94 protein-coding genes and 1 pseudogene are annotated in these 110,551 nt (G+C 70.5%); 50 read left to right on the top strand and 45 right to left on the bottom strand.

Going from position 1 to position 110,551, the window contains the following annotated elements:
* Nucleotides 1-92: 92 nt before the first annotated feature.
* Complete coding sequence (locus ACIA5D_RS19790) at nt 93-1,286, bottom strand: ROK family protein (protein ID WP_396031691.1); 1,194 nt, start codon at nt 1,284-1,286, stop codon at nt 93-95.
* A gap of 64 nt (nt 1,287-1,350) precedes the next feature.
* On the opposite strand from ACIA5D_RS19790, the gene ACIA5D_RS19795 reads away from it, so the two are divergent.
* Together ACIA5D_RS19795 and ACIA5D_RS19800 are read left to right on the top strand one after the other, a co-directional pair.
* Nucleotides 1,351-2,010: an HAD family hydrolase gene (locus ACIA5D_RS19795; RefSeq protein ID WP_396031478.1), complete on the top strand. Its 660-nt coding sequence runs from the start codon at nt 1,351-1,353 to the stop codon at nt 2,008-2,010.
* Between the two features lie 121 nt (nt 2,011-2,131).
* Nucleotides 2,132-2,497 (top strand): YybH family protein, encoded by a 366-nt coding sequence (locus ACIA5D_RS19800; RefSeq protein WP_396031480.1) that lies wholly within the window; start codon nt 2,132-2,134, stop codon nt 2,495-2,497.
* A 408-nt stretch (nt 2,498-2,905) separates the two neighbouring features.
* Here ACIA5D_RS19800 and ACIA5D_RS19805 read toward each other — a convergent pair whose 3' ends face one another.
* A complete protein-coding gene (locus ACIA5D_RS19805; RefSeq protein WP_396031481.1) occupies nt 2,906-3,313 on the bottom strand; it encodes a VOC family protein in 408 nt (135 codons plus the stop codon).
* A gap of 112 nt (nt 3,314-3,425) precedes the next feature.
* A complete protein-coding gene (gene ppdK / locus ACIA5D_RS19810) occupies nt 3,426-6,107 on the bottom strand; it encodes a pyruvate, phosphate dikinase (protein WP_396031483.1) in 2,682 nt (893 codons plus the stop codon).
* Nucleotides 6,108-6,297: 190 nt separating this feature from the next.
* Here ppdK and ACIA5D_RS19815 point away from each other — a divergent pair, with 190 nt between their 5' ends.
* Together ACIA5D_RS19815 and ACIA5D_RS19820 are read left to right on the top strand one after the other, a co-directional pair.
* Nucleotides 6,298-6,765: a hypothetical protein gene (locus ACIA5D_RS19815; protein ID WP_396031485.1), complete on the top strand. Its 468-nt coding sequence runs from the start codon at nt 6,298-6,300 to the stop codon at nt 6,763-6,765.
* On the top strand, nt 6,762-7,859 hold the full coding sequence (locus tag ACIA5D_RS19820; RefSeq protein ID WP_396031487.1) for an MAB_1171c family putative transporter: 1,098 nt from the start codon (nt 6,762-6,764) through the stop codon (nt 7,857-7,859). Before ACIA5D_RS19815 ends, ACIA5D_RS19820 begins: the two co-directional genes overlap by 4 nt.
* Here the strand turns inward: ACIA5D_RS19820 and ACIA5D_RS19825 are convergent.
* Nucleotides 7,810-8,214, bottom strand: a complete 405-nt coding sequence (locus tag ACIA5D_RS19825; RefSeq protein WP_396031488.1) for a helix-turn-helix domain-containing protein — start codon at nt 8,212-8,214, stop codon at nt 7,810-7,812. The genes ACIA5D_RS19820 and ACIA5D_RS19825 overlap by 50 nt on opposite strands.
* A gap of 186 nt (nt 8,215-8,400) precedes the next feature.
* On the opposite strand from ACIA5D_RS19825, the gene ACIA5D_RS19830 reads away from it, so the two are divergent.
* Nucleotides 8,401-9,606, top strand: coding sequence for a cytochrome P450 (locus tag ACIA5D_RS19830; protein ID WP_396031490.1), 1,206 nt, complete (start codon nt 8,401-8,403; stop codon nt 9,604-9,606).
* A 97-nt stretch (nt 9,607-9,703) separates the two neighbouring features.
* Here ACIA5D_RS19830 and ACIA5D_RS19835 read toward each other — a convergent pair whose 3' ends face one another.
* Together ACIA5D_RS19835 and ACIA5D_RS19840 are read right to left on the bottom strand one after the other, a co-directional pair.
* Entirely contained in the window at nt 9,704-10,402 is a 699-nt protein-coding gene (locus tag ACIA5D_RS19835) for a hypothetical protein (RefSeq protein WP_396031491.1), read from the bottom strand.
* A gap of 132 nt (nt 10,403-10,534) precedes the next feature.
* Complete coding sequence (locus ACIA5D_RS19840; protein WP_396031493.1) at nt 10,535-11,329, bottom strand: transglutaminase family protein; 795 nt, start codon at nt 11,327-11,329, stop codon at nt 10,535-10,537.
* A 94-nt stretch (nt 11,330-11,423) separates the two neighbouring features.
* Here ACIA5D_RS19840 and ACIA5D_RS19845 point away from each other — a divergent pair, with 94 nt between their 5' ends.
* The 4 genes from ACIA5D_RS19845 to ACIA5D_RS19860 are packed head-to-tail and all read left to right on the top strand — an operon-like array spanning nt 11,424 to nt 16,587.
* The gene (locus ACIA5D_RS19845; RefSeq protein ID WP_396031495.1) at nt 11,424-12,899 is read left to right on the top strand and encodes an FAD-linked oxidase C-terminal domain-containing protein; all 1,476 of its coding nucleotides are present in this window, start codon (nt 11,424-11,426) and stop codon (nt 12,897-12,899) included.
* Nucleotides 12,899-14,017: an FAD-binding oxidoreductase gene (locus ACIA5D_RS19850; protein ID WP_396031496.1), complete on the top strand. Its 1,119-nt coding sequence runs from the start codon at nt 12,899-12,901 to the stop codon at nt 14,015-14,017. The genes ACIA5D_RS19845 and ACIA5D_RS19850 overlap by 1 nt, the downstream gene beginning before the upstream one ends.
* Entirely contained in the window at nt 14,017-15,381 is a 1,365-nt protein-coding gene (locus ACIA5D_RS19855; protein WP_396031498.1) for a (Fe-S)-binding protein, read from the top strand. The genes ACIA5D_RS19850 and ACIA5D_RS19855 overlap by 1 nt, the downstream gene beginning before the upstream one ends.
* A gap of 33 nt (nt 15,382-15,414) precedes the next feature.
* A complete protein-coding gene (locus ACIA5D_RS19860) occupies nt 15,415-16,587 on the top strand; it encodes an MFS transporter (protein ID WP_396031500.1) in 1,173 nt (390 codons plus the stop codon).
* 129 nt (nt 16,588-16,716) lie between these two features.
* Here ACIA5D_RS19860 and ACIA5D_RS19865 read toward each other — a convergent pair whose 3' ends face one another.
* Nucleotides 16,717-18,951 carry a cellulose binding domain-containing protein gene (locus ACIA5D_RS19865; protein WP_396031502.1) on the bottom strand — a complete coding sequence of 745 codons (2,235 nt, stop codon included), beginning with the start codon at nt 18,949-18,951 and terminating at the stop codon, nt 16,717-16,719.
* A 110-nt stretch (nt 18,952-19,061) separates the two neighbouring features.
* On the opposite strand from ACIA5D_RS19865, the gene ACIA5D_RS19870 reads away from it, so the two are divergent.
* On the top strand, nt 19,062-20,198 hold the full coding sequence (locus ACIA5D_RS19870; RefSeq protein WP_396031504.1) for a cellulose binding domain-containing protein: 1,137 nt from the start codon (nt 19,062-19,064) through the stop codon (nt 20,196-20,198).
* A gap of 265 nt (nt 20,199-20,463) precedes the next feature.
* On the opposite strand, the gene ACIA5D_RS19875 is transcribed toward ACIA5D_RS19870, so the two are convergent.
* Together ACIA5D_RS19875 and ACIA5D_RS19880 are read right to left on the bottom strand one after the other, a co-directional pair.
* The gene (locus tag ACIA5D_RS19875) at nt 20,464-20,865 is read right to left on the bottom strand and encodes a hypothetical protein (protein ID WP_396031506.1); all 402 of its coding nucleotides are present in this window, start codon (nt 20,863-20,865) and stop codon (nt 20,464-20,466) included.
* 367 nt (nt 20,866-21,232) lie between these two features.
* Nucleotides 21,233-22,030 (bottom strand): IclR family transcriptional regulator, encoded by a 798-nt coding sequence (locus tag ACIA5D_RS19880; protein ID WP_396031508.1) that lies wholly within the window; start codon nt 22,028-22,030, stop codon nt 21,233-21,235.
* A 69-nt stretch (nt 22,031-22,099) separates the two neighbouring features.
* Between ACIA5D_RS19880 and ACIA5D_RS19885 the strand changes: the two genes are divergently transcribed.
* Nucleotides 22,100-22,423: a putative quinol monooxygenase gene (locus tag ACIA5D_RS19885; RefSeq protein ID WP_396031510.1), complete on the top strand. Its 324-nt coding sequence runs from the start codon at nt 22,100-22,102 to the stop codon at nt 22,421-22,423.
* On the opposite strand, the gene ACIA5D_RS19890 is transcribed toward ACIA5D_RS19885, so the two are convergent.
* From ACIA5D_RS19890 to ACIA5D_RS19900, 3 genes are read right to left on the bottom strand one after another with little or no spacing between them, the layout of a single operon-like run.
* Nucleotides 22,416-23,396, bottom strand: a complete 981-nt coding sequence (locus tag ACIA5D_RS19890) for an amidohydrolase family protein (RefSeq protein ID WP_396031512.1) — start codon at nt 23,394-23,396, stop codon at nt 22,416-22,418. The two genes, ACIA5D_RS19885 and ACIA5D_RS19890, sit on opposite strands and share 8 nt — an antisense overlap.
* Nucleotides 23,396-24,394, bottom strand: a complete 999-nt coding sequence (locus tag ACIA5D_RS19895; RefSeq protein ID WP_396031514.1) for an NAD(P)-dependent alcohol dehydrogenase — start codon at nt 24,392-24,394, stop codon at nt 23,396-23,398. Before ACIA5D_RS19895 ends, ACIA5D_RS19890 begins: the two co-directional genes overlap by 1 nt.
* Nucleotides 24,395-24,447: 53 nt before the next feature.
* A complete protein-coding gene (locus ACIA5D_RS19900) occupies nt 24,448-26,571 on the bottom strand; it encodes an MMPL family transporter (protein WP_396031516.1) in 2,124 nt (707 codons plus the stop codon).
* Between the two features lie 231 nt (nt 26,572-26,802).
* On the opposite strand from ACIA5D_RS19900, the gene ACIA5D_RS19905 reads away from it, so the two are divergent.
* The 4 genes from ACIA5D_RS19905 to ACIA5D_RS19920 are packed head-to-tail and all read left to right on the top strand — an operon-like array spanning nt 26,803 to nt 29,316.
* On the top strand, nt 26,803-27,066 hold the full coding sequence (locus tag ACIA5D_RS19905) for a hypothetical protein (protein WP_020517247.1): 264 nt from the start codon (nt 26,803-26,805) through the stop codon (nt 27,064-27,066).
* 4 nt (nt 27,067-27,070) lie between these two features.
* The gene (smpB, locus tag ACIA5D_RS19910) at nt 27,071-27,550 is read left to right on the top strand and encodes an SsrA-binding protein SmpB (RefSeq protein WP_396031518.1); all 480 of its coding nucleotides are present in this window, start codon (nt 27,071-27,073) and stop codon (nt 27,548-27,550) included.
* Between the two features lie 9 nt (nt 27,551-27,559).
* Complete coding sequence (locus ACIA5D_RS19915) at nt 27,560-28,585, top strand: LLM class flavin-dependent oxidoreductase (RefSeq protein WP_396031520.1); 1,026 nt, start codon at nt 27,560-27,562, stop codon at nt 28,583-28,585.
* Nucleotides 28,582-29,316: an alanyl-tRNA editing protein gene (locus ACIA5D_RS19920; RefSeq protein WP_396031522.1), complete on the top strand. Its 735-nt coding sequence runs from the start codon at nt 28,582-28,584 to the stop codon at nt 29,314-29,316. Before ACIA5D_RS19915 ends, ACIA5D_RS19920 begins: the two co-directional genes overlap by 4 nt.
* A gap of 8 nt (nt 29,317-29,324) precedes the next feature.
* Here the strand turns inward: ACIA5D_RS19920 and ACIA5D_RS19925 are convergent, their stop codons facing one another.
* The 5 genes from ACIA5D_RS19925 to ACIA5D_RS19945 all read right to left on the bottom strand — a co-directional run bounded on the left by ACIA5D_RS19925 (nt 29,325) and on the right by ACIA5D_RS19945 (nt 34,453).
* A complete protein-coding gene (locus tag ACIA5D_RS19925; protein ID WP_396031524.1) occupies nt 29,325-30,437 on the bottom strand; it encodes a sugar ABC transporter substrate-binding protein in 1,113 nt (370 codons plus the stop codon).
* Between the two features lie 168 nt (nt 30,438-30,605).
* A complete protein-coding gene (locus tag ACIA5D_RS19930; RefSeq protein WP_396031525.1) occupies nt 30,606-31,625 on the bottom strand; it encodes an ABC transporter permease subunit in 1,020 nt (339 codons plus the stop codon).
* Nucleotides 31,622-32,503 carry an ABC transporter ATP-binding protein gene (locus ACIA5D_RS19935; protein ID WP_396031527.1) on the bottom strand — a complete coding sequence of 294 codons (882 nt, stop codon included), beginning with the start codon at nt 32,501-32,503 and terminating at the stop codon, nt 31,622-31,624. The genes ACIA5D_RS19930 and ACIA5D_RS19935 overlap by 4 nt, the downstream gene beginning before the upstream one ends.
* Before the next feature lie 2 nt (nt 32,504-32,505).
* The gene (locus ACIA5D_RS19940; RefSeq protein WP_396031529.1) at nt 32,506-32,928 is read right to left on the bottom strand and encodes a GntR family transcriptional regulator; all 423 of its coding nucleotides are present in this window, start codon (nt 32,926-32,928) and stop codon (nt 32,506-32,508) included.
* An 85-nt stretch (nt 32,929-33,013) separates the two neighbouring features.
* The gene (locus ACIA5D_RS19945) at nt 33,014-34,453 is read right to left on the bottom strand and encodes an NAD-dependent succinate-semialdehyde dehydrogenase (RefSeq protein WP_396031531.1); all 1,440 of its coding nucleotides are present in this window, start codon (nt 34,451-34,453) and stop codon (nt 33,014-33,016) included.
* A gap of 102 nt (nt 34,454-34,555) precedes the next feature.
* On the opposite strand from ACIA5D_RS19945, the gene ACIA5D_RS19950 reads away from it, so the two are divergent.
* Together ACIA5D_RS19950 and ACIA5D_RS19955 are read left to right on the top strand one after the other, a co-directional pair.
* Nucleotides 34,556-37,453 carry an NACHT domain-containing protein gene (locus tag ACIA5D_RS19950; RefSeq protein WP_396031533.1) on the top strand — a complete coding sequence of 966 codons (2,898 nt, stop codon included), beginning with the start codon at nt 34,556-34,558 and terminating at the stop codon, nt 37,451-37,453.
* Nucleotides 37,454-37,506: 53 nt separating this feature from the next.
* Nucleotides 37,507-38,406, top strand: a complete 900-nt coding sequence (locus ACIA5D_RS19955) for an NAD(P)-dependent oxidoreductase (protein ID WP_396031535.1) — start codon at nt 37,507-37,509, stop codon at nt 38,404-38,406.
* Here ACIA5D_RS19955 and ACIA5D_RS19960 read toward each other — a convergent pair.
* Entirely contained in the window at nt 38,312-39,247 is a 936-nt protein-coding gene (locus ACIA5D_RS19960) for a GlxA family transcriptional regulator (protein WP_396031537.1), read from the bottom strand. The genes ACIA5D_RS19955 and ACIA5D_RS19960 overlap by 95 nt on opposite strands.
* 113 nt (nt 39,248-39,360) lie before the next feature.
* Here ACIA5D_RS19960 and ACIA5D_RS19965 point away from each other — a divergent pair, with 113 nt between their 5' ends.
* A complete protein-coding gene (locus tag ACIA5D_RS19965; protein ID WP_396031538.1) occupies nt 39,361-39,981 on the top strand; it encodes an L-threonylcarbamoyladenylate synthase in 621 nt (206 codons plus the stop codon).
* Nucleotides 39,982-40,038: 57 nt separating this feature from the next.
* On the opposite strand, the gene ACIA5D_RS19970 is transcribed toward ACIA5D_RS19965, so the two are convergent.
* The 4 genes from ACIA5D_RS19970 to ACIA5D_RS19985 all read right to left on the bottom strand — a co-directional run bounded on the left by ACIA5D_RS19970 (nt 40,039) and on the right by ACIA5D_RS19985 (nt 46,280).
* A complete protein-coding gene (locus ACIA5D_RS19970; RefSeq protein ID WP_396031540.1) occupies nt 40,039-41,283 on the bottom strand; it encodes an SGNH/GDSL hydrolase family protein in 1,245 nt (414 codons plus the stop codon).
* 1 nt (nt 41,284) lies between these two features.
* The gene (locus tag ACIA5D_RS19975; RefSeq protein ID WP_396031542.1) at nt 41,285-44,236 is read right to left on the bottom strand and encodes a glycosyl hydrolase 115 family protein; all 2,952 of its coding nucleotides are present in this window, start codon (nt 44,234-44,236) and stop codon (nt 41,285-41,287) included.
* A complete protein-coding gene (locus ACIA5D_RS19980; protein ID WP_396031544.1) occupies nt 44,233-45,522 on the bottom strand; it encodes an SGNH/GDSL hydrolase family protein in 1,290 nt (429 codons plus the stop codon). The genes ACIA5D_RS19975 and ACIA5D_RS19980 overlap by 4 nt, the downstream gene beginning before the upstream one ends.
* A gap of 107 nt (nt 45,523-45,629) precedes the next feature.
* Nucleotides 45,630-46,280 carry a polysaccharide deacetylase family protein gene (locus ACIA5D_RS19985; protein WP_396031546.1) on the bottom strand — a complete coding sequence of 217 codons (651 nt, stop codon included), beginning with the start codon at nt 46,278-46,280 and terminating at the stop codon, nt 45,630-45,632.
* Between the two features lie 250 nt (nt 46,281-46,530).
* Here ACIA5D_RS19985 and ACIA5D_RS19990 point away from each other — a divergent pair, with 250 nt between their 5' ends.
* Entirely contained in the window at nt 46,531-47,586 is a 1,056-nt protein-coding gene (locus ACIA5D_RS19990) for an endo-1,4-beta-xylanase (RefSeq protein ID WP_396031548.1), read from the top strand.
* 113 nt (nt 47,587-47,699) lie between these two features.
* On the opposite strand, the gene ACIA5D_RS19995 is transcribed toward ACIA5D_RS19990, so the two are convergent.
* Genes ACIA5D_RS19995 through ACIA5D_RS20005 form a run of 3 tightly spaced genes read right to left on the bottom strand, consistent with a single transcriptional unit; the run spans nt 47,700 to nt 54,475 of the window.
* Complete coding sequence (locus ACIA5D_RS19995; RefSeq protein WP_396031550.1) at nt 47,700-48,833, bottom strand: lytic polysaccharide monooxygenase; 1,134 nt, start codon at nt 48,831-48,833, stop codon at nt 47,700-47,702.
* Between the two features lie 11 nt (nt 48,834-48,844).
* Nucleotides 48,845-51,763: a glycoside hydrolase family 48 protein gene (locus ACIA5D_RS20000; protein ID WP_396031552.1), complete on the bottom strand. Its 2,919-nt coding sequence runs from the start codon at nt 51,761-51,763 to the stop codon at nt 48,845-48,847.
* A 42-nt stretch (nt 51,764-51,805) separates the two neighbouring features.
* Nucleotides 51,806-54,475: a cellulose binding domain-containing protein gene (locus ACIA5D_RS20005; RefSeq protein ID WP_396031554.1), complete on the bottom strand. Its 2,670-nt coding sequence runs from the start codon at nt 54,473-54,475 to the stop codon at nt 51,806-51,808.
* Nucleotides 54,476-54,823: 348 nt separating this feature from the next.
* Here ACIA5D_RS20005 and ACIA5D_RS20010 point away from each other — a divergent pair, with 348 nt between their 5' ends.
* The 6 genes from ACIA5D_RS20010 to ACIA5D_RS20035 all read left to right on the top strand — a co-directional run bounded on the left by ACIA5D_RS20010 (nt 54,824) and on the right by ACIA5D_RS20035 (nt 62,676).
* Complete coding sequence (locus ACIA5D_RS20010) at nt 54,824-56,188, top strand: UDP-glucose dehydrogenase family protein (RefSeq protein ID WP_396031556.1); 1,365 nt, start codon at nt 54,824-54,826, stop codon at nt 56,186-56,188.
* 728 nt (nt 56,189-56,916) lie between these two features.
* The gene (locus ACIA5D_RS20015) at nt 56,917-58,287 is read left to right on the top strand and encodes an ABC transporter substrate-binding protein (RefSeq protein ID WP_396031558.1); all 1,371 of its coding nucleotides are present in this window, start codon (nt 56,917-56,919) and stop codon (nt 58,285-58,287) included.
* Between the two features lie 95 nt (nt 58,288-58,382).
* Complete coding sequence (locus ACIA5D_RS20020) at nt 58,383-59,366, top strand: carbohydrate ABC transporter permease (RefSeq protein WP_396031560.1); 984 nt, start codon at nt 58,383-58,385, stop codon at nt 59,364-59,366.
* Nucleotides 59,363-60,277, top strand: coding sequence for a carbohydrate ABC transporter permease (locus ACIA5D_RS20025; RefSeq protein WP_396031562.1), 915 nt, complete (start codon nt 59,363-59,365; stop codon nt 60,275-60,277). Before ACIA5D_RS20020 ends, ACIA5D_RS20025 begins: the two co-directional genes overlap by 4 nt.
* Before the next feature lie 28 nt (nt 60,278-60,305).
* A complete protein-coding gene (locus tag ACIA5D_RS20030; RefSeq protein WP_396031692.1) occupies nt 60,306-60,827 on the top strand; it encodes an alkaline phosphatase in 522 nt (173 codons plus the stop codon).
* A 46-nt stretch (nt 60,828-60,873) separates the two neighbouring features.
* The gene (locus tag ACIA5D_RS20035; RefSeq protein WP_396031564.1) at nt 60,874-62,676 is read left to right on the top strand and encodes a glycoside hydrolase family 15 protein; all 1,803 of its coding nucleotides are present in this window, start codon (nt 60,874-60,876) and stop codon (nt 62,674-62,676) included.
* A gap of 11 nt (nt 62,677-62,687) precedes the next feature.
* Here the strand turns inward: ACIA5D_RS20035 and ACIA5D_RS20040 are convergent, their stop codons facing one another.
* A complete protein-coding gene (locus ACIA5D_RS20040; protein WP_396031566.1) occupies nt 62,688-63,104 on the bottom strand; it encodes a DUF1707 domain-containing protein in 417 nt (138 codons plus the stop codon).
* A 9-nt stretch (nt 63,105-63,113) separates the two neighbouring features.
* Between ACIA5D_RS20040 and ACIA5D_RS20045 the strand changes: the two genes are divergently transcribed.
* Nucleotides 63,114-63,482, top strand: a complete 369-nt coding sequence (locus ACIA5D_RS20045) for a hypothetical protein (protein ID WP_396031568.1) — start codon at nt 63,114-63,116, stop codon at nt 63,480-63,482.
* A 4-nt stretch (nt 63,483-63,486) separates the two neighbouring features.
* Here the strand turns inward: ACIA5D_RS20045 and ACIA5D_RS20050 are convergent, their stop codons facing one another.
* A complete protein-coding gene (locus ACIA5D_RS20050; protein ID WP_396031570.1) occupies nt 63,487-63,666 on the bottom strand; it encodes a hypothetical protein in 180 nt (59 codons plus the stop codon).
* A 153-nt stretch (nt 63,667-63,819) separates the two neighbouring features.
* Here ACIA5D_RS20050 and ACIA5D_RS20055 point away from each other — a divergent pair.
* The 5 genes and pseudogenes from ACIA5D_RS20055 to larC all read left to right on the top strand — a co-directional run.
* Nucleotides 63,820-64,266: pseudogene (locus tag ACIA5D_RS20055) on the top strand (cupin domain-containing protein); the annotation flags it as partial.
* A gap of 16 nt (nt 64,267-64,282) precedes the next feature.
* Nucleotides 64,283-64,801: a helix-turn-helix transcriptional regulator gene (locus tag ACIA5D_RS20060; protein ID WP_396031572.1), complete on the top strand. Its 519-nt coding sequence runs from the start codon at nt 64,283-64,285 to the stop codon at nt 64,799-64,801.
* The gene (gene larE / locus ACIA5D_RS20065) at nt 64,798-65,613 is read left to right on the top strand and encodes an ATP-dependent sacrificial sulfur transferase LarE (protein WP_396031575.1); all 816 of its coding nucleotides are present in this window, start codon (nt 64,798-64,800) and stop codon (nt 65,611-65,613) included. The genes ACIA5D_RS20060 and larE overlap by 4 nt, the downstream gene beginning before the upstream one ends.
* Entirely contained in the window at nt 65,610-66,302 is a 693-nt protein-coding gene (gene larB / locus ACIA5D_RS20070; protein ID WP_396031578.1) for a nickel pincer cofactor biosynthesis protein LarB, read from the top strand. The genes larE and larB overlap by 4 nt, the downstream gene beginning before the upstream one ends.
* Nucleotides 66,303-66,410: 108 nt before the next feature.
* Nucleotides 66,411-67,667 (top strand): nickel pincer cofactor biosynthesis protein LarC, encoded by a 1,257-nt coding sequence (larC, locus tag ACIA5D_RS20075; protein WP_396031581.1) that lies wholly within the window; start codon nt 66,411-66,413, stop codon nt 67,665-67,667.
* Here larC and uxaC read toward each other — a convergent pair.
* Nucleotides 67,657-69,048, bottom strand: coding sequence for a glucuronate isomerase (gene uxaC, locus ACIA5D_RS20080; protein WP_396031583.1), 1,392 nt, complete (start codon nt 69,046-69,048; stop codon nt 67,657-67,659). The genes larC and uxaC overlap by 11 nt on opposite strands.
* Nucleotides 69,049-69,207: 159 nt before the next feature.
* On the opposite strand from uxaC, the gene ACIA5D_RS20085 reads away from it, so the two are divergent.
* The 7 genes from ACIA5D_RS20085 to ACIA5D_RS20115 are packed head-to-tail and all read left to right on the top strand — an operon-like array spanning nt 69,208 to nt 76,017.
* Entirely contained in the window at nt 69,208-70,539 is a 1,332-nt protein-coding gene (locus ACIA5D_RS20085; protein WP_396031585.1) for an ABC transporter substrate-binding protein, read from the top strand.
* A 16-nt stretch (nt 70,540-70,555) separates the two neighbouring features.
* Nucleotides 70,556-71,488 (top strand): carbohydrate ABC transporter permease, encoded by a 933-nt coding sequence (locus tag ACIA5D_RS20090; protein ID WP_396031587.1) that lies wholly within the window; start codon nt 70,556-70,558, stop codon nt 71,486-71,488.
* On the top strand, nt 71,485-72,348 hold the full coding sequence (locus tag ACIA5D_RS20095; protein WP_396031589.1) for a carbohydrate ABC transporter permease: 864 nt from the start codon (nt 71,485-71,487) through the stop codon (nt 72,346-72,348). The genes ACIA5D_RS20090 and ACIA5D_RS20095 overlap by 4 nt, the downstream gene beginning before the upstream one ends.
* Nucleotides 72,345-73,265 carry a Gfo/Idh/MocA family protein gene (locus ACIA5D_RS20100; protein WP_396031591.1) on the top strand — a complete coding sequence of 307 codons (921 nt, stop codon included), beginning with the start codon at nt 72,345-72,347 and terminating at the stop codon, nt 73,263-73,265. Before ACIA5D_RS20095 ends, ACIA5D_RS20100 begins: the two co-directional genes overlap by 4 nt.
* 12 nt (nt 73,266-73,277) lie before the next feature.
* Complete coding sequence (locus ACIA5D_RS20105; RefSeq protein ID WP_396031593.1) at nt 73,278-74,105, top strand: sugar phosphate isomerase/epimerase family protein; 828 nt, start codon at nt 73,278-73,280, stop codon at nt 74,103-74,105.
* Entirely contained in the window at nt 74,102-75,160 is a 1,059-nt protein-coding gene (locus ACIA5D_RS20110) for a Gfo/Idh/MocA family protein (protein WP_396031595.1), read from the top strand. The genes ACIA5D_RS20105 and ACIA5D_RS20110 overlap by 4 nt, the downstream gene beginning before the upstream one ends.
* Nucleotides 75,157-76,017, top strand: coding sequence for a sugar phosphate isomerase/epimerase family protein (locus ACIA5D_RS20115; protein ID WP_396031597.1), 861 nt, complete (start codon nt 75,157-75,159; stop codon nt 76,015-76,017). The genes ACIA5D_RS20110 and ACIA5D_RS20115 overlap by 4 nt, the downstream gene beginning before the upstream one ends.
* Here the strand turns inward: ACIA5D_RS20115 and ACIA5D_RS20120 are convergent.
* On the bottom strand, nt 75,903-76,988 hold the full coding sequence (locus ACIA5D_RS20120) for a LacI family DNA-binding transcriptional regulator (protein WP_396031599.1): 1,086 nt from the start codon (nt 76,986-76,988) through the stop codon (nt 75,903-75,905). The genes ACIA5D_RS20115 and ACIA5D_RS20120 overlap by 115 nt on opposite strands.
* Before the next feature lie 83 nt (nt 76,989-77,071).
* On the bottom strand, nt 77,072-78,004 hold the full coding sequence (locus ACIA5D_RS20125; RefSeq protein WP_396031601.1) for a hypothetical protein: 933 nt from the start codon (nt 78,002-78,004) through the stop codon (nt 77,072-77,074).
* A gap of 177 nt (nt 78,005-78,181) precedes the next feature.
* Here ACIA5D_RS20125 and ACIA5D_RS20130 point away from each other — a divergent pair, with 177 nt between their 5' ends.
* Both ACIA5D_RS20130 and ACIA5D_RS20135 read left to right on the top strand, forming a co-directional pair.
* Nucleotides 78,182-79,405 carry an Ig-like domain-containing protein gene (locus ACIA5D_RS20130; RefSeq protein ID WP_396031603.1) on the top strand — a complete coding sequence of 408 codons (1,224 nt, stop codon included), beginning with the start codon at nt 78,182-78,184 and terminating at the stop codon, nt 79,403-79,405.
* A gap of 177 nt (nt 79,406-79,582) precedes the next feature.
* A complete protein-coding gene (locus tag ACIA5D_RS20135) occupies nt 79,583-80,239 on the top strand; it encodes a Type 1 glutamine amidotransferase-like domain-containing protein (protein ID WP_396031605.1) in 657 nt (218 codons plus the stop codon).
* Nucleotides 80,240-80,311: 72 nt separating this feature from the next.
* On the opposite strand, the gene ACIA5D_RS20140 is transcribed toward ACIA5D_RS20135, so the two are convergent.
* The gene (locus ACIA5D_RS20140) at nt 80,312-80,668 is read right to left on the bottom strand and encodes a hypothetical protein (RefSeq protein ID WP_396031607.1); all 357 of its coding nucleotides are present in this window, start codon (nt 80,666-80,668) and stop codon (nt 80,312-80,314) included.
* 46 nt (nt 80,669-80,714) lie between these two features.
* Between ACIA5D_RS20140 and ACIA5D_RS20145 the strand changes: the two genes are divergently transcribed.
* The 3 genes from ACIA5D_RS20145 to ACIA5D_RS20155 all read left to right on the top strand — a co-directional run bounded on the left by ACIA5D_RS20145 (nt 80,715) and on the right by ACIA5D_RS20155 (nt 86,551).
* Nucleotides 80,715-84,644, top strand: a complete 3,930-nt coding sequence (locus ACIA5D_RS20145; RefSeq protein WP_396031609.1) for an NB-ARC domain-containing protein — start codon at nt 80,715-80,717, stop codon at nt 84,642-84,644.
* A gap of 4 nt (nt 84,645-84,648) precedes the next feature.
* The gene (locus ACIA5D_RS20150; RefSeq protein WP_396031611.1) at nt 84,649-85,650 is read left to right on the top strand and encodes a tetratricopeptide repeat protein; all 1,002 of its coding nucleotides are present in this window, start codon (nt 84,649-84,651) and stop codon (nt 85,648-85,650) included.
* A 145-nt stretch (nt 85,651-85,795) separates the two neighbouring features.
* Nucleotides 85,796-86,551, top strand: a complete 756-nt coding sequence (locus tag ACIA5D_RS20155; RefSeq protein ID WP_396031613.1) for a hypothetical protein — start codon at nt 85,796-85,798, stop codon at nt 86,549-86,551.
* 32 nt (nt 86,552-86,583) lie between these two features.
* Here the strand turns inward: ACIA5D_RS20155 and ACIA5D_RS20160 are convergent, their stop codons facing one another.
* Together ACIA5D_RS20160 and ACIA5D_RS20165 are read right to left on the bottom strand one after the other, a co-directional pair.
* Nucleotides 86,584-87,084: a hypothetical protein gene (locus ACIA5D_RS20160; protein WP_396031615.1), complete on the bottom strand. Its 501-nt coding sequence runs from the start codon at nt 87,082-87,084 to the stop codon at nt 86,584-86,586.
* 132 nt (nt 87,085-87,216) lie between these two features.
* Nucleotides 87,217-88,311, bottom strand: coding sequence for an ABC transporter ATP-binding protein (locus ACIA5D_RS20165; protein ID WP_396031617.1), 1,095 nt, complete (start codon nt 88,309-88,311; stop codon nt 87,217-87,219).
* A gap of 270 nt (nt 88,312-88,581) precedes the next feature.
* Between ACIA5D_RS20165 and ACIA5D_RS20170 the strand changes: the two genes are divergently transcribed.
* On the top strand, nt 88,582-89,430 hold the full coding sequence (locus ACIA5D_RS20170) for a hypothetical protein (RefSeq protein WP_396031619.1): 849 nt from the start codon (nt 88,582-88,584) through the stop codon (nt 89,428-89,430).
* Between the two features lie 175 nt (nt 89,431-89,605).
* Here the strand turns inward: ACIA5D_RS20170 and ACIA5D_RS20175 are convergent, their stop codons facing one another.
* The 3 genes from ACIA5D_RS20175 to ACIA5D_RS20185 all read right to left on the bottom strand — a co-directional run bounded on the left by ACIA5D_RS20175 (nt 89,606) and on the right by ACIA5D_RS20185 (nt 91,744).
* Nucleotides 89,606-90,685, bottom strand: coding sequence for a cellulose binding domain-containing protein (locus tag ACIA5D_RS20175; protein ID WP_396031621.1), 1,080 nt, complete (start codon nt 90,683-90,685; stop codon nt 89,606-89,608).
* Nucleotides 90,686-91,136: 451 nt separating this feature from the next.
* Nucleotides 91,137-91,424 (bottom strand): multiprotein-bridging factor 1 family protein, encoded by a 288-nt coding sequence (locus ACIA5D_RS20180; protein ID WP_396031623.1) that lies wholly within the window; start codon nt 91,422-91,424, stop codon nt 91,137-91,139.
* Entirely contained in the window at nt 91,421-91,744 is a 324-nt protein-coding gene (locus tag ACIA5D_RS20185) for a type II toxin-antitoxin system RelE/ParE family toxin (RefSeq protein WP_396031625.1), read from the bottom strand. The genes ACIA5D_RS20180 and ACIA5D_RS20185 overlap by 4 nt, the downstream gene beginning before the upstream one ends.
* Before the next feature lie 496 nt (nt 91,745-92,240).
* Here ACIA5D_RS20185 and ACIA5D_RS20190 point away from each other — a divergent pair, with 496 nt between their 5' ends.
* Complete coding sequence (locus ACIA5D_RS20190; protein WP_396031627.1) at nt 92,241-92,972, top strand: alpha/beta hydrolase; 732 nt, start codon at nt 92,241-92,243, stop codon at nt 92,970-92,972.
* A gap of 50 nt (nt 92,973-93,022) precedes the next feature.
* Here the strand turns inward: ACIA5D_RS20190 and ACIA5D_RS20195 are convergent, their stop codons facing one another.
* From ACIA5D_RS20195 to ACIA5D_RS20230, 8 genes are all read right to left on the bottom strand, one after another.
* Nucleotides 93,023-94,069: a YbhN family protein gene (locus ACIA5D_RS20195; protein ID WP_396031629.1), complete on the bottom strand. Its 1,047-nt coding sequence runs from the start codon at nt 94,067-94,069 to the stop codon at nt 93,023-93,025.
* A gap of 48 nt (nt 94,070-94,117) precedes the next feature.
* The gene (locus ACIA5D_RS20200; protein WP_396031631.1) at nt 94,118-94,630 is read right to left on the bottom strand and encodes a hypothetical protein; all 513 of its coding nucleotides are present in this window, start codon (nt 94,628-94,630) and stop codon (nt 94,118-94,120) included.
* 91 nt (nt 94,631-94,721) lie between these two features.
* Nucleotides 94,722-95,921, bottom strand: coding sequence for a glycosyl hydrolase (locus tag ACIA5D_RS20205; protein WP_396031633.1), 1,200 nt, complete (start codon nt 95,919-95,921; stop codon nt 94,722-94,724).
* A 43-nt stretch (nt 95,922-95,964) separates the two neighbouring features.
* Complete coding sequence (locus tag ACIA5D_RS20210; protein ID WP_396031635.1) at nt 95,965-96,840, bottom strand: carbohydrate ABC transporter permease; 876 nt, start codon at nt 96,838-96,840, stop codon at nt 95,965-95,967.
* Nucleotides 96,837-97,721, bottom strand: a complete 885-nt coding sequence (locus ACIA5D_RS20215; protein ID WP_396031637.1) for a carbohydrate ABC transporter permease — start codon at nt 97,719-97,721, stop codon at nt 96,837-96,839. The genes ACIA5D_RS20210 and ACIA5D_RS20215 overlap by 4 nt, the downstream gene beginning before the upstream one ends.
* Nucleotides 97,721-99,142, bottom strand: coding sequence for an N-acetylglucosamine/diacetylchitobiose ABC transporter substrate-binding protein (gene ngcE, locus ACIA5D_RS20220; protein WP_396031639.1), 1,422 nt, complete (start codon nt 99,140-99,142; stop codon nt 97,721-97,723). Before ngcE ends, ACIA5D_RS20215 begins: the two co-directional genes overlap by 1 nt.
* Before the next feature lie 18 nt (nt 99,143-99,160).
* Nucleotides 99,161-99,913, bottom strand: a complete 753-nt coding sequence (locus ACIA5D_RS20225; protein ID WP_396031641.1) for a sugar isomerase domain-containing protein — start codon at nt 99,911-99,913, stop codon at nt 99,161-99,163.
* Nucleotides 99,910-100,827 (bottom strand): MurR/RpiR family transcriptional regulator, encoded by a 918-nt coding sequence (locus tag ACIA5D_RS20230; protein ID WP_396031642.1) that lies wholly within the window; start codon nt 100,825-100,827, stop codon nt 99,910-99,912. The genes ACIA5D_RS20225 and ACIA5D_RS20230 overlap by 4 nt, the downstream gene beginning before the upstream one ends.
* A gap of 94 nt (nt 100,828-100,921) precedes the next feature.
* Here ACIA5D_RS20230 and ACIA5D_RS20235 point away from each other — a divergent pair, with 94 nt between their 5' ends.
* Nucleotides 100,922-101,866, top strand: coding sequence for an N-acetylglucosamine kinase (locus tag ACIA5D_RS20235; RefSeq protein WP_396031643.1), 945 nt, complete (start codon nt 100,922-100,924; stop codon nt 101,864-101,866).
* Here the strand turns inward: ACIA5D_RS20235 and ACIA5D_RS20240 are convergent.
* Complete coding sequence (locus ACIA5D_RS20240; RefSeq protein WP_396031644.1) at nt 101,820-104,486, bottom strand: AAA family ATPase; 2,667 nt, start codon at nt 104,484-104,486, stop codon at nt 101,820-101,822. The genes ACIA5D_RS20235 and ACIA5D_RS20240 overlap by 47 nt on opposite strands.
* A 147-nt stretch (nt 104,487-104,633) precedes the next feature.
* Between ACIA5D_RS20240 and ACIA5D_RS20245 the strand changes: the two genes are divergently transcribed.
* The 4 genes from ACIA5D_RS20245 (at nt 104,634) to ACIA5D_RS20260 (ending at nt 110,451) form a co-directional block, all read left to right on the top strand.
* Complete coding sequence (locus tag ACIA5D_RS20245) at nt 104,634-104,987, top strand: NAD(P)-dependent oxidoreductase (RefSeq protein ID WP_396031645.1); 354 nt, start codon at nt 104,634-104,636, stop codon at nt 104,985-104,987.
* The gene (locus tag ACIA5D_RS20250; RefSeq protein ID WP_396031646.1) at nt 104,987-105,319 is read left to right on the top strand and encodes an NAD(P)H-binding protein; all 333 of its coding nucleotides are present in this window, start codon (nt 104,987-104,989) and stop codon (nt 105,317-105,319) included. The genes ACIA5D_RS20245 and ACIA5D_RS20250 overlap by 1 nt, the downstream gene beginning before the upstream one ends.
* A gap of 269 nt (nt 105,320-105,588) precedes the next feature.
* Nucleotides 105,589-108,567 carry a carbohydrate binding domain-containing protein gene (locus ACIA5D_RS20255; RefSeq protein WP_396031647.1) on the top strand — a complete coding sequence of 993 codons (2,979 nt, stop codon included), beginning with the start codon at nt 105,589-105,591 and terminating at the stop codon, nt 108,565-108,567.
* A 114-nt stretch (nt 108,568-108,681) separates the two neighbouring features.
* On the top strand, nt 108,682-110,451 hold the full coding sequence (locus ACIA5D_RS20260) for a carbohydrate-binding module family 20 domain-containing protein (protein WP_396031648.1): 1,770 nt from the start codon (nt 108,682-108,684) through the stop codon (nt 110,449-110,451).
* Nucleotides 110,452-110,551 lie beyond the last annotated feature (100 nt).

A 110,551-nucleotide genomic window follows, 5' to 3' on the forward strand; every position in this document is an offset into this window, starting at 1 on the left:
GAGGGCGGGCCGCACGGCGAGCGGGCGGGCCGCACGGCGAGCGGGCGGGCCGCACAGCGGGTCGCAGGGGCGGCGGCCAACGGCGGTGTGCGTCAGGGGGCGGTGAGGTCTGCCGTGAGTCTGGCTGTGGCGGCCTCGACGGGGTCGGCCATGAGGGCGCCGAAGCCGAGGTCGGCGGCGCCGATCAGGGTGGCGTCGTCGGCCAGGGCCGAGACGCGCAGCTGGGCGCGCTCGCGGGAGACGGGCATGGCGTGCTGGGCGATGCGGGCCGCCACCTGTGGCGAGGCGGCGGCGTAGACGTCGCGGAGGGTGCCGCCGAAGATGACCGCGCCCGGGTTGAAGAGGTTGATCAGGTTGGCGACGCCGATGCCGAGCCAGTCGCCGATCTCCGCCAGGGCGGCCGCGGCCACCCGGTCGCCGGCCCCGGCGTCGCGGATGACGGCGCGCACGGCGTCGCGGCCGAACTCGCCCGGCTCTCGGCCGGCGGCGTCGAGCAGGGCGTACTCGCCCGTCTCGGCCTCCAGGCAGCCCCGCGAGCCGCACAGGCAGCGACGGCCGTCGGTGGGGTTGACGAGCATGTGGCCGACCTCGCAGCCGTAGCCACTCTCGCCGCCCAGGAGCTTGCCGCCGACCAGGATGCCGCCGCCGACGCCCACGTCGCCGTGCAGGTAGACCAGGTCGGGTGAGCCGACGCCGGCGCCGCGCTGGAACTCGGCCAGGGCGCCCAGGTGGGCCTCGTTGCCGACGGCGACCGGCAGGCCGATGCCGAGCGCGCGGGACAACCCGGCCCCGAACGCCTGGTCCACCCAGCCCATCTCGGGGCCGTAGCGGACCATCCCGTCGCCGGGGCGGATCATGCCGCAGTAGGACGCCCCGACCCCGACGCACAGCGACCCGGGGTCGATCAGCTCCCGGCCGAGCGCCGCGAGCTTGCGCACCACCGTGTCGAGGTCGACACCGGCGCGCGGGCGGGCCGTCTCGCGACGCTGCAGGATCCGGCCGCCCAGCCCGACCCGGGCCGCGACGAGCCGGTCGACCGCGACGTCGAAGGCGAGCACCCACACCCGCTTGGACTCGGGCACCACCACCAGCGACGGGCGCCCGGCGCCGGTCGTACCCGCCGGATGTTCCTCACGCACCAGGCCGGCGGCGACAAGCTCGGCCGTCCACCCCAGAATCGTGCTGCGGTTGACGCCCATCCGCTCGGCGAGCGCGGCGCGCGACAGCGGCCCGCCCACATGGATGTGGTGGAGCAGGTCCCCCAGGCTGGATCGGTGACGGTACATCCCGCTCAACAACTTAACGGTCGCACCGCCGATCCGCTCCCGGTCGACCCGCGAGAATTGCCGCATGATCAAAGGGCTGCTGCTCGATTTCTACGGCACGGTCGTCGAGGACGACGACTCGACCATGCTGGCCATCGCCGAGCGGGTCGCCGCGGGCTCCCCGGCCCATCCCGCCCGGTCCGTGGTCATGACCGACTGGGAGCGGGAGTACGCGGCCGTCGCGAGCGGCACGCCGTTCCGGAACCTGCGCGACTGCGCCGTGCAAAGCCTGGCCGCGGTCATGGCCGCGCACGGCTGCGCGGGCGATCCGGCGGAGTTCGGCGCCGGGCAGTTCAGCGGGCGGGTGCTGCCGCTGCGCCGGGGCACGCGCGAGTTCCTGTCGCAGGTCACGGCGCCGATCTGTGTGGTCTCCGACGCCGACCACGCGGTGCTGACCGCGGCGATAGCCCACCACGGGCTGGCCTTCGACGCGGTCGTGTGCAGCGAGCGGGTCGGCGCCTACAAGCCGCACGCCGCCATGTTCCGCCACGGGCTGGCCGCGCTGGGGCTCGAGGCCGGCGACGTGATGCACGTGGGTGATTCGCTGCGGGCGGACGTGGCGGGCGCCAACGCGGCCGGGATCCGCTCGGTCTGGGTCAACCGCCGAGGGCTTCCGGCCGAGGACGGCGCCGCGGCCACGCGCGTGATCGGCGACTTGTCGGAGCTTGCCGGCCACCTCCGATGACAGTCGGGCACGCCCACGCGGCGCTCCCGGACCGAGCCGCGGCCAGCCGCTCGATGAGGCCGACCTGACCAGGCGCGTAAATGCCGTGCGGGCCCGGCGTCCCGCCAGCATGCTGGGGCACGTGGAATTCACCGAAGCCCTGGCCGGCCACCTGGCGGCGATCGAGGCCCGCGACCTCGAGGCCTACCTGGCCACCGTCCGCGACGACGTCTGTCTGATCATGCCGAACGGCCGCCTCCTGCAGGGCCACGACTCGATCGCCGACTTCCACCGCTCGTGGTTCGATGACCCCGACTGGAGCTGGCGCCTCACCCCCGACCGCACCGCGACCGCCGGCGACACCGCCGTAGCCGTCTTCACCGTCGACTACCACGACCGCGACCAGCACGGCGAGCCGTACACGATGCGGTACGTCCTGAGCCTCACCTTTACGCGTGAGGCCGGCAGTTGGCTGCTCTTGCACGACCAGAACACACTGCTCCCCTGACGACACGGCCCGTTGCGCCTGGTGGGTGGGCGGCCTCGCATGACTGGTTTCAAGAAGCCACTTTCATCCCGGACGAGATTGGCGAGAGTATTCCGCAGCTGATCTCGCCGGGTTTCGCATTTGGATTCCCGGTAGGCCTGCATCGGCGCGGCGCAGAGATTTCCGTCCGCCCGGAAGCCATCGACTCGGCGCGGGTGAGTGTGGAGCCTCGGTGCCGCGCCCGGATCCTCGAGGCAGGCCTGGGCGGTTGCGAAGCCCGGCACCCCGCCCGGAATTCTCGACGCGGGACCGGGCACATGGCGATGCCCGGCATCTCTCGCCCGCAACCCGACGCCGGCCGAGCCGGTTGCGGAGCCCGGTGCGCGGCGCCCCGGCCGGGAAGGCCGGGGCGTCCGGGGCGCGCCGGGGTCAGGACCCGACGACGTCGACCATCCACTGGATGCCGAACTTGTCCTTGCACTGGCCGAACGTGTCGCCCCACATCTGCTTTTCGAAGGGGACGTGCACCTCGCCGCCGCCGGACAGCTTGGCCCACACCTCTTCGAGGTCGTCGCCCGGGTCGCCGCTGAGGCTGCAGGTGACGTTGTTGCCGGGGTTGAGCGTCATGCCCGGCGCGGTGTCGGACGCCATCAGGCGGTAGCCCCGGGGGGTGTCGAGGTTGGCGTGCATGACGAGGTCTTTGACCGCGGGGTCGGGGTTGCCGAACTCGCCGAACGTGTTGATCTTCAGGTCGCCGCCGAAGACGGACCGGTAGAACTCCATGGCCTGGCGGGCGTTGCCGTCGAAGGTCAGGTAGGGGTTGAGCTGAGACGCCATCACAGGCTCCTTTGACTGATATGAGCTGTCAGGGCCGACGCTAGACCCACCCACCGACAAAATTGAGCCCTCCGGGGGAGACTTCCCCCGGAGGGCTCGGTGAACATTTGTCTCACCTGTGGTCGGATCCCACCGATTCGATCGCGGCCCGGCCGGCCTCGAGGCGCGCGACCGGCACCCGGAACGGCGAGCAGGACACGTAGTCGAGCCCCACCTCGTGGAAGAAGTGCACCGACTCGGGGTCGCCGCCGTGCTCGCCGCAGACGCCCAGCTTCAGGCCGGGGCGGGCCGCGCGGCCCTCCTCGGCGGCGATCCGCACCAGGCGCCCGACGCCGTCACGGTCGATCGACTCGAACGGACTGATGCCGAAGATGCCCAGCTCCAGGTAGCGCCAGAAGAACGCGCCCTCCACGTCGTCGCGGGAGAAGCCCCACGCCATCTGGGTGAGGTCGTTGGTGCCGAACGAGAAGAACTCGGCCGCCTCGGCGATCTGCCCGGCGGTGAGCGCCGCGCGGGGCACCTCGATCATCGTGCCGATCAGGACCTCGACACCGGAGTCGCCGACGACCTCGGCGATGATCTTCTCGGCCTCCGCGCGTACGGTCTCGAGCTCCTGAACGGCGCCGACCAGCGGAACCATGATCTCCGGGCGCGGGCGGCCACCCTCGGCGGCCAGCGCCACCGCCGCCTCCGCGATGGCACGCACCTGCATCGCGAACAGACCAGGGATCACCAGGCCGAGCCGGACGCCGCGCAGGCCGAGCATCGGGTTCTGCTCGTGCATGCGCCGCACCGCGGCCAGCATGCGCTCGTCGCGCGGAGAGTCCTCGCCGCGCTCCTTCGCCACCGCCACCTGCACCGCGAGATCCTCGAGCGACGGCAGGAACTCGTGCAGCGGCGGGTCGATCAGCCGCACCGTGACCGGCAGCCCGTTCATCTCGCGGAAGATGTCGAGGAAGTCGGCCCGCTGCAACGGCTGCAGGGCGGCCAGGGCGTCGTTGCGCTCGGTGGGGTTGTGCGCCAGGATCAGCCGCTCCACCAGCTCGCGCCGGTCGCCGAGGAACATGTGCTCGGTGCGGCACAGGCCGATGCCGTGCGCGCCGAATCGCCGCGCACGCGCGGCATCGGCGCCGGTGTCGGCGTTGGTGCGCACCTTCAGCCTGGCTTTCTCATCGGCATGTGTCATGAGCAGGTGTACGGCTGCCACGAGCGGTTCATTGGCCAGGGCGGGATCGAGGTCCCCTTCGAAGTACTGCACCACCTCGGACGGCCGCACCGGCACCTCGCCGAGGTAGACCCGCCCGGTCGTGCCGTCGACCGAGATGACGTCGCCCTCGTGGACGACCCGGCCGCCGACGGTGAACTGGTCGCGCCCGACCTCGAGCTCGTCGGCCCCGCAGACGCAGGTCTTGCCCATGCCGCGGGCGACCACCGCGGCGTGCGACGTCTTGCCGCCGCGCGAGGTGAGGATGGCCTGCGCCGCGATCATGCCGGGCAGGTCGTCGGGGTTGGTCTCCCGCCGTACCAGGATCACGTTCTTGCCCTCCCCCGCTCGCGCGACGGCGTCGGCGGACGTGAAGACCACCTCGCCGGCCGCGGCGCCCGGTGAGGCCCCGACGCCGCGGGTGAGCGGCGACGGGTCGCCGGCGAGGTCGAAGCGCGGGAACATCAGCTGGGCGAGCTGCGCGCCCGACACCCGGGTGACCGCCTCGTCGAGGTCGATCATGCCCTCGTCGACGAGCTGGGCCGCGATCGTGAATGCAGCCGCCGCGGTCCGCTTGCCGACCCGCGTCTGGAGCATCCACAGCTTGCCGCGCTCGATCGTGAACTCGATGTCGCACAGGTCGTGGTAGTGCCCCTCGAGCGTCGCCATGATCGAGAGCAGCTCGTCGTACGACTTCTTGTCGATCTTCTCGAGGTCGGCGAGCGGGAGCGTGTTGCGGATGCCGGCCACGACGTCCTCGCCCTGCGCGTTCTGCAGGTAGTCGCCGTAGATGCCGCTCTCGCCGGTCGCGGGGTCGCGGGTGAAGGCGACGCCGGTGCCCGAGTCGGGCCCGAGGTTGCCGAAGACCATGGCGACGACGTTGACGGCCGTGCCCAGGTCGGCCGGGATCCGCTCCTGCCGGCGGTAGAGAACGGCGCGGTCCGCGTTCCACGAGCGGAACACCGCCTCGATCGCGAGATCGAGCTGGTGGCGCGGGTCCTGCGGGAAGTCGTGTCCCACGTGCTTGGCGAAGACCTTCTTGTACGCCGAGACGAGCGCCCGCAGGTCGTCGGCGTCGAGCTGCACGTCGTCCTTGACGCCCTTGGCGACCTTGGCCTGGTGCAGGGCGTCCTCGAACTCCTCGCCGGGCACGTCGCACACCGTCTTGCCGAACATCTGGATGAGGCGGCGGTACGAGTCCCAGGCGAACCGGTCGTTGCCACCGGCCTGGCGGGACAGGCCGTCCACCGACTCGTCGTTGAGCCCCACGTTCAGGACGGTCTCCATCATGCCGGGCATCGAGAACTTGGCCCCGGAGCGTACGGATACCAGCAGTGGGTCGGCCGGGTCGCCGAGCTTGCGCCCCATCGCGTCCTCCAGCGCGGCGAGATGCTGGTCGATCTCCTCGTCGAGACCGTCGACATGGGTGCCCTGGGCGAGGTAGCGCTTGCACGCCTCACTGGTGATCGTGAAGCCGGCCGGTACGGGCAGGCCGAGGTTGGTCATCTCGGCAAGGTTCGCGCCCTTCCCGCCGAGCAGATCCTTCATGTCCTTGTTGCCCTCGGCGAAGTCGTAGACGTACTGATCCATGCCGACCACCTCCGGTTTACGATTCCGCGGCCGAACTGGTTTCTGCCCCGAGATTCGTAAGGCTAAGCAGACCTTGGCCGAATAGTTAACCAATGCGTGGGGTTTTCCACAGGCTCCCGCAGCTCCCTGTTCGGGAAGCGCTCTCTTCGCGCAGTTCCGTGCATACCAACCTGCGGGTAGCCTTTCGACGGTGAAAGGTCTGCGGTGGCGGAGCGAGCGGCGCCTGCGGGGCATCAGGGTCCCCCGGCCGTTCGACCTCGACGCGTTCTGCGCCGAGGTCGCCGCGAACCGCGGCCGCCCATTGATCCGCCGCCCGGTCCCCGGCCTGTCCGCCGACGCGCCCTGCGGTTTGTGGATCGCGACCGACCGGGCCGACCACGTCTTCTACGACCCCGGCACCTCGCCGCTGCACGCCGAGCACATCGTGCTGCACGAGCTCGCACACATCCTCTGCGGCCACTCCGGCGCCGACGGCGCGCTCGCCAAACTCTTCCCCGACCTCGACCCGGCCACGGTCAGCCGGGTCCTGGGCCGGGTCAGCTACACCAGCGAGCAGGAACGCGAGGCCGAGATGGTGGCCTCGCTGATCCGCGGGCGCGCGGCGCCGCAGCCGGGCACGATCGGCCGGGTGGCCGACGCCTTCGGCTTCGTCGAGTGAGCCTGGAGGTCGCGCTCCTGGCGTTCCTCTGGGGCGCCACGGTGGCGCGGCTGCCCACGCTCTGGCGCGACCGGCGGCAGCAGGCGATGTGGGCGACGCTGTTCGCCGGCACACTGACCGAGACGTCCACGTTCCCGCCGGTGGCGCGGGCCGTCGACTGGCCGATCCTGACCCACCTGCTGGGCGTCGTCGCCGCGTTCGTGCTGCTGCGCTTCCTGGCCCAGCTCACCGGCACCGGCGGCCTGCGCTGGCAACTCGTGCTCACCGCCGCCGTGCTGGTCGCGATGCTCACGCTCGACGTGGTGGCGGGCGGGATCGACCCGAGGCCGGCCCGGCTCAGCGGCGACCTCTCGCCGGCGACGGTCGCCTACTGGGTGGTGCTCGAGGGCTACCTGGGCGCGGTGCTCGTGAGCACCACGCTGCTGTTCTGGTCGGTGGCCCGGGACGCGCCGGCCGGGCTGCCCCGGCTCGGGCTGCGCACGATCGCGCTCGGCACCGCGATGATCGCCGTGTACGCGGCGGCGAAGACCGTCCTCATCGTGCTGCGCGGCGCCGGGGTGCCGATCGACTTCGAGCATGTCGCGCCCGGCGGCCGGCTCCTGCAGGGGGCCGGGACGCTGTTCGCGGTGGCCGGCGCCCTGGTGCCGGCCGGGCGGCGGGCGCGGTCGGTGTTCGGCGCCTATCGCGACCTGCTGGTGCTGCGGCCGCTGTGGACGGCCATGCGGGACGCCTTTCCCGAGGTCATCCTGTTCACCCCGCGGCGGGCCGTGATCGAGCTGGCCGGCGTCGACGATGTGCACCTGCGGCTCTACCGGCGGGTCATCGAGATCAGGGACGGGATGCTGGCGCTCCGGCCGTACCTGCCCGGGGTCGATATCGAAACCCCCGAAGCGGAAGCCGCGGCAATCGCCTCCGCTCTCCGGCGTCGCGCCGACGGCGTGGCGCCGGCCGGCGACGCGCGGGGGTTCGCCCCGGTCGGGCCGGAGATGTCGGACGAGGTGGGCTGGCTGAGCCGGGTGAGCCACGCCTACCGCCGGGGCGGCTTCACGGCTCCTGCTGCTCGGACTCCCAGACCTTCCGGATCAACTCGCTGATCGTCTCGCGGCCACGCGGCGAGACGTCGGCGGCCCGCAGCGCGATCTCGGTGACGCCGGCGTCGCGAATGGTCTGGAGCAACGCGAGCTGGGCGTCGACCTGGCGGGTCTGCTCGTCGTCGAGAAAATACGCGACGGGTACGCCGAAATAGGTCGCCAGCGCGGTCAGGTGCTGGACCGTCGGATTGTCGCGGCGGCCGGTGCGCAGCTGCCAGATGTAGGTGTGCGAGATCGGCACACCCTGCTGAGCGCGGATCGCCTCGGCGACCGCCATGTAGCTCGGCTCCGCCTGGCCCGCGGCGCGGACCTGGCGGAACAATCGATCGAGCTTCTCCGCGATGGAGAAGGCGCCCACCACGCCCCTCCTCCCCGTGTGCCCGGACCACCATGTGCGAGCCTGACGTCCATGAGCAGGGACGCGCGTGCCGCGTCCATGCACATCCCCCGATGTAGGGCGTCATAAACTGTGGTTGATGAGACCGCCACGAGCCTAAGCCACGACACCCCGGCACTCAACCCCCGCCCGGGTAAGGTCGGCCGAGTGGTGGACATTGTGGAAGGACCCGAGGTATCGACCCTGCTCGGCGAGCTGACCACGCTGGCCGGCCGTGACGATCCGTACCCTCGGTACGACCGCCTGCGGGAGATCTCGCCGGTGCTGCGGGCCGACGACGGCGCCCTGGTTGTCACCCGTCATGCGGATTGCGCGGCCGTCACCCGGGATGCCCGGCTCGGCCACATGCCGGCGGAGATGCTGGCATTTGTGGGACTGCCGGACTGGAAGGATCACCCGGCGCTCGACCAGCTGTTCACCAGCATGCTGGCGAGCAATCCGCCCGATCACACCCGGCTGCGGCGGCTGGTCAGCTCGGCGTTCACGGCCCGGCGGGTGCAGTCGTTGCGGCCCGCGATCGAGCGGATGGTCGATGAGCTCCTAGCTGAGGTTGACGGGCCGGGCGACTTCATCGAGGGCTTCGCGTTTCCGCTGCCGGTCAACGTGATCGGCGAGCTGCTGGGGGTGCCGGCGCCCGATCGGCCGCAGTTCCAGGGCCTCGTGCGCGACTGGTCGCAGCTGCTCGACACGATCACCCCGGCCGTCATCGAGAAGGCCGACCCGGCCGCCGCGACGATGCGGGCATATCTGGCTTCCCTGGCCGCGGAACGCCGGCGTGCGCCGCAGGACGACCTGATCAGCGCCCTCGTCACCGCGGACGAGGAAGATCGGCTCAGCGAGGACGAGCTGCTGACGATGGCGGCGCTGCTGTTCGCGGCCGGGTTCGAGACGACGACGAACCTGCTGGCCAACGGGCTCGTCGCGATGCTGGGCTCGCCCGCGCAGATGCCGCTGCTGCATGCCGATCCGGCCACCGCCGTCGAGGAGCTGCTGCGCTTCGACTCACCGGTGCAGCTCGTCGGGCGGGTGGCGTGGGAGCAGACGGCGATCGGCGGGGTGGACGTCTCGCCCGGCGACCGGATTGTCGCCTATCTCGGGGCGGGCAACCATGACCCCTCGCGGTTCGACTCGCCGTCGCAGCTCGATCTGTCCAGGGCGGACAACGCGCCGCTCTCGTTCGGCGGCGGCATCCACTACTGCCTGGGTGCGCCTCTCGCGCGGCTCGAGGCCCAGGTCGCGTTCCCGGCATTGCTGCGACGATTCCCACGCGTACGCCTCGGCGGCGCGCCCGCACGCCGCGACAGTCTCACGATCAGGGGCTACACGAGCCTGCCGGTGAGCTTCCTCGGCTAGCGCGGCGGCGGGAAAGTTAAGACGCCGCTGCGAATTCCACGGGGGAAGAACTCGCAACGGCGCACGCCGAACATTAGACGACCCCGGGCAGGTCTGTCTATCCCACCCGCTGCACGACCGTGCCGACCAGCTTCTTCCAGTCCTGGTCGAAGCTCGGCGCGGCGCTGGCGTTGTTGAGTTGATAGATCGCGTACGCGTCGACGAGCACGACGTTCGACGTCTGCGCGACCACGACGGCGGTGTCGGCCGTGCCCGGGTGGCCGGCCTCGTACTTCTTGTGCCGGATCACCACGAACCCGGCCCATCCGCCCTCGTTGAGGGGCTGCACCTCGACGGTCTCGGTGTACGCCGGCTCGTTGCGGTCGCTGGTCTTGACGCCCGGCACCGACAGGCTCTTCTGGCAGCCGTCGGCCACCCCGCGCAGCCCGGCCAGGGCCGCGTCGGCGCCGGTCTTGCCGCCGTAGACGAGCGCGATCTGCTCGAGGGTCTGCGCGCCCTTCTCGCCCTCGTCGACGAGCGGCGACGTGACGATGGTGCCGCCGGGCGGCACGGTCGGCGGCGCGGTGGTGCCGCCGCAGAGGCTGACCAGCTGGTTGGGGTCGGCGCTCTCCTCGGGGGCGCTCCACGTCGGCCCGACCTCGGCGGCCTGCAGCAGCGCGCCGCGCATCGTGGTCGCGGTGATGAGGCCCTTGTCGGGCTGCTTGCCGTCGTCGTCGGAGTCACCGCAGGCGGCCGTCACGGCGAGGGCGCAGAGTGCGGTGACGGCGATGCGGGCGGCTCGGGCGGTCGGGAACATCGGGCCATCTTTGCAGAAGTTCCTTCGAGCGCCGACTGCCGTACCGACGGTGACCGGGCGGCTCCGGCGAGCTGCGAAATTGGGGCTCGACTCTCCCCCAAGGGGAGGGCCCAGGATGCAGCTATGAGCTTCTCAAGCCAGCGTCGCCGGGCCGGTGTGGTCGTCGGCCGGCAGGTCGCCGTCGACGATCGCGCGCACGTTCAGGGCGACCAGGTCGGCCGCGCCCGACTGCACGGTGGCGAACGCGGTGGCCGCCGCGTCCGGGCCGGTGGCTATCCGTATCAGCGATGTTCGCGGGGCGAGCCGGGTCGCGTCGACAATCTGCCAGACCCCGCCGACGGCGACCTCGGCGACCGCGTGGAAGTCCATGGGCGACAGCCCGGGGGCGTAGACGGCGGCCAGCCGGGCCGGTATGCCCAGGGCCCGGCAGAGCGCGCACACCAGGTGGGCGTAATCGCGGCAGACCCCCTCGCCCGAGAGCAGGGTGTCGGTGGCGTCGGTGGTGACCGTGCTGGCGCCGGCGACGTATCGGGTCCGGTCGTGGACGAAGGCGGCCACGGCGGCCGGGTCGTCGATCTGGCCGAACTGGCGCTCGGCGAAGCCGAGCAGCCGGTCGGAGGGACAGTAACGGCTGGGCTGCAGCGCCGCGATCCGCTCCAGTGGCGTCACCGCCGCCGGCGACGCCTCGACGGCAGCCCGCGCGTCGTAGGCGATGCGCAGCCGGCCCGGCGCTGCGGTGAACAGGTGCACGCGGCCGCCGTCCGGGGTGTCGAGCGCGACGACCGGCACCGGCCGGTCGTCCAGCCAGGCGTCGAGCCGGTCGTCCACGGTCACGCCCGGGCGGCGGGCCACCGCCAGCTGGAGCACTATCTCGGCCGGCCGAGCGACGTCGAACTCGAGCGTGCAGCCCACTTGCAGATCTCTCACACGTCGATCTATACCCGCCGGCCGCGTCAAGCTGTCGCGCCGCGTGTGTGCGGCGGGTTACGTTGACCGGAGGCCGGTGGTGAGGAGGTCGCTGATGACCGGGATCGAAGGGCTCGCCGGGCGCCTGCGCGCCGCGCTCGGCGCCGAGCGGGTGATCACCGACCGGCAGGAGCTGCGCACCTACGAGTGCGACGGGCTCGCGCATTACAAGGTCGTTCCGGCGGTGGTCGCGCTGCCGAAGAACGCCGCGCAGGTGGCAGCCGTGGTACGGGCCTGCGTCGATGCCGCCGTGCCGTTCGTGGCGCGCGGGTCGGGCACCGGGCTGTCCGGCGGGGCGCTCCCGCACGCCGACGGGGTGCTGATCGTGACGGCCCAGATGCGGGAGATCCTCGACGTCTCCCCCGGCGACGAGCGGGCGGTCGTCGAGCCGGGGGTGATCAACCTGCAGGTGACCAGGTCCGCGACGCCGCACGGCTACTACTACGCGCCCGACCCGTCCAGCCAGCAGATCTGCTCGATCGGCGGCAACGTGGCCGAGAACTCGGGCGGCGCGCACTGCCTCAAGTACGGGTTCACCACCAACCACGTCACCGGTCTGCAGATCGTCGCCCCCGACGGCGAGATCACCCGGCTCGGCGGGCGCGCCCTCGACCCCCCGGGGTACGACCTGCTCGGCGCGTTCGTCGGGTCGGAGGGGACGCTCGGCGTCGCCACCGAGGTGACCGTGAAGCTGACCCGGCTGCCCGAGTCGGTGCGCACGCTGCTGGCCGCGTTTCACGGCACCGACCAGGCCGGGGCGGCCACCTCGGCGATCATCGGCGCGGGCGTGGTCCCGGCCGCGATCGAGATGATGGACGCGCTCGCCATCGAGGCCGCCGAGGCCGCGGTCGCCTGCGGCTACCCGCCGGGCGCGGGTGCGGTGCTGATCGTCGAGCTCGACGGCCCGGCCGCCGAGGTCTCGGCGCAGTTCGACGAGGTGACCCGGCTCTGCGAAGAGAACGGCGCCTTCGAGATCCGCATCGCGGCCGACGACGCCGAGCGGGCGCTGTTCTGGAAGGGCCGCAAGTCGGCGTTCGCGGCGGTGGGCCGGATCAGCCCCGACTACATCGTGCAGGACGGCGTGATCCCGCGGACCGCGCTGCCTGAGGTGCTGCGCCGCATCGACGACCTCGCCGTCTCGCACGGGGTGCGGGTCGCCAACGTCTTCCACGCGGGCGACGGCAACCTGCATCCGCTGGTGCTCTTCGACGATCGGGTCGAGGGCGAGGCCGAGCGGGCCGAGGCGGCGTCCGGCGCGATCATCGATCTCTGCATCGAGTACGGCGGGTCGATCACCGGCGAGCACGGTGTGGGCGCCGACAAGGCGAAGTACATGCCGCGTATGTTCACCGCCGACGACCTCGACACGATGCAGCTCGTCCGCTGTGCCTTCGACCCGGCGGGCCTCGCCAACCCGGGCAAGATCTTCCCGACGCCGCGGCTGTGCGGCGAGCGGCCCGGCCGTCACCAGGGCGCGCACCCGCTGCACGAAGCAGCCAATCCTGACTGGCACGGCGCGGAGGTCTTCTGATGCCGGTCCTGGACGACCTGGCCCGGCCGGCCGGCGAACACGACGTGGTCGGGGGTGTGCCGGCCCGTCTTGTCGCCGCCCCGGCCGACACCGGCGAGGCGGCGGAGCTGATCAAGGCCGCGCAGGACCTGACCGTCGTGGTGCGCGGCGCGGGTACGAAGATCGACTGGGGTGTGCCACCACGCACGCTCGATCTGATCATCGACACTCGGCGGCTCACCGGGGTCGTCGAGCACGCCGCCGGCGACCTGATCACCGTGGTCCGGGCCGGAACGCCGCTGGCGGAGATCGAACTCGGCGATCAGGTGCTCGCGCTCGACGGGCCCGCGGGGTCGACCGTCGGCGGAACGGTGGCGACCGGGACCAGCGGGCCGCGGCGGCTGCACTACGGCAGCGTCCGCGACCTGCTGATCGGCATCACCGTGGTGCGGCCGGACGGCAAGGTCGCCAAGTCGGGCGGCAAGGTCGTGAAGAACGTCGCCGGGTACGACCTGGGCAAGCTGTTCACCGGCTCGTACGGGACGCTCGGGCTGATCACGGAGTGCGCGTTCCGGCTGCACCCGCGTCCCCGGGTCGCGTCCTACGTGGTGGCGAAGGCGACCGCGACCGACGCGGCCCGGGTGCGGGAGGCCCGGGTGGCGCCGGCCGCGGTCGAGTACGACTCGACCACCGGGGAGCTGGCCGTCCTGATCGAGGGGACCGCTGAGGGCGTACGCGAACGGGCAGCGCTCATCGCCAAGCTGTTGGGAGGCGATGTTGCCGACGACCCACCCGGCTGGTGGGGTGTCGACCCGTGGCCGGCCGGCGGGATCGGGATGAAACTGTCGGTGCCGCTGTCGAAGGTGCCCGAGCTGGCCGGCGGGGGCGATCCGGTGCGGGGGTCAGCGGGAACAGGGGTGCTCTATGCGGGCGCGGCCGGGATCACCGAGGTCGAGCGGCTGCGCGCCCGGTGCGTGCGACTGGGCGGGCATGCGGTCGTGCTCACCGCGCCGCCGGAGGTGCGCGACATCCTCGACATGTGGGGGCCGGTGCAGGGGCTTGCGCTGATGCGCCGGGTCAAGGACCAGTTCGATCCGGGGCATCGGTTCGCGCCCGGCCGCTTCGTGGGAGGGATCTGATGGTCGACGCCACGTGGGGCACCGGCGAGGCGCCCCGGGACGTGCTGGGGCAAGTGACCAGCGAACCGGCCTTCGACGACGACCACCCGCCGCAGAAAGAGCTGATCGCCGACTGCGTGCACTGCGGGTTCTGCCTGCCCACCTGCCCCACCTACGTTCTGTGGGGCGCCGAGGCCGACTCGCCGCGCGGCCGCATCTATCTGATGAACCAGGGCGTCGGCGGCGAGCCGCTCAGCGACTCGATGGTCGAGCACTTCGACAACTGCCTAGGGTGCATGTCCTGCGTGACCGCCTGCCCGTCGGGCGTCCAATACGACCGGCTGATCGAGGACACCCGCGCTCAGATCGAGCGCCGCCACACGCGTACGCCGAAGGACCGCGCCCTGCGTTCGGCAATCTTCGCCCTCTTCCCGTATCCGCGGCGCCTGCGGCTGCTGCGGGGGCCGCTGCGGGCGTACCAGAGCTCGGGTCTTCAGAAGCTGGTGGCCCGCACGGGCCTGCTGCCGCGCCTCGCGCCGACTCTCGCCACCCTCGAATCGCTGGCGCCGCGGCTGCGAAGCGTGCCGCGGCCGCCGCGCCGCGTCCCGGCCCGCGGTCAACGCCGGGCCGTCGTCGGCATGCTCACCGGCTGCGTGCAGAGCGCGTTCTTCCCCGACGTCAACTCGGCGACCGTGCGGGTGCTGGCCGCCGAGGGCTGCGAGGTGCTGATCCCGCCGTCGCAGGGCTGCTGCGGCGCGCTCAGCGTCCACAACGGACGCAAGGAGGAGGCGAAACGGTTCGCCCGCCGGCTCATCGCCGTCTTCGAGAAGACCGGGATGGATTACTTCGTGGTGAACGCCGCCGGGTGCGGGTCGTCGCTCAAGGAGTACGACGAGCTGCTCGCCGACGACCCCGCGTACGCCTCACGGGCCGTGGCCTTCACCGCGAAGGTGCGCGACCTGGCCGAGCTGCTCGCCGAGCTCGGCCCGGTCGCCACCCGGCACCCGCTCGACATGACGGTCGCCTACCACGACGCCTGCCACCTCGCTCACGCGCAGGGCATCCGCGCCCAGCCACGCGGCCTGCTGCGCGACATCCCCGGCCTGACCCTCAGGGAGATCGCCGACCCCGAGATCTGCTGCGGCTCGGCCGGCGTCTGGAACGTCCTCAACCCGGAGCCGGCGGCCGCGCTCGGCGACCGGAAGGCCACCAACGTCCTGGCCACCGGCGCGTCCCTGCTGGTCACCGCCAACCCGGGGTGCCTCATGCAGGTGGCGGCCGCGGTCCAGCGGCAGGGCGGTGAGATTGCGCTTGCGCACACCGCCCAGGTGCTCGACGCTTCGATCCGCGGGCTGGGCGCGGGCGCGCTCCTCGGCCGCCGCTGACCGCCGGCGCTCGGCGAGACAGCAAGGGGAAGCATGCGCGCACGGATCGTCCTGGTCGCCCTCGCGCTGTCGACCTTCTTCTACGTCACCGTCGAGACCCTCCCCATCGGACTGCTCCCCCAGATCGCCGGCGGCGTGCACGTGCCCGCCTCCTCGGTGGCGCTTCTGGTCACCGCGTACGGGCTGGTCGTGGTGGTCGCCACCATCCCGCTGACCCGCCTCACCCACCGCTGGCCGCGCCGGCGCCTGCTCACCGCGCTGCTGCTCACCGCCGCCGGCGCGACCGCCCTCTCGGCGATCGCCCCGTCCTACCCTCTTCTGCTGGCCGGCCGGGTGGTGACGGCGCTGAGCCAGGCCGTCTTCTGGGCGGTCGTGACACCTGCGGCGGCCGGCCTCTTTCCTCCGCAGGCGCGGGGTCGCGCCATAGCCGTCCTGTACGCGGGAAGCTCCGCCGGCCCGCTTCTGGGCGTGCCCGCCGGCACCTGGCTGGGTCAGCAGTACGGCTGGCGCGTGCCCTTCCTGGCGCTGTCGGTCGTCGGTCTCGCCATCGCCATCATCGTCGTCAGCCTCATGCCCGACATCCCGCCCGGCGAGGGTCACGCCGACCGGGGCTCGGAGCCCGACCGGGTCCGCTACCGCACCCTGGTCGTGGCCACCGCCGTCACGGTCACCGGCGTGTTCACAGCGATCACCGTCATCACGCCGTTCCTCACCGACGTCACCGGCATCCCGTCGTCGGCGATCGCGGGGGTTCTCCTGATCCGGGGCGTGGCCGGCATGTCCGGCGTGATCACCGCCGGATTCGTCCCCGAACGGCACGCCTGGCGGGCCCTCGTCGCGCTGACCGCGCTGGAGACGGTCGCCCTGGCCCTGCAGGGACTGTGGGCGACCCATGCCGGCGGCGCGGTGGCCGCCGTCGCGGCCGGGAGCTTCGCCCTGTCCGGGCTGGTCACGGTCAACGGCACCCGGGTCCTGCAGGTCGCACCGGCCGGCACCGACATGGCCTCGGCCGCCGTCTCCACCGCCTTCAACGTGGGCATCACCGCGGGCGCGCTGATCGGCAGCCTGATGCTGACCACCGCGCTGCGCGGCTCCGCCTTCGTCGCCGCGGCCTTTGCCCTGGGCGGGGTGATCACGTTCCTGGCCGAGCCTGGCCTGGCCGCCCGCGCCTCCCGCAACCGAACCGAGCGCGTCGGCGTGGGCTGACGGACGGTCGCGTTCGGCGTTCCCAGCCCTCGAACGCCGCCGACACCGCGCCCGCCGCGACGGTGCTCTCCGCCGATCCCCGGCTCGCGCGAATTGGCGAACCGGGGATCCCCACCCGCGGAAAGCGATCTACTGAATTGCGAAACTCGGGTGCGGCGGCTGGTTGTACGCCGTGTTCTGCCAGGCGATCGCCTCCCGGTACTGCACGTCGTGCAGCAGCGTCACGACCCGCCGGTCGGTCGGCGTGGGCGTGCTGTAGATCCGCAAGGCGTTGTTGGCGGTCGTCGGCCAGATGACCTCCTCGCGCCAGTCGCCGAGGATGTCGCCCGACAGCGACGGCGTCGACTTGGTGCCGTTGTTCGAGTGCACGTCCGCGGCGGTCAGCAGCCGGGTGTCACCCGACGTGCCGTACTTGTCGATGTGGTTGCTGTCGAGCAGCTCCCGGGTCGCGTCGCCGTCCCACCAGACCACGAAGTTCGTCGAGCCCGGCTTGCGCGACGAGACCACCGCGCCGGACGGGCTGCGCACGCCGTCGGCCGCCGACGACCACGACTCGGCGCCCGGGCTGCCAGCCCAGATGTCGGCCGAGACGCCGCGCCCGTTGTCGCCGTTGGCCGGCGTCGACCAGATGATCTGGCCGGTGCGGGCGTCGGCGAACCAGGACGACGGCTTGCTGGCGTCCTCGTCGACCTTGAACTCCTCCAGGCCCGGCCGTGACGGGTCGAGGTCGCCGACGTGCACGGCGTCGCCGTGCCCGTTGCCGGTGTTCCACAGCCGGCCGCCGTTGTCGTCGACCGCCATGGCGCCGTAGATGATCTCGTCCTTGCCGTCGGCGTCCACGTCGGCGATCGACAGCTGGTGATTGCCCTGCCCGGCGTAGGCGCTGTTGCCCGAGGCGTTCGAGTCGAAGGTCCAGCGCCGGGTCAGCGCGCCGTTGCGGAAGTCCCAGGCGACGATCACCGACCGGGTGTAGTAGCCGCGCGCCATGATGACGCTGGGCCGGCTGCCGTCCAGGTAGGCGGTTCCGGCCAGGAAGCGGTCGACCCGATTCCCGTACGAGTCGCCCCAGCTCGAAACGGTGCCGCGCGGCGGCTCGTAGTTCACGGTGGACACTGCGGCGCCGGTGCGCCCGTCGAACATCGTCAGGTACTCGGGACCGGAGAGAACGTAGCCGCTGGAGTTGCGGTAGTCGGCGTTCGCGTCGCCGATGACCCAGCCCGCGCCGTCGACCGTCGCGTCGGCGGTCTTCATGGCGACTTCCGCATCGCCGTCGCCGTCGTAGTCGTACACCTGGAACTGGGTGTAATGCGCGCCGGCGCGGATGTTGCGGCCGAGGTTGATGCGCCACAGGCGCGTGCCGTCGAGCTTGTACCCGTCCACGTACACGGGATCGGTCACCCCGGACTGCGAGTTGTCCTTGGAGTTCGTGGGGTCCCACTTGAGGACGATGTCGAGTTTGCCGTCGCCGTCGAGGTCGCCGACGCTCGCGTCGTTGGCGGCGTACAGCGAGCTGTTCGGATTCTGGATCGGCACATCCAGATAGCCGTTGGCGAGCGACAGCGCCGGGCCTTCGGCGGCCTGTTCCGCTCCGTTGACAACTGCCTTGATCGTGTACGTCTGCCCGGCGGCGGCCCCGGAGTCGAGGTAATTGGTGGACCCGGTCAGCGGGCTGGAGTTCAGTTTGGTGGCGCCGCGGTAGACGTTGAAGGCGATGCCGCCCGGGTCGGTGCCGAGCAGGCGCCAGCTGATCAGGTTGCCGCTGCTGGAGTGCACGCTGACCAGCCCGCGGTCCAGCCGTTCCACCTGCTTGCCGTTCACCGTGGCCGGCCCGGTGGGCGGCGTGGTCGTGGGCGTGGTCGGCGGCGTGGTCGTGGGCGGTGTGGTCGGGGTGGTCGGCGGCGGGGTGGTCGGCGTCGTCGGCGGGGTCGTCGGGGTGCTCGTCGTCGGCGAGCTTGTCGGATTTGTTCCGCCCGTGCACGCCGTACCGTTGAGCGTGAAAGCTGCCGGTACCGCGGCCGTGCCGTTCCCGTTGAAGCCGAAGCTCGTCGTGGCGTTGGTCGCGAGAGCGGCGTTGTAGCCGGCGTCCTTGACCTGGACGCTCGCGCCCGACTGCGTCACCACCCCGTTCCACAGCTGACTGATCGTCTGCGAGCCCGGGAACGCGAACGCCAGCGTCCACCCGTTGATCGGGTCGCCGAGGTTGGTGACGTCGACCGCCACCCCGAACCCGCCGGGCCACGAGTTCGAGACCGTGTACTTGACCTGGCACCCCGCGGCGGCGTCCGCACGGGTCGCGACGGCCAGCAGCCCCGCGCCGACGGTCGCGACCGCGAAGACGGCGGCGATCCTTCTCCTGCTGGCCACGCGCGGCCCCTTGGATTTACAGTCATGAATGGGAGCGCTCCCAGATTGAGCCCTCCTTCCTGGTTAGTCAAGGTCCCCACCCACATCCCGCGTCCTCCGGGAGGACCCCCATGCACCGACGAAGACTGGCGATCCTCGCCGTCGCCACCACCACCCTGGTCTCGGCCGGCGTCATCACCGCCGGCACGGCTTCGGCCGCGGCCGGCTGCCAGGTGAAGTACACGATCTCGAGCCAATGGCCGGGCGGCTTCGGCGCCGCCGTGGACGTCACCAACCTCGGCGACCCGGTCAACGGCTGGTCGCTCGCCTTCACCTTCGGCGCCGGACAGACCGTGACTCAACTGTGGAACGGATCCGTGACCCAGTCCGGGTCGGCGGTCACGGTCCGCAACGCCGCCTGGAACAACGCCATCGCCACCGGTGGCGCCGCTTCCTTCGGCTTCAACGGCTCCTGGACCGGCAGCAACCCCGTGCCGGCGTCGTTCGCCCTCAACGGCGTGACGTGTACCGGCGGCGTCACCCCGACGACGCCGACCAGCCCGACGACGGCGCCCACGACTCCCACGACGACGCCGCCGACCACCACCCCCACGACCACGCCGCCCTCCATCACACCGCCGACCACCACACCCCCGGCCGGCTCCTCCGTGAAGATCATGGCGCTGGGCGACTCGATCACCGGCTCGCCGGGCTGCTGGCGGGCCCTGCTGTGGCAGATGCTGCCCGCCGCCCGGGTCGACTTCGTCGGAACGCTGCCGCCCCAGGGCTGCGGCTTCACCTACGACGGGGAGAACGAGGGGCACGGCGGCTTCCTGGCCACCGGCGTCGCCAACCAGGACCAGCTGGTCGGCTGGCTGGCGGCCACCCACCCCGACGTCGTGATGATGCACTTCGGCACGAACGACGTGTGGAGCAACATCCCCACCTCGACGATCCTCGCGGCGTTCACCCGGCTCGTCGGCCAGATGCGGGCCTCCAAACCGACCATGAAGATCCTGGTTGCCCAGATCATCCCGATGAATCCGAGCACCTGCGCCGAATGCGCGGCCCGGGTGGTCAACCTGAACACCGCGATCCCGGCCTGGGCGTCCTCGCTGTCGACGACGGCGTCCCCGGTCACGATCGTGGACCAGTGGACCGGCTTCAACACGGCCACGGACACCTACGACGGCGTCCACCCGAGCAACGCCGGCGACGTGAAGATCGCCAACCGCTGGTACCCGGCCGTCTCGGCCGCGATCTCCTGATCCGGGTCCTCACCCGCCGCAGGCCGGCCTGCGGCGGGTGAGCCCGCCCCGGCCGCCGTGAGCGATCGGGCGGTGTCCACGATCCGACATCGCTCGCCTTCGCCGGGCTCAGCGCGCTGCCCACGGCGATGACGTGCCGCCGGCCGGCCGTCTTGTCAGGCGCCGGCGCTTACGTCACAGCCCGCTATTTCGGCAGGATCCACAGCTGACATCTGCCCGGCCGCCCACCCCGGCCGGCACCGTGGAGCGACCGGCCGGGTGGGCGCTAGCGGCGTTTGTCTTCCACGTGGACAACCGCCCGGTCGCGCGCGTCGCGGTCGCGGTTGGCGCGGCCGACCAGCCCCACGGCCAGCGGGGTGTTGTCGTCGTCCTGGGCTATGTCGTCCTCGCCCACATCGTCGGGGGACACGTAGGTCAGGATGTCGGGGTGGTGGCTGGTCACCACCCAGCCGGGGATCGATTCCAAGGGGACCGTGCCGAAATCCGCGGAGGGCGAGCCGGCCCGAACCGGCCCGTGCTCGCGGAGGATCGCTACGGCCTGGGCTGCCAGATCGTCGGCGGGATCGACCAGAACGACGCAGGTGCCGTGCTCGAACAGCACCCACGACTTCTCGTCACCCACGATGATCTGCCGCCAGGTGTCTACCAACGGATCGTTGTCCGCCATGCGGCCCGCCTTCCTCGAAGCTCTTCGGGTGCGGTCCGCAGTATGCCCCCCGGGTACGACAACTTTCCCGGCCGACCCCTCCGGCCAGCCACGACCCCCGGTCCACTGTGGGATTCAGGCCGGCGCCGAAGCCGTCAGAGGGCCGCGATCAGGCCGTATTCGATAGCGGTCGCCGCGTGGGCGGCGGCCTCCCAGAGAATCACGGTGGCGGCGGCCGCGCCGAGGGCGATCGCCAAGCGAACTACGGTACGCATGAAGCCTCCTCGAGGTGTTTCCTCACCCAGCATTCGCAGCCGCCCGGCCCCCGGATGGCACGGATAGCGTCCCGGGGCGGCGAGGAAACGGTAGCGAAGAAGGCCGGCGCCCCCTACGTGAGGCGGCCCGAGCGCACTGCCGTGCTCAGCGCGACCGCCCGCGTGGCCCGCACCGCCCCCAGCCGCACCGCGCGCTCGGCCGTCCAGCGGTCGGCCCGCAGGCGCGACGTCGGCATCGAGATGGCCACCGCCGCCACGAAGCGGCCCGCCGCGTCGGTCACCGGCGCGGCCATGCAGCTCAGCCCCGACTGGAACTCGTCCACCTCGACCGCCAGCCCGGTTCCCTGGACCTGGTCGAGCTGGCGGGTCAGCTGCGCCCGGCTGGTCACCGTCGACCGGGTCACCGCGGGAGTGCCGGTGTGGTCGAGCACGGACTCGCGGGCGTCGGGCGCGAGCGTGGCCAGCATCAGCTTGCCGAAGGCCGTGGCGTGCGGCGCCTGGTGGAATCCGACGTCCAGCGGCCGGATCCGCGGGTGCTGGGGGCACTCGGCGACGTGCGCGACGATCATCTCGGCGTCGCGCAATGCCGCGTAGTAGGCCGCCGCCTGGGCCTGCTGGTGCACCACCTCGGCCACCCGCTGCACCGACGGCGGGATCGCTATCTGGCGGTGCAGGCCGCGGGCCAGGTCGTCGACGCGGTGGCCGAGCGCGTACGCCTTTTCCTCGGAGAGATGAACCAGGTATCCGCCCGTGACCAAAGTGGTGAGCAGGTGGTAGGTGGTAGGGAGGGTCAAGCCGAGCGACGTGGCGACGTCCCGTGCGGGGACGGGACCGGGGGAGGCCGCGATGTGGTCGAGCACCCGCATCGCCCGTTCCACGGACTGGAGGAGACCAGCGCCTTTGCCGCTCATGCACACAGCGTCCGTCCGCGCCGCCGGGGAGGGAACCCCGATGGCTGATCGCGCGAAAGGTGAACCACCATGATCTTCATTACCGCCAAGTTCCTGATCAAGCCGGAGCATGCCGAGCGGTGGCCCGAGATCGCCGGGTCGTTCACCCGGGCGACCCGGGGCGAGCCGGGGTGCATGTGGTTCGACTGGTCGCGCAGCCTCGACAACCCGCAGGAGTACGTGCTGGTCGAGGCGTTCCGCGACGGCGACGCGGGCGCGGCCCACGTCGGGTCGGCGCACTTCAAGCAGGCCCAGCAGGACCTGCCGCAGTACCTCGTGGCCACGCCGAAGATCATCAGCCAGATGATCGACCAGGACGACTGGTCGGAGCTGGGCGAACTGGCCGTCAAATAGAGAGCGAGGGCACCTTCAAGTCGTAGAGGAGGGCGGCGTTCAACCCCAGGATCTTCTGCTTCGCCGATGGGGTGAGAACGCCGTACTCCCCCTGCATGTCCGCGGGGATCTGGAAGTCGACGAACCGCTCGACCAGCCACCCGGGCTGCCAGATCGCGTAGTCGCTGCCGAACAGCAGGCGATCCTCGCCCAGCCAGTACAGCAATTCGCCGATGATCTGCGCGAAGTACCGCGGCCGCGAGTGCAGGAACGGCAGGGCGAGCGCGAGCCCGCCGTACACGTTGGGCTCTTGCGTCGCGATCCAGCAGAACTCGTCGAGCCGGGGCAGGCCCACGTGCTCCACGACGAACCGGAGAGCCGGGAACGCGGTGGCGGCGTCGTCCACGTCCGCCACGTCGAAGGCGTCCCGGTTCATCGGGTACACCGTCGGCCCCTTGTACACGTGGATGTTGCGGATGCCGAGCGACACGCAGGCCTCCAGGTACCGGTAGGCCCACGGGTCGCTGAGCTTCCACCCTTTGCTGTTGCCCTTCCACTCGCCGGTGCAGAGCGTGACGCCCTGCAGCTGCCACCGTTCGTGCAGCCGCTCGAGCTCTTCCAGGCCGGCCTCGCCGTCGCGCGGGTCGAACCGCCCGTTGACGATGAACCGCCCCGGGTGGCGCTCGGCGAGCGAGCCGTTCTGCGCGGTGGTGGTGAAGCCGTTGACGAACCAGTCGGTCAGGTAGGTGGACTGCAGGATGGCCACGTCGGCGTGCCCCACCTCGAACAGGTCGCTGATCATCCGGTCCTCGGCGCAGCGCTCGAACTCCTCGAGCTTGTCCCGCAGGTCCGGCGGCGACAGGTGGGTGTGGTAGTCGAACAGGCAGTTGACGTACCCCTCGCCGTAGCGGTTCCTCTGGTTGGCGGGGCTGCCGTCCCAGAAGCGCGCGCTGCCGTCGACGACGAAGTAGGCGTGGCCATCCTTGTGGTACATCAGGGCACCAGGATTCCGCGTCCCTGCAGGCGTCCGGCCTCCAGATCGTCCATGGCCTCGTTGACCGCGGCCAGCGGGTACGTCCGCGTGTGCAGCGTGACCTTGCCCTGGGCGGCGAGCGTCATCAGCTCGTCGAGGTCGTTGTAGGAGCCGACGAGGTTGCCGATGATGTTGCGCTCGGTGGAGATCAGGTCGATGGTCGGGATGTCGATCGACCCGCCGTACCCGATCACGAAGTAGCTTCCGGCCCGCCGCGTCACCAGCAGCCCTTCCTTCTCCGCGCCCTGCTCGCCGACGAAGTCGAGCACCACGTGCGCGCTGTCGTGCAGGTCGGTGGTGGAGTCGAAGACCTCGTGCGCGCCCAGCGACGAAGCGAGCGCCCGGGCCGCCGGGTTGGGGTCGACCACGACGACGCGGGCCGCGGTCATGGCGAGCAGGCACTGGACGCCGATGTGCCCGAGGCCGCCGGCGCCGATCACCACGCAGGTGGTGCCCGGGTAGAGCAGCGGCACCGCCTTGCGGACCGCGTGGTAGGCGGTGAGCCCGGCGTCCGCGAGGGCCGCGACGGCCGCGGGCTCGAGCCCGTCGGCGAGCTTGACCACCGAGCGGGCGGTGGTGAGCAGCAGCTCGGCCATCCCGCCCTCGGAGTCGATGCCGGGGAAGCGGGAGTTCTCGCAGTGCACGTCGTCGCCGGAGCGGCAGGGCCGGCACAGCCCGCAGGTGACCAGCGGGTGCAGGATCACCGCGTCGCCTACGGCGACATTGGTGACGGCGCTGCCTATCTCACGCACCCAACCGGCGTTCTCATGTCCGATCGTGTACGGGAGTTGCACGCCGGACTTCTCGGCCCACTGTCCCTCGACGATGTGCAGGTCGGTGCGGCACAGCCCGGCCGCGCCGACCTGGACGAGCACGTCGAGCGGTCCGGAGATCGCCGGTTCGGGTACGTCGTCGACGGAGGGTCGTTTTCCGTAGGAGTGAACCCGGACGGCCTTCATCGGCCTCGCCTCCTTGCAGGGTCGGTGTCCCCCGACCCTGCAAGGAAAGGCGCTCAGTGCGTTAGCTCGGGTTCAGATGCTGACAACGGCTCGGCCGGTTTGTCGTCGTCGCTGCTGTCGCGCACCTGGGTGAGCTTCGACGGCCACCACATCCACCGGCCGATGTCCAGGTTGAGCGCGGTCACCAGCACCGACCGCACGATCAGCGTGTCGAGCAGCACGCCGAACGCGACCGCGAACCCGATCTCGGCGAACGCCACCAGCGGCAGGCTGCCGAGCGCCGCGAACGTGCCGGCGAGGACGATGCCGGCCGAGGTGATCACGCCGCCGGTCGCGGCGAGGCCGACGAGCGAGCCGCGCCGGGTGCCGTGCACGCGCGCCTCCTCGCGCACCCGGGTCATCAGGAAGATGTTGTAGTCGATGCCGAGCGCGACCAGGAACACGAAGACGAACAGCGGGAACGACGTGTCCTCGCCGGGCCAGCCGAACACGTGCCGGAAGACCAGCGCGCTGACGCCGAGCGCGGCCGCGAACGACAGCACCACGGTGAGGATGAGGATCACCGGCGCCAGGATCGCCCGCAACAGCAGGCTGAGGATCACCAGCACGACCAGCAGCACCAGCGGAATGATCAGCTGGTTGTCGTGCCGGTTGGCCGCGTTGATGTCGACCAGCATCGCGGTCGCGCCACCGACCTTCGCGTTCGCTCCGGGCACCTCGTGCACCGCGTCACGCACGCGTTCGACCGTGTTCTGAGCGGCCGTGCTGTCGGGCGCGTCGGCCAGCGTTCCGTCCAGCTGGACCAGGCCGTTCTTGACCACCGGGTCGGCGACCGAGCTGATGCCCGGCACCCCGCCGAGCGCCTGGCGCACCTGGTCGGCCTGAGCGGCATTGGCGATCACGGTGACCGGCTGGCCGCCGCCCGCCGGGAAGTGCCGGGCGAGCGCTTCCTCGCCGACGACCGACGGCTGTTTGGTGGTGAAGCTGTCGGCAGTGGACAGGCCGTTCGCGTTGAGCTGCAGCAGGCCGAGCGCCATCACGCCGAGCGCGAGCGCCGTGCCGATCCAGACCGCGCGCGGACGGCGGGCGATGCGGTTGCCGAGCCGCGCGTAGAAGCCGGTCGCGGTCGGCTCGCTCGTGCCGAACTTGGGCCGGGCCGGCCAGAACAGCCAGCGGCCGCAGATCACCAGCATGGCCGGCAGCAGCGTGATCATGGCGAGCAGGCCGACCACGATGCCGAGCGCGGCGACCGGCCCGAGGCCGGCGGTCGAGTTGAGCTCGGCGAGCGTGAGGATCGACATGCCGACCGCGACGGTGGCGGCGCTCGCGATGATCGCCGGTCCGGCCCGGTGCAGGGCCATCATCATCGCCTCGTGCCGGTCGTCGTGCTTGCGCAGCTCCTCGCGGTACCGCGCGACCAGCAACAGCGCGTAGTCGGTTCCGGCGCCGAAGACCAGCACCGTGAGGATGCCGGCGCTCTGCGCGTTCACCACCAGGCCCGCGTGTTCGGCGAGCAGGTAGATGACGGCCTGCGCGGTGGTCAGCGCGACACCGGCGCTGATGATCGGGAAGAGCCAGAGGACCGGGCTCCGATACGTGATCAGCAGGATGATCGCCACCACGATCAGCGTGGTGTACAGCAGGGTGCCGTCGATGCCCTCGAACGCGCCGGCCGAGTCGGCCGCGTTGCCGGCCGGTCCGGTCAGGAAGATGGTGAGCCCGCCGCCGCCCGTACCGGAAATGCCCTTGATGTCATCGACGACGCCGACGATCTTGTCCCAGCCGTCCTCGTCGACCTTGATGTTCACCAGGGTCGACAGGGCCTGCTTGTCCTGCGACGGAATCGGGCCGGTCACCTGGCCCACGACGCCCGTGACGCCGGCGAACGCCTTCGCGTCGGCGGCCGCCTTGGCCTGGTCGGCCTCGGTGATGCCGCCCGTGCGCTCGTAGACGATGATCGCCGGGACGATGTCGTCCGGCTGGAACTGCTTCTGCAGGTCCATGACCGCGGTCGACTCGGCGCCGCCGGGCAGCCAGGCCGAGTTGTCGTTCTTCTCGACGCCGCCGAGCTTGCCCGCCAGCGGCCCGGCTATCGCCAGCACCACTACCCACAGCCCGAGGACGATCCATTTCGACCATCGCCCGCAGACCAGTCTCGCTATCCCACCCGTAGCCATCGCCGTCTCCCCCCGAGACGTTCCCCTTCGTCTGACGGCCGAAGGGTATGCCGGACGCGGCGACCAGCCCAACCCCATAAACGCCAAGCTCAGGGTTATCTCAGGGAAGAGTCAGCCAGGTCACTGTCGGATGGTCGGCATGAAGGTTGATTTCAGGGCGGTGGCGGCCCGCCGGGAGGGCGTGTCGAGATCGGACAGCGCGCCGAAAGGGGTACCGGCATAATCGAACGGGTGACCAATTGGGAGTACGCGCGGCTCGAATACCGCGCCGCCGGCACGCTCGGCACCGACCGATTCATGGACTGGACGGCCACCTTCCACCACCCCGGGGGCGTGCTCCGCTGGGGCACCGACGAGCGCTTCGACGACCTGCGCCACCTCAACCGCGCCGGCGCGGCGGGGTGGCAGGCCTACGCGCGGGCCGCGATCCACGTGAAGGACGAGCCACACCGGCTGAGCAGCGTCACCTACGCGATGAGGCGGCCGGTACCGTAGGCCGGTGGCAAAGGAACAAGGCCGGAAGCTGATCGCCTCGAACAAGAAGGCGCGGCACGACTACGCGATCCTCAGGACGTACGAGGCGGGCCTCGTGCTGGCCGGCACCGAGGTGAAATCGCTCCGCGAGGGCCGCGCCTCGCTGGTCGACGCGTTCGCGCAGGAGCACGAGGGCGAGATCATGCTGTACGGCCTGCACATCGCCGAGTACGGCTACGGCAGCTGGACCAACCACGTCCCGCGCCGTACCCGCAAGCTGCTCCTGCACCGCGTCGAGATAGCGAAGATCCTGAACCAGCTGCGCGACGGGAACGGCCTGACCCTCGTCCCGTTGTCGATGTACTTCAGCAACGGCTGGGCGAAGGTCGAGATCGGCATGGCGCGGGGCCTCAAATCGTACGATAAACGGCAGGTCCTCGCGGAGCGCGACGCCCAGAAGGAGATCGCCCGGGAGATGGGCCGCCGCCTCAAGGGCCGCGGGTAGCGTGTGATCATGGTCGAATTCGGTCTGGACACCTTCGGCGACGTCACCGCCGGCTCCGACGGCAAACGCCTGGCCGCCGCGCAGGTCATCCGCAACGTGGTCGAGCAGGCCGTGCTGGCCGACCGCCTCGGCATCGACGCGTTCGGCCTCGGCGAGCATCACCGCGACGACTTCGCGGTCTCCTCCCCCGAGATCGTGCTCGCGGCGATCGCGAGCCGCACCGAGCGGATCGCTCTGGGCACCGCGGTCACCGTGCTGAGCTCCGACGACCCGGTCCGCGTCTACGAGCGGTTCGCGACGCTCGACGCGGTCTCGAACGGGCGCGCCGAGATCACTCTCGGTCGCGGCTCGTTCACCGAATCGTTCCCGCTGTTCGGCTTCGACTTATCGGATTACGACCGCCTTTTCGCAGAAAAAGCGGACCTGATGGCGAAGCTGCTGACCGAGGGCCCGGTGACCTGGGAGGGAACCGTCCGGCCCGGGCTGAAAGACCAGCAGGTCTACCCGAAAACGGAACAAGGCCGCATCCGCACGTGGATCGGCGTGGGCGGCAGCCCCGAGTCGGTGGTCCGCGCCGCCGAGTACGGCCTCCCGCTGGTCCTCGCGATCATCGGCGGCGCGCCCGCCCGGTTCGCGCCGTATGTCGACCTGTATCGCCGCGCCCTCAAGGAGTTCGAGCGGCCCGAAGACCTGCCGGTGGCGGTGCACTCCCCCGGCTTTGTGGCGGAGACCGACGAGGAGGCCGCCGAGGTGCTGTGGCCGCACGTCCGCGTCATGATGAACCGCATCGGCCGCGAGCGCGGCTGGCCGCCGCTGACCCGCGACCGCTTCCAGGCCGACATCGACGAGGGCGCCTGGCATGCCGGCTCGCCCGAGACCGTCGCCCAGAAGATCGCCAAGACCGTCAAGGACCTGGGCATCCAGCGCTTCGACCTCAAGTACTCGGCGGGCACGCTGCCGCACGAGCGCCTGATGGCCGCGATCGAGCTGTACGCCACGAAGGTCGTCCCCCGCGTGAAGGAGTTGCTGGCATGAGCGCACGCCTGGACTGGGAGGACCCGACCCTGCGGGAATGGGACTGCACAGTGCTCTCGTCCGATCCGGAGGCGGGCATCGTGCTCGACCGATCCGCTTTCTATCCGGGCGGCGGCGGGCAGCCGCCGGACCACGGGGTGCTGCTCTGGCAGGGCGTGCAGACGCGGATCGTCGACTCGCGCAAGGGCGACGCCATATCCGGGAGGCCGAGCTATCTCATCCCGGCGCCCGGCGATCCGGTGCCGCCGGCCGGCACGACAGTGCGCGGCGCGATCGACGACGAGCGGCGCAGCACGCTCATGCGCACCCACTCGGGGCTGCACATCCTCTGCGGCACCGTGTTCCGCGACTTCGGGGCGCTGGTCACCGGCGGCAACATGCAGCCCGGCGAGGCCCGGATGGACTTCAACCTGCCCGAGGTGCCGCCGGGGTTCAAGCAGTCCCTCGAGGACGCGGTCAACGCCGAGATCGCGGCCGACCGGAAGATCGTGGCGCGGATCCTGCCGCGCGACGAGGCCCTGCAGATCCCGACGCTGGTACGCACCCAGGACGCGCTGCCGCCGCTCGGCGAGCCGGAGATCCGCGTCATCGACATCGTCGGGCTGGACGTGCAGGCCGACGGCGGCACCCACGTGGCCTCCACCGCGCAGGTGGGCCGGGTCGAAGTGGTCAAGGTCGAGAGCAAGGGCCGGCAGAACCGCCGCGTACGGATCCGCCTGGCCCCTGCCTAGCGCTCGTCCTACTTGATGCCGTGCTGGGTGCAGAACTTCGCGTACTTGCCGGCGCAGAGCTTGGCCTTGTCGACGAAGCCGTCGGCCACCACGTCCTTGACGTCGGCCGCGAAGACCGGCTCGGGCTTCAGGGACACGAACGGGACATAGGCCCCCGACTCCGGGTCCTTGATCTGCTCGCGGGTGGTCGGCTTGTTGCCCTTGTACAGGTCGATCGCCAGCTTGGCGGCCGCCGTGGCCTCGGGTTCCAGCTTCTTGTAGACCGTGACGCACTGCTCGCCGGCCAGCACGGCCTGCAGGCCGTCCAGCGTGGCGTCCTGACCGGTGACCGGCACCTTGCCGGCCAGGCCCTTCGAGCGCAGCACCTTGATCACCGCGCCGGCCAGGCCGTCGTTGGCGGCGAGCACGCCGGTGATCTTCGGCTGCTGCGAGAGCATCTGCGCGAAGATCTTGCCGCCCTCCTCGTTGTCCCAGTCGGGCACGGACTGGTCGGGACCCTTGGTGTAGAACGCCTGGTCGTACTTCGGGTTCAGCAGCGAGTCGTAGCCGGCCTTGAACAGCGTGGCGTTGTTGTCGGTCGGCGAGCCGTTGAGCTCGGCCACGACCGGGTTGACCACGCCCTTCGCATTGAGGCAGGAGATCAGACCGCTCGCCTGGAGCTGGCCGACCCGCTCGTTGTCGAAGCTGACGTAGTAGTCGGCGCCGCCGTTGAGCGTGAGACGGTCGTAGTCGATCGTCGGGATCTTCTTGGCCTTGGCCTTGCCGAGCACCTCTTTACCGGTGTCGGAGTCGAGGTTCGCGATGATCAGCACCTTCACGCCGCTGTTCACCATGTCGGTGCCGATCTTCACGAAGTTCGCCCGGTCGCCCTGGGCGTTCACGATCTCGACCGGCACCTTCTCGGCGTCGAAGGCGGCCTTGAGGAACTTCAGGTCTTCGTTGGCCCAGCGCGTCGAGCTCTTGGTATCCGGAAGGATGACACCGACCCGAGCCTTGCCCGAGCCACTGCCGGACCCGCTGCCACTCCCGGCGTCACTCGAATCATCGGAGCCGTCACACGCCGTCATCGTGACCGTAGCCAGCAGCCCGACCGTCGCGAGCGCCAGCAGCTTCTTGCGCATTTCCGAGAATTCCTCTCAGGTGGATCCCGACCTCTGTGGTCCGCCGAAAAAACGTCCCCAGTATCGAGCAGCACGAGATGCGCTCGACAAGGGGTACGGCGCCGGAGTGAAAAATAGTTCATTACCGGAGCGTAAGCATCGGCCGACTACCCAAAGTGCCCTCGGACCCTACGCCACCCGACGCCGAATCCACCAGAAGCAGAAGATCGCCAGAAGAGCCGAAACTCCCACCAAAACGCCCAGTTCGCGCCATTGCAGGGCCCAGAACTTGTCGGCGCCCAGGTAGATCACCTTTTGTTTCAGATCCTGCGAAGCGATCCACCGCGCACAGCCCTGGGGGCCGTCGCCGGGCGCGCCGGGACCGCAGAACTGCGGATCGTACGGCCCGTGCCAGGCCACGCCCGACGCGTTGACCACCACGTTGCTGAGGACCCAGGCGCCCTCCACCGGCGCCTCGGGCTCGACCCGGATGTCCCGGTCGGCGTCGCCGGGGCTGAGACTGATGCCGCCGATGCTCTCGGCCGTCAGCGTGCCCGTGTACGTCGTCTGCTCCACCAGGTGCGGCCGGAGGAAGGCGATCACGAGAAACATCGCGACCCCGACGACGACCAGCGTGACCGCCATCGCCGCGACCGTGCGCCGCAGCAGCATGCCGATCGTCACCCCGGCCAGGAAGCCGAACGCCGCGTAACCGATCGGCACCACTCCGCGAACCGTGAAGATGTCCGGCGTCATCCAGCCGTTGGCCTTGTCGAGCGGGCTGGCCCATGCCGTGAAGGCCCAGCTGATCAGGCCGGCGACGGCGACCGTCGCGAGACCGACGCCGCCGAGCTTGACCGCCAGCCACCGGTTGCGGCTCACGGTCTGGTTCCAGACCAGCCGATGGGTGCCGGTCTCGAGCTCGCGGGCCACCAGCGGGGCGCCCCAGAACAGGCCGATCAGCACGGGCAGGACGAACAGCAGGACGCTGCCGGCGAACATCAGCCGGCCGAAGTAGTCCTTCTGGGCCTGCCGGACGAACTGGTCGGCGAAGGTCCCGCAGTCGGTGGTACAACCCGTGTACCCCATGTCGCGGGCGAGGTCGATGAGCGCCCCGCGGGTGACCAGGAAGACGACGGCGATCGCGGCCGCGGCCACGAAGCCGACGACGGCCTGGGTGCGGAACTGACGCCAGGTGAGCCAGATCATCTCTGCTTCTCCAGTACGCGATCGCGGCCGCCCTCCGCGGCCTCGGACATGTACGCCAGGACCAGGTCTTCGAGGTCGATGCCGTCGACCGTGAACGCCGGGTCGTCGATCGGCGCGGAACTGCGCACGACGAGCGTCGACTGCACGTCGGTGTGCCGGGCCTGCACCACCTGCCGGCCGCTGCCGAGCGTGGCCGGATCGATGCGCGCGCCGGTGACCCGGTGGTGGGTGGCGAGCAGCTCTTCCACCTCGCCGGTGACCCACACCCGGGAGCGCACCAGGACGATCAGGTAGTCGCAGACGCGCTCGAGGTCGGCGACCAGGTGCGAGGACATGACCACGCTGGTGCCGGACTCGGCCACGTACTCCATGAGGCCCTGCAGGAACTCGCGGCGGGCCAGGGGGTCGAGTGCGGCGACCGGCTCGTCGAGCAGCAGCAGGTCGGGGCGTTTGGCGATGGCCAGGGTGAGCGCGAGCTGGGCGCGCTGGCCGCCGGAGAGCTTGCCGGCCTTCTGCGCCGGGTCGAGGCCGAGCCGGTCGATGCGGTCGCGGGCGAGGCCGGCGTCCCAGGACGGGTTGAGGTGGGCCCCGAAACGCAGGTGATCGTCGATCGTGAGACCGCCGTAGACCGGGGTGTCCTGGGCGACGAAGCCGACGCGGGCCGAGCCGCTGACCACGGGGGCGCCGAGGACCTCGATGCGGCCGGCATTGGGCCGCAGCAGGCCGCAGACCAGCTGAAGCAGCGTCGATTTGCCGGCGCCGTTGGGGCCGACCAGGCCGACCACGTGGCCGGCCGGGATGTCCAGGGTGCAGTCGGACAGGGCCGTTCGCCTGCCGTACCGCTTGGTGAGGCCGTCAGTCACCACGGCGCTGGTCATCGTCATCCCCGTCCTGTTCTTGCGGAGGAGTTGCCTGCTCGTTCTGCCGAAAAGTGGCGAAATGTGTTCACGAACAGCGCCTCGATGCTCTCGTCGCCGAGGCCGGCGTCGCGGGCCTTGGCGAGCCAGCCCTCGAGGTCGCGGCGCAGCGGCTCGTGCGCGGCCAGGTCGGCCTCGCCGCCGAGGGTGCTGGTCACGAAGGTGCCGAGGCCGGGGCGGGGCTGGACGAGCCCTTCGTACTCCAGCTCGCGGTAGGCCTTGAGCACCGTGTTCGGGTTGATGGCCACGCGGGCGACCACCTCTTTGACCGTGGGGAGCTTGTCGCCCTCCTTGAGCAGCCCGAGCCGCATGGCGTGCCGCACCTGCTGGATGAGCTGCATGTAGGGCGCGACGCCCGAGCGGGCTTCCAGGTGAAACTCGATCATCTATTCCCCTATTCCACTAGGTACCTAGCACAATAGCAATAGAAGAGAGGCCGGAGTCAATGACCCCGGCCTACCTCTCAGCGAGTTACCAGTTGACGGCGATGTACTTCGATTCGAGGTATTCGAGCAGGCCCTCGTGGCCGCCTTCGCGCCCGATGCCGCTCTGCTTCACCCCGCCGAACGGCGCCGCCGGGTCGCTCACGAGACCGCGGTTCAGCCCGACCATCCCGGCCTCGATCGCCTCGCTCACCCGCAGGCCCCGGGCGAGGTCGCGGGTGAACACGTACGCGACCAGGCCGAACTCGGTGTCGTTGGCGTACCGCACGGCCTCGTCCTCGGTGCCGAAGGTGACGATCGGAGCGACCGGCCCGAAGATCTCCTCCCGCAGGATCGGCGCGTCCCCCGGCACGCCGGTCAGCACGGTCGGCGGGTAGTAGAAGCCCGGCCCGCCCGGCCGCTTGCCCCCGGTCACCGCCGTGGCGCCGCCCTCGACCGCGCCCTTCACCAGCCCGTCGACCTTCGCCACCGTGTCTTCGTTCACCAGCGGCCCGACCTGCGTCTTCTCATCGGTTCCCGGGCCCACGACGAGGCCGGCCATGCGCTCGGCGAGCCGCCGCGAGAACTCCTCGGCCACCGGCGCCTCGACGTAGAACCGGTTCGCGGCGGTGCACGCCTCGCCGCCGTTGCGCATCTTCGCGATCATCGCGCCGTCGAGCGCGGCGTCGAGATCGGCGTCGGCGAAGACCAGGAACGGCGCGTTGCCGCCCAGCTCCATCGACGTGTTGATCACGTTGTCGGCGGCCTGGGCGAGCAGGATGCGGCCCACCTCGGTCGACCCGGTGAACGACACCTTCCGTACGCGCGGGTCCTTGAGCATCTTCGAGACGACCTTGCCCGAGCTGCGCGACGGCAGCACGTTGACGACCCCGTCCGGGACGCCCGCCTCGGCCAGGATCGCCGCCATCGCGAGGGCGGTCAGCGGAGTGTCGCTGGCCGGCTTGAGGATCACCGTGCAGCCCGCCGCGAGCGCCGGCCCGATCTTGCGGGTCGCCATCGCCGCCGGAAAATTCCAGGGCGTCACGAGTACGCAGACACCGACCGGTTGCCGCACCACGAGAATCCGGTTGGCCCCGCTCGGCGCCGTGCTCACGATGCCTTCCCCCCGCACGGCCTCCTCCGCGAACCACCGGAAGAACTCGGCCGCGTAGGTGACCTCGCCCTTCGCGTCGACCAGGGCCTTGCCGTTCTCGAGGCTGATCAGCTTGGCGAGGTCCGCGGCCCGCTCGGTCATCAGCTCGAACGCCTTGCGCAGCGCCTCACCGCGTACCCGCGGAGGCGTCGCCGCCCAGGCCTTGCCCGCCGCGGCCGCCGCATCCACCGCGGCCATCGCGTCACCCTCCCCGCCGTTGGCGACGGAGGCGATCACGTCCCCGGTCGCCGGGTCGAGCACGTCGAAACGATCCCCGGAGGACGCGGGGACCCATTTGCCACCGATGAAGAGTTCAGTTTCCACAAGCCCCAGCATCGTCCTGCCGAGGCGCTCCCCGCCAGGGTTCGCCGACCCAGGTCGGGAACGCCACTCGGGGCGGATGGACCGGGTGGAGGCGATTCGCTACCGTCCGCGCACATGAGATCCCGCGGGCTGTCGTTCGCCGACGCCGTCAAGCTCCTCGACGGCGACTCGGAACTGGTGGAGAGGCTGGGATCGCTGGCCGGCCTCGCCACCGGCACAGTGACGGTGGCGAGCGCCGGCACAGTGGATTTCTTCGCGTTGCGCGATCAGATTGTGCGGTGGGGTCAATCCGCGGTCCGGGCGTGGCGCGACAAGGTGCAGGGATTGGGTCGCTTCGACCGCACCGAGCGGCTCATCGCCGCGCACACCGTCATCGTCGTGGTCTCCCTTCTGGAAGCCGTCGAGGCGTCGCTGGCCGCGCGCGGGCACCGGCTCGAGGCGGCCAGGCTCACCCCGGCCGAGCGGGCGATGATCGCCGCGGGGAAGCCGATCGGCTCGAACTACAGCGCCCTGGTGAACGAGATGGTGAGCAAATACGCGCCGTACCCGACGCCGGCGAACCCGACCGAGTTGGTGGAGGTTCGCCTCGACGCCTTCTTCCAGGGTCGAGCCACGATGATCATGATGTTTCTCAACGGGCTCAGTGCCTTCGAACGTGCGGACCTGACGGCCATCGTCCCTGACATCTGCAAGGACGCGCTCCGGCGCTACCGAGCTGCCTACCGGCGGTTGGCCGGCGAGATCCCCGAGTTCCGGATGTGGACGCAGACCATCGACGCGCAGGCCACCCGCGAGCTGATCCGCGAGACGAGCGCGGCGCGGCACGCCGCCGTGGACGCGGTGCGGGCAGGCCTGGCTCGGCTCTACGAGGCGCGGCTGGCGAAGCCGATTCTCAGCACCACGAACGCGCCCGGCGAGCTCGTCCTGCCATCGCTTCGCGATGGCTACCAGGAGCCGGCGGGGCAGCTGGCGTCGGCCGGGCCCAACAGCCTGCCGGCCACCGAGGAGTGGTGGGGCCTCAACGGCCGGTCCGTTCCGGCGGTGCAGGAGTTCTTGATCGCCATGCTCACCGCGGGCTCGGCGACCGACCAACCCATCGTGATTCTGGGGCAACCCGGTTCGGGTAAATCGATACTCACGCGGGTGCTCGCCGCACGCCTGGCGGGCGCGGACTTCCTCCCGGTTCGCGTCGAGCTTCGCAACGTGCGGGCTGACGCGCCGGTGCAGCACCAGATCGAGGAGGCGCTGTACCGGCACCTCGGCGAGAAGGTGACCTGGCCGGATCTGGTACGCCGGGCGGGGACGGCGCTCCCGGTCGTGATGATGGACGGCTTCGACGAGCTGTTGCAGGCAACCGGGCAGAACTGGGCCGGCTACCTGGAACAGCTTCAGGACTTCCAGCAGCGGGAGGCGGTGCTCGGCCGCCCCCTCGCGATCCTGGTGACCAGCCGGACCGTGGTCGCGGACCGGGCGCGGTTCCCGGAGGACACGGCCGTGGTCCGGCTCGACCCGTTCGACGACGACCGGGTGGCAGCGTGGCTGCACGTCTGGAACGGGCTCAACGAGCCCGGCCTGGCCGCGCGGGAACTGCGCCCGCTGCCGCCCGGGGTCGCGATGGAACATCGGGAGCTGGCCTGCCAGCCGCTCCTGCTTTTGTTGCTTGCCATCTACGACGGCCGCGCCAACGAGCTCCAGCGCGCCGAGGGCGGGCTGGGCCGCGTCGAGCTGTACGAGCGGCTGTTCACCGACTTCTTCGAGCGGCAGGTGGACAAGTTCGGCAGCGAGCTCGGACCCGAGCAATGGGACGCCGAGGTCGCGGCCGAGTGGCGGCGGCTCTGCGCGGTCGCGGTGGCCATGCACAACCGCGGACGGGATGTGATCCTCGAGGCCGAGCTCGAGGAAGACGCACGACTGCTCTTGACGGCGGAGGACCGCACCCTCCCGACCGCGGCCAACCGGCCCCTGAGCATCGGGCAGCTGCTCGTGGGCCGATTCTTCTTCGTACACGAGTCACGGGCGAGCCGGGACACCGGCGACGTCGAGCGCAGCTTCGAGTTCCTGCACGCGACGTTCGCCGAGTTCCTCGCCGCACGGCAGATCGTCATGGCTCTGGTGGAGCTGGCCGAGGACCGTGCCCTGCTCCGGCGACGGCCGCTGGCGACGCTGGACGCGGGCTACCTGTACGCGCTCACCTCGTTCACGACGATCACCCGGCGGCAGCCGCTGTGGGAATTCTGCCAAGCCATGATCGCCCGGCTGGATCCCGAGGTCCGGCGGTCCAGCCGGGAGCTGGTCCTGGAGCTGCTCCCGCAGGCCGGCCGGCCACAACCGACCTGGTCGCTCCGCGAGTACGAGCCGGAGCCGCGCACGGCCGCCGAACGGCAGGCCGCCTTCTCGGCGAACCTCATGTGCCTCGCGGTCCTGCTCACCGATGGCCCGGTCGACGTCGCGGAGCTGGTGGACTCGCCAGTGGTGGTGAACTGGCGGCGGCAGGCGCTGCTGTGGATGGGCCAACTGGAGCCGGAGGACGCCCGGCGACTCTGGCAGGCCATGCGGGTCGAGTGGAGTGGGACGGTTCCCCCCAGGCTGTGGATCCGGGTCGAGGATCACTCCGAGATCGCCGTCGACACCTCGCTCCCCTGGCCGCCCGACCAGGCCACGATCCACCACCCGCGACTCATCAGGGGCCTCGCGATGGAAGCCCAGTCCGCCACCGGCCGGATGCTCCGCAAGTCGGCGTTCGCGCAAACCGGGATCGACGCGCGGGAGCTGTTCTACGTTCTGATTCCGTTCTGGCGGAGGTTCGGCGATATCGGCTTCAAGCCGGACGCGATGTGGCGCTCGGACGCCCGCAGCCTCCTGGAGCTCCTGCTCGGCGAGCCCGCCTTCTACGAGGACTCCGTCGACGACATCATCGCCGATCGGGGACGGGCAGAGATCTATCTCGATCTCCTGGCTGGAGCACAAGCAGCGCTGTCGGAGGGATTGCGCATGCTGCCGCCGCGGTCGTAACGATTGGCGCGATCACGGCGGTCGGCCGATGATCAACGCCCTATCTTGTGAGCATGGCGTTGGGATTCCTCGGGCTCGGGGTGATGGGGCGGCCGATGGCCGCGAATCTGGTGGCGGCCGGTCACGATCTGGTCGTCTGGACGCGTTCCGGTGTGCCGCTCGACGGCGCCCGCTTCGCGGACGGGCCGCAGGAGGTCTTCGAGCGGGCCGGCGTCGTCCTTCTGATGCTGGCCAACGCCGAGGCCGTCGACAGCGTCATCGGCCCGCACGTCGCCGGGCGGGTCGTCGTGCACATGGGGACGACCTCGCCGGAATACTCGGCCGGCCTGCGCGATCGGGTGGTTGCGGCCGGCGGGAGCTATGTCGAGGCGCCCGTGTCGGGGTCGCGAGGGCCGGCCGAGGCGGGACAGCTCGTCGCCATGCTGGCGGGCGAAGAGCACGACCGCGATCTCGTACGGCCATTGCTGGCGCCCCTGTGCCGGGAGGTCGTGGACTGCGGACCGGTGCCGCAAGGCCTGCTCATGAAGCTCGCGGTCAACACCTTCCTGATCAGCATGGTCACCGGGCTGGCCGAGGCCTTCCACTTCGCCGAGGGGCACGGGCTCGACCTGAACACGCTGCGGAGCGTGCTCGACGCCGGGCCGATGGCCAGCTACGTGTCCCGGGGCAAGGCCGGAAAGATCGTGGACGGGGACTTCGCGGTGCAGGCGTCCATTCGGGATGTGCATTACAACAACCGGCTCATCGTCGAGGCCGCGAAAGGCCTGGGCATCACCGCGCCGCTGCTGGACGTGTGCCGCGAGCTCTACGCCGAGACCGAGGAACAGGGGTTCGGCGCGGAGGACATGGCCGCGGTCGTCAAGGCGATGACGGTACGAAGCGGGCTCGGTACTCCGACGGAGAACAGCCGAAACGGCGCTGGAAGTGCTGCCGCAGGAGGGCAGCCGAGCTGAAGCCGGCGCGGCCCGCGGCCTCCTCGACGCCGACGCGGGGGTCGGTCTCGAGCAGCTGCTGGGCCAGGCGGACCCGCTGCTCGAGGACCCAGGCGTAGGGCGTGGTGCCGGTCGCGGCGCGGAAGCGGCGGGAGAACGACCTCGTCGAGAGGAAGGCGCGGCGGGCCAGGATGTCGATCGACAGGTCCTCGTGCAGGTTGCCCAGGGCCCAGTCGAGAAGCTTGTCGATGCCGTCGTCAGGGCGGCCTGCGGGCAGCGGCGGGGGTGGCGTCTGATGGGCCGCCCGCTGGGGGCCGAGCACCATGCCGCGGGCGACCGCCTCGGCCGCCGCGGATCCGTGGTCCTTGCGGATCAGGTGCAGGCACAGGTCGATCCCGGCCGCGGTGCCGGCCGAGGTGAAGAAGGGGTCGTCGTCGACGTACAGCACCGACGGGTCGACCGTCACCTTCGGGAACCACTCGCGCATCTGCTCGGCGTGCAGCCAGTGCGCCGCGATCGTACGGGAATCGAGAAGCCCGGCCGACGCCAGCAGGAACCCGGCCGTGCAGACCGCGACCACCCGGGCGCCCCGGTCGACGGCGGCGTGCAGTGCCGCCGAGACCTCGGGGCTGACCTCGCGCGCCGGCGCGACCGGCGGCGCGACCGCGACCAGATCGGCCGCCGCGAGCCGCCGCAGGCCCTCGGTCGGCGTGACGTGCAGGCCGCCCGATGTGGGCACCGGCACGCCGGGGTGCTCGGAGCAGATCGCGAAGTCGAACGCCGGCACACCCCGGCCGGTCCGGTCGATGCCGAACACCTCGCAGTAGACGGCCAGCTCGAACGGGAGAACCGTAGACGTCATCAACACGGCAACGTTCCGCACGTCATCGAGCCTGCCAGTGTAAACACCGGAGCGGGACAGCCAGTTGAGGGAAGGTGGCTCGGCCGCGGATCAAAGCTCACTAAGCTGCGCGGGTGGCGAAGTATTTCGACGTGCACCCGGTGAATCCGCAGCCGAGGGCGATCCGGCAGATCGTGGACATCGTGCGGGCGGACGGGCTGATCGCCTACCCGACCGACTCGTGTTTCGCGCTCGGGTGCCGGATGGGCAACAAGGATGGCCTCGACCGGATCCGGGAGATCCGCCACCTCGGCGACAAGCACCATTTCACGCTGATGTGCCGCGACTTCGCCCAGCTCGGCCAGTTCGTGCAGATCAACAACGCGTCGTTCCGCCTGGTGAAGGCGTCGACCCCTGGGCCGTACACGTTCATCCTGCCCGCGACCAAGGAGGTGCCGCGCCGGCTGCTGCACCCGAGGAAGAGGACGGTGGGGGTGCGGATCACCGAGCACGTGGTGGCGCAGGCGCTGCTGGCCGAGCTCGGTGAGCCCCTGGTCTCCAGCACGCTGCTGCTGCCGGGCCACGAGGAGCCGATGACGGCGGGCTGGGAGATCAAGGAGGAGCTCGACCACGCGGTGGACGCGGTGGTCGACTCCGGCGAGTGCGGCGTCGAGCCCACCACGGTCATCGACCTGTCCGACGGCGACCCCGAGATCATCCGCGTAGGCGCCGGCGACATCTCCCGCTTCGAGTAGTGCGGTGGGTCCCGCGCGCCCCCGGGTCCGCGTAAGCCCAGAAGCGCGCGGGACGTCTCAGGAGAGCCAGCGCAGCGGGACCGCCGCGGCGAGCGCCCCGTAGCCTGTCGGGTTCAGGTGCAGGTGGTCGCCGGTGTCGTAGGCGGGGTTGAGCTGGCGGGGAACGGCGGGGTCACGCGCGGCCACGTCGAAGTCCACGATCTCGTCGAAGAGCCGGCCGCGGCGCAGGCGGGCGTTGACGGCCTGGCGGGACTCCTCGCGCAGCCCGCCGGGGTCGTCGTAGCCCGTGTTGCCGCCGAACGGCGTGATCGTCGCGCCGTAGACGGTGATGTCGCGGGCGTGCGCGCGCAGCACCACCTGCTCGAAGGCGAACAGCAGGTCGTCGGTCACCTGCTTCTGGTCGGCGACCGTGGCCGGCGCGGTGCCGATGTCGTTGACCCCCTCGAAGATCAGCATCCGGTCGACGCCGCTGGTGGCGAGGACGTCGCGGTCGAGCCGGGCCAGGACGTTGGGCCCGAGCCCGTCGTTGAGCACCCGGTTGCCGCCGGCGGCCTGGTTCAGCACGGCCGTCCGCGGCCGCCGGGCGAAGAGCTGGTCGGGCCAGCGATCGTTCCCGTCGGTCGTGGACCCGCGTCCGTCGGTGAGCGAGTCCCCCACGATCGCGATGGCCGGCGCGCTGCCCAGGACCTCCACCCCGCTGATCAGATACCAGTGCGCGACCCCGGCCGCGCCCGGCAGGTCGGCAGAAGCGACGAAGTTCCCGTTCACCAGGTACGTCGTCGTGCGCGAGCCCGGGTGCGACGTGAGATTGAGCGTTTCCTGCCCGGCGGCGAGATAGGTGCTGATGGTCAGGTTCGAGCCGGCGGCCACCGGCAGGTCGACCGGGTCGGACACCACATGGGCGCCGACCGGGACGACCACCGACGCCCGCCCGCCGAAGGTCAGCGGGCGCGACGAGCCGGGCACGATCGCGGCGACCCCGGCCTTTCCGCCGGCCGGCAGCGCCACCGCCGCGGCGGTGATCGGCAGGGCCGCCCCGCCGAAGGCGTTCGAGAAGCGCACCCGCAACCGCCCGCCACCCACGGTGACGTGCACGGTCTGCCGGAGCGTGGTGTCCACCAGCGTCGACGACGAGCCCGTGAACGGCGCCGGCGGCAGGTTGCCCGGCTCGGTCAGCTGCGGCATCGACACCCAGGTGTGCATCCACCGGGACCGGCCGTGCGCGCCGGCCGGGAGAGGGCCGCCGAGGACGGCCCCGCCCAGGGCGGCTCCGCTCAAGCCGATGACGGAACGACGTCGCATGTCAGGCCCTCCGGCTCTCGGGTGGTCCCAGGTAGCTGTACTTGACGCCGCCGGTGTCCACGACGAGCCGCTGGACGATGACGGACGGGTCGACGGCCCAGAAGGTCAGCGTGTGCCGGCCGGGCGCGGCGATCGTGTGGGTGGTCGTGGTGACGTTGATGTTCTGGCTGGTGTTGCGGGCCCACTGCCGGTTCATGGTGGTGTCGTTGGCGCCGGTCGCCTTGGTCATGTTGACCACCTGCGGGGTCGCGCCGTCGATCGAGACCGCGTACTTCAGGCCGTCGGTCGGCAGCACGTTGTTGCGGGGCGAGAGGTAGGCCGACACCTGCAGCGGCCCGGACGAGGTGAGCGTCATCGTGTAGTCGAGGCGGGCCCCGTCGGCCGACAGCGGCGTGAGTCCGTTGCCGGTCTTGCCGATGCCGGGCAGCAGCTGCCACTGACCGGTCTTGCGGCTGTAGTGGTCGGCCTCGATCGCCACGTACCCGTTGGCCTCGAGGAAGCCGGCCGGCGGCACGGCCGGGCGGGAGACCGGCGCCTGCACGGTCACGGTCGAGCCGGCCCCGGTGATGGTGATCGGCACACTCCGCGTGCCCGACGGCGCCCGCCGCCAGTCGACCGTCACCGTGGAACGGATCTGGTCGGTGACGGTGCCCGAGGCCCGGCTCACGGACAGCCACGGCGCGCCACTACTGATCTTGTAGGCGAACGGCGTCGTGCCCTTGTTGTAGACCTCGATGTACTGCTGCGACTGGCTCTGCCACGGGCTGAACGCCGGCAGCGTGGTGGCCGATCCCCCGTCGAGCGCCACGCCGAGCGACGACTCCGGCGGGACGGTGATCCGCTTCAGGTACGGGAAGATCTCGTCCGGCAGCGCCACGTTGTTCAGCTCCGGCTGCTGCCAGGGCGCGTTCGGCCCGTAGCGGGCCACGTTCCCGTACCCGATCTTGGGTTGCAGCTGCCAGTTGTGCCACTTCCCGCCGGCCAGGGTGGTGTTGTAGTAGTCGCTCATCGCCTGGTCCTCGGCGAACAGCGCCTCGGCCCGGTCGGCGAGCGCGTTGGTGGCCGCCCGGCCCTGCGCCGCGTACGCGATGTTGGTGAACTCCGCGCGCCGCAGGTCGTAGATGATCGCCGTGTCCTTCACCTGGTAGTACACGAGCTGGTAGAACGCGTCCTGCCAGGCCGCCGGCACGTGATCCTTCAAGCGGGAAGCGCGAGCGGCCAGCGCCAGCCACTCGTTGGTCACGCGGTCCATCTCGCCGTAGTCGGTGAGGCTGAACGGCGTCTGCTGGTCGTCGTACACCACGGCGGTCGGGTCGGTGGTGATGTCCTTGGCCGGGTCCACGGTGATGCGACGGTTCAACAGCTCGGGCTTGCGGCGGGACTGCAGATGCCCGTACGTGTCAAGAATCGACGCGATCGCCGGCGCAAGCCGCTCCCCGAAGCTCTGCGCCGCGTAACGCCGCGTCCACTCCCCCAGCTTCTCCACCGGCCAGGCGGCCGGGTTCCACGCGTAGTCGAGGAAGAACTGGGTGGGCAGCTCCTCGTTCTTGAGGTCGCCCACGTTCGCCACCCAGAGACGATCCACCCCCGACGTGTACGCCCGGTGCAGCTGCTCCCAGGTGTTCGTGAGATTGGCGGTGTCGGCCCACTTGTAGTTGCGGCCATCCCCGACGTAGTCGAAGTGGTAGTACATGCCGTAGCCACCGCTGCGCGGGGGGAGCGACGGATCGGGCAGCTTGCGCATGTTGCCCCAGTTGTCGTCGCAGAACACGACCGTGACGTCGTCCGGCGGCCGGTAGCCCTGGTCCCAGTAGCGCTGCACCTCCTTGTAGAGGGTCTGCACCTGGGGCCGGTCGATCAGGCCGGTGTCGCGCAGGATCTGCCGCTGGCTGTCGATGATGGAGCTCATCAGGTCGATGCCGTCGCCGTCGGGCAGCGACACGTCGCCGTTGCCGCGCATGCCGAGGGTGATGACGCCGTCGATGTTCTGGTCGCGCATCCGCTCGGCGCCGTCGCGCCAGTACGCCTCGATGGCGTCCTTGTTCTGCCGGTAGCTCCAGACGCCGTTGCCGCCGTACGGGTCGGTCCCGTTGACCGCGTGCCGGTTCCACTCCTCGATGCCGCGCATCATCGGCGCCTCGTGCGAGGTGCCCATGACGACGCCGTAGCGGGTGGCGGTCGCGTGGTTGGCCGGGTCGTCCTCGGCGAACGCCCGCCCCCACACGGCCGGCCACAGGTAGTTGGCCTTGAGCCGCAGCATGGTCTCGAAGACCTTGGCGAAGTAGTCCGCGTTGAGACCGCCGGGGTAGCCGGGCGCCTTGCCGGGGCCGAAGTGCTCGGGCGCCCAGGTGCCGGTGTCCGGGTTCTCGTCGTTGATGAAGAACCCGCGGTACTTCACCGCCGGGGTGCCCTGGGTGTGGCGGCCGGGCAGGACGTAGAGGTTGTCGTGGTGCTCGACCGGGACGTCGTCCCAGAAGTACCACGGCGAGACGCCGATGTTGCGCGAGACGTCGTAGGCGCCGTAGATGGCGCCGCGCTGGTCGCTGCCGGCGATCACGAACGCCCGCCTGACGCCCGGCAGCGGGTTGTCGACGACCTGCTCGATCGTCGTCTCCCACTTGCCGCGGATCGACGAGACGTCGAGCTTCCCGCGCGCAATGATCTTGTCGATGGTCGGGCTGTGGCCGATCGTCCCGAGGATGATCGGGTCGCTCGTGCCCTTGACGGCGGCGTTGGTCACCTTGTGGAGGTCACTGCGCAGGTCGTCGGCGACCCGGATCACGCCCGGGTGATCGGCGTCGTCGACCAGGACCGGCGCTCCGGCCAGGGCGAAACGCCCGGGGCCGGGATGGGTGGAGATGTAGTCGTTGGTGGTCTCGGCGCCGTGCGCCGCGGCCGACGACGGGATCGCCAGCAGCGGGGCGATCAGCACGAGGGCGAGCGCGGCCTTCATCGGAAGTACCTCACATTCACTGCGGCGGCCATGGCCGCCATGCCTACGTCGTTCGGATGCAGGTGATCCCCGCTGTCGTACGCCGGGTTCAGCCGGATCGGATCGGCCGGGTCACCCATGGCCTTGTCGAAGTCGACCACCCCGTCGTACTCGCCGCTCGTCCGGATCCACCGGTTGAGCTGCTGCCGCTTCCGCTCGTTCTCGACCGAGTAGAAGCCCAGCGTGTCGTCCTTGAAGGGCAAGATCGTCCCGCCGTACGCCCGCAGGCCGCCCTCGTGCGCCCGCGCGATCAGCTGCCGGTGTCCCGCGATCAGGTCGTCGGCGCTGACCACTTCGCTTGCCGGTGCGACCGTGCCCGGGTGCCCGAGGTCGTTCACGCCGAGCAGCACCACCACGAAACGCCGGCCCGGCTGGGCGAGGACGTCCCGGTCGAAGCGTTTGAGCCCGTTCACGCCGAAGTAGTTGGCGAACGTCTCGGCGTCGCTGCCGGCCGGCGGGTTCGGGTCGTGCAGCAGCCGGTTGCCCGAGACGCCGAGGTTCGCGATCCCCCGGTCGAGGCGGGCCGCCCGCAGCCGCGCGCCGAGAAGGTCGGGCCAGCGGTGGTTCAGGTTGTTCTGCGTGTTCGCGCCGTTGGTGATGGAATCGCCGAGCGTCACGATCGCGGCGGCGCCGCCCTTGCGCACGGCGACGCCGGACAGGAACAGGTCGGAGGCCACGGTGGCGGTCGCCGTCACCGTACGGACAGAGGTCACGTTCCCGGCCGCGATCACGTTGTCCTGGAACGCGAACGCCGCCAGGGTCGTCACCGTGGTCGGCTGCGCGAAGTAGAGGCTGATCGCGAGGTCTCCCCCGGCCGGCAGCCGCAGCCGCACCGGGTCGCTGACCACGGGCGCGCCGGCCGGGATCGTCGGATCGGGCCGCCCGCTGAAGGTGACCCGCCGATCGGTGCCCGGCACGATTGCCGTGCTCGCGCCGCTGCCGTCGCGCAGCGCCACGTGCACCGCGTCGACGTGCAGCGCGGCGGCGCCGAATTCGTTGGTGAGCCGGATCCGCAGCTCGTCGCCGCCGGTGGAGCAGTGCACGACGTGCCGCACGGTCTGGTTGTCGAGGACGGTCGGCGCGCCGCGGGTGGGGATGGTGGTGGGCACGGCCGCCCAGGTGGCGACCCAGGCTTCCGTGCCCTGCTCGTGGGCGTGGGCGGGGGCGGGCGCCGCCACGCCCGCGGTGGCCGCACCGACGGCCGCGCCGGCGCCGATGGCGAGCAGTTCGCGTCGGGTGGTGGACATGGCGTCTCCTCTCAGCCGCTGACGGCCGGCCCGCCGGCTGGACGACGGGCCGGCCGCGGTCCCGCGACCGCAGGCCCGCGTTCGGGCCGGGCCGCGCGAGCGGCGGGTCAGCCGCGGGGCAGCGGCAGGGTCAGGCGCCAGCAGTCGGCGCGGAGCTCGGGGATGATCTGGTCGGCGGCCGCGACGGTCTGGCTGCGGTCGCCGCCGCCGTCGTGCATGAGCACCACCGCGCCGGGCGTGATGCGGTCGCGGATGCGCTGCACCAGCACGTCGGTGCCGGGCGGCACCCAGTCCTCGATGTCGAAGCGCCAGCCCAGCGGCTGCATGCCCAGGTCAGCGGCGACCTGCGGGCTCTGCCCCCAGGCGCCGAACGGCGCGCGGAAGTACGCGATCCTCGCGTGCGGGACGGCCTGGCGGATGAGCGCGCTGGTCGCCTCGAGGTCGGCCCGGATCTGCTCGGGTGTCCACGCCGACATGTCGTCGTGGTGCATCGAGTGGTTGCAGAGCACGTGCCCCTCGCGGGCGATCGCACGAACCACCTCGGGGTGCTCGCGGACGTGGTCGCCCCAGAGGCAGAAGACGGCTTTGACGTGGTGCTTGCGCAGCACCTCGAGCAGGTTGAGGGTGTCGGGCGGGTTGGGGCCGTCGTCGAAGGTCAAGCTCACGACGTTCCCGTGGCCGCGGGCGGTGTCGACGATGACCGGCGTGGCACGGCCGGTCGCCGATGCGGGAGTGGCCGCGAACAGAGTTCCGGCCACCGTGAGGACAGCAGCAAGAGAAAGCCAGGGTTGATGCAAAAACCGGGACACGCGGAATCCTCCGTGGTGGATCGGAAGTTTCGGAAACATGTCAGCCGAACACCCCGAACGTAGAGGGGGCGATCTATGTCGTCAAGGCCTACAGGATTTGATCTTCGCTCAGAAACTGCCATTGACGTGGGCGGCTTTCGGCACGAAGCTTTCCGCAAGTTACCGGAACTTTCGGCTTCACCGACCGGAGGTAAGTCTGATGATTCGAGTCCGAACAGGACTGGGCGCGGCCGCTCTCGCCGCGATCACGGTCCTGGGCGTGGCCGCGCTGCCGAACGGCGCGGCCGTTGCGGGTGACACCGGGCTGCGCGGCGCGGCCCGCGGCACCGGCGTCAAGATCGGCACTGCAGTGGACATGAACGCGCTCGCCAACGACGCCGCCTACAAGGAGGCCGTCGCGGCAGAGTTCAACACCGTCACCCCCGAGAACGTGATGAAGTGGTCGGAGGTCGAACCGACCCAGGGCACGTACAACTGGGGCCCGGCCGACGACCTGATCAACTTCGCCCGGCGCAACGGCCAGGCCGTGCGCGGCCACACGCTGGTCTGGCACAGCCAGCTGCCGTCGTGGATCAACGAGACCGACTTCACCAAGGCTCAGCTGCGCGACCTGCTGCGGCGGCACATCTTCGCCGAGGCCGGTCACTTCAAGGGCAAGATCTGGGCCTGGGACGTGGTCAACGAGCCGCTGAACGAGGACGGCACCCTGCGCGACACGATCTGGCTGCGGGCGCTCGGCCCGGGCTACATCGCCGACGCGTTCCGCTGGGCGCACCAGGCCGACCCGTCGGCGATCCTGTTCATCAACGACTACAACGCCGAGTGGCTCAGCCCCAAGACCGACGCGTACTACCAGCTGGTCAAGGACCTGCGCCATCAGGGCGTCCCGGTGCAGGGCTTCGGCATGCAGGGTCACCTGGGGATCCAGTACGGCCTGCCGGGCGACGTCCTGGAGAACGTGCGCCGCTTCGACGCGCTCGGCGTCAAGACCGCGTTCACCGAGGTCGACGTGCGGATGATCCTGCCGACCGACCAGTACCGGACGCAGGCACAGGCCGAGGGCTTCGGCCTGATGCTGCGGGCCTGCCTGCTGGTCAAGAACTGCATCTCCTACACCGTGTGGGGCTTCACCGACAAGTACAACTGGGTTCCGGGTGTCTTCGCCGGTGAGGGCTCGGCCACACCGATGGACGAACAACTGCAGCCCAAACCCGCGTACGACACGTTGCGGGAAACGTTCCTGCTGGCCAGGTAACCAGAGAGCCTTCCTCTGAACCGGGAAGGGCCGGGGGGGGGGGGGGGGGGGCCCCCCCCCCCCCGGGGGGGGGGGGGGGGGGGGCCCCCCCCCCCCCCCCCCGCCCGGTTCTCTTATGCCGTGCTACACGTCAGGTTGTTCACCGTGGTGGGCGTGGCGCCCGACCCGAGGAACCCGAACGTGGTGTCGCCGGCGGCCGGTATGGAGCCGTTCCAGCTGGCGTTCTTGACCGTCACCAGCGAGCCGCTGGTGGTGGCCGTCCCGCTCCAGAGCTGGGCCAGGGTCTGCGACCCCGGCCAGGTCCAGGTGACCGTCCACTTGCCGACCGCGGCGTTGGCCGGCGCGTGCACCATCACCTGACCCTGGAAGCCGCCGGTCCAGGAGCCGGTCACGTTGTACATGGCCGTGCAGCCGGAGCCCGGGTTACCGGTCGGCGGCGTCGTGGGTGGAGTGGTGGGCGGCGTCGTGGGTGGAGTGGTGGGCGGCGTCGTGGGCGGCGTCGTCGGCGGGGTGGTCGGCGGGGTGGTCGTCCCGCCTCCACCGACGCCGGTGACCTCGCCGTTGCCGCCGTCGAAGACCACATCCGAGCAGCCGTAGAACGTCTCCGTGCTGTCCGAGCGCGACCAGACCGAGTAGATCAGGTGCTTGCCGGTCTTGCCGGACGGCAGCGTCGCGTTCCACCAGTAGTGGCCGGCGTCGGTGCCCGGCCCGCCGTCCGCCGGCGGGTTGGTCACCTGGGAGAACGGCGTCGGATTGAGGTCGCCCCAGGCCAGGGGCTTGGTCGGGTCGTACCCGTCCTTGGTGATGTAGAGCGAGAAGGTTCCCGGGTGCTTGGCCCAGTCGTTGTAGTCGATCTCGATCGTCCGGCCGGACGTGAGGTGGGTCAGCGGCCAGTCGTTACGGGCCAGGTTGAAGCCCGTGAAGTTGTACGGCCCACCGGTCCCGCCGCTGCACAGCTGGCCGTCCGGAAGGAATCCGGACACCCGGCCCGCCCCGTCGGAGCGCAGCACAGCGAACCAGTTGTAGAGCGGGGTTACGCCGCTCTGCGCGACCGCGGCCGCGCAGGCCGCGTTCTTCGGCACGATCTCCCCGGTGCTGGTCTTGCCGTCCTGGTAGCAGAGCCAGGTCCGGCTGCCGGGCGTCATCATCGTTCCGTGCGCTTCGGCGATCCCCGGCAGGACCACTGCCCCGACGCCGACCGCCATCAACGCGGCAGCGACGTACGCGAACAATCTTTCTCTTCTCATGGTTCCTCCCCTCAGCCGTTCGGGAACAGACGGGCGAAGTCGGCGTAGCCGGTGGCGACGTCGACCTGAGCCCAGAACCGGTGGTAGTTGAACGTCGGCGCGGCGCCGCCGTTCAGGTAGGCCTGGACCTTCGGGAAGTCCGGGTCGTTCTTGTACCAGGAGCGGATGTCCAGGAAGGACTTGCCGGGGGCGATCGCGTCGCCGTTCGGCATCTTGCCGCTCCAGCCCGGCGGGATGTAGAGGCCCTGGCCGGTCGAGGCGTTGTACACGTCGTCGAACCGGTTGTAGTCGGCGCGGGTCTCGGTGACCGAGACGCCCTTGGCGTCCTTGTGCGTCCAGATCGCGTCGAGCAGGTTCTTCGCCGCCGTCTTGGCCGCGGCGTTGCCGGACTTGGCGGCGTAGTAGGTCAGCAGCTTGGCGAACGAGCCCGCCACGCCGAGGTCGGTGCCCTTGCTCGTGACGGTCACGTGCAGGCCGGTGTTGGCGGCCGGGCTGGACGGGTTCCAGGTGGCCGGCGCGCCCGACCACGACATGTCGGACGGGATCGAGAAGCTGGTGGCGCTGATGGTGGAGTTCGCGAGCGCCCACGGCACCCACTTGTCGAGGACCGACTTGGCCTTGGCGTCACCGGTCGTGTAGTAGTACTCGGCCAGGCGCTCCAGCGACCAGGTCTGCATGCCGAACCACTGGTTGGACGGCGGGTCGGCGTAGACCGGGGCCACGACGTAGGACAGCCCGTAGAAGGTCGGCGTGCCGGACGGCGGCGCCGAGTAGTTGCCGTTCCAGCTGTTGGTCGCGCCACCGGCGATGGCGCCCTCGGAGGACTGCAGCCACTGGTAGAACTCGAGCTGCCGGTTCAGGCTGGTCTGCCAGTCCGCCTTCGCGGTGGCGCCCTTGGGTGCGAACGCGCTGACGTTGCTCAGCACGTACGCGGCCATGGGGTTCTGGTAGCCGAAGTGACTCGTGCTGGAACCGATGCGCCAGGCCCAGCCCGCGCTGGTGTCGGTCGCGCCGCCCCAGGCGTAGTACCAGGACATCAGGTTGTTGGAGGCGTTCTTGCCGGTGCCCGCCGCGCACGAGGTCGAGGTGCAGCCCGGCTGCTTGAAGTACTTGTCGTAGAAGGAGTAGCGCAGGTAGTCGCCCATCTTGGCGGCGTTGGTCACCGCGGTGGAGATCTGCGAGCCCTTGCCCTGCTGGGTGGCCCAGGTGTACGCCCAGTACGCCGCCTGCACCGCGCGCGAGTCCGCGTCCGGCGCGTTGGTGTACTTCCACTGCTTGGCGTAGCTGGCGTCCTTGGTGAACAGGTCCAGGTAGCCGTTGGGGCCGCCCGCCGTGAACGTGTCGCAGGACGGCTGCGGGACGGTCTCCCACGTCGACTCCTGCGGCCCGCGCTGGAAGGTGTTGATGTACGCGACCCGGGTGGTCTTGTCACCGCAGTGCCCGAAGCCGTAGGTGTTGTCGACGTCCAGCAGCCAGTGCATGCCGTAGATGTCGTCGGTGCCGTACGCGCTCTTCAGCTCGCTGGCGAGGGGGTCGGAGCCGACCGAGACGCTGGTGTCGAGCTGCGACGGGTACTGCGACGGCAGCGGGTACTCCGCCGCGTAGGTCGCCGGCTTCGACGCGTTGTAGTTGGCGTTGGTCGGCTGGTCGGCGTGCGACGGAATGATGTACTTCTCCATCGTCGACCAGGCCGCGTTGAACGGCGCCCAGTCCTGTGTGGAGGCGCCGTGCTCGGCCTCCAGCCACAGCCAGTAGCTGAACGCCTCGGACGTGGTCTCGTGACCCTGGTCCGGCGCCTCGTCGATCAGTGTCTCGATCGAGTGGTAGGGCACGCCCTCGGGGCTGAAGTAGCCGTTGGACGGGCTCTTGATGTCGTTGTACAGCTGGGTGAACCGGTCGTCGACGCTGCCGGCCGGCACCACGTTCGCGGTCACCGTCGCCGCGGTGTAGCCGGTGGCGGTCGCCGAGAAGGTAGCGGTCGAGCCGGAGGTGGCGGCGCTGGTGGCCGCGACGGTCACCGTCTGGCCGGTGCTCCAGTTCGACGGCGTGAAGGTGAGCGAGGCCGGCGTCGCCGTGACCGTGGTGGCCCCGGCGGTACGGGCTACCGCCACTGTCACGTTCGCCGTCGGCGCCGCGGAGAGCGCCAGCTTGAACGTCGAGCTCGCGCCGGGCGCGACGGTCACCGAGCTGGCGTCCGCGACGATCCCCGGCGAGGTGCTGGCGTCGACGAAGACCGGCACGTCGGCGGTGCTGCTCTTGGCGCCGGTGTTGTCGTACGAGATCGCCTGGAGGTGGTAGGCCGCGGTCTGCTGCGGCACCCCGGTCCAGGTGTAGGCGTACGGCGACGCCGTGTCGGTGTTGAGCAGCAGGCCGTCGTGGTAGAACTCGACCTTGCTGATCGTGTTCCCGGAGGCCGCGGCCGCGGTGGCCGTGATCGGGATCGACGCCGGGGCCGTGTACCGCGTGTTGGCGGCCGGCGAGGTGATCGCCACGGTGGGCGCGGCGGTCGCGCCGTTGCAGGCGGTGCCGTTGAGGCTGAACGCCGTGGGCACCGGGTTGGCCGAGCCGAAGGTCCCGTTGAAGCCGGTGCCGACGGTCGCGTTGGTGCCGATGCTGCCGTTCCAGCTCGCGTTGTTCACGGTGACGTGCTGCCCGCTCTGCGAGTAGACGCCGTTCCAGCCCTGGCCCACCTTCTGCGCGGCGTCGGGGAAGTCGTACTCGAGCTTCCAGCTGCTGACCGGGTCACCGGAGTTGGTGATCTGGATGTCGCCGGTGAAGCCGCCGGGCCATTGGCTGGCCACCTTGTACACGACGGTGCAGCCGGCCGCCGCTTGGGCCGGCACGCCGGCCGCGAGGGCGATGCCGGCGCCGAGGACGACGGTGCCGGCTACCGCCAGGCCGCGGCGCAGGCGATGTCTGTGTTGTCGCACGGGGTTTCCTTTCCGAGGGGTGGGGGTTGGGGAGCGGCCTGCTCAGCTCAGGGCCGTGCAGGTGATCGGGGAAGGAACCGGGTTGGTGGTGCCGGTGGTGTTGCCGAGGAAGCCGAAGGTGGTGGAGCCTCCGGCGGCGAGGGCGCCGTTGTAGCCGGCATTGATGACGCGGACGGCCGCGCCGGTCTGGGTGACGGCGCCGCTCCAGAGCTGCGTGACGGTCTGGCCGGCGGTGTAGTTCCAGGTGACGGCCCAGCTCTTGCTGGGCTGGGTGCCGGTGTTGGCGACGGTGACCTCGCCCTGGAAGCCCCCGCCCCAGGACCCGGTGATCTTGTAGGTGGCCGTGCAGGCGACCGGCTGGGACGTCGGGGTGGTCGACGACGGCGACGAGGTCGACTGCGACGGGGATGGGGACGAGGTGGACGGTGTCGGCGACGAAGGTGTCGGCGACGAAGTGGAACCGGTCGGCGTGGTCGCCGTGGTGGTGCGGTCGGCGTAGAGGATGCCGCGGCCGTTGGTGCCCAGGTAGACGCGGCCGAAGACGCGCGGGTCGCCGGCGAGGGCGTCGCCCATGTTGCCGTACTGGTGGGCGTCGTCGTTGATCCGCACCCAGGAGGCGCCGGCGTTGTCGGAGCGGAAGACGCCGGTGACCCCGTCGACCGTGCCGACCAGGAACACGGCCATGTGCGACTGGCCGGGTGCGGCCTTGCCGAAGGCCACGTTGATCCCGGACGTGACCGAGGGGACCTTCGTGAAGGTGGCGCCGGAGTCGGTGGACTTGAGCAGGCCGGTCTCACCGGCGAACCAGACCTCGCCCTCGACGCCCGCAACGGCGTGGAAATGCAGCCGGCCGGAGCTCGGCATGGCGGCGGACGACGCCGTGAACGTGGCGCCGCCGTCCTTGCTCGTGTAGAACTTGCCGGCGGCGTACGCGTAGAAGGTCTTGGGGTTGACTCGGTCGGACTCGACGACGGCGCCGGTCGGGAGGCCGGACGAAGCCGTCCACGAGCTGCCGCGCGTGGTCGAGTAGTAGACGCCGGTCCCCTGTGGCGACCAGACCATCGAGCCGGCGTCGGCGCCGACCGCGATGGTGCCGCCGCCGGTGACGCCGGACGGCTCCTGGCCCTGGTACCAGTTCTTGCCGCCGTCGGAGGAGATGCCGATGTGCGGGGCGGCGTCCGCGTTCCCGACTCGCGCGAACACCGTGGGCGTGAGTTCGGCGAAGTCGAGGCTGGTGTTGCTGCCCAGGGCGGGCGTGTCGTGGAAGCCGGCCTGCACCGCGTCGAGCGATGCATGGTAGAAACCGCCGATGTCGCCGAGGGCGCTGACCAGCGGCGCTCCGGATGGCGGGCTGGCCAGGTCGAGGACGGCGGTCTCCTCGAGGCCCTTGGCCATCGGCTTGATGGTGATCGTGCTGCCGGCGTCCCAGTTGGTCAGGTTCGTCGTGCCGTAGACCGTGGCGCCGGTGCCGTACATCAGGCGGCTCGAGTTGAACGGGTCGATGGCGAGGGTCTCGTTCATCCAGCCGAGCTTCGGCGTGGCCTCGGGCGGCTGCGGGTTGGTGTTGAAGTCGAGCCACGGGTTGGCCGAGATGTCGATGGTGTAGCGCTTGGACATGCTCGGGTAGCTCGTCCAGTCCCAGGCCCGGCTCCAGGTCGCGCCGTAGTCGGTGCTGCGGAAGAAGATCGCGTCGGGCCACCAGGAGATCTGGGTGGCGACCATCAGCGTGCCGGGTTTCTGTGGATCGACGGTCAGTCCGGAGTACCCGTAATAGGCGTCGGCGGCCGGGGTGGGCGTGATGTCGGTCCACGTGCCCGCGGCGATGTCGTAGCGCCACACCTGGCCGGCCGCGCCGTCGTACGGCCCGCCGGTGTCGCTGGTCGCGATGTAGAGGTTGTTTCCTTGTACGACGCCCTTGTGCGGGAGATATCCGGTCGGCTGCCCGGCGATGCGGGTCCACGTGGCGCCGCCGTCGTTCGACCGGTAGACCGGGTTGGACTTGTCGTTGACGCCCACGAAGACCTGGTTGGCGGCGCCGAACGTGACCCAGGCCAGACCCTGGTTCTGGTTGAGGTAGTTGTTGGTGTCGGCCGGGTCCTGCACGTAGTTGCCGGCGTTCGGGAAGCTCGAGACCTTGCTGAACGTCACGCCGTAGTCGGTGCTGCGGTAGAGGCCGTTGCCGCCCTCGGCGGCGAAGTACACGTTCTTGTTGTTGTTCGGGTCGACGGCGAGCCGCTCCCCCACGCCCCGGCCGGGCATGTTGCCACCGTTCTTGAACGGCAACGTGGTGACCTGCCAGGTCGCGCCCTTGTCCGCCGAGCGCAGGATGGCGCCGTTGTTCGGGTCCCAGTCGTTGGTGTACATGCCGACCGCGGCGTACACGCGGTTGGTGTCGACCGGGTCGGGCGCGATGGACAGCACGCCGTTGTAGCCCCAGTTGTTCTGGCCGACCCAGTCGAGCAGCGGCGTCCAGCTCTGGCCGGTCTCGTTCCACCGGTACGCGCCGCCGATGTCGGTGCGCGCGTAGATCAGGTTCTTCTCGCCCGGGTTGAAGACGACGGCCGGGACGAAGCCACCCCCGTCGATCCGGACGTTCTTCCAGTTGTACGGGTCGGCCGCCGCCGCCGACGCCGTGGTCGGCTGCGCCAGGGCGACCGCCACCGCCCCGGCTAACAGGGCGAAGACGGTCGCCCCGATGGCTTTACTTCTCATCCGGCACCTTCCATCGACGTGCGTTCACATGGGAGCGCTCCCAGAAGCGTCGGTCCCGTGTCACGTTCCTGTCAAGCCCCTGAAACCCGCCGTTGACAATGGTGCCTATTTACTAATTGGCAGCCGTAAATTGCTTAAAAACGTTCAGCAACGCGCCGAAATGGGGTGAACACTGAGGGTTGTTCAGGGCCGACCTTGAGCCCCACCTCGCCGTACGCAGCGGCTTGGTCTCCACCGCCCTGAATAACCCTCACTGACCGTCAACCGGGCGGATGCTTTCGCGCGGGGGTAGCGTTTCCCGCGCTGTGTACCATGTGCCGTTGATTGGCGTCGGCTGAGGAGCGTTTGATGAGGGTTTGCGTTGTCGGCACGGGTTATGTCGGGCTCACGACCGGGGTCAGCCTCGCCTTCCTCGGCCACGAGGTCACCTGCGTCGACCTCGACCAGAGCAAGGTCGACATGCTCACCGCCGGCCGTTGCCCCATCTACGAGCCGGGCATGGACGACCTGCTCGCCGAGGCCGCGCCCAACCTGACCTTCACCACCAGCTACGCCGAGGCGGTGCCCGGCGCCGACGTGGTGTTCGTCGCCGTGCAGACCCCATCGGCCCCCGACGGCAGCCCCGACCTGCGCTACCTGCGCTCGGCCGCCGAGAGCGTCGCGCAGAGCCTCGACCACACGTTCACCGTGGTGGTCAACAAGTCGACCGTGCCGATCGGCAGCGGCAACTGGGTGGACGCGATTCTGCGCGAGTCGTTCGCGCAGCGCGAGGACCGCCCGGCCAACTGCGAATTCTCGGTCGCGTCGAATCCCGAGTTCCTGCGCGAGGGCAACGCCATCCACGACACGCTCTTCCCCGACCGCATCGTGATCGGCTCCGACAATCCGCGCGCCCTCGAGGTGCTCAACCAGCTCTATCGGCCGATCATCAACCAGACGTTCACGGCGCCCAGTTTCTCGCCACGCCCCGACGACATCGGCGCCGTTCCGCTGGTCTCCACCGACCTCGCCTCCGCTGAACTGATCAAGTACGCCGCGAACGCCTTCCTCGCCCTCAAGATCAGCTACGCGAACGAAATCGGCCAGCTCGCCGCCAAGGTCGGCGCCGACATCACCGAGGTCACCCGCGGCATGGGCCTCGACCAGCGGATCGGCTCGCGGTTCCTGGCGGCCGGCGTCGGCTGGGGCGGCTCCTGCTTCGGCAAGGACACCAAGGCGCTGATCGCCACCGCGAGCGAGTACAACTACGAGATGCCGATCGTGCGGGCCGCCCGCGAGGTCAACGAGCGGCAGCGCCTGGTGGCGGTCGAGCGGCTGCAGGACGAGCTGCGCATCCTCAAGGGCCGCAAGATCGGCCTGCTCGGCCTGGCCTTCAAGCCCAACACCGACGACCTGCGCGACTCCCCCGCGCTCGACATCGCCGGCCTGCTGCTGGCCCGCGGCGCCCGGGTACGCCTGCACGACCCGATCGCCGGCGAGCGGTTCCGCCGCGAGCAGCCCGAACTGGCGCCGTACCTGTCGGAGACCATCGACGGCCTGTTCGACGACTGCGACGCCGTGGTCCTGGTGACCGAGTGGGCGCAGTACCTCGAGCTCGACTGGGGCAAGTTCGTGGGCCTGATGCGCACCCCGATCCTGCTCGACGGCCGCCACGTGCTCGACCGCGACCGCATGGCCCGGCTCGGCTACAAGTACCTGGCGATCGCGGGCTGAGACACGCCGGGGCTGCCACACCCCGGGATTCGCCTGGCCGTGCGCGGCCGGTCGCACGTCCCGCTGGGCGCGGCCGGTCGCACGTCCCGCTGGCCGCGGCCGGTCGCACGTCCCGCTGGCCGCGGCCGGTCGCACGTCCCGCTGGCCGCACGGCTGGTCCAGATTACGCAAGCATGCTACTTCTGCGCCGGATATATCCGGTTAAATCTGCCATGAGTTGATCGCCTGCGCCCGATCCTGATGACTTGCCGTTCGCGCCGAACGGCGAGTCATCAGGATCGGGCGGGTCAGGCCACTGACGACGCGGGCCGAGGCGGGGCAGGCAGGACCGGAAGCCACCGCCTACCGCGACGGGCGGCAGCCAGGCCTGCCGATAGAGAAACGCCCGCCCGGCGGCCGAAAGAGCGGCATTCCCCCTCCTCCGCCGAACGGCAGGGCGCAGCCAGGTCCGTATCGTCCGCTTTCGACCTGACACACCGGCCGTCCCCGGGATATCCCAGATATCCCCGCGGGGCGGCGGCTTTGCGACTAGGGTGCTTTGAGGGCCTGACCAGCGCTTCTTCCTTAACCGGTTAAGCCCGATATGGGGCCGCAGCCGTATCGTTACCGAGTCGATCAAGCGGAAATCATTGCGCAACGTCCCGGTTACCTCTTGACTGTGAGCCAAGTAGCGCTTCGGACGGCGACGTCTTTGGACGTCGGAGGCGCGATTTGACATAGGGAGCGGTATGTTCGGTCAACCTACGAGCCCGCGTTTTCGGGCCGTGCTCGCCAGCACGCTGAGCGCCGGGCTGGTGCTCGGCGCGGCAGCCTGCGGCGACAGCGACGACGACGGCGGCAGCGCGTCGACCGGCGCGTCGGGGGCGTCTATCGACTGTGCGCCATACACGAAATTCGGTGACCTGAAGGGCAAGACGGTCTCGGTCTACACGAGCATCGTGACCCCCGAGGACACCCCGCAGATCGACTCGTACAAGCCTTTTGAGCAGTGCACCGGCGTCACCATCAAATACGAGGGCGACAAGTCCTTCGAGACCCAGGTCCTGGTGCGCGCGAAGGCCGGCAACCCGCCGGACATCGCGTACGTGCCGCAGCCCGGCCTGCTCAAGCAGCTGGTCGCCACCGGCAAGGCGGTCGCCGCGCCGCCCGAGACCGAGGCCAACGTCGACAAGTTCTGGTCGAAGGACTGGAAGTCGTACGGCACGGTCGACGGCAAGTTCTACGCCGCCCCGCTGGGCGCGAACGTGAAGTCGCTGGTCTGGTACTCGCCGAGCGAGTTCAAGGACTCCAACTACGCGATCCCCACCACCCTCGACGAGCTGAAGGCCCTCACCGACAAGATGGTCGCCGACGGCAAGAAGCCGTGGTGCGCGGGCATCAACTCCGGTGACGCCACCGGCTGGCCGGTCACCGACTGGGTGGAAGACTTCATGCTCCGGCTCTACGGGCCCGAGACGTACGACAAGTGGGTCAATCACCAGATCCCGTTCAACGGCGCCGAGTCCACCGCGGCCTTCGACGCGGTCGGCGGGTACCTGAAGAACGACAAGTACGTCAACGGCGGTCTCGGCGACGTCAAGAGCATCGCGACCACGACCTTCCAGGACGCGGGCCTGCCGATCCTCGACGACCAGTGCGAGATGCACCGCCAGGCCAGCTTCTACGCGGCGAACTGGCCGAAGGGCACCAAGGTGGCCGAGGACGGCGACGTCTTCGCGTTCTACCTGCCCGGCAAGGACGCCTCGACCAAGCCCGTGCTCGGCGCCGGCGAGTTCACGCTGGCCTTCGCGGACCGGCCCGAGGTCAAGGCGTTCCAGACCTACCTGTCCTCCGACACCTGGGCCAACACCAAGGCCAAGCTGTCGAGCGGCTGGGTCAGCGCCAACAAGGGCCTCGACCCGAACAACCTGACGAACCCGATCGACCAGCTGTCGGCGAAGATCCTGCTCGACCCGGCCTCGCAGTTCCGGTTCGACGGCTCCGACCAGATGCCGGCGGCGGTCGGCTCCGACTCGTTCTGGAAGCAGGCGACCGCGTGGATCACCGGTCAGGACACCAAGACGACGGTGGACAACATCGAAAAGTCTTGGCCCAAGTGATCTGATTAGCTCCATTCGGGGCCGGTCGGGAGGGCATCCCCTTCCCGACCGGCCCTGAGCCTCTTCTTCACCGAAGCGAAGGAGGTACGGGCCGCGTGTTCAACACCGCCTCCACCACCCCTGAGAAACTCTTGCAGATGCTCGCGGCGCTGCTGCTGTTCGCAGCCGTCATGGGTGTCGTCCTGTTCTTCGCCGGCCGGCTCGGCGGGCGGAAGGGCGACAAGTGGGTCGGGTATCTATACCTGCTCCCCGTCGTCCTCCTGTTGCTGGTCGGCCTGGTCTACCCCGGCCTCCGTACCATCTACGAGTCGTTCTTCGACGCCGCCGGCAAGGCGTTCGTCGGCATCGACAACTACAAGACCATCTTCACCGACAAGGATCAGCTCACGGTCCTGCGCAACACGGTGATCTGGGTGGTCATCACCCCGTTCCTGGCCACCGGCATCGGCCTGATCTACGCGATCCTCGTCGACAGGTCGCGGTTCGAGTCGTTCGCGAAGGCGCTGATCTTCCTGCCGATGTCGATCTCCTTCGTGGCGGCGTCGGTGATCTGGAAGTTCATGTACGAGTACCGCCCCGACCAGGGCAACGTGAAGCAGATCGGCCTGATCAACCAGATCATCGTCTGGCTCGGCGGCAAGCCGGTCCAGCTGCTGATCGAGTCGCCGCTCAACACGCTGCTGCTGATCATCGTGATGATCTGGATCCAGGCCGGCTTCGCCATGACCGTGCTCTCGGCGGCCATCAAGGCGATCCCGGACGACATCGTCGAGGCCGCCCGGCTCGACGGCGTCAACGCCTGGACCATGTTCCGCAACATCACGGTGCCCAGCGTCCGCCCGACCATCGTCGTCGTGCTGACCACCATCGGCATCGGCACGCTGAAGGTCTTCGACATCGTCCGGACGATGACCGGCGGCAACTTCAAGACCAGCGTGGTGGCCAACGAGTTCTACAGCCAGACGTTCCGGGCCGACAACCAGGGCCTCGGCGCCGCCCTCGCGGTGCTCCTGTTCATCCTGGTCATCCCGGTAGTCGCCTACAACATCCGCCAGGTTCGTCAATCGGAGGCACGATGACCGCCGTAACTCCTTTGACGACAGGCCCCGAGATCACCCCCAAGCCGGTGTCGGCGGCCTCGATCGCGAAGAAGAAGCTCAGTTCGCCATGGGCGTCGCTGTTCGCGATCATCATCGCGGTGCTCTGGACCATCCCCACGTTCGGCCTGCTGATCTCCTCGTTCCGGCCGGAGCGGGCGATCAAGCGCACGGGCTGGTGGACGTTCTTCTCCGACCCGACGGTGACGCTGGACAACTACAAGGCGGTGTTCGGCGCCGACGGTGGCGTCAACATGGCCGACTTCTTCGTCAACTCGCTGGTCATCTGCATTCCCTCGGTGCTGATCCCGCTGGCGCTGGCGTCGCTGGCCGCGTACGCCTTCGCCTGGATCGACTTCAAGGGCAAGAACTTCCTGTTCATCGCGATCTTCGCGTTGCAGATCGTCCCGCTGCAGGTCACCCTGCTCCCCCTGCTGAAGATCTTCGTCGACATCAACCTGACCGGCACGTTCTGGACGCTGTGGATCGCCCACTCGACGTTCGCCCTGCCGCTGGCCATCTACCTGCTGCACAACTTCATGCGGGAGGTGCCGACCACTCTCATCGAGGCCGCCCGGGTCGACGGCGCCGGGCACGTGTCGATCTTCTTCAAGGTGATGCTGCCGCTGCTCACGCCCGCGTTGGCGGCGTTCGGCATCTTCCAGTTCCTGTGGGTCTGGAACGACCTGCTGGTCGCCCTGGTCTTCGCGGGCGGCGGCAACGAGGTCGCCCCGATCACCCTGGCCCTGGCCAACCTCAGCGGCACCCGCGGCACCGCCTGGCAGCTGTTGTCGGCCGGCGCCTTCGTCTCCATCGCGGTTCCGGTGGTCGTGTTCCTGCTGCTCCAGCGCTACTTCGTCCGCGGCCTGCTGGCCGGCAGCGTCAAGGGCTAGTACTTGTTTCGGGGGCCGCGTCCGCTTTCTGCGGGCGCGGCCTCACCCTTTCGAAAGACGAACATCACGCGTACGGGCCAGCGCCCGGCCACGCCGAGTCGAGACAGTTCCCGGCTTCCGCGCGGCGGCCGATCACTCTGCGCGCGCACGTCGCGGTGGGCCGCTTCACGTCGACGAGTTCGCGCACGACAACAACGGCCGGCGCATGCTGCAGGCGATGGGCGAGCTGGAGAAGGCCGTGACGGTCGCCCGCGACTACGCCGCCACCCACCGCGACACCCTGGTGATCGTGACCGGCGACCACGAGACCGGCGGACTGGCCGTCGAGGACACCGCCACCACCGACGAGTCCGGCGACGGCGTCTCGGCTGAGGACGGCCCGTTCCCGGTCAAGGGCAGCACGCTGAGCTTCAACCTCGACTGGACCACCGGCTCGCACACCGGCCAGGACGTGCCGGTCACCGCCTACGGTCCGCTCGCCGACCGGTTCACCGGCAAACACCCCAACACGTACGTCCACGACGTGCTGGCCCCGGTCCTGACCCGCTGACCGGCTTCGCCGACTACACGGCGCGGCGCCGGGGTAAGGAGGCTGCATGGCGCTTCCCATCGAGGACTACGCGATCATCGCGGACACGCAGACCTCCGCGCTGGTGGGCCGGGACGGGTCGATCGACTGGTACTGCGCGCCCCGGTTCGACTCGGGGGCGGTGTTCGCGGCACTGCTCGGCGACGAGGAGAACGGGCACTGGACGATCCGGCCGGCCGGGGACGTGGTCGCCACCCGGCGCCGCTACCGGGACGACACGCTGGTGCTGGAGACCGAGTTCGAGACCGCGGACGGCGTGGCACGGCTGATCGACTTCATGCCGCCGCGCGGGGAGGCGCCGGACCTCGTGCGGATAGTCGAAGGCGTGCGCGGAACCGTACGAATGGAAATGGTTCTGCGGTTGCGCTTCGACTATGGGCACGTGGTCCCGTGGGTGTATCGCGAGCAGGACGACCTGGTCGCGGTGGCCGGTCCGGACGCGGCCTGGCTGCGCACCCCGGTCGCGACGCGCGGGGAGAACCTGGCGACGCTGGCGGAGTTCGAGGTGACCACCGGTGACCGGGTGCCGTTCGTGCTGACCTGGCGGCCCTCGCACCTGCCGGCGCCCGAGCCGGTCGACGCGGCGCACGAGCTGGGCGTGACCGAGGGTTACTGGCGTGGCTGGGTGTCGGCCTGCACCTACGAGGGCGAGTACCGCGACGCGGTGGTGCGGTCGCTGCTGACGCTCAAGGCCCTCACCTACGCCCCGACCGGCGGCATCGTCGCGGCCGCCACCACCAGCCTGCCCGAGAAGCTCGGCGGCGTGCGCAACTGGGACTACCGGTTCTGCTGGCTGCGCGACGCCACCATCACCCTGCAGTCGCTGCTGTACTCGGGTTTCCAGAGCGAGGCGATCGCCTGGCGCAAGTGGCTGCTGCGGGCGATCGCCGGCAACCCCGCCGAGCTGCAGATCATGTACGGCGTGGCCGGCGAGCGCCGCCTCGACGAGTACGTGGCGACGTGGCTGACCGGCTATGACGGCAATCCCGTACGGATCGGCAACGCCGCCGCCGAGCAGTTCCAGCTCGACGTGTACGGCGAGGTGATGGATGCCCTGCACCAGGGCCGCCGGGCGGGCCTGAAGGCCGACGACCCCGCGTGGGGCCTGCAGGTGAAGCTGATGTCGTTCGTCGAGGAACACTGGCGCGATCCCGACGAGGGCATCTGGGAGGTGCGCGGCGGCCCGAAGCAGTTCGTCCACTCGAAGCTGATGGCGTGGGTGGCCGCCGACCGCGCGGTCAAGGCGGTCGAGGAGTTCGGCCTGGACGGCCCGGCCGACCGCTGGTCCGCGCTGCGCGACGAGATCCGCGACGAGATCCTGGCGAAGGGCTACGACCCGGACCGCCGGACCTTCACCCAGTTCTACGGCTCCGACGAGCTGGACGCCGCGATGCTGATGGTCCCGCTCGTCGGCTTCCTCCCCGGCGACGACGAGCGGGTGGCCGGCACCGTCGCGGCCATCGAGAAGCACCTGATGGCCGAAGGTTTCGTGCAGCGCTACACCCAGCACCCCGGCACCGGGGTGGACGGCCTGCCACCCGGCGAGGGCGCGTTCCTGGCGTGCACGTTCTGGCTGGCGAGCAACTACGCCCTGATGGGCCGCCACGACGACGCGCGGGAGACCTTCGCCCGCCTGCTGGCCCTGCGCAACGACGTGGGCCTGCTGGCCGAGGAGTACGACACGGCCGAGCACCGCCTGGTCGGAAACTTCCCGCAGGCGTTCAGCCATGTCCCGCTGATCGACACGGCCCGCACCCTGGGCGCCGCGCTCGCCCCGACGCAGGCGCGCGCCCTCGAGGGACTCAAGTAGCGGCCGAGCCGTCAGCGGTGATGGTGCCGGCCACGCGCGAACGGACGGAAAACGAAGAGGAAGAACAGGAACCCGGGCCACAGGAAGTGTGCGCCGGTAAGCGCCCAGACTCCGACCAGAGCCGTCACCGCCAGCACCACAGCCGCGGCCACGGCGGCCTTCCGGCGCCGGTCGCGCACGACGGCCGTCTTCGCCTCTGGCAGCTCGGCCAGCGCGTACCGGCCGTTCTCGGGCAGGTCGGCGGTCAGCTGCGCCAGGTCGTCGCGGTAAACGGCCTGGTACACCGCGGTCAGGCGTTGCTCGCCCTCGTCGAGGGTGAGCCGGCCCTCGCCCATCGCGGTCCGCAGAATGTGGGCGACCTGCTCCCGTTCAGCATCCGAGGCGCGGATCTGTTGTCCGTCGGGCCCGGGTCTCTGCTGCGGTGCCATGCTTCCAGCATGGCACCTCCCCCGCAGGACCGGCGACGCCGAACCGGACCGCCGATCGTGACCATGCTCGTGCAACTGCTCGCGGTGCCGAACTGCCCGCACGCCGAGCCGGCCGCCGCAGTCCTCCGCGGGGCTCTGGACGAGGCCGGGCTGAATGATGTCCCCGTCACCACCCTCATCATCGACACGCAGGACGAGGCCGACCGGATCGGGTTCATCGGCTCGCCCACGATCCTGATCGACGGCCGTGATCCCTTTCCCGACTCCGGGCAGGAGCCGGCCCTCGCCTGCCGGCTCTACCGGCACCCGGCCGGGCTGAGCGGGATCCCGCCGATCGACCCGATCCGGCAGGCGCTGCACGACGCCGTGCTGCGGTGACCGGTCAGCGTGCCGGCCGCGGCGTAGCCCTCGTGCCGGCGCTCAGCCATGGGCGGATCAGGTCCTCGCTCGCGTCCCACAGGTCCGCGCGCCGGGTGGCGGTGATCCGGGCGGGGATGGGCAGCGGGCGGCAGGCCGGTCCGTAGAAGCCGGACGGCAGGCGGGGGCCGGTCGCCAACCGCACCGGGACGGCCGCCGCATCCGCCGGGTCGGCGGCCCACGGTCACGGCGCGCTCCCCCAGCGCCGCCGCGACCGCGCCGCCGATTCCCGTCGATCCGGTCACCAATACGTTGTCCATGCCTCGACGCTAGGAAAGACGGGCGGGACAATCCAGGCGTGTCCGTCCCGCAAACCACCTCGGACGTCCTGGGCACGATCCTGCGCGAGTTGCGGTTCACCAGCGCCGCGTACCGCTGGATCGAGATGACCGCGCCGTTCCGGCTCGTCTTCGACCGGCCGGGGCTGCGCGGCGTGCACCTGATCGCGACCGGCCAGTGCGACCTGGCGTTGCCGGACGGCCAGGTCACCCCGCTGAGCGCCGGGGACACGGTGATCCTGCCGCGCGGCGACGACCACGAGCTGCGGGCCGGCCGCGCCCGCGCGACCTCGGGCTTCGAGCTGGCAGCGCGGACGCCCGGCGCCCGGTTGCGCGGCGGCGGCCCCGGGGAGGCGACGGCCACGATCGTGTGCGGCGCCTTCGTCACGGACGACCCGGAACATCCGGCCCTGCGCGGCCTGCCCCGGGTGCTGCACATCCCGGGCGCGCACGGCGATCCGCCGCCCTGGCTGACCCCCGTACGTGGCGGCGCTGCGTCAGGAGGCGTTCGACCCGGGCCCGGCCGGCGACCTGGTCATGGCCCGGCTGTCGGATGCGCTGATCGCCCGGGCGCTGCGCTGGCACGGCGAGGTCACCGATCACCCGGGGTGGCTGGCCGGCCTTCGCGATCCGCACCTGACCGCCGCGCTCGGCGCGCTGCACGCCGATCCGGCGCGGCCGTGGACCCTGCGGTCGCTGGCCGCGACGGCGACCCTGTCGCGGACGGCGTTCGCCGCCCGCTTCTCCGCCACGGTCGGTGTGCCGCCGATGCGCTACCTCCAGTCGCTGCGCCTGCATCACGCCCGGCGCCTGCTGCGCGACGAGCGGCTGACCGTGGCCGCGGTCGCCGCACGCGTCGGGTACGCCTCCGAGGGCGCGTTCGCCGCCCGGTTCCGGGAAGCCTTCGGGATTCCACCGGGAACGTGGCGGCGCCATGCCGCCGCAACATCTGGCAACCGCTTGGCGCGTGGCAGGGTTGACGGCATGGAATGGCAGTCATGAACAGCGACCTGGTCGACCGCGCCACCGCCGGCGTCGCGCGGCAGCTCGACGGCGTGCAGCGGCTCGGCGTGGCGTTCTCCGGCGGCGTCGACTCGTCGGTGCTGCTGGCGCTGGCCGCCCGCGCCCTCGGCCCGTCGCGGGTGCTGGCGCTGCTCGGGGTGTCGCCCAGCCTCGCCGCCGACGAACGGGACGGCGCGCACGAGGTCGCCCGCCACCTGGGCGTACGGCTGGCCGAGGTCGAGACCCACGAGGGCGACCGCGCCGAGTACCGCGCGAACGGCCCCGATCGCTGTTTCTGGTGCAAGGACGAGCTGTTCACCCGCATCGAGGCCGCCGATCACGGGCTCGACGCGGTCGCCTACGGGGAGAACGCCGACGACGTACGCCGCACCGACCGTCCCGGCTCCCGCGCCGCCGCCGCGCACCGGGTGCTGACGCCGCTGGCCACGGCCGGGTTGACCAAGGCCGACGTCCGCGGCATCGCCCGCGCCCTGGGCCTGCCGAGCGCCGACAAGCCCGCCGCGCCGTGCCTGGCCTCCCGCATCCCCCATTTCATCCCGGTCGACGCGCTGAAGCTGAGCCAGGTGGAGCGGGCGGAGGCGGCTCTCCGCCGGCTGGGTTTCGGCGACTTCCGGGTACGCCACCACGGCGAGATCGCGCGTCTCGAGCTGCCGATCGCCGACCTGGAGCGCGCGGCCGGCGAACTACGGGAGGCCGTCCACCGCGCCGTGACCGAGGCGGGCTTCCGCTTCGTGGCCCTCGACCTGGCCGGCATCCAGTCGGGCGCCTTCACCCGGGCGGCCCGCCGGTGACCGACCTGTCCGCCTACGCCGACCTCGACCTCGGCCGCGCGGGGCGCCGGGGCTACCCCGAGGCGGTCTACTGCGCCGGCAAGACCCCGTCGCAGGTGGCCGGGATAGCCGCCGAGATGCGCACCCATCCCGAGGTCGTCACCCTCTTCACCCGCGCGGCCCGCGAGCACGCGGCCGCGGTCCTCGACGTGCTGCCCGACGCCTTCCACGACCCCGATGCGGGCCTGCTCGCCTGGCCGCCCACCCCGCCTGCCCCGGCCGGCGGCCCGGTGGCGGTCGTGGCGGCGGGCACCTCCGACCTGCCGGTGGCCCGCGAGGCCCTGCTGACCGCCCGTTACCTGGGTCGCGAGGCGAACCTGGTGGTCGACGTCGGCGTGGCCGGCCTGCACCGGGTCCTCGCCCACCTCGAGCTCCTGCGCCACGCCCGCGCCGTCGTCGTCGTGGCCGGCATGGACGGCGCGCTGCCCGGCGTGGTGGCCGGCCTGATCGCCGCGCCGGTGGTGGCGGTGCCGACCTCGGTCGGCTACGGCGCCGCGTTCGAGGGCCTGGCCGCCCTCCTGACCATGCTCAACGCCTGCGCCCCAGGCGTGGCGGTGGTGAACATCGACAACGGCTACGGCGCCGGCCACCTCGCCGCCCAGATAGCCGCCCCGGCCGACGCGGATGCGGCCGAGGCGGACCTGACGTGAGCACGCAAGAGCACGGCCGGGTCGACACGGTTGCGGCCAGGGCGGACCCGACGTGAGCACGCAAGAGCACGGCCGGGTCGACACGGTTGCGGCCAGGGTGGACCTGACGTGAGCGCGCACCGGCACGCCTGGATCGACGCGTCCGCCGGGGTGGCCGGTGACATGCTGCTCGGCGCCCTTCTCGACGCGGGCGCCGGTCTCGGCGCGGTCCGGGCGGCGGTCGAGGCCGTCTCCAGCGGGAGTGTCCGGGTGAGCGCCCGCGAGGTGGCCCGGGCCGGGCTGCGCGCGCTCAAGGTGGATGTCGAAGCGCTGGTCGCCGAGCCGCCCGAACGCACCTGGCGGGACGTGCGCGACCTGCTCGACCGGGCCGCCCTGCCGGCGCCGGTCCACCGCAACGCCACCGCCGTCTTCCAGCGGCTCGCCGAGGCGGAGGCGCACGTCCACGGCGTGACCCCCGACGCGGTGCACTTCCACGAGGTGGGGGCGCTCGACGCGATCGCCGACGTGGTGGGGTGCTGCGCGGCGCTGCACGACCTGGGGATCGCGTCCGTCTCGGCCGGGCCGGTGGCGCTGGGCTCGGGAAGCGTCCGCACCCGGCACGGCCGCCTGCCGGTTCCGGCGCCCGCGGTGGCCGAGCTCGCGCGGGGCTGGCAGGTCGCGGCCGGCGGCGACGGCGAGCTGGCGACACCGACCGGGATGGCGCTGCTGCGCACCCTGGCCGGCGCGTGCGAGCCGCTGCCCCCGATGGTGCTCGACGCCGTCGGAGTGGGCGCGGGCGGCCGCGACCCGGCGGATCACGCCAACGTGGTCCGCGTGTTGCTCGGCAGCCCGGCCCCGACGGCCGGCGGCCCGGCGCAAACAGCCGACGGCCCGGCGCGGACGGCCGGCGAGACGCTCGTGCTGCTCGAGGCCAACGTCGACGACCTCGACCCGCGGCTCTGGCCGGGGGTCCTCGACGGCCTGCTCGAGCTGGGCGCGGCCGACACCTGGCTCACGCCGATCCTGATGAAGAAGGGACGGCCCGCTCACACACTGAGCGTGCTCTGCGCCGCCGAGCGCGCCGGCGCCCTGCGCGAGCGGATTTTCCGCGACACGAGCACGCTCGGCATACGGCACAGCCCGCGCGGGCGGGTGGCGCTGGAGCGCGGCTTCGTCCAGGTGACCGTCGGCGAGGGCCACGTCGCCGTGAAGGTCGGTCACCGCGACGGCGTGGTGGTCCAGGTGATGCCGGAGTTCGCCGACGTCGCCGGCCTCGCCCGCGAGCAGAACCGCCCCGAGCGGCTCGTGCTCCAGGAAGCGATGGCCGCCGCGGCCGCCGACGGGCTGGTGGTCGGCGCGGCGATCCCGGAGCGGCTCAGAGCTTGAAGACCGCCCGCGGCTGGGTGGTCACCAGGGCCGTCAGCGTGTCGAGGGCCTCGTCCTCGTCGAGGCGGTGCTCGGCCACCAGCGAGGCCAGGAAACCCGCGTCGAGGCGGCGCGACATGTCGTGGCGGGCGGGGATCGAGCAGAACGCCCGGGTGTCGTCGATGAAGCCGGACAGCCGGGAGAAGCCGGCGATCTCGGTGACCGACTGCTGGTAGCGCCGGATCTCGGCGGGATTGTCGAGGAACCACCACGGCGCCCCCGCGTACACCGAGGGGTAGAACCCGGCCAGCGGCGCGATCTCCCGGCTGTAGACCGTCGCGTCCACGGTGAACAGCACCAGGTGGAACCCCGGGTGGGTGCCGAAGCGCTTCAGCAGCGGCCGCAACGCCCGGGTGAACTCGGCCGCGACCGGGATGTCGTGCCCGGTGTCGGGGCCGAACGCGGCGAGCGTCGGCGGGTGGTGGTTGCGGTGGATGCCCGGATGCAGCGTCATGACGAGACCGTCGTCGCAGGACATGCGGGCCATCTCGAAAGTCATGTGCCGGCGGAAGGCCGTTGCCTCGGCGGGCGTGATCGTCCCGGCCAGCGCCGAGCGGTAGAGCCGCTCGGCGTCGCGGCGGTCGAGCGGCTCGGTCCCGGCGTCGGCGTGCCCGTGGTCGGCCGACACCGCGCCGTGGGCGACGAAGTAGCGGCGACGTTCCTCCAGCGCCGCGAGGTAGCCGGCGTAGTCGCCGACGTCCCCGCCCAGTTCCTTGACGTAGGTGGGCCAGCCGGGCCGGCCCGCCTCGAGGTAGCGGTCCGGCCGGAAGGTCGGCGCGACCGTGGTGGCCACCGCCGGGTCGTCCCGCAGGAAGCGGTGCGCGGCCAGGTCGTCGGCGGGATCGTCGGTGGTGGCCAGGAAGTCGATGCCGAACCGGCGCAGCAGCGCCCGGGGACGGTGGCTCGGCGCCGCCAGAAGGGCGGCGATCCGGTCGTACAGATCATCGGCGTTTGCGGCGGACGGCCGTGACGTGATCTCGAAGATGTCGGCCAGCTCGTTGTCGAACCAGTACCGGACTGGCGTCCCGCGCAGCAGATGCCAGTTGGCGCAGAGCAGCCGCCAGGCGTGCCGCGCGCGGTCGGGCGGCAGCGGCCCCTCCCCCACGCCGAGGTCCCGCAGCGGCACCCCGCCGGCGTGCAGCAACCGGGTCACGTAGTGGTCGGGCTGGATGAACAGGCTGGCCGGATCGGCGAACGGCGTGTCGTCGCGCAGGATGCGCGGGTCGACGTGGCCGTGCGGGCTGACGATCGGCAGCTCCCGGACCTCGGTGTAGAGACGGCGCGCGATCGGGCGCACCCCGGGGTCGGCGGGCAGCAGGCGGTCGGGGTGCGGGGCAGCCATGCGCCCGAGCCTGAGCGGCGCGGCACGCGGTGGGCAAGCGGTTGCCACATGTTGCCTGACGGCCGGAGCAACAACTGGCAACCGCTTGCCCAGCGCGCCGGGCGGGGCTGACAGTGACGGGCATCACTCCATCCGCGGCACGCACCGAAGGAGACCATCATGCGTACCGGAAAGATCATGGCGCTGGCCGGTGCGACGGTGCTTGCCGCCGCCGCGCTCACCGCTTGCGGGGGCGGCGACGACAGCGGCGGCGACGGCGGGGGGAAGACCCTCAACGTGCTGATCGGGGCGAACACGCAGTACCCCGAGGAGTTCCAGGCCTGGCAGAAGTCGATCAGCGACAAGTTCAAGGCGCAGACCGGCGCGACGGTGAAGTTCGAGACGTTCGCCAGCGCCAACGACGAGCTCACCAAGATACAGACCTCGGTGGTGTCGGGCTCCGGGCCCGACGTGTACGCGGTCGGCACCACCTTCACGCCCACGGCCTACTCGACCGGCGCGTTCGTGAAGATGGGCGACGAGGAATGGAAGAAGATCGGCGGCAAGGAGAAGTTCAACCCGGCCACCCTCGGCATCTCGGGCCCGGACGAGCAGAACCAGGTCGGCATCCCGTGGGTGAGCCGCCCGTTCGTCATGGCCTACAACACCGAGCTGCTCAAGGCGGCCGGCATCGACAAGCCGGCGACCACCTGGGACGAGCTCACCCAGCAGGCCAAGCAGCTGACCAAGGGCGATCAGTACGGCCTCGCGGTCGCGTACAAGGACAACTTCGACCCGTGGAAATTCGTCTGGGGCATGTCGGTGCAGGCCGGCAACCCCCTGGTCGACGGCAAGACGGCGAAGATCCAGGACCCGACCGTGCAGAAGGCGTACCAGACCTACTTCGGCTGGCTGGCCAACGACAAGGTGGTCGACCCGGCCGCCGTCGGGTGGACGAACCCGCAGGCCCTCGCCGCGTTCGCGAAGGGCAAGACCGGCTACTTCCTGCTGACCACCTCGACCGCCACCAACTCGCTCGAGCAGGGCGCGGTGAAGGGCAAATGGGCGTTCACCTTGCTGCCGACCGTGCCGCCCGGCGCGACCAGCCGGCCCGCCAACGGCGTCGAGGCCGCCAGCATCCTCTCCGGCGACAACCTGCTCGTGGCCGACTACTCGAAGAACAAAGACCTGGCTTTCGCGTACGTCAAATTGGTCACCGACCCGGACGTGCAGCTCGACTACTACCAGAAGTTCGGCAACCTGCCCGCCAACGCGTCCGCGCTGCAGAGCCTCGCGTCGGACCCGAAGCTGGGCCCGGTGACCGAGGCGGCGAAGAAGTCGGTGGCCACGCCGTTCACCGGCGCCTGGAGCGACATCCAGCTGGCGCTGACGAACGTGGCGGTGCAGTCGCTGCCCGACCTGGCCAAGGGATCGATCAGCCCGGCCCAGATCGACGCCCGGATCGCCGACGCGCAGAAGGCGGCGCAGTCCTCGCTGGACCGGGCGAAGTGAACCCGGGCCCAGTGACATGACCACCCTGCTGCGGGCGCCGCAGAAAGCGGCGCCCAAGGAACACAAGCGACGCGGCGTCACCGAGCGTCAGCGCCCCCTGTGGCTGCTGACTCCCGGCGGCCTGCTGATGATCGTGGTCATCCTGATCCCGCTCGTCCTGGCGCTGTGGATCTCGCTGATCGACCTCGACCAGTACACGCTGCGCCGCTGGGTCGAGGCCCCGTTCATCGGCCTCGCGAACTACGCCGAGTCCCTCGACTCCGGCCTGCTGCAGTCGATCTGGATCAGCGTGTCGTTCGCGGTGATCTCCACGGCCGCCACCGTGCCGATCGGGATCGCGGCCGCGCTGGTCACGCAGAACGCATACAAGGGCCGCGGCATCATCCGGGCGATCTTCCTCATCCCGTACGTGCTGCCGTCGTTTGTCGTCGCCTCGGTCTGGCGAACGATGCTGCAGCCGGACGGCATCGTCAACGAGTTGCTGGGCCGGAACAACACGCTCTGGCTCAGCGGCCCGAACTCCTACTGGACGCTGATCCTCGTCGAGATCTGGGCCGCCTGGCCGTTCATCTACCTGATGGCCCTCGCGGGGCTCCAATCGGTCGACCACGAGGTGCACGAGGCGTCGGCGGTGGACGGCGTGACCTGGTGGCCGAAGCTGATCAAGGTGATCCTGCCCTACCTGCGCGGCCCGGTGCTGCTGGCTTGCCTGCTCGCCACGCTCAACCACATCAACAACTTCACGTTGCCGTTCGTGCTGTTCGGCGCGCCCGCCCCGGACAACGTCAATGTGATGCCGATGCTGGTCTACGTGACCAGTTTCCAGAGCCTGCGGTTCGGGCTCAGCGCGGCGATGGCGGTGGTGTCGCTGATCCTGGTGCTCATCCCGCTTTTCGTTTATCTCCGGGCCGTCCGTCTCGATGTCCATGAAGAGGGGGTACGGCGATGAGCGCGCACGCCGAGGCCACCCGGCTCCTGCCACGGCCGCTGCTGGTGACGGTCACCGTGCTGCTGTGCGCGATGGTGCTGGTGCCGCTGTCGTACATCGTCCTGGCGTCGCTGAACAGCGACGTGGGCGTGGCGGCCGGCGAGTTCTGGCCCAGCTCGTTCAGCCTGGAAAGCTATTCGAAAATCTGGACCACGGCCGACCTGTCCACCGGCATCGTCAACAGCCTGATCGTCTGCGGGTTCACCGCGATCTTCTCGGCGCTGCTCGGCACCACCACCGCGTACGTCCTGGTTCGCTACCAGTTCCGGGGACGGTTGACCATCCTGCGCGGCCTGGTCGGCCTGCAGAGCATCCCCGGCACCCTGATGCTGCTCCCGGTTTTCGTGCTGTTCTCCTCGGCCGGAAACTATCTGGGCCTGACCGTCGTCGGCACCAGGTGGGGACTGTTCGTGGCGTACCTGACTTTCGCGCTGCCGTTCTCGACCTGGGTGATGGTCACCTACCTGCGCGGGCTGCCGCGCGAGCTCGAGGAGGCGGCCCGCACCGAGGGGGCGTCCACGCTGGTCATCCTGCGGCGGATCATCTTCCCGCTGAGCCTGCCGGCGATCGTGGTCGCGGCCATCTTCGCGTTCCTGCTCGGCTGGAACGACGTGCTGTTCGCGTCGGTGCTGACCCGGCCCGAGACGCACACCGCCGCGGTGGCGTTGCAGATCTTCGGGTCGTCGCAGGAGGGCGGGGCGCTGCCGGTGTACTCGCAGATGATGGCCGCGGCGCTGGTCTGCGCGGCGCCGGTCGTCATCCTCTACCTGGTCTTCCAGCGCTACCTGGTGGGCGGGCTGACCGCGGGCGGCGTCAAGTGACGCGGGTCGCGGTCATCGGCCCGGGGGACGTGTCGGTGGTGCACCTCGCGGCGATCGAGAAGCTGGGCGCCGACCTCGTGGGAGTCTGCGACAGCGACCACCGGAGGTTTCTCGACGACCTCCGCCCCGAGGTGGTGCACATCTGCACCCCGCACGACCAGCACGTGCCGATCGCGATCGACGCGCTCGAACGCGGCGCGCACGTCTTCCTCGAGAAGCCGGTGGCACACACCCTCGACGAGGCCGAGCGCCTGATCGCGGCCGCGAAGGAATTCCCGCATCTCAAGGTGGGGGTCTGCCTGCAGAACCGCTACAACCTGGCGTCGCGGCACGCCCGCGACCTCCTCCCCGGGCTGGGCGAGATCGCCGGCGCGTCGGCCACCGTCCTCTGGCACCGCACCCCGCAGTACTACCGCAACCGGCCGTGGCGCGGCGACCGTCGGCGCAGCGGCGGCGGTGTCCTGATCAATCAGGCGATACACACCATCGACCTGGTGCAATGGCTGGTCGGCGACGTCACCGCCGTGCGGGGGCACGCCGGGCGCTACGGCGGGTTTCCGGGCGACGTCGAGGACACCGCGAGCCTGATGCTCGACCACGCGAACGGCGCGCGCAGCGTCATTTTCGCCACGGTCACCAACGCCACCGACTCTCCGGTCAGCATCGAGATCGTCACCGAGAAGGCGACGCTCACCCTCCGCGGCGATCTGACCGTCGCGTACGCCGACGGCCGCGTCGACGTCGTCGCCGAACATCGCGAGAGCACCGGCGGACGCGATTACTGGGGAGCGTCGCACGAGCTCATCATCGCCGATTTCTACCGCAAGCTGGCCGATCCCGAGCCGTTCTGGATCGGCCCCGAGGAGGCGATCCGATCCCAGCAGCTGATCGACGCCCTCTACCGCCAGAACACCTGAAAGGCGCCGCCGATGTGGACTCTCTCCGGATTCGCCGACGAGATCTCCCCCGATCTCACCGAACAATGCGAGGTCGCGGCCGGGCTGGGCCTCAAACACATCGAGGTGCGCAGCGCCTGGGACGTCAACATTCTCGACCTCTCCCCCGAACAGCTCGCGACCATGCGAAAAACGCTTTCCGCGTACGGGTTGAAGGTGTCCAGCATCGGGTCGCCGATCGGGAAGATCTTCATCGACGAAGACTTCGCCCCGCATCTCGAGCGCATGCGGCACGCGGCCGAGGTGGCGCACGAGCTGGACGCCCCGTACATCAGGATCTTCTCGTTCTTCCTGCGGCCCGGCGCCGATCCGGCGGCCCACCGGCTCGAGGTCATCGACCGGATGCGCGCGCTGGTGCGGGTCGCCGAGGAGGCCGATCTGATCCTGCTGCACGAGAACGAGAAGCAGATCTACGGCGACATCCCGGCCCGCTGTCTCGACCTGATCCGCTCGGTCGGCTCGCCCTATCTGCGGCTGGCCTGGGACCCGGCCAATTTCGTGCAGGTCGGCGTCCGTCCCTACACCGACGCGTACGCGATGCTGCGCCCGCACCTCGAGTACATCCAGATCAAGGACGCGTTTCTCGCCGACGGCACGGTGGTTCCCGCCGGCGAGGGCGACGGCGAGGTGGCGGCGACGATGCGCGCGCTGCGCCACGACGGCTTCGACGGTTTCTTCTCCCTCGAACCGCATCTCGCGGCGGGCCACGCGACCGGCGGTTTCTCCGGTCCGGAACTCTTCCGCACCGCCTGGCGCGCCTTCACGGAAATTCTGAAGACCGAGGAGATTGAGTACGCGTGAGCACAGCACCGAAATTCGCGCTGGTCGGCGCGGGAGTCATCGGCAAGCACCACGGCATGGTGATGGGCCAGCTTCCCGGACAGGTCGACCTCGTAGCGGTCGCCGATGTCGCATCGGAACGGGCCGAGGCCCTGGCGGCGGAACGCGGCGGAACCCCGTACCCGTCATTGGATGCCGCCCTCGCGGCGCAAGAAATCGACGTGGTGGTGGTTTGCACGCCGACCGGGAAACACGGCGAGGTCGCGATCGCGGCGCTCGAAGCCGGCAAGCACGTGATCATCGAGAAGCCGGCCGAGATCACCGTGGCCCGCACCGACGAGATCATCCGGGCGCAGCAGAAGGCCGGCACGCTGGTCACGGTCATCTCGCAGCATCGGTTCGACCCGGCGACCGAGCAGACCCTCGAGGCGATCGGCAAGGGCGAGCTCGGGCGGATCACGTCGGGAATCGCGTCGATCGACTGGTGGCGCGGGCAGAGCTACTACGACTCGGGCGGCTGGCGCGGCACGTGGGAGCTCGACGGCGGCGGCGCGCTGATGAACCAGGGCGTGCACACGGTCGACCTGCTCGTCGCGGCGCTCGGCCGGCCGGTGGAGGTGTTCGCCTACGCCGGAACGCTCGCCCACGAGCGCATCGAGGTGGAGGACGTCGCGGTGGGCGTGGTGCGGTTCGCCTCCGGCGCGCTCGGCGTGCTGCACGCGACGACCGCGGCCTATCCCGGGCTGAGCGCGCGGCTGCAGGTGCACGGCGACCGCGGCTCGGCGGTCATCGACAACGACCAGATGGCGTTCTTCCACTCCACGCCGGTGGGCGTCGCGCCGTCCGAAATGATGATGGGCGGCACGCAGGCCATCTCCGCCGGCAGTGGCGATACCGCGGCGGCCGCGAATCCGGGGCAACTTTCCGACGCCCACCGCCTGCAGTACCTCAACTTTCTGGGCGCGCTTTCCGGCACCGAGAAACTTCGCGTCGACCTCGAGACCAATCGGCAGTCGATCGCCGTCATCACCGCCGCCTACGAGTCGGCGCGCACGGGAAAGCCGGTGGCGCTGTGAACCTTCTGGCCGCCAACCCGATTCCCTACTGGGCATCGGCCGGCAAGACCCGGGACGTTTTCACTTCCGCTTTCGCGGACTTCCAGGACATCGGATTCACCGCGGTGAAAGCCGACGTCCCGTCCGGCATGTCCGCTGACGACTATCGGTCGTGGATCGCGGGCTACGGGCTTTCGCCGTCGCTGAGCCTGTTCAACTCCCCGTTCGACGAAACTGTCGACCTGGCCGCCGAGATCGAACGCGCGAAACTTTTCGCCGCCGACCAGGTCGCGCTCGGCCTCGACCGTACGATGATCTCGTCGATGGCGCGGCCGGAACGCCTGGCGCAACCCGCCGTCGGCGCCGCCTTCTCCGCCTCGCGGCTGGACCGGGCGATCGAGATGTGCGGCGAGGTGTGCCGCGTGCTGCAGGCCGAGGGGCTACGGCCGCTGCACCACTCGCACGTCGGCGGGATCTTCGAGACCGAGCACGAGATCACGCGGCTGCTCGACGACCTCGGGCCCGGCGTCATCGGCTTCGGGCCGGACACCGGGCACCTGCGGTGGGCCGGGGTGGAGCCGGCCGGGTTCATCCGCCGCTACGCCGACCGGCTCGGCGGCATCCACATCAAGGACGTCTTTCCCGACCTGCTCGGGAATCCTTCGCTCAGCTACGCCGGGGCCGCAGCCACCAAACGGCTGTGGGCCGAGCCGGGGCTCGGCGTCGTCGACTTCGCGGCCGTGCTCGACGCGATTCCGGCGGACTACGACGGCGACTTCATGATCGAGGTGGACGAGCCGAGCGTCGAGTCCAAGCGGGAGTCCCACCGGATGTCGTTCGACTGGGCCGTCCGGATGCTGAGCGGTCGTCTCCGCTGACCCGTCGAGCCCCGCACCACCAGCCGCACCGGCAGGACGAGGGGGTCGCCGCTGGGCTGCGCGCCCTGCGACACCGCGATGCAGTTGCGCACGCCGGTGAACCCCATCCGGTACAGCGGCGACGCGATCGTGGTGAGCTGCGGCTCGACCAGCTCGTCGAAGATGATGTTGTCGAAGCCGACCACGCTGACCTGTTCGGGCACGCTCACGCCCAGCCGGCCGAGCCCCTTGACGATGCCGATCGCGAGCTGGTCGTTGTACGCCTGCACGGCGGTGGCGTCCAGCTCCGCGACCCGCAGCGCCGCGCTCAGCCCCGCGAGGACGGTCGGGCCGTACGGCCCGATCCGGCGCGCCTCGAGGTGCAGCTCGGCCGCCACCTGCCGCACCGCCCGCCAGCGCACCCCGTCCGACCAGCTGGCCTCCGGCCCCGCCACGTACGTGATCCGCTCGTGCCCCAGCTGCGCGAGGTGCTCCACCGACCGCCGGATGCCGCGCTCGGCGTCGTTGAGCACGCAGTTCGCCTCCGGGATGCTGCGGTTGAGCAGGACGACGGCCTTCTGCTTGGCCACCATGCGCAGCGCCGAGTCGGTCATCCGCGAGCTGGCGATCACCACCCCGTCGACCTGCCCGAGCTCCTGCTCGATCGTCTGGCGCTCCACCTTGGGCGACTCGTTGGTGTGCGACAGCATCAGCTGGTAGCCGGCCTCGCGGGCGGCCTCGTACGCCCCTTTGATGATGTCGCCGTAGAACGGGTTGGTGACGTCCGCGACCACCAGCGCGATGGCGTGCCGCTTCTCGCCCGCGGATGGCCGGCCGGCTTTTCCCATCCGGTATCCGAGCGTCTCGGCCGCCAGGAAGATGCGCTGCGCGGTGTCGGCGTTCACCCGCCCCGGCCGCGCATAGGCCCGCGACACCGTCGACGCGGACACACCGGCCTCGCGCGCCACGTCGTAGATCGTCGGGCGCTTCATGTCGAGAATGTTAAATCTCTCGAGCTCCGCGCGCTGGCATCGTCGGAGGTCGTGTCCGAACTGCCACCCGCACGGCCCGCCGATCAGCCCGACCGCGACGGCGCCGGGCTGGGCAGCGCCTCCGGCACCCGCACGATGGTGCAGCTCACCCCACGCTCGGCGGCCAGGCCGCAGTTGCTCACCGCCCCGGTCGAATTCTCACCCTCGCCGACCACCTGCGCCGTCACGCCCAGCCACGGATGCGTAGCGTCGCGGGCGAAGGCGATCGTGAACGAGTACGCGACGGCGCCGTCCTTGTCCGGCCCGACGTAGGCCCGATAGATCTCGGCGCTCCCGGTCGTCGTGTCGGTGGCAGTCAGCAGGTGCGCGACGATCTCGTACCGCTCGTTGTTGGCCAGCCCCGCGGCCGACACCTTGCCGATGAGTGTGACGTAGCCCGCCGGCTCGGCCGTGGGCTGCACGTCGGCGGCGATGGTGGGCCGGGCCGTGGTGCGCAGCGTCGCGGTGGCGAGCACGACGGTGGCGAGCACCGACGACCCGAACAGGAACACCCCGGTGAGCGCGAGGCCCGTCCGCAGCCGCCGCGATTCGCGCATGGCAACCCAGAAGATGCCGACGCCGGTGCCCACCACGATGAGCGCGATGAACCCGTACCAGGCGAGCGCGTCGAAGGTGGTGCGCGCGCCGTCGCGCTGGTAGATGAAGCCGACGAGGACCCACATCACCGCGGCCAGTAGCCCCGCGGCGACCAGCGCGACCCGCACGGTCCGCGAACTCTCGCGCACAGTGGCGTCAGTCCGCACCAGCGCCGAGGCCAGCCCGGCGAGCACCGCGATGCCCGCGGTGCAGGTGCTGGTGAGCGTCGCCTCCGGCGCGTTGCGCAGCAGCCCGGCGACGATGCCGGTGCCGATCCCGAAAACGCCGAGCACCCCGGCCGCCACGGTGACGGCGCTGGCGGCGATGTTGAGCAGCCGGTCGTACCCGGCGGGTTGTCCGCTGTTCTCGGCCGTGGCCACGCCTCACCCTAGGGCTTGACCGCGGGGTCGCCAGGTGACGCGCCGAGAGGGCGGGATCGAGCGGGCCGTCGCGGCGGCCCTGCCGAATCGATGGACGTGTTACCTTTCCGGCCTCATCAGCGTCAATTCCTGTGCGGCCATCATGGCGTCGGCCGGGACCCCTCGATTGCGAGAGCCATGATTCAGCGACGCAAGGTCATCATCGGGACACTGAGCGCTGCCGCCGCTGTGGCGACCGTCGGTGGTTCCGCGCCGGGTTCGGCGAGCGCCGAGCCCACCGCGGCGGGCCCGGAGGAGAAGAGCAGCCCTCCGGTCGCGCCGGTCCGGCTGAGCGTGACCCCGTCGAGCGGGGCGACCGCGGTGTCTCCGGCGACGCCGATCGTCGTCGCCGTCCGGGCCGGCACGCTGAAGTCGGTCGCCGTGACCGCGGGCGGGACGGTCGTCAGCGGTTCCGTCCAGGACGACGGGACCTGGCGCTCCACCGGCGCCCTGGCCTACGGCAAGACGTACCGGGTGATCGTGACGGCCACCGACAGCTCGGGCACGGCGACGGAGACGACGTCCAGCTTCACCACGGTGAAGCCGCAGCACCTCGTCGAGACGACATTCCGGGCCAACGCGATGAGCTCCCTCAAGAAAAGCCACGCGTACGGGGCGGGCCAGCCGGTGATCATCGCGTTCAGCCGCGCCGTCAACAAGGCGGCGGCGGAGAAGGCCATCGAGATCACGACGTCGCCCGCCGTCAAGGGCAAGTTCTACTGGAAGGACGGCAGGACCGTGCACTGGCGGCCCCAGAAGTACTGGGCCGGCGGCACCTCGATCACGGTGAACGTCAACGTGTTCGGCGTCAAGCTCGGCAACGGCGTGTACGGCCAGAAGAACGCGTCGACCCGTTTCACCATCGGCCGTCAGCTGATCGCGATCGTCGACAACAAAGCGCACCTGACAAAGGTCTACATCGACGGCAAACTCGTACGCACGATGAAGGCCAGCCTCGGCAAGGGCGGCTCGACGACCGGCAGCAACGGCGAGTACATCAGTTACTGGACGACGGGTGGGCCCCACGTGGTGCTGTCCAAGGAACGGGTGCACAGCATGAGCTCGGCCAGCTACGGCATCACCGACCCGAACGACCCGAACTACTACGGGGCCGAGGACATCGAATACTGCACCCGGATCACCTACTCCGGCGAGTTCCTGCACGCCGCCCCGTGGAACCATTCGCTGGGCAGGGCGAACCTGTCGCACGGCTGCATCAACCTGAGCGTGTCCGACGCCAAGTGGGTCTACGAGAACTTCATGATCGGCGACGTCGTCGATGTCCGGAACAGCCCGAGAAAGCTGCAGCTCTGGAACGGGCTGGGCGACTGGACCGTGCCTTTCGAGAAGTACGACCGCTGACCGAGCGGACCACCACTGCTCAATCATGACGGTCAACGCCGCAGCCGCCTGCTTCCGGTTCTCGGCCGCTTGGCAATCTGAGGGACCTCCGAAAGAGGAGACCCGAACTACGATGAGCCCGGCTCGGCGCCTGGTCTCAGGCACTTCCACCCTTTCGCGCGCGAATTCGGAGACACCGTGAAGCTCTTGCTCACCTCAGGTGGCGTCACGAACCCCAGCATCCATGCGGCGCTCGTGCAGCTTCTCGGCAAGCCGATCGGCGACGCCAATGCCCTCTGCATTCCCACAGCGGAGTACGGGCACCCGATGTGCACCCCGGCCTCGGCCTGGCGTTTCATCGCCGGCCGGAGCCCATCGCCCATGTGCGACCTGGGCTGGAAGTCGTTGGGTCTGCTGGAACTCACCGCGCTGCCCACCATCGGCGCGCAGCGATGGGTTCCCTGGGTCCGGGAGGCCGACGTGCTCTTGGTCGACGGAGGGGACGCGACGTATCTGTGTCATTGGATGCGCGAGTCCGGGCTGGCCGATCTGCTGCCTTCGCTGCCCGACATGGTCTGGGTGGGCGTGAGTGCGGGAAGCATGGTGATGACGCCCCGGATCGGGGCTGACTTCGTCGAGTGGCCGTCGGCGCCGGACGACCGCACCCTGGGAGTCGTCGACTTCTCGATCTTCCCGCACCTGGACGCTTTCCCCGAGAACACCCTGGCTGACGCGGAGCGGTGGGCCGCTGACCTCGGCGTTCCGGCTTATGCCATCGACGAGCAGACGGCCATCAAGGTCGTCGACGGCTCCGTCGAGGTGGTTTCCGAAGGGCAATGGACGAAGTTCGGGTGATGCCACCGACAGCCATCCGGATCTGCCGATCTGGGACTGCCACGGCGGCGCCGACCAGCGATGCGCCGAGCCTCAGTCGATCTCGCGGTGGAAGAACTCCCGAATCACCTCGGCGCTCTCTGCGGCGGTGCCGCCGGTCAGCTCGACCGAGCGGTCGCCGTCGCGGACCACGACCTTGCGTCCCCGGTCGCGGGTGACCCAGTCGCGGAGCAGCGCGCCCAGCTGAACCAGGGCAGGCGAGGTGGCCAGCGCGATCAGCAGCGCGGTGACGGTGTCGCCGCCCGACTTCGCCAGCGGCGGCGCGTCGTCCTCGACCACGAGCTCGTTGCGGTCGAGCTCGAGGGCGTCCAGCTCGGTGTGCAGTGCACGGGACAGCCGATCGACCTCGGCGGGATCCTCATCGACGACGGTCAGCGAAAGGGTGGCCACCCGAGCGAGGATAGTGGACGCAGGCGAGGCAACGAGGAGGCCGCGGATGGGAGAGCGCATCGCGGTCCTGATCGTCACCGACGACTACCGCGACCCCGCGTTCGGCCGTCTGAACGCCCCGGCGCGCGATGCCGCGGCGCTGGCGGCGGTGCTGTCCGATCCGGAGGTCGGCGCCTACCGGGTCGAGCTGCTCCACAACCGCACGTCCGACCAGGTCCGGTTCCGGCTGGAGCAACTGCTCCGCGACGCCGGCCGCGACGACTTGGTGCTGGTGTACGTCTCCGGCCACGGCGCGAAGGATGAGGCCGGCGATCTCCACTTCGCCACCACCGACACCGTCCGGGGCCTGTACGACTCGACCGCCGTCGCGAGCCATTTCCTGCGGCGGCGGATCGACCGAAGCCGCTGCCGGCGGGTGCTGGTGTGGCTGGACTGCTGCTATTCCGGCGCGTTCCCGGCCGGCCGTCTGCCCAAGTCCACCGCCGAGGTTGACGTCCTCGACCAGCTCGCCGACCCCGGCGGCCGGGGGTGCGCGGTGATGACCGCCTCGACCCACATCCAATTCGCGTACGAGTCCGGCGACGACGCGCTCCCCGACCACCCGGCGCCCGGCTCGGTGTTCACCGGCGCCATCGTGGCCGGGCTGCGCACCGGCGACGCCGACCTCCGGCGGGACGGCGTGATCGACCACGGTGAGCTCTACGAGTTCGTCCACGAGTGGATGCGGGCACGCACACCCCAGCAGACGCCGACCCAGCGCAGTCAGGTCACCGGGCACCTGCCGGTGGCGTTCAGCCCGCACCGCGCCGGCGCGCCGGTCCGCCGGAGTTTCCTGGGCGCCTCGCCCGTACAGGCGTCGCGGTTCGTGGACCGTCCCGAGCTCGCCGCCCTGGTGGAGGCGCTCGCCGGCGCCCAGGGGCGACCGGTCGCCGTGGCCGGGATGGGCGGCGCCGGCAAGACCGCGCTGGCGGCGGCGGCCGTGCACGACGAGCGGGTGCGCGCGGCCCATCCGGGCGGCGTGGCGTGGCTGGCGGTCGAGCCGCGCACCGATCCCCGGATCTTGCAGGCCGACCTGGCCCAGCGGCTCGGCGGCGGCGCGCCCGCGTTCGCGACCGTCGCGGCCGGACGGGACGCGCTGGCCGACCTGCCCACCGCCGGGCCGGTGCTCGTCGTCCTCGACAACGTCTGGGAGCGCGGCGTCGTGGACGCGTTCCCGCCCGCGTTCCACCTGCTGTTCACCAGCCGGGACGCCGGACTGGCCCGCGATCTCGACGCCGCCGTGGTGTCGGTCGCCGCGCTCGCCCTGCCCGAGGCGCTCGAGCTGCTCGGCCGATGGACCAGGCGTACCGCCGGGGAGCTCGACGCCCTGCCCGCCGACGAGATCTGCACCCGCCTCGACAACCTCGCGCTCGGCGTCGCCATGGCCGGTGCCATGATCGGACCGGAGGCTGCCCCAGCCCGCTGGCACGACATCCTCGATCGGCTGGGCGAGGCCGACCTGTCGAAGATCCGGGCCGACTTCGGCGCCACCTACCCCCACCCCACGCTGCTCGCGGCGATCACGCTCGGCATCGCCGAGCTGCCCGGCGACGACGCCCGGCTTCGCTACCGGGAGCTGGCGGTCTTCAACGACCGCGGCGCGTTCCCCCGATCCGCCGCCGAGGCGCTGTGGCGGCCGGCCGGCGTGCGGCCCGCCGACGCCGGGGATCTGCTGGACCTCTTCGAGCGGCGGTCGCTGATCACCTCGGCCGGCGGCGGCCTGCTGGTCCTGCACGACCTCCAGGCCGATGTGGTGGCCCATGAGCTGGGCCGCGACGATCTGGCGGCGGCCCACCGGCGGCTCACCGAGGGATATCGGGTCGCGGCCCCGGACGGGTGGCCGAGCGCCCTCGACGACGGTTATCTGCTCGAGAACCTCGCCCACCACCTCGGCCGGGCCGGCCACACCGGCGAGCTCGAGCAGATGCTGACCGACCTCGACTGGCTGCGGGCCCGGCTCGTCTCGTCCGGCGTGGTGAGCCTTCTCCAGGACTACGCCGAGCTGCCGGGCGTTCCGGCCGCCGACGCGGTACACGGCGCCCTCCAGCTCTCCGCGCACGTGCTGTCGGCCGACCCGGCCCAGTTGCCCGGGCAGGTGATCGGCCGGCTCCCCGAAGAAGACGAGACCCTACGGCGGCGGCTGACCGAGGCCGCCGCAGGCTGGGAGCCGTGGCTGTGCCCGACCCGCCCGCTGGCCGCCACCGCCGGCGGCGAGCTGGAACGGACCTTCGTGCATCAGGCGCCCGTGACCGCGGTCGCGATCAGCCCGGACGGACGCCACGTGGTCACCGCGACCGGTGCGGCAGTACGCGTCTGGGACGCCCGCAGCGGCCGCGAGCTCCGCTCGCTCGACCACCACTCCGGCCCGGTCCACGCCGTGGCGATCAGCCCCGACGGACGGCACGTCGTCTCCGGCGGCGCCGACCGGACCGTACGGATCGGCCACCTGGTCAGCGGCCGGCAGCTGCGGGTGCTGACCGGGCACAACCACCCGGTGCACCGGGTGGCGGCCGCCGATGGTCTCGTGGTGTCGGCCGGTTCGGACGGCACGATCCGGGCGTGGACCACCCCCGGCGCGGCGCTGCCGATGAACCACACGGCCGGGTCGATCGCGGTCACCCCGGACGGATCGGTGCTGGTGGCCGGGATCGACGACGGCACCGTCCGGGTATGGGACCTGCCGTCCGGCGCCCCGCGGTGGAGTTTCACCGGGCACCACGGCGAGGTGGACCACGTCGCGATCAGTTCGGACGGGCTCCGGGCCGCCTCGAGCGCGCGCGACTCGACCGTCCGGGTCTGGGACCTCGCCACCGGCCGCCCGCTGCGGGTCCTGGCCGATCGGCAGTACGGGGGACCGGTGGCGATCACCGCCGACGGCCGGCATGTCGTGTCGGTCGCCTATGACCACCGCATCCGGGTGACCGACATCGACACCGGCCACGACGTGAGCACCCTGGCCGGGCACACCGGACGGATCGTTGCGCTGGCCACCGCGCCGACCGGGCAGATCGTGTCTGCCGGCGACGACCGGACCGCCCGGCTGTGGCGGCCGTTTCCGGGCGAGCGGCCCGTCCCGTCGCGGGCGATCGACGGGCATCTGCGCAGCGTCGACGCCCTCGCCTTCCTCCCCGGCGGCGGATCGGTGGTGTCGGGCGGATTCGATGGCACCGTCCGGGTGTGGGAGGTCCCGAGCGGGCGCCCCTGCTCCGTGCTCGCCGGCCACGGCTACGGCGTTCGCGCCGTGGCCGCCGCCGCCTTTGTCGCCACGGCGGGTGGCGACGGCGTGGTCCGCGTGAACGGCCGCTCGTGGGACGGGGACAAGGCGGGGGCGGTGTCGGTGGCGATCAGCCCGGCCGGCCGGCTCGTCGCCTCCGCGGGGGAGGACGCCACGATCCGGGTGTGGGAGGTCGCCGCCGACCGTCGGGTGCACACGTTCACCGGCCATCAGGGCTCCCCGGGCGCGCTGGCGTTCGGCGCGGACGGCCGGCTCCTCATCGCCGGGGGCGACGACGGGACGGTGCGAGTGTGGGATCTGCCGACCGGCGAGCCGGTGCATCGCTTCACCGGTCACCGGGGCGCGGTGCTGGCGGTGGCGTCGATCTCGCGTGGTCGCGAGATCGTCTCGTGCGCGTACGGCGATGACCGGATCCTGGTGTGGGATCTTTTCAGCGGCCAGTCGGTGGGGTCCGTCGCCTGGCACGGCGAGGCGGCGCGCGCGGCGGCGATCAGCGCCGACGGCGACTTCGTCGTCTCCACCGGCTACGACGGCACCACCCGGCTGTGGAGTCTGCGCTACGACCGGGAGATGGCCCGGTGGACGGCCGACCACCCGGTGACCAGCTGCGCGGTCGAGTCCGACGGCGACCGGGTGACGATCGCGATCGGCGAGGACGGCGGCGCGATCCACTTGCTGCGCTTGCACGTCTCTCTACCGTAGAAGGATGCGGATCGAGGACTACCTCGCGAAACTCGACCGGCGGCTGGAGAAGGAGCGCCGCGCCGGCGGGGTCCGCCCGGAGACGATCGCCGAGGTCGAACACCTGGCCTGGGCCTTCATGAACGGCGGTGACGCGCACACCGCGAGCCTGCTGTGGGAGCGCGATTTCGAGGTGCGGCGAACGCAGTTGGGCCCCGAGCTGCCGGAGACCCTGCAACTCGCCGGCCTGCTCGGGGAGGCGCTGCGCCGGGCCGGCGAGCTCGAGCGGGCCCGCGCGCTCCTGGCCGGGACGGTCGAGGCGATGGGCCGCGTGTTCGGCGAGGACGACTACATCACGCTGGCCAACACCAACAACTACGCCCTCGCGCTGGACGGCCTCGGCGAGCACGAGAAGGCCCGCGATCTCTACCGCCGGATCCTCCCGCCGATACACCGCCTGCTCGGCGACGAGCACCCCGAGGTCCTGTTGATGGACCGGAACCTCACCTCGTCGCTGCAGGCGCTCGGCGACCTGCGGGGCGCCCGGCCCATCTACGAGCGGATGCTGGCCGTGCAGCGGCGCACCCTGGGCGACGACCACCCGGACACCCTGCAGACGATCAACAATCTGGGCGCGACCGTCGCGCAGCTCAGCGACCCGCAACGGGCTCGCGTGCTGCTCCAGGAGGCGGTCGACGGCCGTCGGGCAACCCTGGGCGCCGACCATCCCGACACCCAGCTCGCCATGATCAACCTGGGCCGGGTGCTCATCGATCTCGGCGACCGCACACGGGCACGGCGCGTCCTGCAGGAGGTCTTCGAGCAGCGCGCCGACACTCTCGGCCTCGACCACGACGACACGCGGGAGGCGATGATCGCCCTCGCGCCGACGCTGCCCGAGCTGGCCCCCGGCGTCTTCGTGGTGCCCGCGCCGGGCGTCGAGCAGCCACGCTTGGTCCCGGTCAAGGACGAGCCCGACGACGAACCACCCGACGAGCGCAAGGAGCGCTGGTGGCGGCGGAGCTGAGACGGCCCGTTCACCGGGGCGGCCAAGGCTCCGCAGCGCGCTGTCTGCCGGTCGTTCTGCACGGCGGCATGTCGCCTGGCCCGGCCCGCCCGAGGCATCGCGTCCGGTCGTTGGTGACTCGCCTGAGCGCTGTTCGAGGAGGCCGATGATGGAGACCGCCGACCACGACGCCAGCGGGCCCCGGCCCACGCCCGGGATGCCGAAGACCGCCGACGGCCCGGCAACGCCTTCTGCCGCGGGCGAGCGGCCGCTGGGGGAACACGCACCGGCGCTGCTGGCCGCCGAGCATTGGAGCCTGCTCGCGGCCCGGTCGCTGATCTGGAGCGAGGCCCAGAGCCGCGCCTCGGTGTTCCTGACCCTGCTGTCGGCTTCGATCATCGCGCTCGCGCTGGTCGCCGATGCGACCGGCTTCGGTGCCGAGACCACGACGCTCGCGCTGGCGCTGCTGCCGGTGGTGTTCCTGGTAGGCATCGCCGCGTACGCCCGCTTGGTGCAGATCAACGCCGAGGAGTTTCGGCTGGTCATGGCGATGAATCGGCTCCGGCGCGCCTACCTGACCTTGGAGCCTGGCCTGGAGCACTACCTGACCACCGGCCACCACGACGACCAGCAGGGCGTGTTCGTCACCTACATGGTGGACGGGCCCGCGACCCGCCGGGCGTTGTGGGTCTATTTCGTGGTCAACACCCCGTCCATCGTCGCGACGGTGGATGCGGCTCTGGCCACGGCCATGGTCGTGCTGGGCCTGCAGGCGGCTGAGGCGCCCAGGGCCGTGGCGGTGGCCGGCGGGGTGGCGGCCTTCGTGCTCGTCTGGGGAACGCTGTTCTGGCTGCAGCGGCAGACCCTACGCCCGTTCCGCTACCAAACACCCCGGTTTCCCACACCACCGGACCGAAACTGACGTGGAAGCCGTCGATCCCGTCACTGTAATGACTAGCGGAAGTGGTCCGGCCCCACGGATCCAACGAAGAACCGACGGCAGGTCCGAGTTGCCAGCGCCCCAATAGTCGTCACGACGAGCAGCGGCCCGATGATCGCTGCAACCTCGTTCACCGCGTGGGACAGCGTCGTCCAGATAGCCAGTCGCTCCGCCACGGCAAACACGTCCCTTCCGCCGGTCGGGATGGAGCTGAAGGTCTGGCGGGACGTCGTGCCGACCCCGAGCACGCTGACCGCCGCGAACAGCAGCGGCAACACCAGCCCGGCCAGGCTCGAGCCGTACGCGGCTCGGCTGCGCCGGCGCAGGCCGAACGCGGCGACGACCAGCCACGCGGCCAGGCAGAGCAGCAGTCCGCAGGACAGCAGCTCGCCGGCGGACAGGGCCGACGTGTCAGCGAGCAACTGCCTGCCCAGAAGCGCAACGACCGCGTTCACCATGGCCAGGACAACGAGCAGCCCCGCGACGGCGAGCTGACACCAGAAGGCCACGGTCACCTGCGGAGGGCGTCCGTTCTGGGATGAAGTTCCCGGAATCACCCGAACACTGTAAGGGCAGGGCAGTCGCTGTTCAGAGGGCCGATCGGCCACATCCAGCACCGCGTCAGCCCGAACTGGTCAGGTCTCCGGTCAGTCCGGGAGCCGCTCGCCGGTGGTCGCGTGAAAGGCGTGGTGCGCCCCGGCGCGCGGCTTGACGTACGCGATCTCGCCCAGATCTGGCGTGTCGCGGGACTCGACCCGGACCACGAAACGCTCGTCGTGTCCCTCCAGGGCGATGATGCCGTAGACGTACGAGTCGGAGCCGAGCTCCTCGACGAGGTCGACCCGGATGGGCATGCCGCCGTCGCCGGGCCCGACGAGCTCGGTGTGTTCGGGGCGGAAGCCGATGGTGACGTGCTGGGTGCCGTCCGCCCGCGCGGCGTCGGCCTGCTCGCGGGTCAGCGGGATGACCATATCGGCGAAGGCAGCGCCGTCGTCGGTGAGCGGGACAGTCTTGATGTTCATGGACGGCGATCCCATGAAGCCTGCGACGAACACGTTGGTCGGCCTGTCGTACAGAGCGCGGGGCGTGTCGACCTGCTGCAACACCCCGTTGTCCAGCACGGCGACGCGGTGGCCCATGGTCATCGCCTCGACCTGGTCGTGGGTTACGTAGACCGTGGTGACGCCGAGCCTCGCCTGCAGGGTGGCGATCTGCGAGCGGGTCTGCACGCGCAGCTTGGCGTCCAGGTTGGACAGCGGCTCATCCATCAGGAACACCCGCGGCTGCCGGACGATCGCCCGGCCCATCGCGACCCGCTGACGCTGGCCACCGGAGAGGGCCTTCGGCTTGCGGTCGAGGTACGGCTCCAGTTGCAGCAGGGCGGCGGCGTCCTTGACGTCCCGCGCGATGACGTCCTTCGGGGTGTGCCGCAGCTTCAGCGCGAACGCCATGTTCTCGCGCACGGTCATGTGCGGGTACAGCGCATAGTTCTGGAAGACCATGGCGATGTCGCGGTCCTTCGGCGGCAGGTTCGTGACGTCCCGGTCATCTATGAAGATCGCTCCACCGTCGACGTCCTCCAGGCCCGCGAGCATGCGCAGCGCGGTCGACTTACCGGATCCCGACGGGCCGACCAGGACGAGGAACTCCCCGTCCGCGATGTCCAGGTCGAGTGCATCCACCGCCGGCCTGTCCGTGCCCGGGTAGACCCGGGTGGCTTTCTCGTACCGCACCGTTGCCATGACGACGTTGTCCCTTCGGCGCATACCTGACGCATCAACTATTGCGTTGACAACGTTAGCGTCGGACCACAGCGCCAGCCCAAGACTGTTACGTCACAGAGCCTGACCGCCCGAACGCGGCGCCGGCAGCCGACCGGCTCTGCCCGTCAGTTCTGCTTCGGTGAGACGCGATGCGCCGTACGGGCCGCGGTGGAACGTGCCTGGTCACTGCTGGGCGTGCCGCCTAAGATCCGTGCGACCACGGCCCCCTCGCCCAGAATGTGATCGACCATGATTTCTCGTCCGGCCCGGTTTGCCGGTCTCGTTGCCGTTCCCGCGCTGACGGCCGGCGGCTGCACGTCGCCCGTCTCCGCCCCGGCAGCCTCCGCCCCGGCCGCCGCCTCGCAACCGTCCGCGCCGCCGGCGAGCCCGAGCGCCGCCGCGAGCGACTCCCGTACGCCGCTCCAGATTCTGCAGGCCGGAGTTCCGACGGAGAGTTCGCCGATCCATCGCTTCTCGATCAAGTCGGCTGGGCGGCCGGAGACCGGCGTGGTCGACGCGCGCGACAAGATCGCCGAGATCGACGGGGTCGGCCACTACACCAACCCGACCTACACCGAGACCACTCGCATCCTGCTGACCAGGAACAAGTCCTGGCTGAAGGTGAGGACCACACCGGCCGGGATGACCGGCCTGCCGACCAAGTGGATGGCGCTCGACCCCCAGAAGCTCAAGCTCGAGAACGGCACGCCGTTCCTCTACGTCGCGGAGAGCGATCCCGGCTACACCGAACAGGTGTTCGACAACTCCAGCGACGTCGAGCAGACCAGTCCGGGACATTTCGAGGGCGTCACCGACCTGAGCGACACCGGCGCGGGCAAGATTCTCTCGGCCGGCCAGCTCAAGGCCCTGGGCGACAAGGCCGACCACCTGGCCTACACCGCGGTACTGGACGGCCAGGGCAGGGTCACCACGACGACGGTGCGGATCCCGGCCGCCGGGAAGCTCAAGGCGAGCACTGCGGTGATCACCTACGACCAGTACGGAACCGCCGCCAAGCCGAAGCTGCCCACGGCCGCCGAACAGGTGAAGGCGCCGTCAGTTGTCTATGACATGTACGGCTACGCGACGGATCACTGATAGGGATTGTGACTGACCAGCCATGACGGTTTGGGCTCGCCGGTGTCGAATCTCGGAGGGCTGTGATCGGCCGATACATGACCGTACATGTGCACGTCAGCCCATGGCCCGAGCGGATCGCTGGAGCCCGTCGGCCGCCCAGGGCCAACGTCGACGGCCCTGCCGTCCCGACGGGTCAGGCCGTCACCGTGACGTGGATCGTCCACCGCATGATCGGTCCCGGGCACGGAGTCGGGTCGTGGTCGCACGGGTAGTCGGTGTTCGTCGTCACCTCCGCCTGTCCCGGCGCCGCGGCGACGTAATGGACGACAAGCGGCTGGTTCGTGGGATAGCCACCGCTCACGTCGCGCTGGACGAGTACCCCGCCGGTGTTGCTCGGGGGTGGGTCGTACTGGCTGGGCAGACTCACCACGAGCGTGTCACCGACGCGCAGGCTGAGCGCGCGGCCGTTGTCCGCCGTGGTCACCGTGACGGTCTGCCCGCCGCCGGGCGGCACGTCCACGACCTGGACGTGCACCGCCCACAGGGCGATCGGAACCGCGCACGGCGGCGTCGCGTGCAGGCAGGCGTAGTCGGTCTGGGAGGACAGGTCGATGGAGCCGGGCGCGACCGCGCGGTGCAGAGCGGCGACCGGCTGCCCGGTCGGGAAGCCGCCGCTGCTCGACAGAAGCGACAGTCCGGAGCCCTTGGCCGTGGCCGGCCGGTAGGTGGCCGGCAGCGACACGCGGAGCTTCTGCCCGATGAGGAGCGTGACCGTGCGCCCGGCATCGGCGTCCGTCACGCTGACGTCGGCGCCGGCCGACGAGGTCGCGCTGGGCGAGCCGGACGTCGGCGGTATCGCGTCGTTGGCGCAGCTCATGGCCGGCGCCGCGCCGGTACCGGCCAGCTGCATGCCGAAGGTCGTTGAGGCACCCGGCGCCAGCGAGCCGTTGTACACGGCGTCGACCGCGGTGGCGGTGCCGCCCGAGACATTGACCGTGGCGTTCCACGCCGAGACCACCTGACCGGTCGCGGCCCAGGTCACGGTCCACCTGGTGGCGGCCTGCGCGGACGTGTTGGCGACAGTGACGGTGACGATTTCGCCCCCGGCCGTCCCGCTGCCCCACTGGGACTGGATGGCCGCGGTCGCGCTACATCCGCCGACGGCCGCCGCCGCGGTGCCGACCACCAGCGGTGCCATCACCAGGGCCGTCAGCAGGCTCGCTCCCGCGGCGACCCCACCAACTGCCAGAGCCGCCCGCCTGGATACCGCCATGACCGCCCCCTCGTCGATTCCGGCCCGGCTCCTGCGGCAAGGCCCTCGCGAAGCGTTACATAGGCAACCATCTATCAACACTGTCCGGTTGGGTGGTATCTGGTCAGCCCGGGACGACGTCTTCTGTTTCGTCGATCAAGGCAAGGTTGAGCGGTCTCCAGCACATGGCTGACGACCGCGCGGATCGAAGGCGGACAAGCCGGACTGCTTCGCGTCAGGGGCCGTCTGCGACACTCCGCCGGTGAGGTGTTGTTGGGCGTTCCGACAATCCGTCAGGCTCCGTCGCGGACTTGTCGTCAAACGTCCTGCTCGGCGTCCTCCAGCGCTCGTAGACGTTACCGAGTTCAACCGGCTCCCTACGATCCCCCTCGCTCCGCGAGAGAACTTTGTCCCCGCACCACCGCGGTGCGCGCTGAGTGTCGCCGTAGGCGCATTGGCAGTTCGGCGCGGCTCAAGCGGCCTCGAACCCCACTCTGAGTCGTACGTCCAATGCCGTCGCCAGCCGTTCCAGTACCGACAAGGTAGGAATGGTTCCGCCGGCCTCGAACCGAGCGACCGCGGACTGCGTCATTCCCGATGCCTTCGCGAGCTGCGTTTGGCTCCAACCTCGGCGCTCACGAAGTTCTCGAACGGAACGACCCAGTTCAAAGGTCAATCGTGCAGCGTCGTACGCCTCCGTGGCGCCGGGCTCAGCCATTCGCCGTTCCCGCATCGCGGCCCAACCGCCACTCTCGCTCATGACCCAGCCTCCTCGTCCAAAGCCTCGTGAGCCTCGTCGATACACCGAGCCAACGCCCGGCGTGCGCGGTCGATCTCCCGCTCATCCCGCATGCGCGTCTTGTGGAAGACCGTCAACAGGATGATCCTCTTGTCGGTCGCGATCCAGTAGGTGATCCGGACCGATCGCCGCTCCAGGTGGAACCGCAGCTCGCGCAGCTTCCGATCAAGCTGCTTCGTGTAAGGCTCGCCCAGCAGCCGTCCTTGCTCCGCGAGCAGGTCGACGTAGAACGCCGCGTGGGCGAACTGAGCGGTCGGCAGACTCTCCAGCCACTTCTCCACCTCTGTCTCGCGTGATCGCAACAGACAGGGCGCGCGATCGTCCTGAGCCGGCGCGTCCGCCGGAGGCGCAGTAGTCGCAAGCGCCCATCCACCCCAAGGCGCGTACTACGGGCCTGGCACAGACAGAGGGCCTCGCACGGACAATGAAGCGTGACGAGGCCGCCGAGAGCGGCCACCGTGACGTGGGGTCTAGGGGTCGCCCCCAGGCAAGCGGAGTGGGGCGTACGGGACTCGAACCCGTAACCGACTAGCGGGTGGGTCCGGCGGCCCAGGGCCGCCGACACGCCGAGCGCAGAAGCACGCACATCGGCCGGTGCTGATCGGCCAACCGGCACGCCGTGGGCGATCTGCGCGCCGCCGCCAGCAGACCTCGCGACGACCAGCGTCACCCGCAGGTCCGCTGCCTTTCCCGTACGGTGGCGTCGGCAGGCACGCCTCAGTCCATGGCATCGGACGCGGCGTCGTGACGCGAAGTTCCGGATAGTGAGATCGACGGGTGGACGCGGAAATTCGGCCGGCCGAGCGGCCGACGGCGGACGGCGTGACCGAGCGGGAGTTCCGCGTAGCGGGTGTGCCGGCGGCAGCCTGGCTGCCAGGGCGCCCGAAAGCGCCGCTGGTGCTGCTCGGGCACGGCGGGAGCGGCAGCAAGCGCAGCGAGCGGATCGTGGCGCTGGGGCGGTGGTTCGCGGCGGAGGGGATCGCGGCGGTGGCGATCGACGGGCCCTATCACGGGGACCGGGTCGAGGCGCCGATGCCGGCGCCGGAGTATCAGGCGCTCATCGCCGCGGAAGGGGTCGAGGTGGTGCTCGACCGGATGACCGCGGACTGGCTGAGCGTGGTCGACGCCCTCGAGACCGTCGACAAAGAACGGCTCGGGTACGTCGGGACGTCGATGGGCGCGCGGTTCGGCCTTCCGCTGCTGGCAAGGCTAGGTAACCGGGTGGAAGGCGCGGTGCTGGGCAAGTTCGGGCTGGATCCGGCCGAGATCGATCCCCGGCTCAACGTGCCGGAGCGGATCGCGGCGGACGCCGGGCGGATCACGGCGAAGGTGATGTATCACGTGCAGCTCGGCGACACGCTCTTTCCGATCGAGGGGCAGCGGCGCCTGTTCGAGCTGATCGGCAGCGCCGACAAACAGCTCATCGAGTATCCGGGCGAGCACGGCGTCACCGACCCGGCCGCGGTGGTGCGCTGGCGGGAGTTCATCCGGAGCGCGGTCGCGCAATAGCCAGGCGGTACGTCACCCGGAGCGCGGTCACGCAATAGCCAGGCGGTACGTCACCCGGAGCGCGGTCGCGGAACAACGACGCGCCGCCGCAGAATCAGGGCCGCGGCGCCCCCGGCGGGAAGCAGCAGCCAGCAGGAGATCAAGCGATAGATGAGTACGGCGGCCGCAGCCGTCACCGCGGTCGCGCCGGCCGCGGTCAGCCCGGCCACCAGGGCGGTGTCGATCACGCCGACGCCGCCGGGGGTCAGCGGGACCTGCCGGACGATCTGCACGCCCAGATAGATCCCGGCCAGCGTGGTCACCCCGACCGGGAGGCCCACCGCGCGGCAGGTGGCGGTGAGGCAGAGCAGGTCGGTCAGCCAGTTCACGGCGAAGAACAGAACGGCTGCGGTCCAGTCGCGGGCCCGCAGGGCGGCGCCGGCCTGCCAGGCCTCCTGGGCCGAGGCGAGGGTCCTGCGGACCCAGGTGATCGCCCGGCCGTTGCCGGAGGCGGTGGCCGAGATGGCCGGGACGCGGCGGCCCAGCAGCACGGCGGCGGCGGTCAGGAGGACCAGGATGGCGACGACGGCGAGCGGGCGGGGGCTCAGCAGCAGGGCGGGGTCGCGGCCGACCACCGCGGCGCCGCCGGCTACGTACAGCAGGGTGAGGCCGCCGATCGACGCGAGCCCGGAGGCGATCATCGAGGCGGCGGAGTGTTCCTTGCTGACGCCGCCGCGCTGGTACTCGCGCACCGCGTAGGCCGCCGAGACGGCGGCGCCGGCAGGCATGGCGATGGAGATGGCGGTACGGGCCATGGTCACGGCCGCGGCGCGGCGGGCCGTCAGGCGTACGCCCAAAGCGCGCAACAGGACGCGCTGCTGCCACGCGAAAGCCCCGAGGGAAACGGCCTGCAGCGCGGCCGCGAGGGTGACCCACCCGTAGTCGGCGTCGGCGAGCGCCCGCAGGAACTCGCGCGGGTCGGGCAGGCGGCCCCACAGGCCCAGCGCGGCCAGCGCGAGGCCGGCCGCGAGCAGCAGCGGCAGGCGCAACCGCCGCCACCACTGTCGTCGCGCTGCCGGCGCGGCCGTGGGCCGCGGCTCGGACCGGAGAGGAGCCACCTCGCGATCCTGACAAAGAAGGTCAACCCCGGGCCAGCGCATGTGACCTCAGTCGCCGGAGAAGCCCCAGAAGTACAGCTCGGCGGGAGCGCCCTGCTCGTCGTGCAGGACGGCAAGGCGGCCGATTCCGGGATATTTAGCCAGCGGAATGATCGCCTCGACATGGTCGCGGGTGAGCTTCGTGTCGCCGGCCGTCTCGTACGCCTCGGCCTCGCCGACCGGCACGATCATGCCGTACTCGGGATTGCCGTGCTCCTTGACCAGCGCCATGTACTCCTCGAATGTTTCGTAAGAGTACGGCAGGTAGCCGTAGTTCGGGGTCTCGCCGTCGGCGAGCACCCGGTACATGTCGAGGATCGAGTGGGTGCCCTTGAGGCGCACCGTCTCGTCGGCCCACAGCTCGTCCTCGGTCGTGGGCCGGCCGGGGTCGTCGACGGCCATCTTGCCGCTGACGGCCCACAGGAACTCGCCGGCCTCGAAGACCAGGGTCCGGAGGGTCACGAAGGCGAGGTACCGGTCTTCCTGGTAGGGCATTGAGTAGTCCCACCCCGAGGCGCCCACGCATCCTCCTTCTTTGATCTTTACGGCGCGACAGAATAACCGGGGGCGGGGCGCGTCCGCCCCGGTCCCCCGGTCATTTTTCACGCACCATTCAGCAGCGGCCCAGATCCTGCCACTGTTCGGTCCATCCGGGCTCGGAACCCTGCGTCCAATATCTGGCCTTCCACAGGTGCTTGCCCAGTCCCGACGGCGGGCCGCTCGGGTCGCCGTACCTGCTCTTCTCGTGTTTCACCAGGTTGCCGCCCGTGTAGACCGTGGCGAACGCCCACTCGGGCGCGTTGGCGCAGTCGGTGGCGGGCGGAGGCGTTGTCGGATTTGTCGTTGGAGGCGTGGTCGTCGGCGAGGTCGGCGGGCTGGTCGGCGGGCTGGTCGGCGTCGAACAGCCGCCGGTGGCGTCGACCGTGTCGCTGAAGGCGCTGCCGGAGGACCGGTAGGACGCCGCCTTCGAGGAGGCGGCCGACGGCGACAGCACCTGGTTCTTCGCGAACAGCACCCAGTCGACCTGCTGGATGTAGGTGGACAGGCCGCCGGTGTGCGCCGCCGTGTCGATGAACCACAGGTTCCAGTTGATGGTCATCGTCTGGCGTGGGTAGAACTTGCCGGAATGGTCGCCGACCTGCGCCCCGTCGACGAAGTAGATCATGTGCCCGTTGGCGACTTGGACGACCAGGTCGTGCCACCCGTCGAAGCTGCGCCGCTCCTCCGAGTGCACGTTGTCGGCGAACCACGGGTCGTTGCGGTAGGTGTACCAGCTGGTCTGGTAGTTGATCGGCCCGGTCTCGCCCCACCCGCCGTTCGGCAGGTACTCGGAGATGTCCAGCTCCGAGTAGGTCGGGTCGAGGTCGCCGTTGAGCGGACTGATGGTGAAGAAAGTTTCGTTGATGTGGTCGCCGTCGGTGCCGCTCACCGGCGCGTCGGTGAACCGGATGCGGCTGGCGTAGGTGCCGTCGAGGAAGCGCTTCTGGGTGGAGTAGAGCTCGGCCTGGTTGGTGCCGCCCGAGGTGCCGTCGGTCGAGGCGGTCAGTTGCATGACCTGGTCGCCGGCGGAGCTGGGAAACGTGATGCTGTTGGCCGACCAGGTCGCGCCGGGCACGCCCGGGCCGCCGGCATAGGTACGCGGGGTCCATCCGTGCCCGGTCAGGGACGAATCGGACGAGGAGGTGTAGTGGAAATCGTCGAAAAGGTAGCCGCAGTCGGCCGCGGACGCGGTGCCCGAGGAAACGGCGACCGCGGCGCCGGCGGCGACAATGGCGACCGCCCCTGAGGCCAATCGACGCTTGTCGATCAACATGGACAGACTCCTCCCTGCTTTCGTACAAGGGGATGTGGGGGACTTACTTGACCGCGCCGGCGGTCATTCCGGCTCGGATGTGGCGCTGGAACGCGACGTAGGCGACGAGCACCGGCAGCATGGCGATGGTCAGGCCGGCGAACAGTCCGCCCCAGTCGCTGCGATACCCCTGGCTGACCGACAGGGCGGCCAGACCCTGCGCCAGGACGTACCGGTCCGGGTCGGGATTGAGAACCAGCGGAAGCAGGTACTGGTTCCAGAGCCCGAGGAAATTGAAGATGGCGACCGCCGTGAGACCCGGGCGGGCCAGCGGCAGCATCACGCGGAAGAAAACGGCGCCGTGCGAGCAGCCGTCGAGGAAAGCGGCCTCGGCGATCTCGCTCGGCAGGGTGCGGAAAAAGGCATGAAGAAAGAAGACCGTGAAGGGTACGGCGTAAGCGGCGTAGACGAGGATCAATCCGGGATAGGTGCCGAGCAGCCCCAGTCGCTGCACCACGAAGAACAGCGGCACCAGGGCGAGAAAGACCGGGAAGAACATCGCCGCGACGAACGTGTAGTAGATCAGCCGGTTGCCGCGGAACTCGTACCGGGCGAGGGCGTACGCGACGAGGGCGCCCAGCAGCATCGTGAGCAGCAATGCCCCGCCGACGACGATGAGACTGTTCAGGAAGTACCGGCCGATGCTGGCCGACGTCCAGGCGCGGGTCCAGTTGTCGAAGTGCGGCGTGGACGGCAGCGACCACGGCTCGTTGAGGATTTCGTCGTCCGACTTGACCGAGGAGACCACCGCCCACAACAGCGGGAGCGCAGTCACGACGGCCCAGCAGAGCATGGCGATCTGCGGGAGGGGGTTGGCGCGTCCGGTACGGGCCGGGGCAACGGCGGTGGCAACCGAAGGGCGCTCGCGGAGAAGAGTCATGCCAGCTCCAGCCGTTCCTTGCGCCCGGCCCGCAGGGCCAGGACGGCGAGCGTCAGCGTCGCGAAGAAGAGCGCGACCCCCATGGCCGAGGCGTAGCCGAACTTTCCGTACGTGAAGGCGTTGCGGTACAGCGACAGCCCGATCACCTCGGTGGCGCCGTCGGGCCCGCCCGGCCCGACGGTCATGATCTGCACGACCGCGAAGCCGTCGAGCGCCGCGATCCCGAGGTACACGAAAGCCACCTGCACGGTTTCGCGCACGAGCGGCAACGTGAGCCGCCGGAACGTGGTCCAGCCGCCGGCCCCGTCGAGCAGCGCCGCCTCGTACAGCTCGGCCGGTATGCCGTCGATCGCCGCGCGGAACAGCACCACGTAGAAGCCGACCGACGACCAGACCAGCACCGCCATGACGGCGGCCAGGGCGAAGGCCGGTTCCGCGAGCCACGAGTGGGCGAGCGACCCCAGCCCGACCGCCCGCAGCCCCGAGTTGAGCAGCCCGGTGTTGGGGTTGTAGACGAAACCCCACAGCACGGCGATGACGACCAGCGACAGCAACTGCGGAAAGAAGTAGACGATCTGGTAGCCCGACGAGCCGCGCCGGGTGCGCAGCAGCGAGGCGAGGCCGAGGCCCAGCGCGATCGTCGCGAACGGCACGACGACCAGCATCACCGCGTTGTTGCGCACCGCGTCGAGAAACAGGGAGTCCCCGCCGAGGCGGGCGTAGTTGCCCGCCCCGACGAAGTGCGCCTCGCCGGCCACGCCGGTCCAGTCGGTCAGCGACAGGTAGAACGCCTGCGCGTACGGCGAGAGCACGAAGACGACGTGCAGGACCAGCGCCGGCACCAGCGCGCCGAGCAGGAACCGCCACCGGCCGTGCCGCATCAGCGGGTGTATTTCGTGACGGTCGTGTCCTTGGCCAGGGCGTCCGCGGCCTTCTGGATCCGGGTGGACCAGTCGGCCGGGGAGATTCGCTTGTTCACCAGCTCCCCGGTGGCGTCGTCGACGGCTTTCGCGAGCGGCGCGTACCACGTACGGAATCGGTAGGTGAACGTGTTGTCGCCGGCCGCGACCACCGCGTCGCGCACGGAGCCGAGCCCGCTCGAGAGCGTGAGCCCGTCGGTGGCCCCGGCGACCGCCGGCAGCGTGCTGTTGGCCTTGGCGAAATCGGTCGCCGACGCCTTGGAGAACAGAGTCCGCAGGTACTCCCGGCCGCCCGCGGGGTTCTTCGCCTTCGACGGCACGATGAACGACTCGCTGCTGGCCGCCTGAACGGCGCCGACCGGCTGCCGGTCGGCGGCCGTCAGCGACGGCACCGTGCCCATCACCATGTCGAAACCGGACGGCGTGACCTCTTTCTGCTCGCTCTCCAGCCACGAGCCGCAGGGGATGAACGCCGCCTTCTTCCGGCACCAGGCGGCCTGCGCCTCGGTGTGCGACAGCGCCTCCGAGCCGCTCATGAGATAGCCCTTGCCGGCAAGCTCGGCGAAAGCGGTCGCCGCCTGCAGCAGGCCCTCCTGCTTCCAGGCGCCCGGCTCGAGGTTGTCGACCGCCTTGATGAGATCTTTGCCGCCGGCTTTCGCGGCCATCGAGAGCAGCGGGTCGTTGATGTACTCCGGGTATTTGCCCTGGTAGGTCCACGGCGCCACGCCGGCTTTCTTGATGGTTTCGCAGAGGGCCAGCATGTCCGCCCACGTCGTCGGGTAGCGCCATCCCTTCTGCTCGAAGAAAGTCTTCGAATACCAGAGACCCCAGACCGTGTACGTGAAATTGAGCGCGACCGTGGAGCCGGCGAAAGTTCCGTCGTCCACCACGCCCGGCAGCAGCGTGTCGCGGACTTTCTTGCCGGGCACGTCGAACGCCGGCGCGTCCAGCAGCTCGGCCAGGTCGGCCACCTGACCGGCGCCGACCAGCGTGGCGATGTCGAGCCGCCCGGCGCCGGTGTTGTCGACCACGTCCGGCGGGTTGCCGGCCACGAAACGGGGCTGCATCGCCTCGCCGACCTTCTGCAGGCCCTTGTGGTCGACTTCGGCCTTCGGGTACCGCTGCGTGTACTGCTGCTCGGCCTTGATCGCGTAGTCGTCGCCGTACCCGCCCTTGAAGACGACCACCTCGAGCGGCGCGTCCTCCTTGACGCCGAGGGGATTGTCGGCGGTCTTCGCGCCGCCGGCCGCGGCGGTGCCGTCGTCCTTCTTGCCGGAGGTCACGCAAGCGGCGAGAACGGGCACGGTCACCGCGGCCGCCGCGGCCGTTTTGAGCAGGGCTCTGCGCGTGGGGTACGGTCTGAGCTGGGGTTCGAGGTTCATCGCGTGGGCCTTCTTCCCTTATGCGGTGCGCCGGATGCGCCCGGCGTACCGCGCCTCAATCTGTGCGTTGTGTTCCTTGCCGCCGGGCACGTTGTCCGACAGGTAGATGGGCGGCGTGATGCCGTCCGCGATCAGGTTGGCGACGACCTCGGTGACGATCTGCTGGGCGAGCAGCGCCGCCGTGATCGACGAAACGGCGCCGACCGCTCCCCCGCCGGGCAGCGGCAGTGCGGCGTCGCCGTACGGCGCCCCGTTGTCGAGCACCACGTCGGCGATGTCGCCGAGCTTGCGGCCGCTCGGGTGGCGCGACTCGACCCCGGCCGAGTGCTGCGCCGAGGTGATCGCCACCAGGGCGTGGCCGCGCTCCTTGACCAGCAGCGCCATCTCGACGACCGCGCCGTTGATGCCGGAGTTGGAGGCGATGACGAACGCGTCGTCGGGCTTGATCGGGGCGAGCTGGTAGAGGCGGTGGGCGATCTCGGTGCCGCGCTCGACCATCGGGTCGGCCAGCGCCTCGATCGGGTCGCCGCCGTACAGGACGATGTCGCGCAGGGCGATCCGGTTGGTGGGGACCAGGCCGCCGGCCCGGCCGGCGATCTCCATGGCCAGCGCCTCGGAGTGCCCGCAGCCGAAGGCCTGGATCACACCCCCGTTGCGTACGGCCTCGGTCAGGATCTCCGCTGCTCTTCGTTTTTCCTGCTCCTGGCCGGCGCCGATCCTGGCGACCACCTCTTGCAGCGTGGTCAGGTACTGGTTGCTGGTGACACTCACGGTTGTCCTTTCGGGCGGCCGCGCTTGCGGGACGGGATCTTCTCGGGCAAGCGGTGGGCGTCCACGGCGCGGACCGTGAGCTCCAGCGCCTCGGCCGTGCGCTCGTAGGTGCGCTGGGCGACCGCCACGTAGATGAGGTCGAGCACCAGCAGCTGCGAGTGCAGCGCGGAGAGCGCGGCCAGCCGGAACGTCGTCTCCTGCACGCTGGTGGTGAAGACGACGTCGGCGACCTCGGCCAGCGGCGACCGGGCGTAGCTGGTGACCGCGACGGTCAGCGCGCCGTGGTCGGCCGCCTCGGCGAGGGTCTCGATCACCTCGCGGGTACGGCCGGAGTGGGACAGGCCGATCGCGACGTCGCCGGGCAGCAGGAGCGCGGCGTTGGTGAGCGCGGTGTGCGAGTCGGTGCGGTGCCAGACCGGAACGCGGATGCGCTCGAGGCGGAACGCCATCTCGCGGGCGGCGGTGCCGCTCGAGCCGAGCCCGAAGATCTCGACCCGCTTCGCCTCGGCGATGGCGGCGGCGACCCGCTCGACCGCGGCGACGTCGAGACCGGCGGCGGTGCTCTGGATGGCCCGGGTGTCGGCCGCGGTGACCACGCCGAGCACGTCGGTGAGCGGATCGTCCGGGGCGATGTCGCCGCTGATGTCGGTCTCCCAGCGGGCCTGCTCGGCCCGGCCGGTCTCGGTGGCGATGGCGACGCGCAGGTTCGCGTACCCCTTGAAGCCGAGCGTCCGGCTGAACCGGGTGACCGTCGCCGTCGACGTGCCCGAGCGCTCGGCCAGGTCGACGATGCTGGCATGCGCCGCGGTCTCGGGGTCGGCCAGAATCGTCTCCGCGATGCGCGCCAGCGCCTCCGGCATCTGCGGTCCCTCGATGCGGAGCCGCCCGAGCAGCCCGCCGCTCTCACCCGTCACGTGGTCGTCCTTTTCATCGAATGCCGTTGACGATGAAAATTACGACCGTGGACGCCGCTAGTCAATAAGAAGTTTCTATGCTTCGATCCTGACCATGGATCTGGTGGTGGGCGTGGACGCCGGCGGCACCGCGTCCCGGGCCGTCGTGGCCACCCTCGCCGGCGTCGTCGCCGGCCGGGCGGTCGCCGGCCCGGGAAATCCGCTCTCCCGCGGTCCGGCCGCCGCCCAGGCCATCGGTACGGCGGTGCGCGAGGCCCTGGCCGGGTGCGATCCCGCACGGGTGGCCGGCGGGGTGCTCGGGGTGGCCGGGACCAGCGCGACCGGCGATCCCGCGATCGCCGCGGCCTTCGCCGACATGTGGGCCTCGCTGGGCCTGACCTGCCCGATGCGCATCGTGGGCGACGTGGTCACGGCGTTCGCCGCCGGCACCCCCTCGCCCTCGGGGGCGGCGCTGATCGCGGGCACCGGCGCGGTCGCGGCCCGCATAGCCGGCCACGAGATCGTCGAGGTGGCCGACGGTCTCGGCTGGCTGCTCGGCGACGAGGGCTCGGGCCGCTGGATGGGCTTGCAGGCCTTGCGGCACGCGGTCCGCATCTGGTCGTCCCCGCTCGCCCGGGCCGTGGCCGCGCACGCCGCCGCGTCGTCGGCCGACGAGCTGGTCCGCTGGGCCCAGGCGCTGCCGCTCGCCGACATCGACGCCCTGGCGCCGATCGTCTGCGCGGCGGCCCGCGATGGGGATCCCGCCGCCGCGGGCATCGTGGCCGACGGCGTACGAAAGTTGCTCTCCACGCTGGATGCCGTCGCGACGCGGGGTCCCGTCGTTCTCGGGGGCGGGCTGTTGACGGGTGCCACGCCCGTACGCGATGGGGTGATGAAAGCTCTTGCCGAGCGTGAGATGACCACCGGGACCAGCCACGACCCGGCCGCGGCGGCGGCGTGGCTGGCCGCGCGCCCGCTGATCGGCACGGACGACGCCGCCCTGCACGCCGCCCTTACCGCAGGGCCGAGAGCGCGTCCCGCAGCGCCGCCCGTGAGGTGATGCCCAGCTTGGGGTAGACGCGGTACAAATGCGCCGCGACCGTCCGGGGCGAGAGCGCCAGCCGCTCGCCGATCTCACGGTTCGTCATCCCGGTGGCCGCGAGCTGCGCGATCTCCCGCTCCTGCGCGGTGAGCCCGCTGCGCGGCTCGGGCGCGGCCACGCCCGCCGCCCGCAGCTCGTTCCCGGCCCGCCGCGCCCACGGCCGCGCCCCCAGGGTCTCGAAGACCTCCTGCGCCGCCGCCAGCTGCCGCCGCGCCTCGGCGACCTGCCGGCGCCGGCGCAGCGTCTCGCCGTAGCACAGCCGTACCCGGGCCAGCAGGAACGGCCACTGGTCGGCGTCCGGGCCGGCGAGAGCACGCTCGAACAAGCGGACCCGGTCCTTGTCGTCGGCCACCAGCGCCTGCGCGCCGTGCACCGCCAGCGCCAGCCGCGACGACAACTGATCGAGCCGGGCCTCGCGGGCCGCCGCCACGTGGGCCCGCGCCTGCTCGTCGCGGCCGGTGCGCGTCGCCGACTCGACCAGGTCGAAGATCACCCAGAGAGCATGCGGCATGTACGGGCGCAGCACCCCGGCCGGGCTGATCTCGGTGGCCGCCCGGAACGCGGCGTCGAAGTCGCCCCGGCCCAGCGCCGCCAGGCAGTGGATCTCGAAGGCCATCGCGCGGACGACCAGGGCGCCGCGGGAGCGGGCCCACTGGTCGAGCTCCTCGGCGGCCGGCCCGGCCCGCTCGTCGCCGCGGGCCGCGCCGATGAGGTTGAGCACGTAGCCCTCGAAGCACCACACGTACCGCAGGTAGCCGAGGCCGGCGGCCAGCTCCTGCCCCTCGGCGACGAGCCGCTCGGCCTCGCCCCACCGGCCGTGCTTCCACGCGTCCACGCTCAGCGACACGATCGCGTTGATCGCCGCCGCGGCGGCGCCACCCTTGCGGCCGTCCTCGACGACCCGCAGCAGCGCCTGCCGGCAGTCGCCGATGCGGTCGGCGAAGACCGACGCGACGCCGAGGCGGATGATGTCGGCCGGGTTCTCCATTGCCGGCAGGCGCCGCAGCTCGTCCTCGAGCAACCGCACGGTGTCCGCGCCGAGCCGGGCCGGGTCGCCGTGCATCGCGCGGAGAACCACCAGCGACACCGGCACGCTCTCGCCGAGGTGGGCCATCGCCTCGTGGAACGGCGGCCACAACTCGGCGCGGCCGCCGAAGTAGCAGACCACGAGCAACAGCTGCAGCGCCTCGGACAGGGTTTCCGGGTCGGCGCGCGCGGCCTGCGCGCGCAGCGTGAGGGTGAGCAGCCGGTGCGGCGTGTCCACCACCGAGTCCCGGTTGAACAGGACGCTGGCCGCTGCCGTGGACAACTGCAGCGAGCCCGACGGGTCCCCGGCCGAGCGCCCAGCGATCTCGACCAGCTCCTCGGCGTTGCCGAGCTCACCGAGCACCTCGGCGCCGATGGTCGCCGCCTCGGCCAGCCGGCGCAGCCGGGCGTCCCGGTCGGCGCTGAGCTCGGCCGCCCGGGTCAGCGTCTCGACGCCGGCCACCGCGTCCCCGCGCGCCAGCACGATGTGCGCGGCCCGCTCGACGGCCCCGGCGACCGCCTCGTCCGGCTCGACCGTGGACTCGGCCAGGTGGAAGGCGCGCCGCACCGGATCGGACGCGCGGTCGGCCAGCGCCCGGTGGGCCCGGTGGCGCTCGCCCGGCGTGGACAGCCCGACGACGGCGAGCCGGCTCAACGGATGCCGGAAGCCGACCCGCCCGGACCGGTGATCGAGCGCGACGATGCCCTCGCGCAGGGCCGGGTCGAGGCTCGCCAGGTTGTCGGCCGATCCGGCCACGGCCCGCAGGTCGGCCGGCCCCGAGAGGGCGGCCATCAGCAGCAGGTCCCGCGAGGCGGTGGGCAGGGCGTCGATCCGGGCGGCGAAGACCTCCTGCAGCTTGCGGCTCATCGGCAGGGCCGCGGGCGCCGGCGTGCCGGATCGCGCGCCGGGAAGCTCGGTCAGCGCGAGGGGGTTGCCCTGTGCCTCCCCGAGCACTCGCCGCCGCGCGCGCGGGGACAGCGCCGGGAAGCGGTCCCGGAGCAACTCGTCGCCGGCGCGGTCGTCCAGCGGGTCGAGCATCAGCCGCGCCATGCCGCCGTGCTCGAAGAAGCCGGCCTCGCCGGTGCGCTGCCCGCCGATCAGCGCCGCGGGCAGCCCGCTGAGCCGCCGCGCGACCATGCCGAGCACGATCGCGCTGGAGCGGTCGAGCCAGGGAAAATCGTCGACGACGACCAGCACCGGCGCGGCGCGGCCGAGCTCGCCGAGCAGGGCGAGGATCGCATTGGCCAGGGCCAGGAAGCTGGGCGCCGCCCCTTCGGCCAGCCCCAGCGCGACGCGCAGCGCCGGTTCGGCGGCCGCGCCGTCACGCACCACCGGCATCAGCAACTGGTTGAGTCCCGCGAAGCTGATGCCCGCCTCGAACTCGACGCCGGCCGCGCGCAGCACCGCGTGCGCCTCGCCGTGGGCCCGCTCGGCGGCCGCGTCCAGCAGGGCGGACTTGCCGATCCCCGGCTCACCGGCGACCAGCAGGCTGCCGCCGGCGCGCACGGTCGTCAGGACCGTCCGTAGCTCGTCGTCGCGGCCGAAGAGCACGGCGCCTCCCTTGTTGGCATGACCTTCGAATCCTTGTCCCCGGTCAACCGTCCGGCAACAGCCATCTGTCCTCCGAATCACATATGTTTCGGTTCTCATAAGATATAAGATTCATAGCACTTCACCGGGCAAGCGCGGGAGCGCACCATGAGAATCGTCGTCTTCGGGGCCAACGGACCCACCGGACGCCTGCTGACCCAGCAGGCGATCACCGCCGGCCACCACGTAGTCGCCGTCACCCGGCGGCCCGGCGACTTCCCGCTGCGGCACGAGCGGCTCACGGTCGAGCACGCCGACGTACGCGACAGCGAGGCAGTCGGCCGCGCGGTGACCGGCGCCGACGCCGTCCTGTCGACCCTGGGCACACCGTTCAGCCGCGCGCCGATCACGCTGTACAGCGAGGGAATCCGCACCATCACGCACGCGATGGCGCAGCACGGCGTCAAACGGGTGGTCGCCGTCAGCTCGAGCGCCACCGCCACGCCGACGGCGGCTTCTTGATGAACTGGATCATGCAGCCGCTGGTGGTGGCCACGATCGGCCGCACCACATACGCCGACATGCGGCTGATGGAGCAGCACCTGCGCGACGGCAACCTCGACTGGACGGTGGTGCGCCCGTCGGGCCTGTTCGACGCGCCCGGCGTCACCGGCTACGAACTGCACGAGGACCGCGCACCCGGCATCTTCACCAGCCGCGCCGATCTGGCCGCCGCCCTGCTGGACCAGGCAACCGACACCCGGTTCCGCCACCGCAACGTCGCAGTCACCACCACCGCGGGAACCCCGACGGTGTGGCAGATGCTGCGGCGGGAGGCGCTCGGCCGCGACTAGACATTTGCTGGCTTGAGGAGCCAACCCGCACCCCCGAGCGGCACGGCCGGCGAGGCCACGGCCGATGTCGATGCGCCCGCAGGCCAAGCGGCACACAGATCGACAACCTTCTCCGCATGCGCTTGCAAAATCTATGGAAACTCTTCCAATCGATGCAAGTCGTTGCTAGCGTCACGACCAATATGAACGCGGGATTACACCCGTGTCACAGGCCTTGCCACGCATCCGTCCGCGATCGCAACGCCTCCAAGGTCGCTGGAGGAATCCCCATGGCCAGAAAGTGGCTCACCGCCGTCCTCGCGGCACTGGCCGCCATCCCCCTGCTCGTGGTCGGCCCCGCCGAAGCAGCCGCCGCGAACACCGTCACCGTCTACTACAAACCATCCACCACCTGGACGACGGTCAACATCCACTACGCGCCCACCGGCGGCTCCTGGACCGCCGTCCCCGGGGTGGCGATGACCGCCGCCTCCTGCGCCGGCTGGTACCGCAAGGACATCGACCTCGGCGCCGCCACCGGCATGCAGACCACCTTCAACAACGGAAGCGGCACCTGGGACAACAACTCGGGCCGCAACTACAGCGTCGGCGCCGGCATCGTGACGATCACCGGCGGGGTGGTCACGAGCGCGGACCCGTGCACCGTCACCACGCCGCCCGGCGGCGACAACACAGCGACGGTCTTCTACCCGAAACGATGGGCGACCGTTTACCTGCACTACGCGCCCGAGGGAGAGGCCTGGACGACGGCACCGGGCGTACCCATGGACGAAACCGCCTGCGACGGCTGGGCGAAAGAGACCGTCGAGCTCGGCGCGGCCACGTCGCTGCAGGCGACTTTCACCAACGGCTCGGGGACCTGGGACAACAACAACGGCGGGAACTACCGGCTGAGCGCGGGCACCTCGACCGTGAAGGACGGCGCTGTGACCGGGAATGCCACCGACCCGTGCAGCGCGGTGCCGGCCGACACGACCGCGCCGAGCGCGCCGGGCGCCCCGACCGCCTCGGTCGACCACGTGACGGTCACTCTCGGGTGGACGGCGTCGACCGATGACCGGGCAGTGACGGGCTACGAGATCACGCGCGGTGGCGGCAGCGGCGGGACCGTGGTGCTGACCAGCGGCTACCACACGTACATCGACGGAAGCCTGGCGGCATCGACCACCTACACGTACGCCGTCCGCGCGGTCGACGCGGCCGGCAACCTTTCGGCGCCCAGCGCGACAGTTTCCATCACCACCGGAACGGCGCCGCCGCCGGCGGCCGGGGGCGCGATGCTGGGCGGCGATCCCCGCAAGGAAAGCATCTATTTCGTGCTGACCGCGCGCTTCTACGACGGCGACACCTCCAACGACCGCGGCGGCAGCCAGGGCATCGCCTCGGGAAACGCGGCGAACCACGACCCGATGTTCCGCGGCGATTTCAAGGGGCTCGTCGACAAGCTCGACTACATCAAGGGCCTCGGGTTCTCGGCGATCTGGATCACGCCGGTGGTGCTGAACCGCTCCGATTACGACTATCACGGGTATCACGGCTGGGACTTCTTCCGGGTGGACCCGCGGCTCGAGTCGCCCGGCTCGACGTATCAGGATCTGATCGACAAGGCGCATGCCAAGGGCCTGAAGATCTACCAGGACGTCGTGTACAACCATTCCTCGCGGTGGGGCGCGAACGGTCTTTTCGTACCCAAGGTGTGGGGTGCGAAAGACGGGCAGTGGGACTGGCTGTACAGCACCAAGGTGGACGGGCAGCAGTACGACCCGCTGACCGAGTTCCACGGCACCGACCCGGCGCTGACCGCGCAGCAGAACCAACTGGCCCAGGGGCGGCCCTACAACGGCGATCTGTGGAGCACGGCCGAGCCGGCCGGGAACACGTGCCGCAACTGGGGCACGCCGACCGGGCAGTACAGCGCTCAGGGGTACGCGATCCACAACTGCCAATGGCCGTCGCCGGCGAGCGGCATGTTCCCGTCGTCGCTGTACCACCAGTGCTGGATCGGCAACTGGGAAGGTGAGGACTCGCGGTCCTGCTGGCTGCACGAGGACCTGGCCGACTTCAACACCGAGAACCCGGTTGTCCAGCAATACCTGATCGACGCGTACAACAGGTACATCGACATGGGCGTCGACGGGTTCCGCGTCGACACCGCCGTGCACATTCCGCGCGTCACCTGGAACCGCCGGTTCCTCCCCGCGATCCAGCAACACCTCACCCAGAAGTACGGGGCGGCGAAGGCGCAGGACTTCTACGTCTTCGGTGAGGTCGGCGCCTTCGTCAACGACAAGTGGAACCGCGGCTCGGTCAACCACTCGGCGCAGTTCTTCACCTGGAAGGAGCGCCGCGAATATTCTGCCGACGACGTGACCGCCGCGCTCGAGCAGTACAACTACGAGGAGCAGGTGGGCACCGGCAGCCAGCCGGTCAGCACGAACGCGTTCCTGAGCGGCAACGCCTATCACGCGCCCGACCGTTCGCAGTTCTCCGGCATGAACATCATCGACATGCGGATGCACATGAACTTCTCGGACGCCGGCAACGCGTTCCGCAACGGGAAGGACTCGGACGACTCGGTCAACGACGCGACCTACAACGCGGTCTATGTCGACTCGCACGACTACGGGCCGAACAAGTCGTCGACCCGGTACACGGGCGGGACGGACGCGTGGGCCGAGAACATGTCGCTGATGTGGACGTTCCGCGGCATCCCGACGCTCTACTACGGCTCGGAGATCGAGTTCCAGGCCGGCAAGCAGATCGACTGCGGCCCGGCCTGCCCGCTCGCCACCACGGGGCGTGCCTACTACGGCGACAAGGTCGAGGGTTCCGTGACGGCCGCCGACTACGCAGTGGTGAGCAGCGCGACCGGCACGGTGGCGACCACCCTCGCCCAGCCGCTGGTCAGGCACGTGCAGCGGCTCAACCAGATCCGGCGCGCGGTCCCGGCGCTGCAGATGGGCCAGTACTCGACCGACGGGGTCAGCGGGGACATCGCGTACAAGCGCCGCTACACGTCCGGCTCGGTCGACAGTTTCGCGCTGGTGGCGGTCTCGAACAGTGCCACATTTTCCGGAATTCCGAACGGCACGTACACCGACGCCGTAACCGGTGACGTCAGGACCGTCACCAACGGCACGCTGACCGCCTCGGTCGCCGCCAAGGGCGACCTGCGGGTGTACGTGCTCGCGCTGCCCGGAAACCCCGCTCCCGGAAAGGTCGGGGTCGATGGACCGTACCTCCGCTGACCAGCCTTTCGGTCTCCCTCGACCGCCTGCCCGGCCCTTCGACCCACAACCGTCCCTGTCCGCTCGAACCGTGGCCCCGCCCTACCCCGGCCGAGGCCCCTCAGGAGGTCACCGATGAGAACGCGCCGCTGGGCGATCCCCGGCGTCCTGGCCCTGCTCACCGCCACGATCACGGTCGCGATCGGCCGTCCCCACCAGGCCGACGCCAAGGCCGACGCGAACCCGGGGCCGCGGGACGTCATCGTCCACCTCTTCGAATGGCCGTGGGCGTCGATCGCGTCCGAATGCACCACCGTGCTCGGGCCGAAAGGCTTCGGCGGTGTGCAGGTTTCGCCGCCGCAGGAGCACGTGGTGCTGCCGGGCTCGGGCTACCCGTGGTGGCAGGACTATCAGCCGGTCAGCTACCAGCTGACCACACGGCGGGGCGACCGGGCGGCGTTCGCGTCGATGGTCAGCACCTGCCACGCGGCGGGAGTGAAGATCTACGTCGACGCGGTGATCAACCACATGGCGGGCGGGGCGTCCACGGGCACGGGCAGCGGCGGCTCCACGTACGGCCACTACTCGTATCCGGCCGTGGCGTACGGGAACAACGACTTCCATCATTGCGGGCGCAACGGCAACGACGACATCGCGAACTGGGCCGACCGGTGGGAGGTGCAGAACTGCGAGCTGGTCGACCTCTCGGATCTGGCGACGGAGTCCTCCTACGTACGCGGGAAGCTCGCCGGCTATCTCAACGACCTGATCTCGCTGGGCGTGGACGGATTCCGGGTCGACGCGGCCAAGCACATCCCGGCGTCCGACCTGCAGGCCATCTACGGGCAGCTCAGCGGGTCGCCGTACATCTTCCAGGAGACCATCGAGGGCGGGGCCGGCGAGGTCAGCCCGACCGAGTACACCAGGCTCGGCGACGTCACCGAGTTCCGGTACGGCGACGTGGTGGGCAACGCGTTCCGCGACGCGAACCTTTCGGGGCTGCAGAACCTGCCCGGCCAGATGCTGCTCGCAAGCGGGGACGCGGTGGCGTTCATCGACAACCACGACACCCAGCGAAACGGGCGCGCGAAACTCACCTACAAGAACGGCGCCACGTACGGGCTGGCCGAGGCGTTCATGCTGGCGTATCCGTACGGGACGCCGTCGGTCATGTCCAGCTTCACGTTCAGCAACGCGGACGCGGGGCCGCCAGCGTCCTCCAACGGGACGACGTCGGCGGTGAACTGTTCGGCCGGATGGGCCTGCGAGCACCGATGGCGGACCACGGCGAACATGGTGGGCTTCCACAACGCCGCCTACGGGACGTCGGTGACCAACTGGTGGTCCAACGGCGGCAGCCAGATCGCGTTCGGGCGTGGCTCCAACGCATACGCGATTTTCAACCATGACGGCGGGACGCTCAGCCGTACCTTCACCACGTCGCTGCCGGCGGGAAACTATTGCGATGTCGCCAACGGCGACGTCAGCAACGGGAGTTGCACCGGGCCGACCTACACGGTCAGCTCGTCGGGCACGTTCACGGCCTCGGTGCCGGCGAACTCCATGGTGGCGTTGCACGTGAACGCCCGCGTCGGCGCCACGTCGACGGCTTGCGCGTCGGTGGCGGTGACTTTCGCGGTCAACGCGACGACCGTGTGGGGCGAGAACGTGTACGTGCTGGGCAACCGGGCCGAGCTGAGCAACTGGAACACCAGCGGTGGCGTCGCCCTATCGTCGGCGACCTATCCGGTGTGGCGGGGCACCGTCAGCCTGCCGCCCAACACGTCCGTCGAATACAAGTACGTCAAGAAGAACGGCTCGGCGGTGACGTGGGAGTCCGGGGCCAACCGGACCCTCACGACGGGCACCGCGTGCACCCAGTCGGTCAGCGAAACCTGGCGTTAGCTCCTGGCGTTAGCTCCTGGCGTTAGCTCCTGGCGTTAGCTCCTGGCGTTAGCTCCTGGCGTTAGCTCCTGGCGTTAGCTCCTGGCGTTAGCTCCTGCGT

The organism is Actinoplanes sp. NPDC051513, from assembly GCF_044454685.1.
Classification (GTDB): domain Bacteria; phylum Actinomycetota; class Actinomycetes; order Mycobacteriales; family Micromonosporaceae; genus Actinoplanes.

Coding starts and splice junctions, on each gene's coding strand:
- ppdK (WP_396031483.1), bottom strand. CDS start 6,107: ATGGATCAGTACGTCTACGACTTCGCCGAGGGCAACAAGGACATGAAG.
- ACIA5D_RS19975 (WP_396031542.1), bottom strand. CDS start 44,236: ATGAAGGCCGCGCTCGCCCTCGTGCTGATCGCCCCGCTGCTGGCGATC.
- larE (WP_396031575.1), top strand. CDS start 64,798: ATGAACAGCGACCTGGTCGACCGCGCCACCGCCGGCGTCGCGCGGCAG.
- ACIA5D_RS19880 (WP_396031508.1), bottom strand. CDS start 22,030: ATGAGCGGCAAAGGCGCTGGTCTCCTCCAGTCCGTGGAACGGGCGATG.
- ACIA5D_RS20005 (WP_396031554.1), bottom strand. CDS start 54,475: ATGAGAAGTAAAGCCATCGGGGCGACCGTCTTCGCCCTGTTAGCCGGG.
- ACIA5D_RS19850 (WP_396031496.1), top strand. CDS start 12,899: ATGCCGGTCCTGGACGACCTGGCCCGGCCGGCCGGCGAACACGACGTG.
- ACIA5D_RS20235 (WP_396031643.1), top strand. CDS start 100,922: ATGGATCTGGTGGTGGGCGTGGACGCCGGCGGCACCGCGTCCCGGGCC.
- ACIA5D_RS19980 (WP_396031544.1), bottom strand. CDS start 45,522: ATGTCCACCACCCGACGCGAACTGCTCGCCATCGGCGCCGGCGCGGCC.
- ACIA5D_RS19835 (WP_396031491.1), bottom strand. CDS start 10,402: ATGTTCCCGACCGCCCGAGCCGCCCGCATCGCCGTCACCGCACTCTGC.
- ACIA5D_RS20205 (WP_396031633.1), bottom strand. CDS start 95,921: ATGTTGATCGACAAGCGTCGATTGGCCTCAGGGGCGGTCGCCATTGTC.
- ACIA5D_RS20255 (WP_396031647.1), top strand. CDS start 105,589: ATGGCCAGAAAGTGGCTCACCGCCGTCCTCGCGGCACTGGCCGCCATC.
- ACIA5D_RS20170 (WP_396031619.1), top strand. CDS start 88,582: ATGATTTCTCGTCCGGCCCGGTTTGCCGGTCTCGTTGCCGTTCCCGCG.
- ACIA5D_RS20045 (WP_396031568.1), top strand. CDS start 63,114: ATGGCACCTCCCCCGCAGGACCGGCGACGCCGAACCGGACCGCCGATC.
- ACIA5D_RS19805 (WP_396031481.1), bottom strand. CDS start 3,313: ATGGCGTCTCAGCTCAACCCCTACCTGACCTTCGACGGCAACGCCCGC.
- ACIA5D_RS19930 (WP_396031525.1), bottom strand. CDS start 31,625: ATGATCTGGCTCACCTGGCGTCAGTTCCGCACCCAGGCCGTCGTCGGC.
- ACIA5D_RS20180 (WP_396031623.1), bottom strand. CDS start 91,424: ATGAGCGAGAGTGGCGGTTGGGCCGCGATGCGGGAACGGCGAATGGCT.
- ACIA5D_RS20015 (WP_396031558.1), top strand. CDS start 56,917: ATGTTCGGTCAACCTACGAGCCCGCGTTTTCGGGCCGTGCTCGCCAGC.
- ACIA5D_RS19970 (WP_396031540.1), bottom strand. CDS start 41,283: ATGCGACGTCGTTCCGTCATCGGCTTGAGCGGAGCCGCCCTGGGCGGG.
- ACIA5D_RS19870 (WP_396031504.1), top strand. CDS start 19,062: ATGCACCGACGAAGACTGGCGATCCTCGCCGTCGCCACCACCACCCTG.
- ACIA5D_RS20130 (WP_396031603.1), top strand. CDS start 78,182: ATGATTCAGCGACGCAAGGTCATCATCGGGACACTGAGCGCTGCCGCC.
- ACIA5D_RS19795 (WP_396031478.1), top strand. CDS start 1,351: ATGATCAAAGGGCTGCTGCTCGATTTCTACGGCACGGTCGTCGAGGAC.
- ACIA5D_RS20215 (WP_396031637.1), bottom strand. CDS start 97,721: ATGCGGCACGGCCGGTGGCGGTTCCTGCTCGGCGCGCTGGTGCCGGCG.
- ACIA5D_RS20245 (WP_396031645.1), top strand. CDS start 104,634: ATGAGAATCGTCGTCTTCGGGGCCAACGGACCCACCGGACGCCTGCTG.
- ngcE (WP_396031639.1), bottom strand. CDS start 99,142: ATGAACCTCGAACCCCAGCTCAGACCGTACCCCACGCGCAGAGCCCTG.
- ACIA5D_RS19900 (WP_396031516.1), bottom strand. CDS start 26,571: ATGGCTACGGGTGGGATAGCGAGACTGGTCTGCGGGCGATGGTCGAAA.
- ACIA5D_RS20035 (WP_396031564.1), top strand. CDS start 60,874: ATGGCGCTTCCCATCGAGGACTACGCGATCATCGCGGACACGCAGACC.
- ACIA5D_RS19995 (WP_396031550.1), bottom strand. CDS start 48,833: ATGAGAAGAGAAAGATTGTTCGCGTACGTCGCTGCCGCGTTGATGGCG.
- ACIA5D_RS20085 (WP_396031585.1), top strand. CDS start 69,208: ATGCGTACCGGAAAGATCATGGCGCTGGCCGGTGCGACGGTGCTTGCC.
- ACIA5D_RS19920 (WP_396031522.1), top strand. CDS start 28,582: ATGAGCGCACGCCTGGACTGGGAGGACCCGACCCTGCGGGAATGGGAC.
- ACIA5D_RS19855 (WP_396031498.1), top strand. CDS start 14,017: ATGGTCGACGCCACGTGGGGCACCGGCGAGGCGCCCCGGGACGTGCTG.
- ACIA5D_RS19915 (WP_396031520.1), top strand. CDS start 27,560: ATGGTCGAATTCGGTCTGGACACCTTCGGCGACGTCACCGCCGGCTCC.
- ACIA5D_RS20175 (WP_396031621.1), bottom strand. CDS start 90,685: ATGGCGGTATCCAGGCGGGCGGCTCTGGCAGTTGGTGGGGTCGCCGCG.
- ACIA5D_RS19960 (WP_396031537.1), bottom strand. CDS start 39,247: ATGACGTCTACGGTTCTCCCGTTCGAGCTGGCCGTCTACTGCGAGGTG.
- ACIA5D_RS20090 (WP_396031587.1), top strand. CDS start 70,556: ATGACCACCCTGCTGCGGGCGCCGCAGAAAGCGGCGCCCAAGGAACAC.
- ACIA5D_RS20260 (WP_396031648.1), top strand. CDS start 108,682: ATGAGAACGCGCCGCTGGGCGATCCCCGGCGTCCTGGCCCTGCTCACC.
- ACIA5D_RS19950 (WP_396031533.1), top strand. CDS start 34,556: ATGAGATCCCGCGGGCTGTCGTTCGCCGACGCCGTCAAGCTCCTCGAC.
- ACIA5D_RS19860 (WP_396031500.1), top strand. CDS start 15,415: ATGCGCGCACGGATCGTCCTGGTCGCCCTCGCGCTGTCGACCTTCTTC.
- ACIA5D_RS20095 (WP_396031589.1), top strand. CDS start 71,485: ATGAGCGCGCACGCCGAGGCCACCCGGCTCCTGCCACGGCCGCTGCTG.
- ACIA5D_RS19885 (WP_396031510.1), top strand. CDS start 22,100: ATGATCTTCATTACCGCCAAGTTCCTGATCAAGCCGGAGCATGCCGAG.
- ACIA5D_RS19945 (WP_396031531.1), bottom strand. CDS start 34,453: ATGCTGGGGCTTGTGGAAACTGAACTCTTCATCGGTGGCAAATGGGTC.
- ACIA5D_RS19845 (WP_396031495.1), top strand. CDS start 11,424: ATGACCGGGATCGAAGGGCTCGCCGGGCGCCTGCGCGCCGCGCTCGGC.
- ACIA5D_RS19890 (WP_396031512.1), bottom strand. CDS start 23,396: ATGTACCACAAGGATGGCCACGCCTACTTCGTCGTCGACGGCAGCGCG.
- ACIA5D_RS19990 (WP_396031548.1), top strand. CDS start 46,531: ATGATTCGAGTCCGAACAGGACTGGGCGCGGCCGCTCTCGCCGCGATC.
- uxaC (WP_396031583.1), bottom strand. CDS start 69,048: ATGGCTGCCCCGCACCCCGACCGCCTGCTGCCCGCCGACCCCGGGGTG.
- ACIA5D_RS20165 (WP_396031617.1), bottom strand. CDS start 88,311: ATGGCAACGGTGCGGTACGAGAAAGCCACCCGGGTCTACCCGGGCACG.
- ACIA5D_RS19940 (WP_396031529.1), bottom strand. CDS start 32,928: ATGATCGAGTTTCACCTGGAAGCCCGCTCGGGCGTCGCGCCCTACATG.
- ACIA5D_RS19895 (WP_396031514.1), bottom strand. CDS start 24,394: ATGAAGGCCGTCCGGGTTCACTCCTACGGAAAACGACCCTCCGTCGAC.
- ACIA5D_RS20145 (WP_396031609.1), top strand. CDS start 80,715: ATGGGAGAGCGCATCGCGGTCCTGATCGTCACCGACGACTACCGCGAC.
- ACIA5D_RS19935 (WP_396031527.1), bottom strand. CDS start 32,503: ATGACCAGCGCCGTGGTGACTGACGGCCTCACCAAGCGGTACGGCAGG.
- ACIA5D_RS20040 (WP_396031566.1), bottom strand. CDS start 63,104: ATGGCACCGCAGCAGAGACCCGGGCCCGACGGACAACAGATCCGCGCC.
- ACIA5D_RS20105 (WP_396031593.1), top strand. CDS start 73,278: ATGTGGACTCTCTCCGGATTCGCCGACGAGATCTCCCCCGATCTCACC.
- ACIA5D_RS19875 (WP_396031506.1), bottom strand. CDS start 20,865: ATGGCGGACAACGATCCGTTGGTAGACACCTGGCGGCAGATCATCGTG.
- ACIA5D_RS20120 (WP_396031599.1), bottom strand. CDS start 76,988: ATGAAGCGCCCGACGATCTACGACGTGGCGCGCGAGGCCGGTGTGTCC.
- ACIA5D_RS20025 (WP_396031562.1), top strand. CDS start 59,363: ATGACCGCCGTAACTCCTTTGACGACAGGCCCCGAGATCACCCCCAAG.
- ACIA5D_RS20210 (WP_396031635.1), bottom strand. CDS start 96,840: ATGACTCTTCTCCGCGAGCGCCCTTCGGTTGCCACCGCCGTTGCCCCG.
- ACIA5D_RS19955 (WP_396031535.1), top strand. CDS start 37,507: ATGGCGTTGGGATTCCTCGGGCTCGGGGTGATGGGGCGGCCGATGGCC.
- ACIA5D_RS20150 (WP_396031611.1), top strand. CDS start 84,649: ATGCGGATCGAGGACTACCTCGCGAAACTCGACCGGCGGCTGGAGAAG.
- ACIA5D_RS19790 (WP_396031691.1), bottom strand. CDS start 1,286: ATGTACCGTCACCGATCCAGCCTGGGGGACCTGCTCCACCACATCCAT.
- ACIA5D_RS20155 (WP_396031613.1), top strand. CDS start 85,796: ATGATGGAGACCGCCGACCACGACGCCAGCGGGCCCCGGCCCACGCCC.
- ACIA5D_RS20010 (WP_396031556.1), top strand. CDS start 54,824: ATGAGGGTTTGCGTTGTCGGCACGGGTTATGTCGGGCTCACGACCGGG.
- ACIA5D_RS20250 (WP_396031646.1), top strand. CDS start 104,987: ATGAACTGGATCATGCAGCCGCTGGTGGTGGCCACGATCGGCCGCACC.
- ACIA5D_RS19925 (WP_396031524.1), bottom strand. CDS start 30,437: ATGCGCAAGAAGCTGCTGGCGCTCGCGACGGTCGGGCTGCTGGCTACG.